At 61.3% G+C, this 113,354-nt stretch carries 113 protein-coding genes, 3 tRNA genes and 2 pseudogenes (1 of these 118 running past the window's edge); 79 read left to right on the forward strand and 39 right to left on the reverse strand.

The features are described 5' to 3' along the window. Positions 1-7 precede the first annotated feature (7 nt). The 3 genes from M2395_RS10770 to gltX all read right to left on the reverse strand — a co-directional run bounded on the left by M2395_RS10770 (position 8) and on the right by gltX (position 2,000). Positions 8-83, reverse strand: a tRNA-Glu gene (locus M2395_RS10770). An 80-nt stretch (positions 84-163) separates the two neighbouring features. Beyond that, positions 164-239: transfer RNA gene (locus tag M2395_RS10775), tRNA-Ala, on the reverse strand. 279 nt (positions 240-518) lie between these two features. Then, positions 519-2,000: a glutamate--tRNA ligase gene (gene gltX / locus M2395_RS10780; protein ID WP_041117010.1), complete on the reverse strand. Its 1,482-nt coding sequence runs from the start codon at positions 1,998-2,000 to the stop codon at positions 519-521. A gap of 232 nt (positions 2,001-2,232) precedes the next feature. Here gltX and M2395_RS10785 point away from each other — a divergent pair, with 232 nt between their 5' ends. Both M2395_RS10785 and M2395_RS10790 read left to right on the forward strand, forming a co-directional pair. Then, a complete protein-coding gene (locus tag M2395_RS10785; RefSeq protein WP_053150224.1) occupies positions 2,233-3,279 on the forward strand; it encodes an HlyD family secretion protein in 1,047 nt (348 codons plus the stop codon). Positions 3,280-3,328: 49 nt separating this feature from the next. Further along, positions 3,329-4,819, forward strand: coding sequence for an MDR family MFS transporter (locus tag M2395_RS10790; RefSeq protein ID WP_169893377.1), 1,491 nt, complete (start codon positions 3,329-3,331; stop codon positions 4,817-4,819). A gap of 112 nt (positions 4,820-4,931) precedes the next feature. Here the strand turns inward: M2395_RS10790 and uvrB are convergent, their stop codons facing one another. Next, positions 4,932-6,947, reverse strand: a complete 2,016-nt coding sequence (gene uvrB / locus M2395_RS10795) for an excinuclease ABC subunit UvrB (RefSeq protein WP_077933674.1) — start codon at positions 6,945-6,947, stop codon at positions 4,932-4,934. 337 nt (positions 6,948-7,284) lie between these two features. On the opposite strand from uvrB, the gene M2395_RS10800 reads away from it, so the two are divergent. Both M2395_RS10800 and M2395_RS10805 read left to right on the forward strand, forming a co-directional pair. Further along, entirely contained in the window at positions 7,285-8,481 is a 1,197-nt protein-coding gene (locus M2395_RS10800) for an amino acid aminotransferase (RefSeq protein ID WP_015634888.1), read from the forward strand. Between the two features lie 131 nt (positions 8,482-8,612). Next, the gene (locus M2395_RS10805) at positions 8,613-8,810 is read left to right on the forward strand and encodes a hypothetical protein (RefSeq protein WP_011060362.1); all 198 of its coding nucleotides are present in this window, start codon (positions 8,613-8,615) and stop codon (positions 8,808-8,810) included. A 6-nt stretch (positions 8,811-8,816) separates the two neighbouring features. Here the strand turns inward: M2395_RS10805 and M2395_RS10810 are convergent, their stop codons facing one another. Next, a complete protein-coding gene (locus M2395_RS10810; protein WP_011060361.1) occupies positions 8,817-9,050 on the reverse strand; it encodes a hypothetical protein in 234 nt (77 codons plus the stop codon). A gap of 270 nt (positions 9,051-9,320) precedes the next feature. Here M2395_RS10810 and M2395_RS10815 point away from each other — a divergent pair. The 3 genes from M2395_RS10815 to M2395_RS10825 all read left to right on the forward strand — a co-directional run bounded on the left by M2395_RS10815 (position 9,321) and on the right by M2395_RS10825 (position 11,759). Next, positions 9,321-9,396: transfer RNA gene (locus tag M2395_RS10815), tRNA-Asn, on the forward strand. Between the two features lie 524 nt (positions 9,397-9,920). Continuing rightward, entirely contained in the window at positions 9,921-11,078 is a 1,158-nt protein-coding gene (locus M2395_RS10820) for an MFS transporter (protein WP_077934993.1), read from the forward strand. A 93-nt stretch (positions 11,079-11,171) separates the two neighbouring features. Continuing rightward, complete coding sequence (locus M2395_RS10825; RefSeq protein ID WP_053150219.1) at positions 11,172-11,759, forward strand: SH3 domain-containing protein; 588 nt, start codon at positions 11,172-11,174, stop codon at positions 11,757-11,759. A gap of 63 nt (positions 11,760-11,822) precedes the next feature. Here M2395_RS10825 and M2395_RS10830 read toward each other — a convergent pair whose 3' ends face one another. Both M2395_RS10830 and M2395_RS10835 read right to left on the reverse strand, forming a co-directional pair. Further along, complete coding sequence (locus tag M2395_RS10830; RefSeq protein WP_053150216.1) at positions 11,823-13,364, reverse strand: nucleobase:cation symporter-2 family protein; 1,542 nt, start codon at positions 13,362-13,364, stop codon at positions 11,823-11,825. 468 nt (positions 13,365-13,832) lie between these two features. After that, positions 13,833-14,657: an arylamine N-acetyltransferase gene (locus M2395_RS10835; RefSeq protein ID WP_123430334.1), complete on the reverse strand. Its 825-nt coding sequence runs from the start codon at positions 14,655-14,657 to the stop codon at positions 13,833-13,835. A 202-nt stretch (positions 14,658-14,859) separates the two neighbouring features. Here M2395_RS10835 and M2395_RS10840 point away from each other — a divergent pair. Continuing rightward, positions 14,860-15,434, forward strand: a pseudogene (locus M2395_RS10840) (GNAT family N-acetyltransferase). A gap of 35 nt (positions 15,435-15,469) precedes the next feature. Continuing rightward, entirely contained in the window at positions 15,470-15,991 is a 522-nt protein-coding gene (locus tag M2395_RS10845) for a GNAT family N-acetyltransferase (protein WP_011060355.1), read from the forward strand. 3 nt (positions 15,992-15,994) lie between these two features. On the opposite strand, the gene M2395_RS10850 is transcribed toward M2395_RS10845, so the two are convergent. Continuing rightward, positions 15,995-17,566 carry a GGDEF domain-containing protein gene (locus tag M2395_RS10850; RefSeq protein WP_011060354.1) on the reverse strand — a complete coding sequence of 524 codons (1,572 nt, stop codon included), beginning with the start codon at positions 17,564-17,566 and terminating at the stop codon, positions 15,995-15,997. Between the two features lie 185 nt (positions 17,567-17,751). Then, positions 17,752-18,612 carry a LysR family transcriptional regulator gene (locus M2395_RS10855; RefSeq protein WP_015634881.1) on the reverse strand — a complete coding sequence of 287 codons (861 nt, stop codon included), beginning with the start codon at positions 18,610-18,612 and terminating at the stop codon, positions 17,752-17,754. A 97-nt stretch (positions 18,613-18,709) separates the two neighbouring features. On the opposite strand from M2395_RS10855, the gene M2395_RS10860 reads away from it, so the two are divergent. From M2395_RS10860 to M2395_RS10920, 13 genes are all read left to right on the forward strand, one after another. Then, entirely contained in the window at positions 18,710-19,360 is a 651-nt protein-coding gene (locus M2395_RS10860) for an FMN-dependent NADH-azoreductase (protein WP_123430333.1), read from the forward strand. Between the two features lie 282 nt (positions 19,361-19,642). Next, a complete protein-coding gene (locus M2395_RS10865) occupies positions 19,643-20,458 on the forward strand; it encodes an ABC transporter permease (RefSeq protein WP_015634879.1) in 816 nt (271 codons plus the stop codon). Next, positions 20,448-21,722 (forward strand): ABC transporter ATP-binding protein, encoded by a 1,275-nt coding sequence (locus M2395_RS10870; protein WP_011060350.1) that lies wholly within the window; start codon positions 20,448-20,450, stop codon positions 21,720-21,722. Before M2395_RS10865 ends, M2395_RS10870 begins: the two co-directional genes overlap by 11 nt. After that, positions 21,719-23,095: a polysaccharide pyruvyl transferase family protein gene (locus M2395_RS10875; RefSeq protein WP_015634878.1), complete on the forward strand. Its 1,377-nt coding sequence runs from the start codon at positions 21,719-21,721 to the stop codon at positions 23,093-23,095. Before M2395_RS10870 ends, M2395_RS10875 begins: the two co-directional genes overlap by 4 nt. Before the next feature lie 5 nt (positions 23,096-23,100). Beyond that, positions 23,101-23,793 (forward strand): 2OG-Fe(II) oxygenase family protein, encoded by a 693-nt coding sequence (locus M2395_RS10880; protein WP_015634877.1) that lies wholly within the window; start codon positions 23,101-23,103, stop codon positions 23,791-23,793. After that, the gene (locus tag M2395_RS10885; RefSeq protein WP_123430332.1) at positions 23,786-25,975 is read left to right on the forward strand and encodes a glycosyltransferase; all 2,190 of its coding nucleotides are present in this window, start codon (positions 23,786-23,788) and stop codon (positions 25,973-25,975) included. The genes M2395_RS10880 and M2395_RS10885 overlap by 8 nt, the downstream gene beginning before the upstream one ends. A 104-nt stretch (positions 25,976-26,079) precedes the next feature. Then, complete coding sequence (locus M2395_RS10890) at positions 26,080-27,027, forward strand: bifunctional 2-polyprenyl-6-hydroxyphenol methylase/3-demethylubiquinol 3-O-methyltransferase UbiG (protein WP_041116981.1); 948 nt, start codon at positions 26,080-26,082, stop codon at positions 27,025-27,027. 25 nt (positions 27,028-27,052) lie between these two features. Further along, positions 27,053-29,125, forward strand: a complete 2,073-nt coding sequence (locus tag M2395_RS10895; RefSeq protein ID WP_123430331.1) for a glycosyltransferase — start codon at positions 27,053-27,055, stop codon at positions 29,123-29,125. Continuing rightward, entirely contained in the window at positions 29,122-30,225 is a 1,104-nt protein-coding gene (locus M2395_RS10900) for a hypothetical protein (RefSeq protein ID WP_123430330.1), read from the forward strand. The genes M2395_RS10895 and M2395_RS10900 overlap by 4 nt, the downstream gene beginning before the upstream one ends. Then, on the forward strand, positions 30,209-31,108 hold the full coding sequence (locus M2395_RS10905; RefSeq protein ID WP_123430329.1) for a glycosyltransferase family 2 protein: 900 nt from the start codon (positions 30,209-30,211) through the stop codon (positions 31,106-31,108). Before M2395_RS10900 ends, M2395_RS10905 begins: the two co-directional genes overlap by 17 nt. 428 nt (positions 31,109-31,536) lie before the next feature. After that, complete coding sequence (locus M2395_RS10910) at positions 31,537-32,877, forward strand: hypothetical protein (protein ID WP_148071253.1); 1,341 nt, start codon at positions 31,537-31,539, stop codon at positions 32,875-32,877. Positions 32,878-33,774: 897 nt separating this feature from the next. Further along, positions 33,775-34,413, forward strand: a complete 639-nt coding sequence (locus M2395_RS10915) for a hypothetical protein (protein ID WP_233447054.1) — start codon at positions 33,775-33,777, stop codon at positions 34,411-34,413. 30 nt (positions 34,414-34,443) lie between these two features. Continuing rightward, entirely contained in the window at positions 34,444-35,124 is a 681-nt protein-coding gene (locus M2395_RS10920) for an SOS response-associated peptidase family protein (protein ID WP_123430327.1), read from the forward strand. Positions 35,125-35,189: 65 nt separating this feature from the next. On the opposite strand, the gene M2395_RS10925 is transcribed toward M2395_RS10920, so the two are convergent. Both M2395_RS10925 and M2395_RS10930 read right to left on the reverse strand, forming a co-directional pair. Then, positions 35,190-36,242 (reverse strand): phage portal protein, encoded by a 1,053-nt coding sequence (locus tag M2395_RS10925; protein ID WP_123430326.1) that lies wholly within the window; start codon positions 36,240-36,242, stop codon positions 35,190-35,192. Continuing rightward, positions 36,242-37,999 carry a terminase ATPase subunit family protein gene (locus tag M2395_RS10930; RefSeq protein ID WP_123430325.1) on the reverse strand — a complete coding sequence of 586 codons (1,758 nt, stop codon included), beginning with the start codon at positions 37,997-37,999 and terminating at the stop codon, positions 36,242-36,244. Before M2395_RS10930 ends, M2395_RS10925 begins: the two co-directional genes overlap by 1 nt. Positions 38,000-38,150: 151 nt before the next feature. Between M2395_RS10930 and M2395_RS10935 the strand changes: the two genes are divergently transcribed. The 14 genes and pseudogenes from M2395_RS10935 to M2395_RS11000 all read left to right on the forward strand — a co-directional run bounded on the left by M2395_RS10935 (position 38,151) and on the right by M2395_RS11000 (position 45,714). After that, entirely contained in the window at positions 38,151-39,029 is an 879-nt protein-coding gene (locus M2395_RS10935) for a GPO family capsid scaffolding protein (RefSeq protein WP_123430324.1), read from the forward strand. A gap of 44 nt (positions 39,030-39,073) precedes the next feature. Continuing rightward, a complete protein-coding gene (locus M2395_RS10940; protein ID WP_123430323.1) occupies positions 39,074-40,081 on the forward strand; it encodes a phage major capsid protein, P2 family in 1,008 nt (335 codons plus the stop codon). An 11-nt stretch (positions 40,082-40,092) separates the two neighbouring features. Beyond that, a complete protein-coding gene (locus M2395_RS10945; RefSeq protein WP_123430322.1) occupies positions 40,093-40,800 on the forward strand; it encodes a terminase endonuclease subunit in 708 nt (235 codons plus the stop codon). Between the two features lie 115 nt (positions 40,801-40,915). Beyond that, a complete protein-coding gene (locus tag M2395_RS10950; protein WP_015634863.1) occupies positions 40,916-41,377 on the forward strand; it encodes a head completion/stabilization protein in 462 nt (153 codons plus the stop codon). After that, positions 41,377-41,589, forward strand: coding sequence for a tail protein X (locus tag M2395_RS10955; protein WP_015634862.1), 213 nt, complete (start codon positions 41,377-41,379; stop codon positions 41,587-41,589). The genes M2395_RS10950 and M2395_RS10955 overlap by 1 nt, the downstream gene beginning before the upstream one ends. 45 nt (positions 41,590-41,634) lie before the next feature. Beyond that, on the forward strand, positions 41,635-41,958 hold the full coding sequence (locus M2395_RS10960) for a phage holin, lambda family (protein ID WP_185057763.1): 324 nt from the start codon (positions 41,635-41,637) through the stop codon (positions 41,956-41,958). After that, a complete protein-coding gene (locus tag M2395_RS10965) occupies positions 41,955-42,797 on the forward strand; it encodes an N-acetylmuramidase family protein (RefSeq protein ID WP_123430320.1) in 843 nt (280 codons plus the stop codon). Before M2395_RS10960 ends, M2395_RS10965 begins: the two co-directional genes overlap by 4 nt. Beyond that, entirely contained in the window at positions 42,794-43,000 is a 207-nt protein-coding gene (locus M2395_RS10970) for a hypothetical protein (protein WP_110596778.1), read from the forward strand. The genes M2395_RS10965 and M2395_RS10970 overlap by 4 nt, the downstream gene beginning before the upstream one ends. Next, the gene (locus M2395_RS10975; protein WP_123430319.1) at positions 42,997-43,476 is read left to right on the forward strand and encodes a hypothetical protein; all 480 of its coding nucleotides are present in this window, start codon (positions 42,997-42,999) and stop codon (positions 43,474-43,476) included. Before M2395_RS10970 ends, M2395_RS10975 begins: the two co-directional genes overlap by 4 nt. Then, positions 43,473-43,916 (forward strand): Rz-like lysis system protein LysB, encoded by a 444-nt coding sequence (lysB, locus tag M2395_RS10980; protein ID WP_123430318.1) that lies wholly within the window; start codon positions 43,473-43,475, stop codon positions 43,914-43,916. Before M2395_RS10975 ends, lysB begins: the two co-directional genes overlap by 4 nt. Beyond that, positions 43,831-44,016, forward strand: a pseudogene (gene lysC, locus M2395_RS10985) (Rz1-like lysis system protein LysC); the annotation flags it as partial. The gene lysB and the pseudogene lysC, both read left to right, overlap by 86 nt. After that, positions 44,013-44,471, forward strand: a complete 459-nt coding sequence (locus M2395_RS10990) for a phage tail protein (RefSeq protein WP_123430317.1) — start codon at positions 44,013-44,015, stop codon at positions 44,469-44,471. The pseudogene lysC and the gene M2395_RS10990, both read left to right, overlap by 4 nt. Next, positions 44,458-44,913: a phage virion morphogenesis protein gene (locus M2395_RS10995; protein ID WP_123430316.1), complete on the forward strand. Its 456-nt coding sequence runs from the start codon at positions 44,458-44,460 to the stop codon at positions 44,911-44,913. Before M2395_RS10990 ends, M2395_RS10995 begins: the two co-directional genes overlap by 14 nt. Positions 44,914-44,967: 54 nt before the next feature. Continuing rightward, positions 44,968-45,714, forward strand: coding sequence for a hypothetical protein (locus tag M2395_RS11000; protein WP_148071252.1), 747 nt, complete (start codon positions 44,968-44,970; stop codon positions 45,712-45,714). 450 nt (positions 45,715-46,164) lie between these two features. Here M2395_RS11000 and M2395_RS11010 read toward each other — a convergent pair whose 3' ends face one another. Further along, on the reverse strand, positions 46,165-46,869 hold the full coding sequence (locus M2395_RS11010; protein WP_123430315.1) for a DUF2971 domain-containing protein: 705 nt from the start codon (positions 46,867-46,869) through the stop codon (positions 46,165-46,167). A gap of 193 nt (positions 46,870-47,062) precedes the next feature. Here M2395_RS11010 and M2395_RS11015 point away from each other — a divergent pair, with 193 nt between their 5' ends. The 13 genes from M2395_RS11015 (at position 47,063) to M2395_RS11075 (ending at position 58,327) form a co-directional block, all read left to right on the forward strand. Next, a complete protein-coding gene (locus M2395_RS11015) occupies positions 47,063-47,635 on the forward strand; it encodes a phage baseplate assembly protein V (RefSeq protein WP_123430424.1) in 573 nt (190 codons plus the stop codon). Next, complete coding sequence (locus M2395_RS11020; RefSeq protein WP_123430314.1) at positions 47,632-47,976, forward strand: GPW/gp25 family protein; 345 nt, start codon at positions 47,632-47,634, stop codon at positions 47,974-47,976. The genes M2395_RS11015 and M2395_RS11020 overlap by 4 nt, the downstream gene beginning before the upstream one ends. Next, the gene (locus tag M2395_RS11025) at positions 47,973-48,884 is read left to right on the forward strand and encodes a baseplate J/gp47 family protein (protein WP_123430313.1); all 912 of its coding nucleotides are present in this window, start codon (positions 47,973-47,975) and stop codon (positions 48,882-48,884) included. The genes M2395_RS11020 and M2395_RS11025 overlap by 4 nt, the downstream gene beginning before the upstream one ends. Further along, positions 48,884-49,507, forward strand: coding sequence for a phage tail protein I (locus M2395_RS11030; protein WP_123430312.1), 624 nt, complete (start codon positions 48,884-48,886; stop codon positions 49,505-49,507). Before M2395_RS11025 ends, M2395_RS11030 begins: the two co-directional genes overlap by 1 nt. Next, a complete protein-coding gene (locus M2395_RS11035) occupies positions 49,500-51,254 on the forward strand; it encodes a phage tail protein (RefSeq protein ID WP_123430311.1) in 1,755 nt (584 codons plus the stop codon). Before M2395_RS11030 ends, M2395_RS11035 begins: the two co-directional genes overlap by 8 nt. Then, positions 51,251-51,631, forward strand: coding sequence for a phage tail assembly chaperone (locus M2395_RS11040; RefSeq protein ID WP_123430310.1), 381 nt, complete (start codon positions 51,251-51,253; stop codon positions 51,629-51,631). Before M2395_RS11035 ends, M2395_RS11040 begins: the two co-directional genes overlap by 4 nt. Before the next feature lie 116 nt (positions 51,632-51,747). Beyond that, a complete protein-coding gene (locus tag M2395_RS11045; RefSeq protein ID WP_123430309.1) occupies positions 51,748-52,917 on the forward strand; it encodes a phage tail sheath protein in 1,170 nt (389 codons plus the stop codon). A gap of 57 nt (positions 52,918-52,974) precedes the next feature. After that, entirely contained in the window at positions 52,975-53,490 is a 516-nt protein-coding gene (locus tag M2395_RS11050) for a phage major tail tube protein (protein ID WP_123430308.1), read from the forward strand. Between the two features lie 53 nt (positions 53,491-53,543). Beyond that, entirely contained in the window at positions 53,544-53,873 is a 330-nt protein-coding gene (locus M2395_RS11055) for a phage tail assembly protein (RefSeq protein ID WP_123430307.1), read from the forward strand. 8 nt (positions 53,874-53,881) lie between these two features. Continuing rightward, positions 53,882-54,001: a GpE family phage tail protein gene (locus tag M2395_RS11060; RefSeq protein WP_041752072.1), complete on the forward strand. Its 120-nt coding sequence runs from the start codon at positions 53,882-53,884 to the stop codon at positions 53,999-54,001. Then, the gene (locus tag M2395_RS11065) at positions 53,991-56,612 is read left to right on the forward strand and encodes a phage tail tape measure protein (protein WP_123430306.1); all 2,622 of its coding nucleotides are present in this window, start codon (positions 53,991-53,993) and stop codon (positions 56,610-56,612) included. Before M2395_RS11060 ends, M2395_RS11065 begins: the two co-directional genes overlap by 11 nt. Before the next feature lie 6 nt (positions 56,613-56,618). Further along, complete coding sequence (locus tag M2395_RS11070) at positions 56,619-57,059, forward strand: phage tail protein (protein ID WP_123430305.1); 441 nt, start codon at positions 56,619-56,621, stop codon at positions 57,057-57,059. Then, positions 57,056-58,327, forward strand: a complete 1,272-nt coding sequence (locus M2395_RS11075; protein ID WP_123430304.1) for a phage late control D family protein — start codon at positions 57,056-57,058, stop codon at positions 58,325-58,327. Before M2395_RS11070 ends, M2395_RS11075 begins: the two co-directional genes overlap by 4 nt. A gap of 359 nt (positions 58,328-58,686) precedes the next feature. On the opposite strand, the gene M2395_RS11080 is transcribed toward M2395_RS11075, so the two are convergent. Further along, on the reverse strand, positions 58,687-59,127 hold the full coding sequence (locus M2395_RS11080; RefSeq protein WP_123430303.1) for a hypothetical protein: 441 nt from the start codon (positions 59,125-59,127) through the stop codon (positions 58,687-58,689). A gap of 51 nt (positions 59,128-59,178) precedes the next feature. Beyond that, entirely contained in the window at positions 59,179-59,508 is a 330-nt protein-coding gene (locus M2395_RS11085; protein WP_123430423.1) for a helix-turn-helix domain-containing protein, read from the reverse strand. Positions 59,509-59,594: 86 nt separating this feature from the next. On the opposite strand from M2395_RS11085, the gene M2395_RS11090 reads away from it, so the two are divergent. From M2395_RS11090 to M2395_RS11150, 13 genes are all read left to right on the forward strand, one after another. Then, positions 59,595-59,807, forward strand: coding sequence for a DNA-binding protein (locus M2395_RS11090; protein WP_123430302.1), 213 nt, complete (start codon positions 59,595-59,597; stop codon positions 59,805-59,807). Next, positions 59,807-60,343, forward strand: a complete 537-nt coding sequence (locus M2395_RS11095) for a YmfL family putative regulatory protein (protein ID WP_123430301.1) — start codon at positions 59,807-59,809, stop codon at positions 60,341-60,343. Before M2395_RS11090 ends, M2395_RS11095 begins: the two co-directional genes overlap by 1 nt. Then, positions 60,343-60,636, forward strand: a complete 294-nt coding sequence (locus tag M2395_RS11100) for an ogr/Delta-like zinc finger family protein (protein ID WP_123392519.1) — start codon at positions 60,343-60,345, stop codon at positions 60,634-60,636. The genes M2395_RS11095 and M2395_RS11100 overlap by 1 nt, the downstream gene beginning before the upstream one ends. Further along, the gene (locus M2395_RS11105; RefSeq protein ID WP_123430300.1) at positions 60,633-61,004 is read left to right on the forward strand and encodes a hypothetical protein; all 372 of its coding nucleotides are present in this window, start codon (positions 60,633-60,635) and stop codon (positions 61,002-61,004) included. Before M2395_RS11100 ends, M2395_RS11105 begins: the two co-directional genes overlap by 4 nt. A 69-nt stretch (positions 61,005-61,073) precedes the next feature. After that, entirely contained in the window at positions 61,074-61,319 is a 246-nt protein-coding gene (locus M2395_RS11110) for a hypothetical protein (RefSeq protein WP_123392515.1), read from the forward strand. Between the two features lie 11 nt (positions 61,320-61,330). Continuing rightward, entirely contained in the window at positions 61,331-64,141 is a 2,811-nt protein-coding gene (locus tag M2395_RS11115; RefSeq protein WP_123430299.1) for a toprim domain-containing protein, read from the forward strand. Between the two features lie 54 nt (positions 64,142-64,195). After that, complete coding sequence (locus M2395_RS11120; protein ID WP_256674751.1) at positions 64,196-64,324, forward strand: hypothetical protein; 129 nt, start codon at positions 64,196-64,198, stop codon at positions 64,322-64,324. 51 nt (positions 64,325-64,375) lie between these two features. Beyond that, positions 64,376-64,672 (forward strand): hypothetical protein, encoded by a 297-nt coding sequence (locus M2395_RS11125; protein WP_123430298.1) that lies wholly within the window; start codon positions 64,376-64,378, stop codon positions 64,670-64,672. A 69-nt stretch (positions 64,673-64,741) separates the two neighbouring features. Then, positions 64,742-65,005 carry a hypothetical protein gene (locus tag M2395_RS11130; RefSeq protein WP_123430297.1) on the forward strand — a complete coding sequence of 88 codons (264 nt, stop codon included), beginning with the start codon at positions 64,742-64,744 and terminating at the stop codon, positions 65,003-65,005. A gap of 2 nt (positions 65,006-65,007) precedes the next feature. Further along, positions 65,008-65,211, forward strand: a complete 204-nt coding sequence (locus M2395_RS11135; protein WP_123430296.1) for a hypothetical protein — start codon at positions 65,008-65,010, stop codon at positions 65,209-65,211. 61 nt (positions 65,212-65,272) lie between these two features. Beyond that, on the forward strand, positions 65,273-65,845 hold the full coding sequence (locus M2395_RS11140; RefSeq protein WP_123430295.1) for a DUF2786 domain-containing protein: 573 nt from the start codon (positions 65,273-65,275) through the stop codon (positions 65,843-65,845). Beyond that, entirely contained in the window at positions 65,842-66,093 is a 252-nt protein-coding gene (locus M2395_RS11145) for a hypothetical protein (protein WP_123430294.1), read from the forward strand. Before M2395_RS11140 ends, M2395_RS11145 begins: the two co-directional genes overlap by 4 nt. 19 nt (positions 66,094-66,112) lie before the next feature. Continuing rightward, positions 66,113-66,388, forward strand: coding sequence for a pyocin activator PrtN family protein (locus tag M2395_RS11150; protein ID WP_123430293.1), 276 nt, complete (start codon positions 66,113-66,115; stop codon positions 66,386-66,388). Here the strand turns inward: M2395_RS11150 and M2395_RS11155 are convergent. Next, a complete protein-coding gene (locus M2395_RS11155) occupies positions 66,363-67,514 on the reverse strand; it encodes a site-specific integrase (RefSeq protein ID WP_123392497.1) in 1,152 nt (383 codons plus the stop codon). The genes M2395_RS11150 and M2395_RS11155 overlap by 26 nt on opposite strands. Before the next feature lie 103 nt (positions 67,515-67,617). On the opposite strand from M2395_RS11155, the gene dusA reads away from it, so the two are divergent. Together dusA and tal are read left to right on the forward strand one after the other, a co-directional pair. Further along, complete coding sequence (gene dusA / locus M2395_RS11160; protein ID WP_123430292.1) at positions 67,618-68,628, forward strand: tRNA dihydrouridine(20/20a) synthase DusA; 1,011 nt, start codon at positions 67,618-67,620, stop codon at positions 68,626-68,628. A 177-nt stretch (positions 68,629-68,805) separates the two neighbouring features. Continuing rightward, complete coding sequence (gene tal, locus M2395_RS11165; protein ID WP_011060293.1) at positions 68,806-69,732, forward strand: transaldolase; 927 nt, start codon at positions 68,806-68,808, stop codon at positions 69,730-69,732. A 73-nt stretch (positions 69,733-69,805) separates the two neighbouring features. Here tal and rssC read toward each other — a convergent pair whose 3' ends face one another. Together rssC and rssB are read right to left on the reverse strand one after the other, a co-directional pair. Further along, a complete protein-coding gene (gene rssC, locus M2395_RS11170; RefSeq protein ID WP_003218919.1) occupies positions 69,806-70,288 on the reverse strand; it encodes an anti-sigma factor antagonist RssC in 483 nt (160 codons plus the stop codon). Further along, positions 70,285-71,469, reverse strand: a complete 1,185-nt coding sequence (rssB, locus tag M2395_RS11175) for a two-component system response regulator RssB (RefSeq protein ID WP_026020041.1) — start codon at positions 71,467-71,469, stop codon at positions 70,285-70,287. The genes rssC and rssB overlap by 4 nt, the downstream gene beginning before the upstream one ends. Positions 71,470-71,745: 276 nt before the next feature. Between rssB and M2395_RS11180 the strand changes: the two genes are divergently transcribed. Then, positions 71,746-72,045 carry a PilZ domain-containing protein gene (locus M2395_RS11180; protein ID WP_011060291.1) on the forward strand — a complete coding sequence of 100 codons (300 nt, stop codon included), beginning with the start codon at positions 71,746-71,748 and terminating at the stop codon, positions 72,043-72,045. Between the two features lie 65 nt (positions 72,046-72,110). Here M2395_RS11180 and M2395_RS11185 read toward each other — a convergent pair whose 3' ends face one another. After that, on the reverse strand, positions 72,111-72,797 hold the full coding sequence (locus M2395_RS11185) for a VacJ family lipoprotein (protein WP_011060290.1): 687 nt from the start codon (positions 72,795-72,797) through the stop codon (positions 72,111-72,113). A 204-nt stretch (positions 72,798-73,001) separates the two neighbouring features. On the opposite strand from M2395_RS11185, the gene M2395_RS11190 reads away from it, so the two are divergent. Both M2395_RS11190 and M2395_RS11195 read left to right on the forward strand, forming a co-directional pair. Further along, on the forward strand, positions 73,002-73,622 hold the full coding sequence (locus tag M2395_RS11190; RefSeq protein WP_123430291.1) for an HAD family phosphatase: 621 nt from the start codon (positions 73,002-73,004) through the stop codon (positions 73,620-73,622). A 122-nt stretch (positions 73,623-73,744) separates the two neighbouring features. Then, positions 73,745-74,008: a DUF4404 family protein gene (locus tag M2395_RS11195; protein WP_011060288.1), complete on the forward strand. Its 264-nt coding sequence runs from the start codon at positions 73,745-73,747 to the stop codon at positions 74,006-74,008. Between the two features lie 61 nt (positions 74,009-74,069). Here the strand turns inward: M2395_RS11195 and queF are convergent, their stop codons facing one another. Then, positions 74,070-74,900: an NADPH-dependent 7-cyano-7-deazaguanine reductase QueF gene (gene queF, locus M2395_RS11200; protein WP_015634826.1), complete on the reverse strand. Its 831-nt coding sequence runs from the start codon at positions 74,898-74,900 to the stop codon at positions 74,070-74,072. Between the two features lie 68 nt (positions 74,901-74,968). After that, entirely contained in the window at positions 74,969-75,520 is a 552-nt protein-coding gene (locus tag M2395_RS11205) for a plastocyanin/azurin family copper-binding protein (RefSeq protein WP_019093682.1), read from the reverse strand. 157 nt (positions 75,521-75,677) lie between these two features. Between M2395_RS11205 and M2395_RS11210 the strand changes: the two genes are divergently transcribed. Both M2395_RS11210 and M2395_RS11215 read left to right on the forward strand, forming a co-directional pair. Then, positions 75,678-76,358, forward strand: coding sequence for a heavy metal response regulator transcription factor (locus tag M2395_RS11210; protein ID WP_123430290.1), 681 nt, complete (start codon positions 75,678-75,680; stop codon positions 76,356-76,358). Next, a complete protein-coding gene (locus M2395_RS11215) occupies positions 76,358-77,719 on the forward strand; it encodes a heavy metal sensor histidine kinase (protein WP_123430289.1) in 1,362 nt (453 codons plus the stop codon). Before M2395_RS11210 ends, M2395_RS11215 begins: the two co-directional genes overlap by 1 nt. A 69-nt stretch (positions 77,720-77,788) precedes the next feature. Here M2395_RS11215 and M2395_RS11220 read toward each other — a convergent pair whose 3' ends face one another. From M2395_RS11220 to M2395_RS11230, 3 genes are all read right to left on the reverse strand, one after another. Continuing rightward, positions 77,789-79,033, reverse strand: a complete 1,245-nt coding sequence (locus M2395_RS11220) for a lipoprotein-releasing ABC transporter permease subunit (RefSeq protein ID WP_011060283.1) — start codon at positions 79,031-79,033, stop codon at positions 77,789-77,791. 71 nt (positions 79,034-79,104) lie between these two features. Beyond that, positions 79,105-79,788, reverse strand: coding sequence for a lipoprotein-releasing ABC transporter ATP-binding protein LolD (gene lolD / locus M2395_RS11225; RefSeq protein WP_015634822.1), 684 nt, complete (start codon positions 79,786-79,788; stop codon positions 79,105-79,107). Between the two features lie 7 nt (positions 79,789-79,795). Next, positions 79,796-81,046 carry a lipoprotein-releasing ABC transporter permease subunit gene (locus tag M2395_RS11230; protein WP_123430288.1) on the reverse strand — a complete coding sequence of 417 codons (1,251 nt, stop codon included), beginning with the start codon at positions 81,044-81,046 and terminating at the stop codon, positions 79,796-79,798. Positions 81,047-81,140: 94 nt separating this feature from the next. Between M2395_RS11230 and M2395_RS11235 the strand changes: the two genes are divergently transcribed. Beyond that, on the forward strand, positions 81,141-81,728 hold the full coding sequence (locus tag M2395_RS11235; RefSeq protein WP_065363467.1) for a PilZ domain-containing protein: 588 nt from the start codon (positions 81,141-81,143) through the stop codon (positions 81,726-81,728). A 50-nt stretch (positions 81,729-81,778) separates the two neighbouring features. Then, positions 81,779-82,501, forward strand: a complete 723-nt coding sequence (locus M2395_RS11240) for a glycerophosphodiester phosphodiesterase family protein (RefSeq protein WP_015634820.1) — start codon at positions 81,779-81,781, stop codon at positions 82,499-82,501. A 42-nt stretch (positions 82,502-82,543) separates the two neighbouring features. On the opposite strand, the gene sthA is transcribed toward M2395_RS11240, so the two are convergent. After that, on the reverse strand, positions 82,544-83,938 hold the full coding sequence (gene sthA / locus M2395_RS11245) for a Si-specific NAD(P)(+) transhydrogenase (RefSeq protein ID WP_011060278.1): 1,395 nt from the start codon (positions 83,936-83,938) through the stop codon (positions 82,544-82,546). Positions 83,939-84,139: 201 nt separating this feature from the next. Further along, positions 84,140-85,114, reverse strand: coding sequence for an FAD:protein FMN transferase (locus tag M2395_RS11250; RefSeq protein ID WP_072451724.1), 975 nt, complete (start codon positions 85,112-85,114; stop codon positions 84,140-84,142). Positions 85,115-85,442: 328 nt separating this feature from the next. Between M2395_RS11250 and M2395_RS11255 the strand changes: the two genes are divergently transcribed. Then, a complete protein-coding gene (locus tag M2395_RS11255) occupies positions 85,443-86,741 on the forward strand; it encodes an MFS transporter (protein WP_011060276.1) in 1,299 nt (432 codons plus the stop codon). A gap of 114 nt (positions 86,742-86,855) precedes the next feature. Here the strand turns inward: M2395_RS11255 and M2395_RS11260 are convergent, their stop codons facing one another. After that, a complete protein-coding gene (locus M2395_RS11260; RefSeq protein ID WP_011060275.1) occupies positions 86,856-88,319 on the reverse strand; it encodes a glyceraldehyde-3-phosphate dehydrogenase in 1,464 nt (487 codons plus the stop codon). Positions 88,320-88,672: 353 nt separating this feature from the next. Here M2395_RS11260 and mfd point away from each other — a divergent pair, with 353 nt between their 5' ends. The 3 genes from mfd to M2395_RS11275 are packed head-to-tail and all read left to right on the forward strand — an operon-like array spanning position 88,673 to position 95,401. After that, the gene (mfd, locus tag M2395_RS11265; RefSeq protein WP_053150136.1) at positions 88,673-92,122 is read left to right on the forward strand and encodes a transcription-repair coupling factor; all 3,450 of its coding nucleotides are present in this window, start codon (positions 88,673-88,675) and stop codon (positions 92,120-92,122) included. A 10-nt stretch (positions 92,123-92,132) separates the two neighbouring features. Further along, positions 92,133-92,699 (forward strand): CsiV family protein, encoded by a 567-nt coding sequence (locus M2395_RS11270; protein WP_041116957.1) that lies wholly within the window; start codon positions 92,133-92,135, stop codon positions 92,697-92,699. A gap of 11 nt (positions 92,700-92,710) precedes the next feature. Next, positions 92,711-95,401: a DEAD/DEAH box helicase gene (locus tag M2395_RS11275; RefSeq protein ID WP_015634816.1), complete on the forward strand. Its 2,691-nt coding sequence runs from the start codon at positions 92,711-92,713 to the stop codon at positions 95,399-95,401. 54 nt (positions 95,402-95,455) lie between these two features. Here M2395_RS11275 and nagZ read toward each other — a convergent pair whose 3' ends face one another. Both nagZ and M2395_RS11285 read right to left on the reverse strand, forming a co-directional pair. Then, positions 95,456-96,454, reverse strand: coding sequence for a beta-N-acetylhexosaminidase (gene nagZ, locus M2395_RS11280; protein WP_185057769.1), 999 nt, complete (start codon positions 96,452-96,454; stop codon positions 95,456-95,458). Positions 96,455-96,634: 180 nt separating this feature from the next. Then, the gene (locus M2395_RS11285) at positions 96,635-97,342 is read right to left on the reverse strand and encodes a TetR/AcrR family transcriptional regulator (protein ID WP_011060270.1); all 708 of its coding nucleotides are present in this window, start codon (positions 97,340-97,342) and stop codon (positions 96,635-96,637) included. 251 nt (positions 97,343-97,593) lie between these two features. On the opposite strand from M2395_RS11285, the gene lexA reads away from it, so the two are divergent. Beyond that, positions 97,594-98,199, forward strand: coding sequence for a transcriptional repressor LexA (lexA, locus tag M2395_RS11290; protein ID WP_011060269.1), 606 nt, complete (start codon positions 97,594-97,596; stop codon positions 98,197-98,199). Positions 98,200-98,209: 10 nt separating this feature from the next. Next, entirely contained in the window at positions 98,210-98,683 is a 474-nt protein-coding gene (sulA, locus tag M2395_RS11295) for an SOS-induced cell division inhibitor SulA (RefSeq protein WP_011060268.1), read from the forward strand. A 106-nt stretch (positions 98,684-98,789) separates the two neighbouring features. Here the strand turns inward: sulA and M2395_RS11300 are convergent, their stop codons facing one another. From M2395_RS11300 to M2395_RS11345, 10 genes are all read right to left on the reverse strand, one after another. Beyond that, positions 98,790-99,023: a hypothetical protein gene (locus M2395_RS11300; RefSeq protein WP_011060267.1), complete on the reverse strand. Its 234-nt coding sequence runs from the start codon at positions 99,021-99,023 to the stop codon at positions 98,790-98,792. A 158-nt stretch (positions 99,024-99,181) separates the two neighbouring features. Next, positions 99,182-99,739: a LemA family protein gene (locus M2395_RS11305; protein ID WP_015634814.1), complete on the reverse strand. Its 558-nt coding sequence runs from the start codon at positions 99,737-99,739 to the stop codon at positions 99,182-99,184. A gap of 3 nt (positions 99,740-99,742) precedes the next feature. After that, positions 99,743-100,759 (reverse strand): hypothetical protein, encoded by a 1,017-nt coding sequence (locus tag M2395_RS11310; protein WP_019095698.1) that lies wholly within the window; start codon positions 100,757-100,759, stop codon positions 99,743-99,745. Next, on the reverse strand, positions 100,759-101,793 hold the full coding sequence (locus M2395_RS11315; RefSeq protein ID WP_123430286.1) for a hypothetical protein: 1,035 nt from the start codon (positions 101,791-101,793) through the stop codon (positions 100,759-100,761). Before M2395_RS11315 ends, M2395_RS11310 begins: the two co-directional genes overlap by 1 nt. Before the next feature lie 50 nt (positions 101,794-101,843). Beyond that, complete coding sequence (locus tag M2395_RS11320) at positions 101,844-102,368, reverse strand: DUF6586 family protein (RefSeq protein ID WP_123430285.1); 525 nt, start codon at positions 102,366-102,368, stop codon at positions 101,844-101,846. Positions 102,369-102,530: 162 nt separating this feature from the next. After that, positions 102,531-105,143, reverse strand: a complete 2,613-nt coding sequence (topA, locus tag M2395_RS11325; RefSeq protein WP_011060262.1) for a type I DNA topoisomerase — start codon at positions 105,141-105,143, stop codon at positions 102,531-102,533. Positions 105,144-105,257: 114 nt separating this feature from the next. After that, a complete protein-coding gene (locus M2395_RS11330) occupies positions 105,258-105,494 on the reverse strand; it encodes a DUF1653 domain-containing protein (protein ID WP_019093731.1) in 237 nt (78 codons plus the stop codon). Positions 105,495-105,592: 98 nt separating this feature from the next. Then, positions 105,593-106,768, reverse strand: coding sequence for an acetyl-CoA C-acyltransferase FadA (gene fadA / locus M2395_RS11335; RefSeq protein ID WP_011060261.1), 1,176 nt, complete (start codon positions 106,766-106,768; stop codon positions 105,593-105,595). Between the two features lie 28 nt (positions 106,769-106,796). Continuing rightward, positions 106,797-108,944 (reverse strand): fatty acid oxidation complex subunit alpha FadB, encoded by a 2,148-nt coding sequence (gene fadB, locus M2395_RS11340; protein ID WP_123430284.1) that lies wholly within the window; start codon positions 108,942-108,944, stop codon positions 106,797-106,799. A 555-nt stretch (positions 108,945-109,499) separates the two neighbouring features. Next, on the reverse strand, positions 109,500-109,937 hold the full coding sequence (locus M2395_RS11345) for a hypothetical protein (protein ID WP_053150110.1): 438 nt from the start codon (positions 109,935-109,937) through the stop codon (positions 109,500-109,502). Positions 109,938-110,037: 100 nt separating this feature from the next. Between M2395_RS11345 and M2395_RS11350 the strand changes: the two genes are divergently transcribed. Further along, a complete protein-coding gene (locus M2395_RS11350) occupies positions 110,038-110,475 on the forward strand; it encodes a universal stress protein (protein ID WP_011060258.1) in 438 nt (145 codons plus the stop codon). Positions 110,476-110,570: 95 nt separating this feature from the next. On the opposite strand, the gene M2395_RS11355 is transcribed toward M2395_RS11350, so the two are convergent. After that, on the reverse strand, positions 110,571-112,490 hold the full coding sequence (locus M2395_RS11355; protein ID WP_011060257.1) for an ATP-binding cassette domain-containing protein: 1,920 nt from the start codon (positions 112,488-112,490) through the stop codon (positions 110,571-110,573). 213 nt (positions 112,491-112,703) lie between these two features. Here M2395_RS11355 and M2395_RS11360 point away from each other — a divergent pair, with 213 nt between their 5' ends. Next, positions 112,704-113,354 carry the start of a transglycosylase SLT domain-containing protein gene (locus M2395_RS11360; protein ID WP_011060256.1) on the forward strand. 1,278 nt of this gene lie beyond the right edge of the window, so only the first 651 of its 1,929 coding nucleotides appear in the window; it begins with the start codon at positions 112,704-112,706; its stop codon lies beyond the right edge, outside the window.

A 113,354-nucleotide genomic window follows, 5' to 3' on the forward strand; every position in this document is an offset into this window, starting at 1 on the left:
GTGAAACTGGCGTCCCCTAGGGGACTCGAACCCCTGTTACCGCCGTGAAAGGGCGGTGTCCTAGGCCACTAGACGAAGGGGACGCAAACCCTTCTGTACAACTGACCGGTGCTGAGTACCGATCGATTCAAGGCCGGTGTGGCCAGGCCTTGAACTGCAAATTTGGTGGAGCTAGACGGGATCGAACCGTCGACCTCTTGCATGCCATGCAAGCGCTCTCCCAGCTGAGCTATAGCCCCTCATCGCTGAGGACGGGGCGAATCTTAAGGGGCGATCGGAAGGCTGTCAATTTTTTTTCCGTTTTTTGAAAAAAAATTTGCCGGGATAACAATCACTTACCGCCCCGCCCGGAAAACCCGGGGTTTTGCGGCCCTCTGCGCCTGCGGCGAGTCGCACAAAACACTCGCCGCAAGCCTCAAAGAACCACCAGAAGCCGCAATCAACCCGCCTGGCGCTTGAGTTTCAAGCGTAGTCGAAAAGCTCCCCGCCCCTGTCGGCTGCCCTTGGGCAAAAACGCCTCAGGCGATGGCGCCGAGGAGTTTTTCCCATTCCTTGTTTTCTTTCTTCGACACACCACCCAGCAGATCGATGGCCTGGCGCAGACGGAACCGGGTCAGGTCCGGACCGAGGATTTCCATGGCATCGAGCACCGACACCGAACTGGCCTGGCCAGTAATGGCGGCAAACATCAGCGGCATGGCATCGCGCAGTTTCAGCTCCAGAGACTCAACCACCGCCTGGATGGTCGCGGTGATGCTGTCTTTCTCCCACTGACGCAGGCTTTCGAGCTTCCACAGGATCAATTGCATCAGCTGACGCACCTGATCGCCGGACAGCTTCTTGGACTCGAACAGCTTGGCATCCGGGTTCACCCCACCGGCGAAGAAGAAGCCGGCCAGCGGTGCGATCTGGCTGAAGGTTTCGACCCGGCCCTGTACGTGCGGTGCGATCTTCATCATGTAATCGGGGTTCAGCGCCCAGGTCTGCACCCGGCTGGCGAACTCCTGCACCGGCAGGTCACGCAGCCACTGGCCGTTGAGCCAGGACAGCTTCTCGATATCGAAGATCGGCCCCCCCAGGGACACCCGCGTCAGGTCGAAATTGTCGACCATTTCCTGCAGCGAGAACTTTTCGCGCTCGTCCGGCATCGACCAGCCCATGCGGCCCAGGTAGTTGAGCATGGCTTCCGGCATGAAGCCCATGCGCTCGTAGAAGGTTACCGAGGTCGGGTTCTTGCGCTTGGACAGCTTGCTCTTGTCCGGGTTGCGCAGCAGCGGCATGTAGCACAGCTGCGGCTGCTCCCAGCCGAAGTACTCGTAGAGCAGGATCAGCTTGGGCGCCGACGGCAGCCATTCTTCGCCGCGCAGCACGTGGGTGATGCCCATCAGGTGGTCGTCGACCACGTTGGCCAGGAAGTAGGTCGGCAGGCCATCGGTCTTCATCAGCACTTGCATGTCCATGCGATCCCACGGGATCTCGACATCGCCGCGCAGCATGTCCGGCACCACGCAGACGCCTTCGGTAGGCACTTTCATGCGGATCACGTGAGGCTCGCCGGCCGCCAGGCGCCGGGCCACTTCTTCCTTGGACAGCAGCAGGGCCCGGCCGTCATAGCGCGGGGTTTCGCCACGGGCCATCTGTTCGGCACGCATCTGGTCCAGCTCTTCGGCGGTGCAGAAGCACGGGAAGGCGTGGCCCAGGTCCACCAGTTGCTGAGCGTACTTCTGGTAGATGTCGCCACGCTCGCTCTGGCGATACGGGCCGTGAGGGCCGCCAACGTCCGGGCCTTCGCTCCAGTTGATGCCCAACCAGCGCAAGGCGTCGAAAATCTGCTGCTCGGACTCCCGGGTCGAACGCAACTGATCGGTGTCTTCGATACGCAGGATGAACTCACCGCCATGCTGCTTGGCAAAGCAATAGTTGAACAAAGCGATGTAGGCGGTACCTACGTGGGGATCCCCGGTAGGCGATGGCGCGATGCGCGTGCGGACGGTGGTCATGGCATGTCTCGAAAGGAAAGAAAAACGAGGAATAAAACAGGGGGCGAATGGTAACAGGCGACGGCAGCCCCGCTCCAGTGAGGAGGGCATTTAAGCCAAGGTTGCGACTCCAGGCCGCTGCCAGCCTGTTGAAGGGCCAATAATCAGCCCATGGCATTTACCGCCCAGTGGCTATATGCCAGATTCGCCCGCTGATAGATCTCCTTACACTTTTATTGAATACAGCCAGCCCATGCCAGCCCAACTCAAGCGTCGCCTGTTTGTCTTTCTGTCCCTGGTCCTGTTGATTGCCCTGGGTTTTCTTGCCCACTGGTGGTTCCACGGGCGCTTTTACGAGACCACGGACAACGCCTACGTGCAGGGCGAGATCACCCGGGTCTCCAGCCAACTGAGCGCGCGAATCGAAGAAGTGCTGGTGCAGGACAACCAGCATGTGGAACAGGGCCAGTTGCTGGTACGCCTGGAAGGGCAGGACTTCCAACTGGCGGTGGACCGCGCCCAGGCCGCCCTGGATACCCGCGAGGCCGAACACCTGCAGGCCCAGAGCAAGCTGACCCAGCAAGCCAGCCTGATTGCCGCGGGCCAGGCCCAGGTGGCGTCGAGCCAGGCCAGCCTGGGCCGCTCGCAGATCGACCTGTCTCGGGCCCAGACCCTGCGCAAGCCCGGTTACGTCTCCGAGGAGCGGGTCACTACCCTTTCCGCCGACAACCATATCGCCCGCTCCCAGGTGGCCAAGGCCGAAGCCGACTTGCAGGGCCAGCGCCAGCAAGTCAATGCCCTGAACGCCGAGATCAAGCGCCTCGATGCACAGATCGCCAACGCCCGGGCCGACCTGGCGCAAGCACGACTGAACCTGACCCGTAGCGAGATCCACGCCCCCATCAGCGGCCTCATCGGCCAGCGCGCCGCACGCAATGGCCAGGTGGTGCAGGCCGGCGCCTATCTGCTGTCGATCGTTCCGGACCAGGACATCTGGATCCAGGCCAACTTCAAGGAAACCCAGATTGGCCACATGCAGCCAGGGCAAAAGGCCGAGCTGACCTTCGACGCCTACGGCGATACGCCGATCCAGGCCCGGGTCGACAGCCTGTTCGCCGCCTCCGGCGCGCAATTCAGCCTGCTGCCGCCAGACAATGCCACCGGCAACTTCACCAAGGTGGTACAGCGCATTCCGGTCAAACTGACCTTCGCAGCCGACAATCCCCTGCGGGGCAAGATCCGCCCCGGCATGTCGGTAACCGTGAAGGTCAACGTCAAAGACCCCGTCGATGGCCGGTGATCAACTGCTGCGTCCGGTGGGCGAACCCACCCGGCGCGACTGGATCGCGGTGATGAGTGCCATGCTCGGCGCCTTCATGGCGGTGCTCGACATCCAGATCACCAACTCCTCGCTCAAGGACATCCAGGGCGCGCTGTCCGCTACCTTGGAGGAAGGCTCGTGGATCTCCACTTCCTACCTGGTGGCGGAGATCATCATGATCCCCCTCACCGCCTGGCTGGTGCAGCTGCTCTCGGCCCGGCGCCTGGCGGTCTGGGTCTCGGTGGGCTTTCTTATTGCCTCCCTGCTCTGCTCCATGGCCTGGAGCCTGGAAAGCATGATCGTGTTCCGCGCCTTGCAAGGCTTTACCGGTGGCGCCCTGATCCCCCTGGCGTTCACCCTGACCCTGATCAAGCTCCCCGAGCATCACCGGGCCAAGGGCATGGCCATGTTCGCCATGACCGCCACTTTCGCCCCCTCCATCGGCCCGACCCTGGGCGGCTGGCTCACGGAAAACTGGGGTTGGGAGTACATCTTCTATATCAACGTGCCGCCGGGCCTGCTGATGATCGCGGGCCTGCTGTATGGCCTGGAAAAGAAGGAAGCTCACTGGGAACTGCTGAAAAGCACCGACTACGCCGGCATTCTCACCCTCGGCCTGGGCCTGGGTTGCCTGCAGGTATTTCTTGAGGAAGGCCACCGCAAGGACTGGCTGGAATCGAGCCTGATCGTCACCCTGGGCAGCATCGCCCTGATCAGCCTGGTCACCTTCGTCATCGTCCAGGTCTCCAGGCCCAACCCGCTGATCAACCTGGGCATCCTGCGCAATCGCAACTTCGGCCTGTCGAGTATCTCCAGCCTGGGCATGGGCGTTGGCCTATACGGTTCGATCTACCTGCTGCCGCTGTACCTGGCGCAGATCCAGAACTACAACGCGCTGCAGATCGGCGAAGTGATCATGTGGATGGGGGTGCCGCAGTTGTTCCTGATTCCCCTGGTGCCCAAGCTGATGCAGTTCATTTCACCGAAATGGCTGTGCACCCTGGGCTTTGGCCTGTTCGGCCTGGCGAGTTTTTCGTCGGGGGTGCTCAACCCGGACTTTGCCGGGCCGCAGTTCAACCAGATCCAGATCATTCGCGCCCTGGGCCAGCCGCTGATCATGGTCACCATCTCGCTGATCGCCACGGCTTATATACAGCCCCAGGACGCGGGATCGGCCTCCAGCCTGTTCAACATCCTGCGCAACCTCGGTGGCGCCATCGGCATTGCCCTGCTGGCGACCTTGCTGGATGCCCGGACCAAGACCTATTTCGACTACCTGCGCGAAGCCGTTGTGCCCAGCAATCCCCAGGTGGCGGAACGCCTGGCAACCCTCACCGAGAAGTTCGGCAGCGAGACCGCAGCCCTGGGCAAGCTCAGCGAAATCACCCACCAGCAGGCACAGATCATGGCCTACAACGACGCCTTCCATTTCGTCGGCATTGCCCTGGGCATCAGCATGCTGGCGATCCTGCTGACCAAGGCCCTGCCCAAGGGCCTCAAGGCCGGCGAAGCCCACTGACCCACGAATTGCCTGTAGGAGCTGGCTTGCCAGCGAATAGACTCCCAACCCTTGCACAGGATTTGAGGGCCTCTTCGCCGGCAAGCCGGTTCCTACGAGGGATCGAGCGCCGTTAGACGGTGAGCAAGCGCTCGCGCAGCTTGGTGATTTCGTCGCGCATCTGCGCCGCGGCTTCGAACTCCAGGTCGCGGGCCAGTTGGTACATCTTCTCTTCGAGCTGGCGAATGCGCTTGGTGATCTCGCTGGGCGAGCGCAGTTCGTTTTCGTAGCGGGCGTTTTCCTCCGCGGCCTTGGCCATGCCCTTGCGCTTCTTGCTGCGCGAACCGGGCACGGTGGCGCCTTCCATGATGTCGGCAACGTCCTTGACCACACCCTTGGGGGTGATGCCATTGGCCAGGTTGAAGGCGATCTGCTTGTCGCGACGGCGTTCGGTCTCGCCAATCGCCCGCTCCATGGAGCCGGTGATGCGGTCGGCATAGAGAATCGCCCGGCCATTGAGGTTACGCGCGGCCCGGCCGATGGTCTGGATCAGCGAACGCTCGGAACGCAGGAAGCCTTCCTTGTCGGCATCGAGAATCGCCACCAGGGACACTTCCGGCATGTCCAGGCCCTCACGCAGCAGGTTGATCCCCACCAGCACATCGAAAGTGCCCAGGCGCAGGTCGCGGATGATCTCCACCCGCTCCACGGTGTCGATGTCCGAGTGCAGGTAGCGCACACGCACGCCATGGTCGGCCAGGTAATCGGTAAGGTCTTCGGCCATGCGCTTGGTCAGGGTGGTCACCAGTACCCGCTCTTCCACGGCCACACGCTTGGTGATTTCCGACAGCAGGTCGTCCACCTGGGTCAGGGCCGGGCGCACTTCCACTTGCGGGTCCACCAGCCCGGTGGGGCGCACCACCTGCTCCACCACGCGGCCGGCGTGCTCGGCCTCATAGTTGCCCGGAGTGGCGGAAACGAAGATGGTCTGCGGGCTCACCCCTTCCCACTCGTCAAAACGCATTGGCCGGTTATCCAGAGCCGATGGCAGGCGGAAGCCGTACTCAACCAGGGTTTCCTTGCGCGAGCGGTCGCCCTTATACATGGCGCCGACCTGGGGCACGCTGACGTGGGATTCGTCGATCACCAGCAAGGCATCCGCCGGCAGGTAGTCGTACAAGGTAGGTGGCGCCGCGCCAGCGGGACGCCCCGAGAGGTAGCGCGAGTAGTTCTCGATGCCGTTGCAGTAGCCCAGTTCGAGGATCATCTCCAGGTCGAAACGGGTACGCTGCTCCAGGCGCTGGGCTTCCACCAGCTTGTTGTTGGAGCGCAGGTATTCCAGGCGCTCCTGCAACTCCACCTTGATCCCTTCGATGGCGTCCAGCAGGGTTTCCCGCGGGGTCACGTAGTGGCTCTTGGGGTAGAAGGTGAAGCGCGGCAGTTTGCGGATCACTTCACCGGTCAAGGGGTCGAAGGCGCTGATGCTTTCCACTTCGTCATCGAACAGCTCGATGCGGATCGCTTCCAGGTCTGACTCCGCCGGATAGATGTCGATCACATCGCCACGCACGCGGAAGGTAGCGCGGGCGAAATCCATGTCGTTGCGGGTGTACTGCAAGTCCGCCAGGCGGCGCAGCAGGGCGCGCTGATCGAGTTTGTCCCCGCGATCCACGTGCAGGACCATCTTCAGGTAGGTTTCCGGGCTGCCCAGGCCATAGATGCACGACACCGTGGTGACGATGATGGCGTCCTTGCGCTCCAGCAGCGCCTTGGTCGCGGACAGGCGCATCTGCTCGATATGGTCGTTGATCGAGGCGTCCTTCTCGATAAAGGTGTCGGAGGACGGCACATAGGCTTCGGGCTGGTAGTAGTCGTAGTAGGAAACGAAGTACTCCACCGCGTTGTTCGGGAAGAAGGCCTTGAACTCACCATACAGCTGCGCCGCCAGGGTCTTGTTCGGCGCCAGCACCAGGGTCGGGCGCTGCACGTGGGCGATCACGTTGGCGATGCTGAAGGTCTTGCCCGAACCGGTCACACCGAGCAGGGTCTGGTGGGCCAGCCCGGCCTCGATGCCTTCGACCATCAGGCGGATGGCTTCCGGCTGGTCGCCGGCGGGCTGGAAGCGGGTGACTAGCTGGAATTCAGACATAACGTACCTCTGGGATCATTCGTGCGCGGCAATACCGTACAGGAACAGGAAAGACCGCGTACGACCCATGTCGCCGAGGAAAAAAACCGGAATATCCTTGATGTGGAGCCGATTACCACAGCTTTCAAGGCAAAGGTCCTACACCCGCTGACACCCTGGTTATTGCAATAAGACTAACGGTCGAAAAATAAAGCGAAAAACTTGGCGCAAAAGGTCAATAGCCTGTCGCCCCACGCGATGATGGCCTCTATACTAGCTCCCCGTTTGTGCACCGCTCTAGTGCATTCGGCTGGAGCGCGACACGTCCCTCCACACTCCATTCAGAGCCGCCGTAAAAATGAGCCTGTTCTCCGCTGTCGAAATGGCACCACGCGATCCTATCCTGGGCCTCAACGAAGCATTCAACACCGATACCCGCACCGATAAGGTCAACCTTGGGGTGGGCGTGTACTGCAACGAGGAGGGACGCATTCCGCTCCTGCGCGCCGTTGTCGAAGCCGAGACGATTCGCGCCGCCCAACATGCTTCCCGTGGCTACCTGCCGATCGACGGCATTGCCGCCTACGACCAGGCGGTACAGAAGCTGCTGTTCGGCAACGACTCGCCACTGCTGGCCGCTGGCCGCGTGGTCACCACCCAGGCCGTTGGCGGCACTGGCGCCCTGAAGATCGGTGCCGACTTCCTCAAGCAGTTGCTGCCCAACGCCGTGGTCGCCATCAGCGACCCGAGCTGGGAAAACCACCGCGCCCTGTTTGAGACCGCCGGCTTCCCGGTGCAGAACTACCGCTACTACGACGCGGCCACCCACGACGTTAACCGTGCTGGCCTGCTGGAAGACCTGAACGCCCTGCCGGCCCAGTCGATCGTGGTGCTGCATGCCTGCTGCCACAACCCGACCGGTGTCGACCTGAGCCCACAGGACTGGAAAGACGTCCTGGAGGTGGTCAAGGCGAAAAACCTCGTGCCCTTCCTCGACATGGCCTACCAGGGCTTTGGCGACGGCATCGACGAAGACGCCGCGGCGGTGCGCCTGTTCGCCGAGTCGGGCCTGACCTTCTTCGTTTCCAGCTCGTTCTCCAAGTCGTTCTCGCTGTACGGCGAGCGCGTTGGCGCCCTGTCCATCGTCAGCGGCTCCAAGGAAGAAAGCGCCCGCGTGCTGTCCCAGGTCAAGCGCGTGATCCGCACCAACTACTCCAACCCGCCGACCCACGGTGCAACCATCGTCGCCGCCGTGCTGAACAGCCCGGAACTGCGCGCCCAGTGGGAGCAGGAACTGGCGCAAATGCGCCTGCGGATTCGCGGCATGCGCACCCAGATGGTCGACTTGCTGGCCAAAGGCGCCCCTGAGCACGACTTCAGCTTCGTCGGTCGCCAGCGCGGCATGTTCTCCTACTCCGGCCTGACCGTTGAGCAAGTGACCCGCTTGCGCAACGAATTCGGCATCTACGCCCTGGACACCGGCCGCATCTGCGTCGCCGCGCTGAACCAGAACAACATCCATGTCGTGACCCAGGCCATCCTGCAAGTGATCTGATACACGACAGCGCCAACGAAAAGGGGAAGCCGGCAGGCTTCCCCTTTTTCGTTGGCGATACGTCGCTGCCCTGCCCGCCCCCACAGCCTCTAGACTGTGAGCCTATGCCCCCCTTGCTGAGCGAGATCCCGATGAAAAACGATGACCTGCGGGCCGACCGCGACGAACTGGAGCATTACCTGCCCCGCTCGCAGAAACGCGAAAAGAGCCTGGTGCTGCAAATTGCCCTGGGCGTATTCCTTGGCGGACTGGCCCTGTGGCTGGTGCAACTGGCCGCAACCTCGCTGATGGCCAAGCTGATGCTTGGCACCCTGACCTTCGGCGGCTGAACCGCCCTACCCCTGCAATTGAGCCAGGCGCTGGCTGGCGGCATCGTCGAACGCCACGTACAGCGCCTCGGCCACCTGGCTCTTGATGGCCTTGGCACTCTCCAGCCCCAGGACAAAACCTTCGGCCTTGCCGCCGGCACGGTTCAAATCCATCGCCGATCCGGCCTGGGTAATGGCGTCCAGCAACTTGCCGGCCTGGGGGCCGACCCCTTTGGGCAGGCTGATCTGCTCGATGCTCATGACAGCACCTCGCAGCACAGCGCGAAACAGATAGAAGGATGCTGGGATAAATCGAAGCAGATCATAAAGGCGTACCTATGCGGCTGAAGGCCGGCAGCGCGTGAAACCACTTCCGGGGCGCCATGGTAGCCCCTATCGGATCCGCCAGAGACGTGCAGACCGATAAATCCCGCAAAGTCCTGCCAGCCTTTCATTCAGATCCTCGTCGCCCTGAAAAAATATTTCTCGACTTGTTGACTTCCCTTTCTGAATCAGTAAGATACGGCGCATTCCGCGATAGCTCAGTTGGTAGAGCAAGTGACTGTTAATCACTGGGTCCCTGGTTCGAGTCCAGGTCGTGGAGCCATCTTCCTACACTGATTTGCCTTGATCCTCATGAGAGCGCCCTGCTCCTGCGGCAAATCAGCTCAAGCAGTATCCCCCTTGCAAATGATTGATCCGCCTGTCATCCCGACATGCGGATAGACGTTTCATGCACGCCTGAAATCCTCCTTCGCCAACCCGGTTGCATTGCCGCAAAGGCCTGACGTAGGCTGTGCGCCTCTTTATCCAAGCAGTCAGACCCCGTGATGTTCCTGCCCGCACAGTCACCGTGCCCTTCCCCCTCGATGAGCCCTTCGGCAACCCTGGCTGTTGCCCAACTTGACTGTGCGATCAACCGTCGACGCCGTAGCGTATTGTTTGCCTTCACCTTCTCCCCCCACCCGGGCCCACGCTGATCGCGATTGAACCCGGCGCCACCCCGCTAGCCCCTCTGCTTCCACCAGGGCATCTGCCCGGCAATCGCCCGCACGTCGGCCTGCGATGTCCTGCAGCGCCCGCAATAACTGTCTTTTTTGGCGCCTGACGCTTCAGGCGCAGGTCTTGATCATGAACAAAGCCTTGTTAGCCGCCCTGATCCTGGGCATCTCCATTGTCGGCCTGAGCATCGGCTCCACGGTGCCGATCCTTGCCCTGCGCCTGTATCAGGCCGGGGCCTCGAACAACCAGATCGGCATCATGTCGGCGCTGCCCGCCGCAGGCATGATGCTCTCGGCCTTCCTGGTCAATGCCCTGAGCCAACGCCTGACCCGGCGCCAGATCTACCTGCTGTGTTTCAGCCTGTGCGCCTTGAGCGTGGCCGCCCTGGAACTGCCCGGGGCCAGCCTCTACAGCCTGGGTCTGGCGCGGGTCGCCATGGGCCTGGGGGCGGGGCTGATCATCATTCTCGGGGAAACCTGGGTCAATGAAATGGCCGAAGACGCCACCCGCGGACGCCTGGTAGCGGTCTACACAACTTGCTTCACCTTCTTCCAGCTCCTGGGCCCGGGCCTGGTATCGCTATTGGGCACCGAGGGGCCCGCCGTGCTGGGCATCGTCAGTGTCGGTTATGCGGTGGCGATCGCAGTGGTCTGGCTGATCCTGCCCCTGGAAGACCAGCAGCCGCTGCATGCCGAAAGTCGCACCTTTTCGGTACTGGGCTTTATCCGCATCGCGCCGGCGCTGTGCGTGGGCATCCTGTTCTTCGCGTTTTTCGACAGCGTGGTGCTGTCGCTGTTTCCGGTGTACGCCGCCACCCATGGCTACAGCATCAAGCTCGCGGCCTTGATGGTGACCATCATTCTGTTGGGCGACACCGCGTTCCAGTTCCCCCTCGGCTGGCTTTCGGACAAGCTCGGGCGCCCCGGGATCTACCTGGGCTGCGGCATCATTGCCCTGCTGATCGGCCTTGCCCTGCCACTGCTGATGCAAACGTCCACCCTGCTCTGGCCGAGCCTGGTCATCCTCGGCGCCGTGGCCGGCGGCATCTATACCCTGGCTATCGTGCTGATCGGCCAGTCCTTCAGCGGCGCCGACCTGGTGACTGCCAACGCCAGCGCCGGGCTGCTCTGGGGCATCGGCAGCCTGCTGGGCCCCTTGCTCAGCGGCGCGGCCATGAGCGGCGGCAGCTATGGGCTGCCCCTGACCCTGGCGGCGGCCGCCGCAGTGGTGGTGGTCTTCGCCCTGTCCCTGGTACGCCAGGGGCAACTCAGCAAGGCTGCCGACTGAAATACCGCGGATGCGGCCCGTGATCATTCACAGGCCGCATCTTTGTCATTACCATCGCGCGATCCGCACTCCCACCTCATGGATCCCCTCGCGATGGACCGACTCCTGCGCCTCCTGCCCCTGTACGGCCTGCTTTCCCTGTTGCCCCTGCCAGCCCTGGCCGAAGCTCCGGTGGACTGCGCCACCCTCAGCGACAACGTCTCCCTGGAAGCCGGCGAATATCGCCCGCCCCTCGAAGCCAAGGTGGTAGGCCAGGGGCGGCTGCACTTTCACAGCGGGCCGAATGCCACCTGCCTGAACAAGAAGCTCTACGTGATTCCCGGTGATGGCCTGACGGTGTACGCCTCCAGTGGAGACGGCTGGGCACAGGTCATGTACATCGCCAAGGACGGCGAGGACTACACCGGCTGGGTCGAGGAAAAACGCCTGTTGCTGGGCAAGCACTATGGCGCAAGCGGCGCCGAGCTTCCCGATGAGGTGGCTGCATTCATCCAGCGCCACGAAGCCTGCGAGCACTTTGCCGGCGAGGAGGCCTACGACGAGGAACGCCGGGTCTTCCTGGAGAAAGCCGTGAATGAGGTCTGCACAGGCCATGATCAGCAGCTCGCCAGCTTGCGCCAGCAGTACCAGGACAACCCCGACGCCCTGCAGGCCCTGAAGCCGCTGGACAACCTGGAATAACCGACTGCAAAAAAAACGGCGCCCTGAGGGCGCCGGTTTTTTTCATGGCCGCGGTACTCGACTTCAGTGAGTGGCCTCGACACTGCCACGCGCATGGCTCGGCTGCGAACCATCGCCGACCTGGTTCGGTGAGTGGCCCGGCTCCTCTCCTACCAGAGGCACTTCATTGCCCTCGGCATCGTGCAGCTTGCCGCCGCTGAAGTAGTCACCCTCACGCAGTACGGCAACGTCCTGGAAGCGCAGGCTGCGCTCGGTGCCGGCGACGAACACCGACTGCTGGTCGGAGTTGCCCGCGGTGAAGTGGTTGAACGCCAGGTTCAAGAGGATCGCCATGATCGCCGAGGAGCTGATGCCCGAGTGGAAGATGGTGGCGAACCAGCTGGGGAAATGATCATAGAAGCTCGGCGCGGCAATCGGGATCATGCCGAAGCCGATGGAGGTGGCAACGATGATCAGGTTCATGTTGTTGCGGTAGTCGACCCGGGACAGGGTCCGGATGCCACTGGCCGCCACGGTGCCGAACAGCACGATACCGGCGCCGCCCAGCACCGAAGTCGGCACCGCGGCAATCACCCGCCCCATGAACGGCAGCAGGCCGAGGATCACCAGGAACAGCCCGCCGGTGGCCACCACGAAGCGGCTCTTGATGCCGGTGACCGCCACCAGCCCGACGTTCTGGGCGAAGGCGCTCTGAGTGAAGGAACCGAAGATCGGCGCAATCATGCTCGACAGCATGTCGGCGCGCAGGCCGTTGCCCAGGCGCTTGGAGTCGACCTTGGTGTGGATGATTTCACCCACGGCGAGGATGTCCGCCGAGGTTTCCACCAGCGTCACCATGACCACGATGCACATCGACAGGATCGCCGCGACATGAAAGGTCGGCATGCCGAAGTGAAATGGCGTGGGCAGGCCGAACATCGGCCCTTGGGTGACCCCGGAGAAGTCCGCCATGCCCAGGAACAGCGCGATCACCGTACCGATGATCATGGCCAGGAGAATCGACAGACGGGAAATCGCCGCGCTGCCGATCTTGCTCAACAGCAGCACCAGCACCAGGGTCACCGCCGCCAGGCCGATGTTCGACATGCTGCCGAAGTCCGGGGCCCGACTGTTGCCACCCATGGCCCAGCGCGCCGCCACCGGCATCAGCGTCAGGCCGATGGTGGTGATGACGATGCCAGTGACCAGCGGTGGAAAGAATTTGGTGATCCGCGAGAATACCGGTGTGATCAGTAGGCCGATCAGCGAGGCGACGATCACCGCACCGAGAATCGACTGGAAACCGCCCTCGCCGCCGCTGGTAACAATCGCCACCATGGTCGACACGCCCGCGAAGGACACCCCTTGCACCAACGGCAGCTTGCAGCCGAAAAACGGCACGCCAAGGGTCTGCAACAAGGTTGCCAGCCCTCCTGCGAACAGCGAAGCGGCGATCAGCAAGCCGATCTCCGAAGGCGACAGGCCAGCCGCCTGGCCGACGATCAGTGGCACGGCAACGATGCCGCCATACATGGTCAGCACGTGTTGCAGGCCATAAGCCATGTTGGCGCCAACACCCAAATTTTCGTCTTCGGGCCGCTGTTGTGAAACCTGGGGGGTATTCATGGTGTGGGGTTCCCTGTTTTTGTTATGGGCACACTGTATGCAACATCCAAGACAACTGTCCATAGGATTGTATACAGTTTTCCATTCTGAATTTCCCCACCCATCAACCCGGGCTATTGCGCGCAAGGCACTCGGATATTGACTCCGTGCCGGCCTGTAAAGGCGGCCCAGAGCCCTCGTTGAAACCAACCCAGGGCCGATCCGCCGCTCTTCAACCGAAGGTTTGAGGGCTGCTCTACTGGTTGAAAAAACAGGATAAAAAAGCCGATCCCGTTGCCGGATCGGCTTATCTGCTGCTCGTAGGGTGCGATCCGTTGGCCGGAACCCGGATCTTGTACACATTGGGTGCAACACGGCCCTACCGTTGGCCGGGCCGGCGACGGCAAACGCGGCAACTGCACCTGGACGGCCGTGTCGACAACCGACCGGAACCGCGGACACCGCCTCGCTGTTGGGGAAGTCGTGAAATCAGGCCTCTAGCAACTGCTCGAGAACCCGCGGCAGTTCGGGGTGGGCCGGCAGGCGCAGGGCAAATTCGTCCTGCAACAGGCTCATCAGTTCCCCTGCATCGGTGATCTGCCGCCGCTTGCTGGGCTGCCCCATCCGATGCAGGGCGTAGCTGCCATTGTTCAAGGTGCGGCGTATTCCCGGCCCCATCAGCGCCACCTTCAATTGGCCGAGGAAAGGAGAGTCCGGGTGGGTCGAGACGTACCAGTTACCCATCTCGTAATCCACATCGCCCTGCAGTTGCAGGTCAAAAACGTACATCGCCCGCCATTCATCCATGACCTTGGCGCGCAAGGTGTAGCTGCCTTCGCGCAGGGTGATGCGATACGGCTCGTGGGGCGTTGCCTGTTCTTGCTCGGTATCCAGCAGCAAGGGCGCGGTGGGCACCATGCCGCCAAAGCCGACATCGACGATGTAGCGCTGGCCCTCCAGGTGCACCAGCGCCAGACGGTGGCTGCGAGCGGTCAGCGCATCTTCCGGCGCCCCCATCACCACCCGCCCGGTGATGCCCCGGGCATCGAAACCCAGGTGCTGCAACAGCACCAGGAAGGCCTGGTTGAGCTCATAGCAGTAGCCGCCGCGCCCCTCGTGGAGAATCTTGCGCTCCACCGAGGCCAGGTCGATGGGTACCGGAACCCGCAACAGAGTCGAAAGGCTTTCGAAGGCAAAACGACAGACATGGCGCCATTGCAGCTCCCGCAGGGTTTCCAGGGTCGGCGCTGGCGCCTGTGGGTAGCCCAGTTGCTGCAGGTACAGGTCGAAGTTCATCAGGTGCGGCTGGCTCATGCACAAATCCTTGAAATGAGAGTCGCCCGGGGTCGCGACAGGCCCCGGCAGGTCGGCGTTATGTATAAGCCAGAAGCGGCAAGCCCGGACAATCAATTCGGCTGATATTTTTTATCGCATTGGCCCCGGATTGGCTCTTGCCAAGCGTCGAGGGCGACTCTGTAATAAGCGCCCCGTCGCTCCCGCTGGAGAACTCTGCGCCATGCACTCACTGGAAGGCCCGCGAATCATCCTGCGCCCGTTGCAACGCAGTGATGCCGACGCCCTGGTCAACGCCGCCCGGGACGGTGAGCTGTGGAACCTGCCTTTCACCGTAGTGCCCCCCCCGACACCGTCGAACGCTACCTCGACGTGGCGCTCGAGGGCCGTGATGCCGGTAGCGTACTGCCGTTCGCTACCGTGCTCAGGAGCACGGGCGAAGTCATCGGCTGCACGCGTTTCTGGAAGATCGACCGGCACAACCGCAAGCTGGAGATCGGCAGCACCTGGATCGCCAGCCGCTGGCAGCGCAGCTTCGTCAACACCGAGGCCAAGTACCTGATGCTGTGCCATGCCTTTGACGACATGAACTGCGTGCGGGTGCAGTTCACGACCGACGAGATCAATCACACGTCCCGCGCGGCGATCCTGCGCCTCGGTGCCCAACAGGAAGGCATAGTGCGACACGAGCGCATCATGCCCGACGGACGCAAGCGCAATTCCGTGCGCTTCAGCATCATCGACGACGAGTGGCCCGCCGTGCGCCAGCGTCTGCAACAACGCCTCAGCCAAGCCTGAGGCCTCACCCTTACAAGCCCCACAAGGATGTAGCCATGCCCGTCGATTTCACCCTACGCCCAGCCCAGCGCGAGGACGCGCTGTGCATCAGTGGCCTGGCCACCCAGGTCTTTCTCGACACCTATGCCACCGACGGCATGCGCAGCGACCTGGCCGAGGAAGCCCTGAGCGTCTACGCCCCGGAACAGTTCCGCCAGCGCCTTGAGGATCCCCACAGAAGCCTGTTGCTGGCCGAGCGTAACGGGCACCTGCTGGGCTTCGCGGAAATCGCCGGCAACACCCGGCCGCCGCTTGCCGGCCTGGCCGATGGGATGGAGCTGGTGCGCCTGTACGTGCAGCGCCATGCCCATCGGCAAGGCGTTGGCCAGGCGCTGCTGCAACAGGTGGAAGAACGGCTGCAAGCCAGCGACAGGCCCTGCCTGTGGCTCGCCGTCTGGGCACAGAACCATCGGGCGCAGGCCTTCTATCAGGCCCAGGGCTACGTCTGCGCCGGTAGCACCGCCTACGAGTTTGGCGGCAACGCCTACGCCAACCAAGTGTTCTGCAAGCGCTGGTAGCCGTCAGCGATCGGAGCGCTGCAACGGCTCCCCCACATGGTCCGCCGCCAGCGCCATGGCCCGATTGCGGCCCGTGGCCTTGGCTTGATACAGGGCCGCGTCGGCCCTTTCGATAAACATCTCGATGCTGTCGCGGCCCGTCGGCACGAAGGCGTAGCAGCCCAGGCTAACCGTCACGCAGCCCACCGGTGAGCCGGAATGGGCGATGTTGCGCTGCATGACACTGCGGCGAATCTGCTCGGCCATGGCCAGCGCGCCATGAATGTCGGTGTCGGGCAGCAACACCGCAAACTCTTCGCCACCATAGCGCACGGCCAGGTCAGCCTTGCGCTGGCAGCAGCCCTTGAGCGCCTGGGCCACCTCGGTCAGGCAGTGATCGCCCGCCACATGCCCGTAGGTATCGTTGTAGCGCTTGAAATAGTCGATATCGACCATGACCAGGCTCAACGGGCTGCGTTGCCGCGCACCACGGCCAAACTCCACGGTCAGGGCGCGCTCGAACAAGCGGCGGTTGGCCAGGCCGGTGAGGCTGTCATGGGTGGCGATCACCTCCAGGGCCTCCTGGGCCTCGCGCAGATCTGCCTCGATCCGCTCGTTGTTGCGCACCTGCTGCACGAAGACCCAGCCGAACAGGCCGACCCCCAGCAGCACCAGGGCGACGATGGCCGTGGACTGGTAGGCCGAGGCATACCAGCCCTTGAGCACCGAGTCCTTGGAGTTGGCCGCGGCCACCACCAAGGGATAGGCCTGCAACTGCCGATAGCCGTACAGGCGCGTCACCCCATCAACAATCGAGGTGATCATGGCGTTGCCGGTGGTGGCCTCGGGCAAGTACTTGCTGAAGATCTCGCCGCGGGCCAGGGAAGCACCGATCTGCCGCTCTTCGAACGGCCGCCGCGCAATCAGCGTACCGTCGGACAGGGCAAGGAACATGGCGCCCTGCTCGTCGATATTGAAACTGGTGAAGAACTGATCGAAATACGCCAGTTTGATGCCCGCCATCAGCACCCCCTGGAAATTCCCCTGGCTATCGTTGAGCCGCCGCGAGATGGGAATGATCCATTCGCCATTGGCCCGGCTGCGGATGGCCGGGCTGATGTGAGCCAGCAACGAAGCATTCTGCTGATGGAAACGAAAGTAGTCGCGGTCTGCCACATCGTTGCCATGGGGCGAATCACCAAAGGAACTGACCACCCACTGACCGTCCCGGTCATAGAGAAATACCCCGCTGAGCTGGGTCAGGGCCTGCACCCGCCGGGCGAATATGCCCTGCAAGCGGGGCTGCTGTTCAGGGCCATCGCCCAGGGCCTGGATCCACTCGGACAGGCTCATCAGCACCAGGTCGGCTTCCATGAACGTGTCTTCGGCCTGCTGGGCGATGGCCCGGGTCAGGTTGGTGGAATTGACTTCCGCCTGCATCAGGTCGTGACGCCAGGATTGTTCCAGTTGCAGGTACAACAGCCCGCACAGGCACAGAAACACGGTTGCGATGAAGGCCACCGCGGCCTTGAGCAGCGGCAAGCGCTTCAGGGTTCCACCAGGGGGATGATGAGGATCGTAGATGGGAACAGGCAAAAGGGTCGTCCTGACGGGAGTGGCCTGGGCTACAGGGCGGGTCCCTGGTTGTTTTCGAGACTGGCTGAACGGCCAGCGCCCTGCACAGTATAGGTTTTCTGGCCGCTGACCCGGGCCGGGAGCTCAGGCAGCAACCTTGAACGGCCCGGCTCCACCCTGGGGTTATCGGCCACCGCGAGCAATGCTTAAAGTGCCGATCGACGGCTCGAGCAATATTCGACAAACACCTCGGAAAGCGCCGCCAGCACAGTCTGGTCCGCTTCGGGCGCGGTGAACAGACGGTACTGCGCATCCGGCAACGGTGGCAAACCGTATTCCTCCCCCAGGGCACACAGCCCTGCCCCCAACTGGCTGGCCGCCATGGGTGCTATGGCGAACCCGGACAGCACGGCGGCGCGCAGGGCCCAATTGCTGCTGCAAAGCATAACCGTGCGCTGGGCAATGCCGGCCTGGGCCAGCCGGCCCAGGGCCGCGGCCCGGTAGGGGCAAGGCTCGGGAAACAGCGCCAGGGGCAAGGGGTCGGGCAAGAGCCCGGCAGGTTGCACCAGCCCGGCCCAGACCAGCGGTTCGGACCAGAGCAGGCGGCCAGGCTCGGCAGTTTCGCACAGCGAGCCCACCACCAATTGCAAATTGCCCTGGGCCAGCAGATCCAGCAGCGTACCGGGAATGCCAACCTGCACATCGAGCCGGATACCTGGGTAGCGCCCGGCAAAATCCTGCAGCGCACGCAGCAGCCGGGGGTCGGCAAAATCCTCGGACAGGCCCACCCCCACGCGCCCGTGGAACGGCACCCGGGTCAGTTCGGTCCAGGCGTCGCGATTCAACGCCAGGATCGCCCGGGCATAGGCCATCAACCGTTCGCCATCGGCGGTCAGCTGCTGCGAGCGGGTGGTGCGCTGGAGCAGCGGCTTGCCGACCTGCTGTTCCAGGCGCCGCAGGTGGCCGCTGACCGCGGACTGGGTCAGGTGCAGCTTGAGGGCCGCACGGCTGAACCCTTGTTCATCGACAACAGCAACAAAGGTGCGCAATAGCAGGGCATCGAACATATTTCATAATGAAATCAATAAGGCTTGAATCGACAATTTATATTTAAAAACAAGCTATGTTGCAATGACGGTCATCCCAACCCCAAGAGATTCATCCATGACCCGGCTCCTGCACATTCAATGCTCGCCCCGCCTGCGCCGCTCCGCCTCCCTGGAAATCGCCCACGGCTTCATCCAGAGCTACCGACAGCAACGGCCGGACACCGAGGTCACCACCCTGGACCTGTGGAGCCTCGATTTGCCGGAACTCGATCAGACGGCCATGGACGCCAAATATGCACAACTGGCCGGCCAGCCCCTGGGCAATGCCGAACAGCGGGCCTGGGCCCGGCTCCAGGCGCTGGCAGAGCCGCTGCACCAGGCCGACCTGCTGGTGCTTTCCATCCCCCTGTGGAATTTCAGCATTCCCTACAAGCTCAAGCACTTCATCGACCTGGTTTCCCACCAGGGCATCCTCTTCAGCTTCGACCCCGAGAACGGCCTGCAAGGCCTGCTGCGCAACAAGACGGCGGTGGCGGCCTACGCCCGGGGCCTGGACTTTTCTTCCTGCTCCAGCACACCAGCGCCGGCATTCGATTTCCAGAAGCCCTATATAGAGGCCTGGCTGAATTTCATCGGGATTGCCAACCAGCACTCGCTGATCGTGGAAAAGACCATCCTCGGCCCGGACATCGACCAGGCCTCGCGACAGGCGGCCGCCGAGCAGGCACAGGCCCTGGCGCAGCAACTGGCGGCCCGCCAGTACTGAACCATACCCGGGCCGGCGCCGCGCAGGAGCCTGCCCGCCAGGCCCACCCTGCTCTTTACCGCCGAGCCCAGGCATCCGCAGTGAGCATTACCCTCGCGGGGGTCTTGCCACTTATCCGGCTGCGCCCGCCGCTCATCAAAAAAAGCTGTAACGACACCTTCACTTCCTGCATTTCGGGTCTATAAACAATTCACAAAATCCTTCGCTTCGAATCACCACCCGTTCACCCATGCCCTTGTCGAGCATGGGGTGGTGCTGGAAGCTGGCCCCAAGGAGCGGGAGTTGACCGGAAGTACCACGCTGCACCGTTTCACCTTCAGGCCCTGGCGTCATCGCGAGCTGCTGCGGGCACTGATCGAACGCGAAGTGATAGGCCGCTACCGCGGCTCGATCGCCGGCCTGCTCTGGTCCTTTCTCAACCCCTTGCTCATGTTGCTGGTGTACACCTTCGTGTTCAGCGTGGTGTTCAAGGTGCGTTGGGGAACCGACAACGACTCGAACACCCAGTTCGCCCTGCTGGTGTTCACCGGGATGATGGTCTTCAACCTGTTCTCCGAATGCCTCACCCGAGCCCCCGGGCTGATCCTGAGCCACGTCAACTATGTGAAGAAGGTGGTGTTCCCCCTGGACATGCTGCCCTGCGTGATGCTCGGGGCGGTGCTGTTCCACACGCTGGTGAGCTTTGCCGTCTGGCTGCTGTTCCACCTCCTGGCCTTCGGCCTGCCGCCGCCCACCGCTCTGCTGTTTCCCCTGGTGCTGCTGCCCCTGGTGCTGTTCACCCTCGGGCTGTCCTGGGTCCTCGCCTCCCTGGGGGTCTACCTGCGGGATGTTGGCCAGGTCATCGGTGTACTGATGTCGGCCCTGCTGCTGATGTCGGCGGTGTTCTATCCGCTGAGCGCCCTGCCTGAGGCCTACCGGCACTGGCTCTACCTGAACCCCTTGACCCTGGTGATCGAGTCCTCCCGCGACGTGCTGATCTGGGGCGTGGTGCCCGATCTCGGCCTGTGGCTGATAGAGCTGAGCGTCGCGCTAGGCGTGGCCTTCCTGGGATGGGCGTGGTTCGAAAAAACCCGCCCGGGGTTCGCCGATGTGCTCTGAACTGGCGATCAAGGCCCAGGGCCTGGGCAAGTGCTACCCGATCTACGACCAGCCCCGCGACCGCCTGCTGCAACTGCTGCTGCCCCGCGGCAAGCAGCGCTATCGCGAATTCTGGGCCTTGAAGGACGTTGCGCTGGAAGTGCGCAAGGGCGAAACCCTGGGCATCATCGGCCGCAACGGCAGCGGCAAGTCGACCCTGCTGCAACTGATCTGCCGCACCAGCACCGCCTCCACGGGCAGCGTGACCAGCCATGGGCGGATCGCCGCCCTGCTGGAGCTGGGCTCGGGGTTCAATCCCGAGTTCAGCGGCCGCGAGAACGTCTACCTCAACGGTGCGGTATTGGGCCTCAAACGCGCGGAGATCGAGGCGCGTTTCGACGAAATCACCGCCTTCGCCAACATCGGCGAATTCATCGACCAGCCCACCAGGACCTATTCCAGCGGCATGCTGGTGCGCCTGGCCTTTGCCGTTTCGGTGTGCGTGGAGCCGGATATCCTGATCGTCGACGAAGCCCTGGCCGTCGGCGATGCTTCCTTCCAGTTCAAGTGCCTGGAACGCCTGGAGCGCCTGACCCGACAAGGCACGACCCTGCTGTTCGTGTCCCATGACATGAGCATGGTCAAGCGCTTCTGCAACCGTGCCCTCTACCTGCGCGACGGCGAAATCCGCGCCAGCGGTGCACCGGAGGCGATGGCCGAGCTGTACCTGCTGGACATGCGTGACGAACAGCGCCGCTGGGCCAGCGCGGGCGCCGTCCAGGTCAGCGCCAAGACACCGCTCAACCCGAAGCACGGCATGGCCTTCGGCACCCCTGAAGGGCGGATCACCTCAGCCGTGTTCAGCAATACCGGGGCGCTGTACTCAAGCTTTGCCCACGGCGACATGATCGAAATCGCCATCGATGCCCAGGTCAGCGACGCCATTGCCCGCCCCAATATCAGCCTGACCATCCAGGAAGCCCGGCTGCTGGTGGTCAGCGGGGTCAACGTCGCCCTGCAATGCGGCGAGTCCCGGCAAGGCTGGCGCAGCGCCTCGGTGTGCCTGCGATTCGCCGCCAACCTGGCGGCCGGGCGCTACCACATCACGCTCAAGCTGATGAATGGCGAAACGGAAGAAACCTCCCACCTGATTGAAAAGCAGGTGGCCCTCCTGGCGTTCGACACCTTGCCGGGCAACAAGCACTTCCTGGGAATCGTCGACTTGCACATCGAACCTGTCACCCGCCCATCGCAGCAGCTCCTGGCAGTCGAGGAGCGTTCATGAGCGACAAGCAATGGCAAGTCGCGATCTTCGGTACCTTCGATGTAGCCAACTACGGCGACCTGCTGTTCCCCCTCATTGCCGAAGCAGCATTGCAGGCGCGCCTGGGCAAGGTGCGCCTGCACGCGTTCTCCTATCACTCGCGCAGCACGCCGCAATGGCCCTACCCCGTCACCTCGGTCAGTGAACTGCCCCAGCTCATCGATAGCCTGGACGCAGTGCTGATCGGCGGCGGCTTCATCATTCGCTTCGACAAGGTCATCGCTGCCGACTACTACCCGCCCGACCCGCAGATCCATCACCCCACCGGGTACTGGCTGTCGCCTGCGCTGATGGCCCTGCAACACAATGTGCCGCTGATCTGGAACGCCCCCGGCATGCACTGCAACCCGATTCCATCCTGGGCGGCCCCGCTGGTCAGGCTGACCCTGGAGCAAAGCCCCCACGTCCGGGTGCGCGATGCCCTGTCTGCAAACACCCTGTCCGCGCTGAGCGAGCAGGCCCAGGTCGAGGTACTGCCGGATACCGCCTTTGGCCTGCCCAGCCTGATCGACCGGCAGCAACCCTCGGCGGCCTATCGCCAACTCTGTGCCCAGGCCGGCCTGACCGGGCCCTATCTGGTGGTGCATGCGATTGCCGGCCTGGAGAGCTTTCTCCAGCTATGGAAAACCCACAACGCGCTGTTCAGCCAGTGGCAGCTGCTGCTGTTGCCCATCGGCCCGGTGCTCGGGGACCATGAGTCGATTCTCGGGGCCGACCTGCCACGGGCCGTGCGCCTGCCGGCCTGGCCAGAGCCACTGCTACTGGCGGAGATCCTGGCCCAGGCCCAGGGCGTCATCGGCCACAGCTATCACCTGGCGATCACCGCCCTGGCCTTCGGCGTACCGGCCTTCTGTTCGGCCAACCTGAACCAGGGCAAGTACACCGCCTTGCGCGCATACCGCGGGATCCGCCCCCTGCCCGCCGAACAGCCCATCGATCCCCAATGGTTCCTGCAACACCTGAGCGAAACGGGGCCCTGCCCCGAGGTGATCGCCGCGCAAGAACAAGTGCAGCGCCATTGGGACCGGGTAGCCGAACTGATCGCCCAGGGCCCGCGCTCCACCAGCCAGGCGCTGAACCGCTTCTGGCAGGCCCTGCCCGGCCTGCTGGAGGCCCCCCTCCCGGACTGTCGCGAGGCAATCCTGAGCAAACAGGCCGAACTGGATGCGCTGAAAATCCAGGTACAGCAGTTGACGCTACTACGCCGCCACCAAACGGAACTCACCAGTCGGGTCGATGCCGAGCTGGGTCGAATCCATCGCTCCAACTCCTATCGCCTCACCGCGCCGTTACGCTCCCTGCGGCGGCGCCTGCAACATTTATTGGGAAGATGAATACGATGCTGAATCTGCCAATGCTGACCAGAGCCCCCTTGCACACTCAGCCCTTTCGCTGGGGGCGGATCACCGAACTGTATTCGCCCGCGGACGCCGCAGCCCTGGTAGCGACCTATCCCCGTGACTCCTTCAAGACGGTGTCCGGCTATGGCGGAGAAAAGGACTACGAGTACCATGCGCGGCAACTGGTGGAAATGGGCACCGGGCGCATTATCCACGAGCAGCGCCTGAGCCCGGCCTGGCGCAGGCTGGCCAGCGACCTGACCGCACCGGACTATCGCCTGGCGCTGTCGACACTCACCGACATGGACCTCAGAAACGCTCCCATGGAGGTCAATGTCTTCCACTACGGGCCGCAGGCCTGCCTCGGCCCGCACCCGGACCTGGGCGACAAGCTGGTGACCCATATCCTGTATTTCAACGATTCCTGGGACATCGAGGACGGTGGCTGCCTGAATATCCTGGGCTCTGCCGACCCCACGGATGTGGTCGCGGTGATCCCGCCCCTGGTGGGCACGTCGGCAGTACTGGTACGCGCCGAGAACTCCTGGCATGCGGTGACGCAAGTGGCAGCGAATTGCCGGACTTCACGGCGCAGCATGACCGTGACCTTCTACCGGCCCGGCTCCCTCAGCTCAATGTGGCCCAGTGGCGACCAGAGCCCACTGCACAACTATGAGCCCGCTCATGACTAAGTCCCACTCGCAGGAGCAGGAGTCGACCCGGCTGCGGCTCGAGCACGCACAGGCCATCCTTCAGCGCGATGCCGCCCTGGCGCATATCGAACATATGCGGCGCTCGCGTTCCTGGCGCCTGACCCGCCCCCTGCGCATGCTGATGCAGCTGCTGCGGCACGGGGTGATCAACGACGAGAGCGAGTACCCGACTCACCTGCCCTCTCTCGTCCAGCCTCTGCCAGCTTCCACCCCCTTGGAGCCCGATATCGTGGAGGACTCAGCACCCGGCTCTGCTGCTCAGCATTTTGACCTGCTGTGCTTTGCCAATATCGACTGGTCCGCCAGGTTCCAGCGACCACAGCAACTGATGACGCAGTTCGCTATCCAGGGTTATCGGGTGTTCTACATTATCCTTTCGCCGCTACCCGCGGCAGAGCGGCCCTATGCGGTGCACCCAGTCGCTCCCGGGGTCTTCGAAGTCACCCTGCGCGGGCTTGCACGGCAGGACTACTACGCCACCTGCATCACCGAAGGCAACCTGCGCGCCAATGCCGAGGCGTTGCAGGCCCTGGTGAGCGACTACCGGATCAAGACGGCGGTGTCGGTGGTTCACCTGCCCTATTGGACGCGCCTGGCCCTGCACCTGCGCAAGGCATACGGCTGGCCCGTGCAATACGACTGCATGGACGAATGGCAGGACTTCCCGAACATCGGTCAGCCCTTGCTGGACCAGGAACAGGTACTGGTGAAGCAGGCTGATCTGGTAACCGTCACCGCCTCCGTGCTGTACGACAAATGGGCCAGTACCAGCCGTCGCTGCCAGTTGGTTAGAAACGGGGTGGACTTCGACTTCTTTGCCCGATGCTGTACACCCAATACTCTGCTGGAGGAGCTTCAAGGCCCGATCATCGGCTTCTATGGTGCCCTGGCCGAATGGGTCGATTTTGAGCTGGTGGCGGCCATCGCCCGGCAACGACCAGAGTGGAATCTGGTGCTCATTGGCGATGTGTTCGTCCGTGACCTGGCCGGCCTCGACCGCTTGCCCAATGTGCACCTGCTGGGCCGCAAGCCTTACTCGCAGATGCCGCAATACCTGTACCACTTCGATGTCTGCATCATTCCTTTTCGCCTCTACAACGTGACCCACGCGGTGGATCCGGTGAAGTTCTACGAGTTCATCAGCGCCGGCAAACCCGTGGTCGCAGTGCCGCTGCTGGAGATGCAGATCTACGAGCCTTACCTGTATTTCGCCGACGGGCCGTCTGCCTTTGTCACGCAGATCGAAAGAGCCCTCGGGGAAACCGATCTGCAGCGCTGGGACCAACGGCTGGCACTGGCCAGGGAAAACGATTGGCGGCAACGCTTCGAAGACACGCGCGATGCGCTGGTCGAACTGTTTCCGAAGGTCTCGGTAATCATCGTCACCTACAACAATGTGCAGCTGACCCGCGGCTGCATCGACAGCCTGCTGCGCAATTGCGCCTACCCGAACCTGCAACTGATCATCGTCGACAACGCCTCGCAGGACTCCACCCGCAACTACCTGCGCTACCTGGCCCGCAGCGAACCCAATGTGAGCATCGTGCTCAACGAACAGAACCTGGGTTTCGCCGCCGCCAACAACCAGGGCCTGCGCCTTGCGCAGGGCCACTACCTGGTCCTGCTCAACAACGACACCGTGGTGCCCAAGGGCTGGCTCGCGCCCCTGCTGCGCCACCTCGACGACCCGGAGGTGGGGTTGGTGGGGCCGACCACCAATGCGGTGGGCAACGAGGCCCGGGTCAACATCAACTACCAGGACCTCGACGACATGGAGGGTTTCGCCGACCGGCGCGCCAGCCAGTACCGCGGGCGCTGCTTCGACATCCCGATGCTGGCCATGTTTTGCGTAGCGATGCGCCGCGAAGTGCTGGATCAGGTGGGCTGGCTGGATGAAGCCTTTGGCATCGGCATGTTCGAAGACGACGACTACAGCCGGCGAGTCCAGGCCTCCGGCTTGCGCACCGTATGCGCCGAGGACAGCTACATCCACCACTACGGCCAGGCCTCGTTCAAGGCCCTTATCGCCAGCGGCGAATACCAGCGGTTATGGGACAAGAACCAGGCCTACTTCGAAAGCAAGTGGGGGCCCTGGCAACCCCATCGCCAAGTACGCCGCAGAGCGAACGCCGACGCCACGGAAATGAAGCTCACCGACTGAATCGGCAGCCCGATACACCCACAAGGAAGATGCCGAACGTGCTGAAAAAAATAATTCAACAGCTCAGTGGTCGGGCAGTCGCCGTCCCTGTCCCCCCGGACGACATGAGCGAGGAGCAGCGCAAGGCGCAGACCGCCGAGCACTGGTCACAGAACCAGGCTGGCTCGGATGCGTTTTCTGCGGATGTCTACTGGCTGGCAGTGCCTGCGGTGCAACAACGCCATCAGCAAAAGGCCACGGCCGGCAGCGGTCATGCTCACTGGGTACCCTATTGCCTGAACACCTTTCTGGCGGGCCGGTTACCGGTGCCGCGTATGCTGAGCATCGGCTGCGGTACCGGTACCCTGGAACGCGAGCTCTACAAACTCCAGGCCTTCCAGGACTGCGACGCCGTGGATATCGCCCCGGCGGCGCTGGACACCGCCCGGGCAGAAGCGGCGGCGCTGGGGGCCCGGACCCTGCACTACAGCCTCACCGACGTCGAGCGGGTGCAACTGCCCAGCGCTCATTACGACGCCGTCTGGTTCAACGGTTCACTGCATCACATTCGCCAATTGGAAAAGGTCTGCGCCAATGTCCGCCAGGCCTTGAAGGCAGACGGCTGGCTGTTCTTCAACGAGTATGTCGGCGCCAATCACTTTGCCTTTGACCAGGCCCAGTGCGCAGCCATCAGCCATGCCTTCGCCCTTATTCCCCCGGCCATGCGCCGCTCTTTCGTCCAGGGTTCCTACGGTCAGGTGCAGAACAACGTACCGCTCCCTGATCCACAAGAGGTGGTGAAGGTTGATCCGTCCGAGGCCGTGCGCTCCCAGGACATCCTCAAGGTGGTGGAGCAGCACTTCGAGATCCAGGCCCTCAACACCTGCGGCGGCACCCTGCTGCAATTTCTGCTGCATGGTATCGCCGGCAATTTCAAGGCCGATGATCCCCAGGCGATGCGGGTGCTGCGGATGCTGTTCGACATCGAAGACGGGCTGATCGAGTCGGGCACCCTGAACAGCGATTTCGTGATCGTTGCCGCGACCCCGAAACAGTCGGAGTCCGTGCCTTGACTCGCTCTGTATCCGGGGCGCGGCAATGAGCACCGCCCTGTTCCAGCGCTGGCGCCGCATCTATCACCGCCTGCCGCTGCCTTACCTGCTGAAAGCCTTGATCCAGCGCCTGTATCACGGCGTGCTGGGACCTGGCTGGCGGGCCCTGCGTCGGCATCAGCGGGCCGCCAAGAGTTTCGTACCCGCTTGTAGCGTGCTACCGGCGGCCGACCAGCAATGGCCAGATTACGTGGTCTGGGGTGCCATCGACTGGGATTTCCGCCAGCAGCGTCCCCAGCACCTGGCCCGCGGCTTGAGCACCAGCGGACGCCGGGTTTTCTATGTCTCGGCCAGCCTGGAGGACGACGCTCGCGACGGTTTTACCTTGCGCCCGCTGGATGACCGAGGGCGGCTGTTCGAAGTGCGGCTGTTTGCACGCACAGCCCCGCTCCTCTACCACGCTGCCCCGCAAGAGGCCGTGGTCCAGCAGTTGCGTCGCAGCATCGGCGAGTTATTGAGCTGGGCCCATTCGAGCCAGGTGATCTCCCTGGTCCAGCACCCGTTCTGGGCCCCCGTGGCCGGGGCGCTGCCGGCCAGCCGCCTGGTCTATGACTGCATGGACGACCATCAGGGCTTCGGCAACAACGCCCCGGACCTGCTGCAACTGGAGCATGAGCTACTGCGCGAGGCCGATATCACGCTGTTTGCCTCGGCGTGGCTGGAACGCCACTGGAGTCGGCACTGCCCACCTGCAAGCACCGGGCAACGCGCCGTATTGCGCAATGCCGCCGACTTCACCTATTTTTCCAAGCCCCCGGCCCAGTGTTATCAGGACCCGCAAGGCCGTCCCGTGATCGGCTACTACGGCGCGCTCGCCCAGTGGTTCGATGTGGATCTGCTGGCCGCCATCGCCGAAGCCTTCAGGCACTGCACGATCCTGCTGATAGGCGCAGATACCGGGCGGGTTGGTGCGCGCCTGCAGCGCCATGCCAACGTCAGGCTGACCGGTGAAATCCCCTACGCACAGCTGTCCGCCTACCTGCAGGCCTTCGATGTCTGCATCCTGCCGTTTAGCATCGAGGCACTGACCCTGGCCACCAACCCGGTCAAGGTCTACGAATACCTGAGTGCCGGCAAGCCGGTGGTGGCGGTGGATCTGCCCGAGCTGCAGGAGTTCGGCCAGCAGGTATCCATTGCCAGGGATACCCCCTCCTTTATCGAAGCCATCGCCCAGGCGTTGCAGGAACCTGCCTGCGACAGCACTTCCCGCCAGCGCCAGGAATTCGCCGCACAACAGACGTGGGAGCACCGGGTAGAACAGTTGAAGGCCCTGGTTGAAGGCGAGCAAACCGGGCCCCTGATCAGCGTGATAGTAGTGACCTACAACAACCTGGCATTTACCCACGCCTGCCTGGCCAGCCTGGCCGCCGATGCTCTGGGCCGCAATCTGGAAATCATTGTCGTCGACAATGCCTCCACCGACGGCAGCGTCGAATTCCTTCGGCAGTGGGCCAGCGACAGCGCTCACTCGCTCATCCTCAACCCCGGCAACCTGGGTTTCTCCGCGGCCAACAATCAGGGCCTGGCCCGGGCTCGGGGCGAGTTCCTGGTCTTGCTCAACAACGACACCGAGGTCACCACTGGCTGGGCGCAGACCCTGCGCCACCACCTGCAACGCAACCCGGGGCTCGGCCTGATCGGGCCGGTAACCAACAACATCGGCAACGAAGCGAAGATCGAGATCAGCTACCGCAGCCTCGAGGAGATGCCTGGCCGCGCCCGCCAATACACCTGGCGCCATGTCGGCCAGGTGGTGCCCTGCGCCACCCTCGGTTTCTTCGCGGTCATGATGCCCAGGTCGACCTATGAGCGCGTCGGGCCCCTGGATGAAGCCTTCGGCCTGGGCTTTTTCGAAGACGACGACTATTGCCGCCGAGTCGAGCAAGCAGGGCTGTCCTGCGCCTTTGCCGAAGACGTGTTCATTCATCACCATCTTTCTGCCTCGTTCAGCCAGATGCCCGGCAGCCAGCGCCAACAACTGTTTGAGCGCAACAAGGCCCTGTACGAGGCGAAATGGGGCCGACTCTGGACTCCCCACACCGCCAGGGAGCCATCATGAAGCTGGTTTATCTGTCACCGGTCAGCTGGCACAGCTTCGCGCAACGCCCCCATGAACTGGTGCGCCAGTTCCATGCGGCCACCCAGGCCCCCGTGCTGTGGGTCGAACCCTATCCCACGCGCTTGCCGGTACTGGCCGACTTGCTAACCCGCCCGCCATACCAGGGCCCGACCGTCGCCGTGCCGGACTGGCTGACCCTGGCCAGGCCCCGGGCTCTGCCCATAGAGCCCCTGCCCGGCTCGGGCTGGGTCAATCGCCTGTTCTGGCAGGAGCTCAAGCAACAGATCCGCCATTTTGCCCAGGCACCGACCCAGCTCGGCATCGGCAAACCCTCGAGGCTGGCCCTGCAACTGCTGCAGGAACCGATCTTCGCCGGCAGTTTCTATGACGTCATGGACAACGTACCGGCGTTCTATCGCGGCTGGTCGCGCCGTGCCATGCACCGGCGCCAGCACCAGACCGCCCGGGCTGTGGTCACCGCCCTGGCCTCTTGCACGACTTTGCAGCGCTACTGGCAACGGCAACAGGTCGATACCCGGCTGCTGCTCAATGGTTGCGCCAGCGAACGCCTGCCTGCCCTGCCCCTGTCCCGGCGCGCAGCACATGGAACACGGCCGGTGTTCGGCTACATCGGCACCCTCGCCGAGTGGTTCGACTGGGAATTCGTGCTTGCCCTGGCCGTGGCCTTTCCCGGGGCCGAGGTACGCCTGATCGGCCCCCAGCACGGACCTTCGCCCAGGGCACTGCCGGACAATATCCGGTGCTTGCCGGCGCTGTCCCACGAGGCCGCGCTGCAAGCCATGGCCGAGTTCGATGTCGGCCTGATCCCGTTCAAGTGCAACGACATCACCCGCTACGTCGACCCGATCAAATACTACGAGTACCGGGCCCTGGGCTTGCCAGTGGTCAGCACCGCATTCGGCGAAATGGGCACCAGGCGCCATCTTCCGGGAGTGTTTCTCAGCGACAGCCTCGACGACATCTCCCGAGTGATCCACCAGGCGCTGACGTTTACCGAGCCCCTGGCCGAGACCCTGAGGTTCCGCGAAGCCAACTCCTGGGCAAAACGCTTCGAGGGGGCCCATGCCGCGTTCCTGTGATGTGGTGGTGGTCAACTACAACGCCGGCCTTCTGCTGGAGGACTGCGTGATCTCGGTGCTGGCCCAGGACATCAACCGGCTGGTGCTGGTGGACAATGCCTCCCATGACGGCAGCCTGGAACAGGTTGCCACCCGGTTCGCTGCCGATGAACGCCTGCTCATCCTGCGCAACTCAAGCAACACCGGCTTCGCTGCGGCCTGCAACCTAGGCGCTAGTCACTGCGAGCAGCCACACATCCTGTTCCTCAACCCCGACACCGTATTGCAACCGGGCGCCTTGCAAGGAATGATCGACGCCCTGCGCCACACCCACGATCTGGGCATGGCAGGTGGCCTGTTGTGCAACTTCGACGGCAGCGAACAGCCCGGTGGACGTCGGGTCTTCCCCACTCCACGGCGGGCAATAGTACGCGCCCTCAACCTGTCGGGCCTGGCCTGGCTCTCGCCGCGACTGTTTTCCGACTTTCTTCTGCACCGCGAGCCCCTGCCCAGCCGTCCGACGCAGGTAGAAGCCATTTCCGGCGCCTGCATGCTGGTCAAGCGCGAAGCCCTGGACAGCGTCGGCGGCTGGGACGAAGGCTACTTCCTGCACTGCGAGGACCTGGACCTGTGCATGCGCTTTCGCCAGGAAGGCTGGAAAGTCTGCTTCGTACCCCAGGCCAGGATCTTTCACGCCTGGGGCGCCTGCAGCCGCACCCGCCCGGTGTTCGTCGAATGGCACAAGCACCGAGGCATGATCCGCTTCTATGGCAAGTTTTTTCGTGAGGACTATCCCCGGGTCCTCTCCTGGAGCATCTGTGCAGGTGTCTGGCTACGATTCAGTTTCGTGGTGGGCTACCACTGGCTGGCGCAGCTGGGACGGATGCTCGGACAGCCTCGCTAGTCCGGCAAAGGCTCAGAGCACAACGTCGGCGTGGCACTTCCTGATAAACTGCGCCAATTCGTCACCCCGACAACCGCCATGACCACAGGCGGTTGCCCCGCAAAGCGACAAACATCCCATGCCCTTTACCGCTCCAAGCCCTTTCCGTTCAGAACCTTCCCGGCGCTTCAGCGTGGCGCCGATGATGGACTGGAAGGTTTTTTCGTCCCAGCCTTATTTTTAAAAGCCTCTAGACCTATCGAACAATATTCGTACCACCTTTGTACCACCTAGCTTCCTTACTCCTACCTGATTAAATGCAACCTCTCGGGCGCGTTGCTATGCTCGAGGCTTCACACAAACAAAATATGCGCATTACCAACACACCCAAGGCCCAGGACCAACGCGAGGGAGTTGGCATTTGGATTTGAATCCATGGAGTCAAATGCATGACGAAGAAAAAAAAACGGACATACGATCCATTTACTGCACTACGCCCGGTATCGCTTGATCTTCAACTGGAGGAACTAGCACGAAATCTATATGAGCTTGCCAGTGAGGGATCGAAATCGACCTGGGATGAAATTAAAACCGGAGATATAAAAGAGAACCCCGACTTGAGAAGAAGGTTTCTGTCTTTAGCACATGCCGGAATGCATGAAGCACAGAACATGATCATTAAATTCATCCAGTCCGGCGACAGCCTGACTGATTCACATAGTGTCTTATTTAAAGGCATTGCCGACCACATGGCTTGGCAAATGATTGGAAATCAACTTTGCTACGCCCGACGCTTTTATAAAGAGCAGAATCAGGTAAACCTAAAAGAGTCAAACTTCGACTCAGTTGTTTTAGCAGCCAATCAAACGATCAGCAGAGACCCTGGTAGTTTTTCACTAATTTCCGATTTGACTTCTTTCGTTCAAGTTGGAGACTTACTTACAATGGGTTCACTCGGAGGCATTGGCATTGGTGAAGTAAAAGAAGGCAAGAAAAATCATGATGTATTTGAGTTCATGAATTTTTTTGCAAAAAGTGGTTGTTCTCGCTCACTCCACTACTTCGCACAAGAACACGGGAAATCCGGGATCAAGCAACTGCAGCGTATGTCTCGACAGGTTGAAAGGATGGGGCATGTGAAGGAGGTCATGACGAGTGGCTCCTCACTGGATCCAGACACGAATCAAAAGATCTACATTCCAGACGAGTTTGTCTACATGCCGAGCTGGGATGATGAACTAAATGCAATTCTAGAGAAGTCTGACTCAAATGGATGGGCATTAGACGTAATAGACGATTGTTTATTTATAGCTTCGTACTCAAAAAGCTCATTCATAGGCAAGGGACATATTGCTTTCAACATGTGGTTTGATGAATTTGGCGGTACGAAAAACTGCCCAAGATTTAGATTATTTGATTCGATGACGCACCCGCTAGCTCTTCCTATCTTTAGCTTGAAAATCTCGAAAAACCACAAACTCGATATCCTATTTGGAAGAAAAAATGTTTGCATCGGCCTGAATATTAGCGGTCTGATCGACAAACTTAAAAAATCAGGATTTAAGGTTCGCGAAGGTACAAATAGAGAGGCCAGTCAGCTTGATCAACAAGGTTTTCACCCCTATCGGCATAATGGTAAAGCTATTTATGTCGGTAATGAACAGCAAGAAATGGCGCTTATGGATGGTATTTTCTTGAGAATGATATTTCACAACCAGCGCCCAATTGAAACAATACGGGCAATATTGAATGGTTCAAGTGAACCAACACCCATAGAGTCATTCAGCTGAGACTCCCAGTGCATGCGGGCCAGCGGCAGTGCGTATCGCTCCAATCCCCAAACCACCTTCGAACGCCAAGATCTGACGCGGTGTGGATGAGGGAGTGCGCGCATGAAGTTGAGAGGATGATTGAAGCGAGCAATCCTGCAAGCGGCATTAGCGGTCCTCCGTCAGAGGTACTACGACGTTTTCATGTTGACCCACGGGAAACAGGTTAGGAGGGTTAGTTTTTTATTGGGAGCGCTGAAAGCCTTGTCCGCTATGGCTTTTCGAATGATTGGCAAGGTTAGCTTTTCGGTTAGGTCTGGTTATTTCCTAACCTTTATTAGTGTTAAATATTCAATATATTAATTCCTTTAAAAACAGATAGTTACGAAATCCTAACCTTTGACCTAACCCAACCTAACCCATCAAAGTTAGGTCTCAAGCCCAACAAATACGGGCCTTCCAACCCAATCACACCCCCTCAAAAAAAAACTAACCTTTTTCCCGAGGCACCTACAGAATTCAGCCGTCCGTACGTGCTTATAGGCGTTGCGCAAACCATCCACCCTCGCAGGGTTCCGCAGGTTTCTCCCCCCTCCCAAACTCCAAGGAAGCGCCCAGCCTGAGCCTCCGAGAGTGGTCCGCAGGTCCGCAGAAAAAGCGACCCATTTAGCCCGCAGGCGAGGTGGGGGGACGACGGCGCGCGCCAGGAGCTGAAGCACGTCACTGCCCCGATTTGTGGCACGTCACTGCCCCGAAATAGCACTGAGCACTTCGTCGCCCTGATTCGCCGATTTGACTCCGCTGAATTACTGTATGCACATACAGCATCAGTTATAGCAGTCTGATCTCATGAGTATCCCCCCTAAAGCTGAGTGGCTTGCCCACTGGCGCCGACACCTGGACGACCACGAACTCCGCATGAGTTACCCCGAGGCTTACCGTCAAGGCTGCCTGGCCATCAGCAAAGACATGGTCGATGCTGAGGTCATCGATCAGGCTCAGAAGTTCGAACTGGATGAGCTCGCAAACGCTGCGTACTGGCACGCCGTTGAGACGCTGATCGATTGCGAACCTGAATTCATATCGTCCGCCTTCTACGACCTGGTTCCTCGGGGCGGCGGGCCGCGGCTGGGCAAGCTCTGGGGAAGAACCTATTACCCGGAAGGCTCGGAGGAATGGGCAGCCCAGGTGATCGATGAGAAAGAAAGTCGTCGGCTCGTGTTCCGAATCAATTCGGATGTGTGGTCAATGGACGGCCTGACGATCACAACGGCCGACGGCAGCATTTATGACCTGATGATCACTGGCCAACGCATCAACGGACGCGAGTACGCGAACATCGATGATCCGGACGCATACCGAGCCCTCGCGGACCAAGCGTTGGTTGCCCTGGAGAATCACGACTTCGAAACCTACCGCCGTGCTCGCCCTCTTCTGCTCGCTGCAGCATTCAGGAAGTGCTCAGCCTGTCTTGACCGGTTCGCGATGCGAGAAGACTGTGCCGTCTGCGAGGGGCGCGGGTTTGTTGCCAGAGATGGGGACAGGTCTACAGTTTAGAGATCGCTGGCCTACCACCAGGGCGCTCATATGTGCGGACGACTTTCGCAGTACCGCGGTATTCACGACTTTGTCGCAGCCCTGAGCATGCCCGGGGCCCTGATCAATAGCGTCGGTGATCAGCCCCTGGGGCGCTACAACGCCGCGCCGACGATGCAGCTCGCCCTCTTCCACGTCGCCGAAGACAAACTACACGCCGACGCCGTGCGCTGGGGGTGGCGGCCGCACTGGGCCACCGACCGCGCCGCGCCAATCAATGCCAGAGTCGAGAAAGTGGCTCACGGGCCGTTCTTCCGCCAGATCTGGCCGCACCGGGCCATATGCCCGATCGACAACTGGTTTGAATGGGTGGACGAAGGCGGCCCGAAGAAACAGCCCTACCTGATCCGACACCGCGACGGCTCCCCCATCCTCTGCGCCTCAATTGGACAACTGCCGGATCCAGACGGAGGTCACGGGGAGAACGACGGTTTTGTGATCATTACTGCCGACAGCGCCGGCGGCATGGTCGATATTCACGACCGCCGGCCGGTGGTCCTGGCCCCGGACCTGGCCCAGGAATGGCTCGACCCCGCAACGCCCAAGGAACGCGCCGAGCAGATGGCCTTGCACCAGGGCGAGCCCGCCGAAGCCTTCGAATGGTTCAAGGTAAGCACCGCCGTCGGCAACGTCCGGAATCACGGGCCAGAGCTGATCACTCCCCAACGCTAAGAAGGCTGATTTCTGAACAAAAGAAAGCCGCCCAGACGGCGGCTTTACTCCACAATCAGAGGGCGCTACGTCTCCTTTGCACCCAGCTCAAACGGCTTGAACCGGACGACATCCTCGCCAAGCCATTCGTTGACCTGAGCCAGGCGCGCCTGCAGTGGCTCCAGCTCATTGACCGCCCACACCTCAGCAGCCTCCCGCAATGACCCGAAACCACCTGCGTTCTGAGGCACGATGCCCATCAACTGCGGCGGAATACGCAAGGCCGCGAGCAGGTCGTCGCGGCTGATGTTTTTGATTGAGCTGAATTCATCCTTGGCCGCGACCTCGCTGACCGGGATCAGCTGGATGCCGTCCTTCTTCCCGGCCGGCGCATAGACGAACAGGTTGCGGAAGTTGCCCGGGCCTTTCGAGTTCTTCAGCGCGGTACGCAGCGAATCGATGTCCTCTTCCTTCTGCGCCGCGTCGGTCATGTAGAGGATGAAACCTGCATGACTGCCGTTGTTGTAGTACTTGCGGCGAAACAAGGTGGCGCTCTCGTTCAGCAGCGCGCTTTGCAGCGCCGCCAGCCACTCCGGCAGGCCATAGATCTCCTGGTTGATATCGGCCTCGCGCAGGTGGCAGATGGAGCCCGGGGCGAACTCGTGCTCATCCTTCCAACCCCGCACCTGGTAGTAGGTCACCAGATCGGCGCCGCGGCGCATGTACTTCGCCAGCGGCGGGACCAGGCCCAGGGTGTTGCGCAGCATGTTGTTGCGCTTCTCCAGGTAGCAGTTACCGCACCAGAGCCAGTCCAGAGCGAACTGCTCGAAGGCCTGACGGCTGAGCAGCTTGTGGGGGATGAAGGTGCGGGCCAGCATGTTCCGCTTGAAGTTCAGCCCAGACTGCAGGTACACGCTGGCCCGGGTGGTCTTTGCCAGGCCATCCATGGACATCGGTGTTTCGTACCAGCGGCCGTTAAGCCAGCACTGCAGGTAGTCGAGGATCTCGCGGCCATCCAGCACCGGCGTCGGGTCCCCAAAGGTGAAGGCCTCCACCGGGCCGGCCTCGGCCTGCAGCAGCTCCCCTTCTTTCGGGGCATTGGCGGTTACCAGCTGTTTTCCGCGGTTACGTCTGCTCATCAGTAGGACTCCATAAATCCGGTGTTCGCCGTGGTCTGCCCTTCGAGGGGTTCGTTGTGCAGGGCGTGGAAGGTCGCCCACGCCAAGTCGGCATGGCCGGTTTCGTCGGTGCGACCGGCCGTGTAGGTGAACTGGCGCCCGGAGGCGGTGACGGTCTTTCGAATAGCCATCAGCGACTGGGCCATATCCGTCCAGCCGGCATCGAACTCCAGCCGGCCGTTCTTGATCACGTCGTAGGCTTTCAGCACCAAGCGGGTTTTGACTTCGGGCGAGTAGCTGAAGGTGGTGATGTTCGGGAAGAACGACTTCACCAGCTGCGCCACGCCTGAGCCCATGCCGGTGATGTCGATGCCGATGTAGGTCACCCAGTAGCGCTGGGTGACCTGGCGGATGGCCTCGGCCTGGGCCGCGAAGTCCATGCCCCGGAACTGGTGCCGCTCCAGGATTCGGAACTTGCCGCCGGGCACCATGGGGGGCGCGATCACCACCATGCCCGCGCTATCGCCGTTTTCCGCTGGGTCATAGCCCACCCAGACTTGGCGATCGCCGAACGGCCGCGCGGCGAAGGGCTTGTAGTCCTCTGCCCAGAGGTCCCAACTGTCCACCATGCAGGGCTGCAGCATTGCCAGCGGGAAGATGCTGGCCCCGTCGTCGATGAACTGGCACATCAGCAGGTTCTGGAAGGCCTCGGCGTCGTACTCAAGCCGCAGTTCGTCCAGGTCGAACAGATCACAGCCCCGCCCTTCCGCGTCCAGGATGGTGACGATCTGGCGCCAGATCCGGTCCTCGCAGAGCCGCCCCTGCTGCAGGGCGTTGTGGGACACGTCGAGCTTGATCCGCTGAGCCGCCGGCTTGCCCTTGTTGAATCGCTCACCGGTCCAGAAGGTGTAGGCCTCATGCGCCATGCTCGACGGCGTCGAGAAGTAGGTCCGGCGGTATTGCTTCTGCATCGCCATGCCGCTGGCGACCTTGTTGAGTTCCTTGAACTTGAAGGTCCAGAAGAATTCGTCGAAGTAGAAGTTGCCGTGATAGCCCTGGGCGGTCCGGGCGTTGGTCCCCAGGAAGTGCAGCTCGGCACCGTTGCTCAGGATGATCGGATCACCGGTCAGCTCGATACCGACCGTCTCCCGGGCGAAGGCCTGGATGTAGGCCTTGAAGATGTGCGCCTGATTCTTCGAGGCCGAAAGGAAGATCTGATTGCGCCCAGTAGTCAACGCATCGATCAGCGCCTCCCGGGCGAAGTAGAACGTCGCGCCGATCTGCCGGGACTTGAGGATGGCGCGGGTACGCTGGTTGCCCGCCTTGTACCAGTCCAGCTGATAGCCGAAGCATCCATCGATGAACGCCTCGGTCAGCTTTTCGATGTGTTCTTCATCGAACTCGTTGCGCTTCGGTGCCTTCTTCGGCCCCTCGTTGCGCTTGGCCAGGTTCGGGTTCAGCTCGGTTTCGGTACCGCCCTCGGTAAAGCGCCGGATCCGCGCCTGGCGCTCCAGCTGGCGGTGCAGCAGGTCGATTTCCTTGTAGTCCGCCCCTGACTTGGGGTCCTTGAGGATCAACTGCACCAGGCGCGCTTCGGTGGCCGCTTCGATGCGCTCCAGCGGCGTGGCCCGGTCCCATTCGTCCCGGGCCTTCCAGCTGTGCAGGGTCTTTTCCTTCTCCCCGATCAGCTCGGCGATCTCGCACACGCGATACCCCTGCCAATACAGGTGTTTGGCGTGGCGGCGATGATCGGTGGGCAAATCGACGATGGCATTCATGGCGCAGATGCTGCCGCCCGCGCGCGAACACTTCCCGCGCCGCCCCTTGTAAGCCGTGGATCTACAACAGCGCCTCGTTGCCCGTCTCGCCCGCGCTCAACAACATGCCCTCATCGCCAAGGCACACAGCCACCGCACTGAGGATTCACGCATGGCCGGCAAAACCGACACCCCAGCCAAGAAACACCGCTCCAAGTTCTTCCGCGTCGCCGTTGAAGGCGCCACCACCGATGGCCGCCAGATCGAACGGCAATGGCTGGTCGACGCTGCCGAGACCTACAGCCTGAACACCTACGGCGCCCGGGTCTGGATCGAGCACATGCGCAGCATGCTGCCGGACAGCCCGTTCCGCGCCTATGGCGACGTGGTCGCGTTGAAGACCGAAGAGGTCGAGATTGCCGGCGCCAAGAAGCTTGCCCTGTTCGCCCAGATCGAACCCACTGCCGACCTGGTGAACATGAACAAGGCCCGGCAGAAGCTCTACACCAGCATCGAGATCCGCCCGAAGTTCGCCGACACCGGCCGCGCCTACCTGGACGGCATCGCGGTGACCGATACCCCGGCCAGCCTGGGTACCGAAATGCTCACGTTCAGCGCCCAGAACCCGGACAAAAACCCACTGGCAGCCCGCAAGCGCGACGCCAGCAACCTGTTTTCCGAGGCCATCGAGGTGGCCCTTGAATTCGAGGAAGTCGAGGACGAAGGCGGCAAGGTCGCTGGCCTGTTCAGCCGTGTGCTCGACCTGCTCGGTAAGAGCAAGGACAAGGAAGGCAAGGACGCCGCTCTATTCACCGAGCTCGGCGAGGCCGTCGAGGCCATGGCTGAGCATGTCGCCGGCCAGGGCCAGGCCTTCGCCGCCGAGAAAACTGCCCGCGAAAGCCTGCTCGCCAAGCACGAAAAACTGGCTGCCGACTTTTCGGCGCTGGTGGAAAAGCTCGAAAAGACGCCGGCCGGTACCAGCCAGCAACCGCAGTTCACCTCTCGCCCCGCGGCTACGGGTGGTGACGGGGCTCTCGTCACCGACTGCTGATCCCAACACGGACAACACCAAGCCAAGGAACATCGGAGAACACCATGCGTAACGATACCCGCGTCTTCTTCAACGCCTACCTGCAACAACTCGCGCAGCTGCACGGCGTGAGCGACGTCACCACCAAATTCACGGCCGCCCCCAGCGTTGCCCAGACCCTGGAAACCCGCATTCAGGAGTCCAGCGCCTTCCTCAGCGCCATCAACGTTTACGGCGTCTCCGAACAGTCGGGCGAGAAGATCGGCATCGGCATCGACGGGACCATTGCCAGCACCACCGACACCACCGTTAAGGACCGTGAGCCCCGCGACCCGAGCGGCCTGGACAATCGCGGGTACACCTGCACCCAGACCAACTTCGACACCGGGATTCGCTACCAGAAGCTCGACCAGTGGGCCAAGTTCAAGGACTTTCAGGCGCGCATTCGTGACGCCATCATCAAGGCCCAGGCCCTCAACCGGATCATGATCGGCTGGAACGGCACCAGCCGCGCCGCGACCTCCAACCCATCCACCAACCCGCTGTTGCAAGACGTGAACATTGGCTGGCTGCAGAAAATGCGCCTGGAAAACGCCGCTCGCGTGTTGCACGAAGTGGTCGACGGCAGCGGCAAGATCCAGATCGGTGCGGGCAAGGACTTCGAAAACATCGACGCCCTGGTCGTCAGCATGGTCAACGAGTTCATTGAGCCCTGGTACCAGGAAGACACCGAACTGGTGGTGGTCTGCGGTCGCCAGCTACTGGCCGACAAGTACTTCCCGATCATCAACAAAACCCAGGCGCCGACCGAGATGCTCGCGGCCGACATCGTCACCAGCCAAAAGCGAATTGGCAACCTGCCAGCCGTTCGTGTACCGCACTTCCCGGCCAATGGCCTGTTGGTAACCCGCCTCGACAACTTGTCGATCTACTGGCAGGAAGGTACCCGCCGCCGCACCGTCGTTGACAACGCCAAACGCGACCGCATCGAGAACTTCGAGTCGGTCAATGAAAGCTATGTGATCGAAGACCTGGGCTGCGCTGCCATGGCCGAAAACATCACCCTGAGCTGAGGCCGGCAATCATGACCAACCCCTGCCGTCGTCACTTCCAGCGCGTAACAGCAGCCGTTGCAGCGGCTGCTGTCGCCGGGCCAGCCCTGACCATGGATGGCGCAACCATCTACGAGCTGCACCTCGCCAAGCTCCAACAGGATTACCTGCGGCTAAAACAGGTGCAGTCCACCGAGGGCAAGGCAGAGCTCAAGCGGCAATTGCTGCCGGAGTACGAGCCCTACGTCGAAGGCATGCTTGCCGAGGGCAAAGGCGCCCAAGACCAGGTGCTGACCACCTTGATGGTCTGGCGCATGGACGCCGGCGACTTCAAGGGTGCCCTGGACATCGCCGCCTACGTGATCGAGCACCAGCTGCTGATGCCGGATCGCTTCGAGCGCACCACCGGCACCATCGTCGCCGAAGAGATCGCCGAAGCCGCGTTGAAGGCCCAGAAAGCCGGCGGCAGCTTTGACCTGGAATTGCTGCTGCGCACCGAGCAGATCACCACCAAGGAAGACATGCCGGACCAGGCCCGAGCCAAGCTGCACCTGGCCATCGGCAAGGCGCTTTCTGCTCAGGTCGCCGATGACGCCCCCGCAGACACTGCCCTCCAGCCCCTGGAGCAGGCCAAGACACACCTGGCCCGCGCCATCGAGCTGCACAGCAACTGCGGCGGCAAAAAGGATCTGGAGCGCGTCGAGCGCCTCCTCAAGAAACACACTGCGCCAGCCCCTTAAAGGCACGCAGTTAACCGAGCGTCCCCACGCACCCCGCCGGCTCGGGGCGGATCGGCCAGACCGCTCCGCCTGAACGTGAAGCCCCGACCACCGGCGACTTACTGAGCGCAGCACCATGAGCGGATTCGTAGCCGGCGGCACCACGCCAAGCGGCCACATCAACACCGACCCATTCTGGCCCTCGATCGACCTGGACCAGCTGCGCGCCACCTTGCGCATCGACAGCAGCGTCACGCCGGCTCGTCTGGAAACAGCGGTGATCAACGCCGCGATCAGCGTCAACCGGGAGCTCGATGACTGGCGCATAGCCCAGCAAGCTGCAGGCTATGCCGAACTGAAAGACGTCCCCAGCCCTCTGGTCAAGGATGAATCCGCCCAGGTCCACCTGTACCGCCGAGCGATCGAGGCCGGCGTTGGCGCTGAGGTCTGTGAACGCTACCGCTCCTACGACAGCACCAACACGGGCAACCGCAAGGCCGAAGAACTGGCCCCGAACATCGATGACTACCACCGCGACCAACGCTGGGCCATCCGCGATTTCCTGAGAACCAAGCGCACCACCGTGGAGCTGATCTGATGGCTGTCACCCTTCGCGCCCTGCAAAACGACACCGTCGACGCTCTCTGCTGGCGTCACTACGGCCGCACCGCCGGCGTCACCGAGGCGGTGCTTGAGGCCAACCCCGGGCTGGCTGATCACGGCCCCACCCTGCCGCAAGGCCTCGCCGTTCAAATGCCCGAAGCCCAGACCACAGCCCCACAGCGGCAGATGGTGAACCTATGGGACTGATCCACTTGAGCCGCCTCCTTGAGACCTACCACCCTGGACCCTGGAATGAAGCGAATGCCTGACCGTCCCGACACCTGGGCCTGGTTCGCCGCCTGGCTCGAACAGAACTGGCCGACCCTGTACGCCGGCGTCCTGGCGCTGATCATCGCGGCCCTACGGATCATGTACGGCGGGGGCACCCTACGCCGGGTGCTGGTCGAGGCGCCGCTCTGCGGGGCGCTGGCCCTGGCTGCCAGCCACGGCTTGGCGTTGCTCGGCATCCCGGCATCGACCGCCCCGTTTTTCGGTGGCGTGATCGGCCTGCTCGGCGTCGAGGGCACTCGCGCCGCGGCCCGCAAGTTTTTCAACCGCAAGGTAGAGCAACTATGAACACACTCCGGCACGGCGATCGCTCGCAGGCGGTTCGAATCCTGCAGAAGAACCTCAACAGTCACGGCATTACCGTGGCAGTGGACGGCGACTACGGCGACGCCACCGAAATGGCCGTTCGCGCCTACCAGCTCAAGGCCGGCCTGGTTGTGGACGGCATCGCCGGCGAGAAAACCCAAACCAGCCTGGCCGGTGGCGATTGCGCTCTGCTGCTGAAGAACGCCGACCTGGTCAGCGCTGCCCAGCGCCTGGATCTGCCCCTCGCCAGTGTCTACGCCGTCAATGAGGTCGAATCGAACGGCAAGGGTTTCTTCGCCAACGGCAAGCCGGCGATCCTGTTTGAGCGGCACATCATGTACCGCCAGTTGAAGACGCCACGTCACCCGGGCGACGACCCGGCAGAACTCAAGCGCCACGCCGACGAGCTCGCGGCGCAGTACCCGGCCATCATCAACCCGAACCCCGGTGGCTATGCCGGCGGACCTGCTGAGCATCAGCGCCTGGCCACCGCCCGCCTCATGGATGACACCGCGGCCCTCGAATCCGCCTCCTGGGGCGCCTTCCAGATCATGGGCTTTCACTGGAAGCGCCTCGGCTATGCCAGCGTGCAGGACTTCGTGACGGCCATGAGCGCGAGCGAGTCCCGCCAGTTCGACGCCTTCGTCCGCTTCATCGAGACCGATCCGGCCCTCCACAAGGCGCTGAAGGCCCGCAAGTGGGCCGACTTCGCCAGGCAGTACAACGGACCGAACTACCAACGCAACCTGTACGACACCAAGCTCCAGCGCGCCTATGAGCGGCACAGCGATTGCAACTGCGGTCAGGAGGTACCGGCATGATCGATCTCGAAGCGGTGCACAAGCTGAAGGTTGAAGACGGTGATGTCCTGGTCGTACCGGAAAACACCAAGGCAGAAGACATGGAGCTGCTGGCCGAGGCGCTGCAATTTGTCGATCCAGGCTGCCGGGCGATTGTGATTCGCGGCCCGCTCGAACACCTGGACGTCGGCGCCATGAACAAACTGGGCTGGTACCGGGCATGACCGGCAAGATCGCCTACCTCGAAATCTCCGGTCGCCAGACAGGAAAAACCACCCGCCTGGTGAAAATCGCAAACGACCTCACCGCCCAGGGGGAGACGGTGATTTTCGTCATCCAGCAAGCAGAGGATTTACTCGGGCGCCTGCCAGGGGTCGTCGTACTTTCGGACCATCAGGCCCCTCCTGATGACCTCAACCTGGAACAAGCTATCTGGATCTACGACGAGTTCGACTGGCTCAAGTCGGCCAAGGTCCGCAACGGCGGGTACTACGCAACGACGGCGAGACGAGTCCGCGACCTGGGGATCGATACCTCGGAAATGGATCTGCTGTTGCAACTGATCGAGCTCAACGGCGGTGGCTATCAGCGCCATCTTCTGACGCCGGGGGTAATCGATGAGGCCTACTACGAGGAGGCGCGCGCGGCCTACACCGATGAGCAGTACCGCCAGTTGATCCTGGGGGAGTTCCTCAAATGAGCACCATCCGCCAGATCCTGCTGGGCCTGGCCTTGGTCGGCGTGTTGGGGCTACTGCTCTGGGGCCAGCAACAACGCATTGAGGTCGCCGACAAGAACCGAGCAATGGCCGAGAAAAACACCCAGGACGCGCTGGCCGCGGCCGGACGCAGCGAGGGCAAAGCCAACGCCCTGGAGGCTGCTCTTTCCGGCGAACGCGAGGCCCAGGCCCGTCTGCGCACGGAACAGGACCTGCTACGCCAGGGGCTCGCCAAACGACAACTCACCATCGAGGGGCTGAAACGTGAAAACGCTGATTTGCGCGCTTGGGCTGACCAGCCCTTGCCTGATATTGCTCGCCGGCTGCGCGAGCGCCCCGCCCTCACCGGCGCCGACGCTTATCGTCAGTGGCTGTCCGGCCGTGGTGCCCTGCAGCCTGCCGGCGACCAGGCCAAACAGTAACGGCGACCTCATCACCGACCAGGACCTTAGCGAGGCCGCCTGGGCCGAATGCGCGGGCCAGGTCGACATGATCTACCGTTACCAGCAGGCCAAACCATGAACAAACCCGATAGCCTGCGGGCCTTCCTACTGGAACAGATCCCGGAACTGCGCCACAGCCCCGACCGACTGCTGATCTTCATCGACAACGGCAAGGTCCGCTGCACCGCGGCCCCCAGCCTCTCGTTCGAATACAGCTATGACCTCCAGGTAATCCTGACCGACTTCGCCGGCCATCCGGACAGCGTCATGCTGCCGCTGCTGGAGTGGCTCCGCGTGAATCAGTCCGAACTGCTGGAGAACCTCGACAAGTCCGCCGACGGCATCAAGTTCGAGGCCGACCTCATCGACAAGAGCAAGGTCGACATGAGCTTGACCCTTCCCCTCACCGAGCGCGTGGTCGTTCGTACCGATGATGTAGGCAACACCACCATCAGCCACCCAGGTGAACCCCAGCGCAACCCCGCATGGCCCGAGAGTGGCCCGGAATGGATAGTGCCCAATGGCCGACCTTGAAGCGCTTGAGGATTGGGCCGCGGGCCTGCTGGGGCAGCTGCAGCCCGCCGCCCGCAATCAGCTCGCCCGAAGCATCGGCCAGGCCCTGCGCCGTAGCCAGCAACAGCGGATCATCGCCCAGCGCAACTCAGACAAGAGCAAGTATGCACCGCGCAAACAGCGGAACCTGCGGGGCAAACAGGGACGCATCAAGCGCCAGGTACAGATGTTCAAGAAGCTGCGCACTGCGAGCTTATTGAAGGTTCAGGGGGACGGTAATGCGATCAGCGTTGGGTTTACTGGGCGGGTGGCCCGTATTGCGCGCGTGCATCAATATGGACTACGGGACCGTGCCGAACGTAGTGCTCCGGAGGTGCGATATGAACAGCGAGAAATTCTAGGGTTCACAGAAGCTGATCTAGATCTGATCCGCGACAGCTTACTCCAGCACCTGATACAGTGAACTTAACTTAAATCGAAACAGCCACTTCAACAACCCATCAGTCACGAGCTAATTATGGACATAAAAAACATAACACGGAGCATCATAAAATCGTTTCAAGGCCACCCAAGAACAACTGCTGCAGTACTTATAACTCTCACCATATCAGCCATCACAAAACTTGCTGACAAACCATCAGAATACAACATAGTAATTGCCTCACTAATTGCTTTAATAGCTGCAATGATGGCTCACCATTCAGCAACAATGGTCTCTACAGACAAAACCAGAAAAGACAAACGAGACGAAGACCATCTTAGAAGAACAGTAATAATTAGAGCAAAGGTTATGGCTGCAGAGCTTGAAAGCCTGACACAGCAAAAACACATCGATTTTAATGAGAAAATCGACATAAAAATGCATCATACAAATGAGAAAAACAGACTAAATGTAGAGCTACCTCTTGCGTCACTATATATTTGCAGGATCTCACTACCTGCCGACTTCAACTACATAAAAGAAAACCTCGGACTAATTCCATCACCCGTAGTAGTCAACTGCATTTCAAGAATATCCTTCATAACAGAAACAATAAACTCCCACATAGATTGTCAAAAAACCAACGTCAGCGACTTTACAAATTACATATCCAGCGCAGATAAAATAGCCTCAAGCGAAAAAGAGAATGTAAAATTAGTAGCCTTTTCATCACTATCAAACTTCCTAACATCACAACCAACAAACCGGCTTTCAAGCGCCTTAGACTCCTTGCGCGAGATTTCAACTGTACTCTCCGAAGAGATGAAAAACATAAGCCATTAAAAAATGATGCAGGCAACACCACCAGCCACCAAGGTGAATCACAGCGCAACCCCACATGGCCCGAGAATTGCCGGGAATGGATAGTGCCCAATGGCCAACGTTGACGCGCTTGAGGATTGGGCCACAGGCCTATTAGGGCAGTTGCATCCCGGACGGGAGCAAGTACGCACCGCGCAAACAGCGGAACCTACGTGAGAAGTCAGGCGGACTCTTCGGAAGCTAGCGATGTTCAAAAAGCTACGGACGGCACCGCATCTGACAGTAAGTGGTAATAGCAATTCCATGACGGAGGGATTCACCGGGTGAGTAGCCCGGATTGCCAGGGTTCAACAGTGTGGTTTGATAGTGTGGAACCTGGAGTCGCTGACGTGCGCTATGAACAACGCCAAGTGCTAGGGTCTACCAACGCGGATTGGAGCTTATCCGCGATGGCATTCTAGCTCATACAACCTAAAGATCTTCAATATTTATAACATCATCTTCAATCTCGAAAGGCGGCGGCGACTTATAAAGAACAGATCGAGACACCTCTCCCTTAAATTTTAACTTAGATTTAAAGTAATACTTAAAGGCGCTCACCAATTCCTCAGGGGCACGGGGATCAAGAAGTATTCTATCGATAAAAACATGCGGATCTATTTTTACAGCCAAACCCTTTTTATCGCTTGCGCGATCCTCGGACAGAGCAAGAAAAGTCGCTCTCCATTCATTTTCGTGCCTAAACGCATCGCGCTTCAGGTAAAGCATATCTGTAGCTCTACTAATGTTGAATTCCTGCCGCAATTCACTTGCAATCGCTTTTGCCTCGATATTTATAGCAACCTGACTTTTATATTCAACACTTCTTACTCGATATTTATACCCCTTTTCTTTACAGGCCGCTTTCATTACAGCGACAATTTTCTCAGCTGTGGTAGATATACGCACTCCCATACCATTTTGGGAGTAAATCCTCCACATTGCATCTGAAATTCCTAGTTCGCTCCAACACTGCGCAAAAATCGCATGATCTTTAGAGTGTTTAATTCGTTGCTCATAAGGATCTTCCCAAGTGCTAGGCTTAGCAAAATACAGTTCTTTTTTTTCAAATATTTGAACGACGCGAGAAAAATCCATTATTCGATAAAGCCGTTTTGAATTTTCTTCAACTGCCATGTAACTTTTCCTTTTTCGTCGGCACTGTTGTGGATGAAAGATGCTGTGATCGGAGGCTACTGTTTAGCCATCATGATGTCCAACAGCTGTAGACGAAAAATCTTGATGGTTGGCGGTTCTACGGGACTGTAGGACGATTAGATACAAGTTTGTATTGCTGCACTCCCTCGCGCGCAGCGCCACCATCGGCGCCATGAACGATCTAGCCACCCTCGCCCGCCTGATTGAAAACCTCATCCGCTTCGGCGTTGTCGCCGAAGTCCAGATGAAGCCCCCGCGCGTGCGTGTGAAAACCGGTGAACTGACCACCGCCTGGCTGCCATGGTTGGCCTTGCGTGCCGGATCTGACAAGGAGTGGGACCCACCCACCGCCGGCGAACAGGTGCTGTTGATCAGTCCCTCGGGTCAGCTCGGCAACGGCGTGGCCTTGACCGGCTTATTCAGCGACAGCACCCCGGCCAACGGTGATCGCGCCGGTCTCCACCGCCGCACCTACAGCGACGGCACGGTGATCGAGTACGACAGCGTCGCTCATCACCTAAATGCCACCCTGGCCCCGGGCGGTACCACCAACCTGGTCAGCGACGGCGGCATCACCATCGTCGGCCCGATCACCCACCAGGGCGACTACACCCAGACCGGCAATCAGATCGTAACCGGCAAGGTCACCGTTTCAGATGACGTTGTCGCGGCCGGTATCAGCCTGGTCAAACACCTGCATGGCGGCGTGCTGCCTGGTGGAGCCAAGACGGGAGTACCGGAATGAACAGAGAAACCGGCGCCGCCCTCAGCACCGAAGAGCATATCGTCCAGTCCTGCACCGATATCCTGACCACGCGCCTCGGTACCCGGGTGATGCGCCGTGAATACGGCAGCGTCCTGGCCGAGCTGGTTGACCACCCGTTCAACGATGCAACCCGCCTGCGCGCTTACGCGGCCACCGTGATGGCCCTGATGCGCTGGGAGCCACGGATTACCTTGAGCCGGGTGCAATTCGTTGGCGTGACGCTCCAGGGCCAGTCGGTGATGGACATTGAATGCAGCCGAGTTGATACCAACGAGCCGTTAAGCCTGAGCGTTCCGCTGCAACTGGGTGCCAGCGTATGAGCACCTTTGTCGCCATCGACCTGGGCCAGTTGCCGGCGCCGCAGATCGTCGAGCAGATCGACTACGAACAGATCCTCGCCGAGCGCAAGGCCTACGCCATCAGCCTCTGGCCCGTGGAGGAGCAAGCCGAGATTGCCGCCCGACTGGCGCTGGAATCTGAGCCACTGACCAAGCTGCTGCAGGAGAACGCCTACCGGGAAACCATCTGGCGCCAGCGGGTCAATGAGGCCTCTGTCGCCAACATGCTGGCCCTGGCCAAGAACTCCGACCTGGACAACCTCGCGGCAAACTACAACGTCGCCCGCCTGGTGGTGCAGGAAGCCAACCCCGCGGCCGTGCCACCGATTGCCCGCATCATGGAGAACGACGACAGCCTCCGCGAGCGTGCCCAGATGGCCTGGGAAGGCCTGAGCACCGCGGGGCCGCGCAACAGCTACATCTTTCACGCACGCTCCGCAGATGGCCAGGTTGCCGACGCCACGGCAGAAAGCCCGGCGCCAGCCGAGGCAGTGATCACCGTACAATCCCTGCTCGGCGACGGTACGGCCTCACCAACCCTGCTCGCAGCGGTCAAGACCTACCTCAGCGACGACGACCGCCGGCCCGTCGCCGACCGGCTGACCGTCCAGGGCGCCGAGATCATCAATTACCAGGTCAAGGCCACGCTCTACATGCTGAGCAACGGCCCCGAAAACGAGCTGGCCCTCGCCGCAGCCCAAGCCAGCCTCCGGGCATTTGTGCACCAGCGCCGGCGCCTGGGCCTGGAAGTGTCCGAATCGGTGGTGCATGCCCGGCTGCACGTCGAAGGCGTGCGCAAAGTCGTGCTGCAGGACTGGGCGGATATTGTTGCAACGCCCTATCAGGCGCCGTTCTGCACCGCTATCAACCTGGCGTTGGGGGTTGAGTGATGGTCGACCAACCTATGTTGCCACGCAATTCCACCCCGCTGGAACGCCAGGCCGCCCAGGCCCTGGCCCAAATCCAGCGGGTGCCGATTCCGCTGCGCCAGCTGTACAGCCCGGATCTGTGCCCGGCTCATCTGCTGCCGTACCTGGCCTGGGCTTTCTCGGTCGATCGCTGGTCCAGCCAATGGACGGAGGCAGCCAAGCGGGCCGCGATCCGTGCGGCGTACTACATCCACTCACGCAAGGGCACCATCGGCGCCTTGCGGCGGGTGGTGGAGCCGCTGGGCTATCTGATCGAGGTCGTCGAGTGGTGGCAGAAGGTGCCTAACGGGCCGAGGGCGACCTTTGCGCTCAAGGTCGGTGTACTCGACACCGGTATCACCGAGGAGATGTACCAGGAGCTGACCTGGCTGATCGACGATGCCAAGCCCCTCACCCGCCACCTGATCGGCCTCGATATCACCCTTGAAACCCGCCTGAACGCCTACACCGGCGTCGCCGTCTTCGACGGTGACGAGATCGACGCCTACCCCTGGACCAACCCGGACCTCGACATCGTGATCCAGGGCTATAGCGGCGTCAGCGAATACACCCTCGACGAACTGGACGTGTACCCCCATGGTTAATCAGAACTCCATTTTCGGCGGCATGCTCACCAGCCTCGGCGCTGCCAAGAAAACCAACTGCGACGCCCTGGGCATCCCCTGGGAGCCCAGCTACATGCTCATCGGTGACGCCAATGACACCGACCCGGTGCCAAGCCCTGGGCAAACGCAGCTGATCCGCCAGGTCTACCGCGCACCGCTCAATGCGCTGTACGTCTCGCCGACCGATGACAAGGTGCTGATCGCCGAGCTGGTGCTGCCGCCGGAAGTCGGCGGCTGGTGGATTCGGGAGCTGGCGATCGAGGACAAGGACGGCGTGTTCTGTGCGGTCGCCAACGTGGCCCCCAGTTACAAGCCGCTGCTCGCCCAGGGCTCCGGGCGAAATCAGGTCGTGCGGATGCACATCATCACCAACAGCACAGCCAACATTCAGTTGAAGATTGACCCGAGCGTGGTCCTGGCGACGCGCTCCTACGTCGATCAGCGCATTCTGGAGGAGCTGAACAAGCAGGACTTCAAACATTCGGTGCTGGTGGCGACCTCTGGAGCCATCGCTCTGAGCGGCCTGCAGACGATTGACTCGGTGGCCGTGGCCGCCGGCAACCGCGTCCTGGTCAAGAACCAGCCCCAGGCCAAGGATAACGGGCTGTACGTTGCGGCTGCGGGCGCCTGGTCGCGAACCCAGGACGCCGATACCAGCCTTGAAGTTACCCCGGGGCTGTTTGTCCACGTTGAGAAAGGCGTAGCCAATGGCGACAGCGTCTGGCAGTTGGTGACCGATGGGCCAATTGTGCTCGGTACCACAGACCTAGCCTTCGAAATGGTGGCCGGCCGCACAGGCGTGAATGCGGGGACCTACACCAAGGTCACGGTGGATAAATACGGCAAGGTGATTGCCGGAGTAAACCCCAGCACACTGGCTGGCTACGGCATCACCGACACTTACACCAAGGCTGAGATCGAGGCGCTGGTAGCCAAAGCGTCGTCGCTGCCAGTGGGCTCGATGGTGGCGTTTCCCAAAGCCAACGTGCCACCGGGGTTCCTTGAGATCGATGGCAGTGTGAAGAGCATTGCCACCTATCCAGACCTGGCAGCGTACCTAGGAACAACGTTCAACAAAGGCGGCGAGGGCGCCGGTAACTTCCGGCTGCCTGAGTCCCGAGGTGAGTTTCTGAGAGGCTGGGACCATGATCGGGGGGTTGATCCTGGCCGAGAAATTGGCAGTTGGGCCCCGGATGAGTTCAGATCGCACTTTCACGGTGCTCCAAACTCGGATGCTGCGGGCGGGGTCTACGGTAGCTGGTTGTATGCCGAGCTCGGCAACGCTGCTACGAACTACGAAAACATCACGAAGAACGCTGGCGGCAGTGAAACCCGTCCCCGCAGCATTGCGGTCATGTGGTGCCTCAAGGCTTGGGGGGCGCCAGTCAATCAGGGAAACATCGACGTTGCCGGCTTGGCCGCACAAGTTGATGGCTTTTCGGGTCGGTTGACAGCTCTGGAGGCACGGCCACGGGGTCTTGGTGATGGTCAAACCTGGCAGCACGTCACCGCCTCCCGTGTCTCAGGCACTGTCTACACGAACACAACCGGGCGGCCGATCTTTGTGCAAGTGTCGTTCACTACCGGCGGCGTTTATGTCGTTGTCGATGGCGTGAACTTGACGGTATCTGCATATCACGCGGCTTTCATCGTGCCAGCGGGATCGACTTACAAAGTCACGTATGGCAGTCCTGTTAACTTGACCTGGGTGGAGCTTCGTACATGAGATATTTCAACAACCCGCAAACGGGCGAGGTGCATGCATACGATGATGATGCCCCGGAGCACTTCATCGCCGGCTATCTGCTGCCAATGTCCGATGAGGCAGTTCGATCGTACATTGCCAGTGCAAGCGCGCCTCTGCTCGACCCTACAACCGAGGAACGTAACTGGCGTGATGTCGAGTTGACCTCTGTGCTCTGGCTGCGTGAGCGTCACCGTGATCAGCTTGAGATAGAAGCGCCGACCACACTTACCGCCGGCCAATTCAAGGAACTGCTGGTATACATGCAGGCTCTGCGCGACTGGCCGCAGTCGCTGGACTTTCCCGCTATCCAGCGTCGCCCCACTGCCCCAGGGTGGATTGCAGAGCAAATCGAGTAGCCCGGCTCCGTGCTTTCTCCCTGTATCCCCCTTCCCTACAACCCGCCGCGCTCGCCGATCCGGCGCGCGCGCGGCAGCCTGTGCACTGTCACCCCATTACTGCGCAGGCAAAACCCATGGCCGATTATCTCCACGGCGTGCGGGTCCTCGAACTCAACGACGGCACCCGCCCCATTCGCACCATCCCCACCGCTGTTATCGGCCTGGTATGCACTGCCGACGACGCTGATCCGCTGGCATTCCCGCTCGATACCCCGGTCCTGCTGACCAACGTTCAGACCGCGGTCGGCAAGGCCGGCACCAAGGGCACCCTCAGCGCAAGCCTGCAGGCCATTGCCGACCAAACCAAGCCCTACATCATCGTTGTGCGGGTCAAGGAAGGCGAAACCGAAGCCGCGACCACCAGCGCCCTGATCGGCACCACCACCGCCGATGGCAAATACACCGGCATGAAAGCCCTGCTCGCCGCCAAAGCCCGTGTCGGCATGGTGCCACGCATCCTCGGCGTACCAGGCCTCGACAGCCTGCCGGTGGCGACGGCACTGGTCTCGATCGGCCAGCAGTTGCGGGCCTTCTGCTACGTCAGTGCCCGGGACAGCAAGACCAAGGAAGAGGCCGTTGCCTACCGCGAGAACTTCGGCGCCCGCGAAGTCATGGTGATCTGGCCGGACTTCGAACATTGGGACACCACCGCCAACGCGACAACCAAAGCATCTGCAGTAGCCTGCGCCCTGGGCCTGCGGGCGAAGATCGACCAGGAGGTCGGCTGGCACAAGACCCTGTCCAACGTCGCGGTCAACGGCGTCACCGGCATCAGCGCCGACGTGTTCTGGGACCTGCAGAACCCGGCCACCGACGCCAACTACCTCAACTCCAACGAGGTGACCACTCTGATCAACGAGGGGGGCTTTCGCTTCTGGGGCAGCCGGACTTGCAGCGACGATCCGCTGTTCGCCTTCGAGAACTACACCCGTACAGCGCAGATCCTCGCCGACACCATGGCCGAGGCGCACATGTGGGCCGTGGACAAGCCCATGACCCCGTCCCTGGTGAAAGACATCATCAACGGCATCAACGCAAAGTTCCGCGAATTGATCTCGGCCGGGTACCTGATCGGTGGCAACTGCTGGTACCAGGAAGACGCCAACGACAAGGACACCCTCAAGGCCGGCAAGTTGTTCATCGACTACGACTACACGCCGGTTCCACCGCTGGAAGACCTCACCCTGCGGCAGCGGATCACCGACCGCTACCTGATGGACTTCGCCAGCAAGATCAACAGCTAACCAGGGGCTCCCTCGCGAAGGGAGTCACCCCGTGCCAGGACACCGGAGAACACCGCCATGGCCATGCCTCGCAAACTGAAAAACCTCAACCTGTTCAACGACGGCAACAGCTACCTGGGCTTGGTCAAGTCGGTCACCCTGCCGCCCCTCGGCCGCAAGATGGAGTCCTACCGGGGCGGTGGCATGAACGGCTCGGTCAAGGCAGACCTGGGCTTCTCCGATGACGGCATCCAGTTCGAATGGAAGACCGGCGGCCTGGACCTGATCGCCCTGCGCCAGTTCGGCTCGGTGAATGCCTCCGGGATCATGCTGCGCTTCTCCGGTGCCTTTCAGCAGGACGACACCGGCGACGTCAGCACCGTCGAGGTGGTGGTACGTGGCCGGCACGAAACCATCGAGATGGGCGATGCCTCCCCCGGCGAAGACACCGAGCACAGCATCACCACCACCTGCAGCTACTACAAGCTGACCGTGGACAACGAAGACATCATCGAAATCGACCTGCTCAACTTCATCGAGAAGGTCAACGGCGTCGACATGCTGGAGAAACAGCGCAACGCCATCGGCATCTGATCCCCTGCCGCTCTCGGCCCGAGAGCGGATAGCACTGCAACCTGGAGCACTCAATGAACACCGACGACAACACCCAAGCCCCTGCCGAAGTCGAAGACAACATCGTAGTCCTCGACACCCCGATCCCCCGGGGCAAGACCACCATCGACATGATCACCCTGCGCAAACCCCAAGCCGGCGAGTTGCGCGGCGTGCACCTGGTCGAACTGCTGAACATGGACGTTGCCACCCTGATCAAGATTCTGCCGCGTATCAGCAGCCCAGGCATCACCGCCCCGGAAGCCGCAGCCATGGACCCTGCCGACCTGCTGGCCTGTGGCAGCAAGATCTCCGGTTTTTTGTTGCAGAAGTCGGTGAAGACGGAAGTATCCCTCGTTGCGTAGAGGACGCCATGGCCGATCTGGCCGTGGTTTTTCACTGGGCGCCGGCTGACATGGACCAGCTGGGCCTGCAGGAACTGATGGACTGGCGCGAGCGCGCCAGGGTGCGGAGCTCCACCGATGGCGAATGACCTCAAACTTCAGGTGCTACTGAACGCCATCGACAGGGCTACCGGCCCCCTGAAGTCGATCAATAAGAGCAGCATCGGCGCTGCCCGGGCATTGAAGGATGCCCGGGACAACCTCAAGCAGCTCAACGCGCAACAGAAAGACATCAGCGCCTGGCGCACCCAACGCGCCGCTGCCGAGCAGACCGAGCAGGCTCTCGGCGCCGCCCGTGATCGCGTGCGAGCGCTCAGCCAGCAATTCGCCGCCACCGGTGCGCCGACCCAGGCCATGACCCGGGACATGCGTTCAGCGATCCGAGAGGCGCAGCGGCTCAAGCAACAGCACCAGCAACAGGGCGAGCAGCTCCAGGGCTTGCGCACGAAGCTCTACGACGCCGGCATCAGCACCCGCAACCTAGGACAGGCCGAGCGTGACCTGCGCAGCAAAATCACCCAGACCAACCAGACCATAGGGCAGCAGGAAGCCAAGCTCAGGCGTCTGGCTGGGCAGCAAAGACAGCTCGCCAACGCGAAAAGGAGTTACGAGAAGGCTCAGAGCGTTTCCGGAGGAATGGCTGCAAGCGGTGCCGCTGGGCTTGGCGCCGGCTACGCCCTGAGCCGGCCGCTGAAGGCGGCAGTAGACGCCTTTGCCCCCGCAGAGAACGCCGCGACCCAGCTGAAGGTGTCGATGATGGCGCCGGACGGCTCCATTGCTGCCGAATTCGAAAAAATGACGGCCCTGGCCACGCAGCTCGGTGACCGCCTGCCCGGCACCACTGCCGACTTCCAGGAAATGATGACGATGCTCCGGCGCCAGGGGCTCACGGCGACCAACATCCTCGGCGGTACCGGCGAGGCCGCCGCGTATCTGGGCGTTCAGTTGCAGATGCCAGTGACCGCCGCCGCGGAGTTCGCGGCAAAAATGCAGGACGCCACCCGGACCACCGAAAGCGACATGATGGCGCTGATGGACACGATTCAGCGCACCTACTACCTGGGCGTCGACAGCGGCAACATGCTCCAGGGCTTCAGCAAGATCTCCCCGGTAATGGACATCATCAAGAAACAGGGCCTGGAAGCGAGCAAGGTTCTTACTCCCCTGCTGGTGATGATGGATCAGGCCGGTATGGAAGGCGGCGCGGCGGGTAACGCCTACCGGAAGATTTTCCAGGGCGCGATGGCCAACGCAAAAATCCAGAAGTCACTGGATGACCTGAAGGCCGAACGCGGGATCTCGCTGAAGCTCGACTTCACCGACGGCAAAGGCGAGTTCGGCGGTATCGAGAAGATGTATGCCCAGCTGGAGAAGCTCAAGGGCTTGAACACCGAGGTTCGCCTCGACCTGATCAAAAGCATGTTCGGCGACGACAGCGAGACCCTGACCACCCTCAACACCATGATGGCCAAGGGCATTGCCGGCTATCGCGAAGTCGAGGGCAAGATGCAGACCCAGGCCGACCTGCGGACCCGGGTGAACGTGCAACTGTCGACGCTGGCGAACGTTCTGGAAGCCGCCGAGGGCAGTTGGACCAACGCAATGGCCGACGTCGGCAACGTGATGGCCCCAGAGCTGAAGGAGCTCATCCAGTCGTTGGGAGAGGTTGCGAACCGTGTGGGCGCCTGGGTAAAGGCCAACCCCGAGTTGACCCGCCAGATCGCCAAGACCGTCGCCGGTATCGCCATACTGATGACCATCATGGGCGGCCTCAGCATCGGCCTGGCAAGCATGATTGGTCCCTTCGCTATGGTGCGCTACGCCCTGACCTTGTTCGGCATCAAGGGCAGCGGCGCCCTCGGCCTGATTGGCCAGGGAATCCGCGTACTGGCTATGGCCCTGGGTGGTCCGCTGATCGCGGCTCTGCGCACGGTAAGCATTGCTATGTGGGGGCTCGCGGCAAACCCGGTGGTACTGGCAATCGCTGCCGTCGTGGCAGTCTTCGCCGGTGCCGCCTACCTGATCTACAAGAACTGGGACGCGGTGAAAGCCTATGTCATCAGCCTCTGGAACGAGATCAAAGCAGGGTTTTCTGGGGGCATTGGCGGCATCTTGACCATCCTGGCCAACTTCAGCCCCATCGGGATCATCTATCGGGCATTCGCAGAGGTGCTGAACTACCTGGGCCTCGATCTCCCGACCAAGTTCACCGAGTTCGGCAACATGATCGTCAATGGCCTGGTGAATGGCCTCCTCGCCGGCATGGGCAAGGTGAAAGAGACCATCAGCGCGATCGGCGATTCAACCATTGGTTGGTTCAAGGAGAAGCTCGACATCCACAGCCCATCGCGGGTGTTTGCCGAACTCGGCGGTTTCACCATGGAGGGACTGACACAAGGATTGCAGGCCGGCCAGAAAGGCCCGCTGAACGCGGTGAACAACCTCGGCCAGCAGCTCACCACGGCGGGCAGCCTGGGCCTGGGCGTTGCTGCCATGCCCGGCCTCTCGGTCGATACGCGCGCGCCCATCAGTCCAGCCGCTGCGACCACCTACGACAGCCACGACACCTACGAAATCAACATCCACCCCACGCCTGGCATGGATGCCTTGGCAATCGGCCGCGCCGTGCGGGCAGAACTTGCGCGCATTGAAAGCGAAAAAGGCGCCCGCAAGCGCAGCCAACTGTCCGACCTGGAGTAAATCGTCATGATGATGGCCTTGGGCATGTTCGTCTTCAGCCTTTCCACAGCCGCCTACCAGGAGCTGCAACGACAGACCGAGTGGCGACACGTCAGCAATACCCGCATCGGTGCCGCTCCGGCCAGACAGTTTGTGGGCCGAGGCGACGACTCGATCACCTTGCCGGGCGTCATCCTGCCCGAGTTGGCCGGATCTGTACTGAGCCTCGACACCCTGCGGCTGATGGCGAACACCGGCAAAGCCTGGCCCATGGTCGAAGGTAGCGGCCGGATCTACGGTTTGTGGGTGATCGAGAGCCTGAGCGAGACCAAGACGATGTTTTTCCGTGATGGCACGCCGCGGCGCCTGGAATTCACGCTCAATCTCAAGCGCATCGATGACGACCGGATAGACCTGATCGGCGCCGCCGGTAGCACTGGCGTGAGTATCTTGAGGATGCTGCTGTGATCGATGCTGCCCTCGCCCGTGTTACGGGCTTTATCGAAGACGCTGCCGGCCGGTACCGCCGCGACGCTGTCTACGCTGTTCCAGCCTTTCGCATCACCGTAGACGGCAACGATATCGCCCAACTCATCAGCCCGCGCCTGATGAGCCTGCAACTGACCGACAACCGCGGCATTGAAGCCGATCAGCTCAGCATCACCCTGAGCGATCATGACGGGCTGCTGGCCATTCCGCCGAAGGGTGCCGTGGTTAGGCTCTGGCTTGGCTGGAGTGACACCGGCCTGGTGGACAAGGGCACCTACACCGTCGACGAGACCGAGCACAGTGGAGCTCCGGACGTGCTTAGCATCCGGGCACGCTCGGCCGATCTGCGCAAAGGGCTGAAAACAAAGCGCGAGCGGAGCTGGAGCAACACCACCCTCGGCGATGTCCTGGGCGATATCGCCATCGGTAACGGTTTGACCGCCACCATTGCCGGCGCCCTGGACGGCCTGCCCATCCTGCAGTTGGACCAGGCCAACGAATCAGACGCCAACCTGATCAGCCGTGTCGGTGAAGAGTTCGACGCCGTGGTCACCGTCAAGGCTGGCTGCCTGCTGTGCATTCCGGCCGGCGGAGGCAAGACAGCCAGCGGCATGGAGCTCCCGCACATCACTCTCACCCGTAGCGACGGTGACCAGCACCGCTATCTGCAGGCCGACCGCGACAGCTACGACGGCGTGCGTGCCTACTTCTACGACGTGAACAGTGCAAAGAAACAAGAGGCGATCGCCGGCGGCGGCGACAACCTCAAGGACCTGCGTCACACCTTCAGCGACCGCCAGTCAGCACTGCGAGCCGCCCGGGCCGAATTCAACCGCCTGCAGCGTGGCAGCGCCACCCTGAGCTACACCCTGGCCGTGGGCCGGCCGGATCTGATCCCCGAACTGACCTATACCCTGGAAGGCGTGAAGCCCGAGATCGACGCGATTATCTGGTACGGCGGCAACGTGCAGCACAGCCTTAGCGCCGACAGCGGCTACACCGTCAGCCTGGAGCTGGAAAGCAAGTTGCCCGAGGACACCGTCGAAGGGTTGGCCGAGGAGAACAAAGGGGATTACACGGGGATCATCGCGTACTACCGCGACAAGAAGACGGGCAAACAAAAGACCATCACGGCCGGGGATCAGAGCAAGCCACGGCGGCTGAAGTGGTTGTATGCCAGCAAAACCACAGCGAAGCGGGCTGTCGATCGGGAATGGAAGAAGATGCAGGAGTCGAAAGAAACATAAACCCCGACACATGGCCGGGGTCTGGTTTAACTATTCGTCTAGTTGGGCGAACGCCTCCAGCATTCGCACAACATCTCTTTGCTGTTGCCCACTGATACTCCTGAACATTGTCAGAATCCTTAGCTCCAGATCGCTCAGTACATACGCCTGATCGACTGGCAAGACTTGGCTTTCTGGCACACTGCTGTTCTTCAACATGCGATTACTCCATTCACACGCAACGGGCGCCCGGAGCCCATATGGCACCGTCCTGGTCGCCCGGGGAACAGCCGATTTTCAGCACGTTAAAGCGTGCCACCAGCCCCATCAATTGCTAATTGGCGCAACAAATTTCAGGGTGCCAATTTACTTATCTTGTCTTAACGAAATGTCAGTAGGCAGGAGTTCATAACGCACGAACCACTCACAGAAAGACCGTTAGAAAAGGTTCGGCCGTCGTACTTCCCGCCAGCTTGTACCCTTTCCACCTCTACCCCATTCTCGCCAGTGAGTACTGCAACTGCACGCTGGGCCAGGGCAGAAGCTTGCTTACTTCTTTCCTCGTACTCCGGCTCCGTCGCGATGGTCCATCCGACATTGATACGGGTACACCTGAACTCGATCTTCATAGAGAACGTCTTGTCGCCGAAGGTATAGCGAGAAGCAGTGCAGCCAGGTGACTCCTCTTCTTGAGATTGCTTGAGAACTGGAGAACCAATGGCCTTCACCGTAGCGGCTACGTCAATTTGCCCAACATCTGCCAGCGCGCTGGATACGCACACCTGAAAGAGAGCAGTAGCCGCCAGGGTTTTTATAAACATGGGTCATATCCTTATGAGCGCTTGGGTCAGGTGATCCCAGTCTGTGAGTTTTTATACTGGCCCTGGGGTCTTCGCGAGCGCGTAAGCCATTCGTACCAACGCCTGTTTGTCGTCGTGCGTCATAAGCCGATAGTAATCAAGCAAGAGCAACTCACCCGCCGAAATTGAGTCAGCCGGAACAGGCCTGCGATCTCCGGTCACCACGTACAAGACATCAACACCCTTTTCCGCAATGGCGGCTAGATAAGCAGCGTCAGGACTTCGTTCGCCTTTTTCGTAATTGAACTGCGATGTTTTGGCTACCCCAGCAAAAGCAGCAAATTCCGCCTGGTTGAACCCCAGGCGCGCACGCTCTTCCTTCAGCCTTTCGCCAATATTCAACAAAACGACCCCTTAAGAGATTGACTATTCAACATTCGTTGAATAATCTTCCCCTGTAATCACACGAAATCACACGAAACGAGACTATGCCGAACGCATACCCCACCGAGCAAGCTTGCCAAGAGGCCCGTGGTCGCCTTGCGCGCCAGGGAATCTCAGCGAAAGACTGGGCCGAAAAGCACGCCCTAACTCCATCAACCGTTTATGCGGTGCTGAATGGACAGAAGAAGTGCCTGCGCGGTGAGTCCCACCGTGCAGCAGTGCTCCTCGGCATCAAAGATGGCGAGGTGACACAGTAATGCGCCGGCTATCCACAGAAAACGAGAACGCCAAGCGCGTTCTTCTCGACAGCCGCCGCAAGGTGATCAGCGCGCTGATCAACGCCTACCCCGGTGGGCGCGATGGCTGTGCGGCGCTGCTGGGTCTGGACATCAAGAAGTTTGATAACCAGGCCTACGGAAGCGCCGGGCATCGCCCCCTGGAGGACCACCAGCTCTGCATGCTTGAGCAGATCATTGGCTCCACCTTTCTGCCTGACTACATCTGCGGCATGTACGGCGGTGTATTCGTCCCCATGCCTGAGGCTGAGTCGCTGGATAACCTGGCCCTCTACACATTGGCTCTGCGTGCTGATGTCAAGGAAGGCCAGCTCGACCAACTGATAGCCAAGGCGCTGGAAGATGGCGAGATAGATGAAGGCGAGATCGCAGAGATCATCGCTGCCCACCGCGAACACGTTGCTGCCTGCCATGCAGAGGTGGGGGCAGTCATCACTCTGCACCGCAAGACGCGATCAGCGCCGAGAGAACAAACACCGCCGAAGGGGGATGTCTGATGAGCACCTACAAGCTGGTGTGCCCCCATTGCCGTTCGAGCATGCGTATTCGCACCAGCGAAGGGACGCACATTTTTCTGAGAGTCGCTTACCTGCAGTGCAGCAACGAAGGCTGTGGGGCGACCTACCGTGGCCAATTCGAGATTACTCATGAAATGAGCCCCTCCGGCATGCCTGATCCAGGCGTGAAGCTGCCAGTTGCGCCCGTTTCTATCCGCCGCCAGGCGATGAGATCCGCCGACGATCACCCCGATCTGCTGGACCAACTGGAAATGGAGGGAGTACCTGCATGAACGCCATCACCTTGACCGCCAACCCTGCAACCGACTACCGCGCTGCGATGCAACAGGCGGCAGTCGCCTATTTGTATCGCCACCGCTGCGAACACCTGGCCGGTGACAACCAACCACTTGAAAACTGCGCCCGGTACCTGGAGCAGTGCCTTGAGGTTCCCCACCACCTGGTACAGCGCATCGCGGAACTGGCCGTTGCCGAGTTCGAGAGCATGACCTGCAACCGCGTGGCGTTGCTCGGCGTTCACCCTGGCAGCGGCGTGTTTCGCCCGAAAATCTGGTTACTCGATACCTGCACCCAGCAGCGACACCCTGTGTCGGCGCGCTTGCTGCCTACGCGCCTTCTGAACACCCGCACTACGCACTAACCCAATCTCCCCCTGCTGTATGCCCGCACTGCGTGGGTAAGGGGAAACTGCACCCTACTGGTGGCCGAAATGAGCAAAATCACCATAAAACTGGAACTGGACGAGCAGCAGGCGAAGAAGTACCTGCAGTGGCTGGACAGTCAGTACAACGTCACCATGGCTGATGTTTGGTACTCCGACCGCTACCGGAATGTACCCAGCGGCCAGCGAGCGCCGAAGGTGCTTGAAGACCTGCCCTACCTCGCCGGCATCTGCCGGACGCGCTGCGAGCTCAAGAAGATGCTCGGTGCTGGTACCGGGGAGCGTTCGCAGTGAGTCGCAAGCCCATGCAAAAGCCGATGGAACAGCAGATCCGCGCTGATGTTATCCAGCACCTGGAGGCCGACTTCGGCCTCCAGCACATGGCTGGCACGAAGTACATGCGCAAGGGCACCTGCCCTCAGTGCAATCAGCGACGCCTGTTCTCCCGCCACGACGAGCCATGGTTCATCCGCTGTGGCCGGGAGCAAAACTGCAAGTACATGGCGCCCACTAAGGAGCTGTACCCCGATCTGTTCGACAACTGGAGCAAGCGCGCCCCAGCTACCGATGACAACCCTACGGCCAGCGCCAAAGCCTATCTCACCTTCTCCCGCGGCTTCCGGCTGGAACTCATCACGGGTTGGTTCACCCAAGACAACTACTTCGACGGGGAGCTGAATATCGGCTCCGCGACGGTGCGCTTTCCCTTGGATCACGGCGGCTACTGGGAGCGGCTGATTGATCAGCCCTCGCGCTTCGGCAAGAAGAAAGCCCGCTTTCAGCCAGGGCAAAGCTATAAGGGCTACTGGTGGTGCCCGCCTTGCCTGGATCTGCTGCAGGTCAACGAACTGTGGATTGTTGAGGGAATCTTCGACGCCATTGCACTGATTCATAACGGCATATCAGCAGTGTCGGCGCTGTCCTCCAATGCCTTTCCTGAAGAGTCGCTGAAGGCATTGATCGCCGCCCGAGCAGGCAAGCCGCCCAAGCTAATCTGGGCACTGGACAACGAGCCAGGTGCACATAAGTACACCAGGACCTGGGTCAAGCGTGCTCGCGAGCTGGGATTCATTTGCGAGGCGGCGCAGATCCCACAACCCGACGCTCGCAAGGTCGACTGGAACGATCTGCACCAGCGCTGGGCCTTCATGGAGGATGAGGTTGAACGGACGCACCGGATCGACAAGGACCTCGCCGAAGCACGTCACCATGGCGCCCTGCTGATCGCTGAAAGCGCCACCGACAAGGCATTGCTCATGTACCAGTGGCGCGAACGGGAGGAGTTTCACTTCTGCTTCGACTCCCGCCTGTACTGGTGGAAGTTGGACCTTGCCAAGTTCAACAGCGCCAAGCAGGCCCTGGAGAAAAGCGACGACCAGGACGCCCAAGTCCTCAACGAGCGGCAGCTGCGGGAGAAAGCGTTGAACGTTGCCGGCTGCGTCGTCGAAATCGCCAACTGCTACCCCAAGGCTCTGTATTTCCAGCGCAACGAGATTACGGACGAGTCCTGGTACTTCTTCCGGGTCGACTTCCCTCACGACGGCGGCTCAGTGAAGAACACCTTCACCGGTGGCCAGGTGGCCGCTGCCAGCGAGTTCAAGAAGCGCCTGCTTGGCATGGCCGCAGGGGCCGTGTTCACCGGCAGCGGCCAGCAGTTGGACAAGATCATGAAGGACCAGCTGTACGCCATCAAAACCGTGCAGACCATCGACTACGTCGGCTACAGCAAGGAATACGGCTGCTACGTCTTCAACGATATCGCCGTTCGCGAGGGGCAGCTCATCAGCATCAACGAAGAGGAGTTCTTCGAGATGGGCAAGCTCAAGCTGAAGTCGTTGCAGAAGGGTGTGAAGATCAGCCTGACCAAAGATGCCAAGCACTACGATACCCGTTGGCTGGGCCTACTCTGGCAGTGCTTCGGCACCCAGGGCATCGTGGCCCTGGCCTTCTGGTTTGGCTCCCTGTTCGCCGAGCAGATCCGCAGCCGCTACCAGTCTTTCCCATTCCTGGAAGCTACGGGCGAAGCCGGCGCAGGCAAGACCACCTTGCTCACCCTGCTGTGGAAGTTGCTGGGCCGTGAGGGCTATGAAGGCTTCGACCCGTCCAAATCCACCAAGGCCGGCCGTAGCCGTCTGATGGGCCAAGTTTCGGGCATGCCTATCGTTCTGCTGGAGTCCGACCGCAGCGGCGACGACAAGGCACACGCCAAGACCTTTGAATGGGACGAGCTCAAGGACTACTACGGCGGCGGCACCCTAGCGACCAAAGGCGTGAAGACAGCGGGCAACGAGACTTACGAGCCCCCATTCCGCGGCACCATCGCCATCAGCCAGAACGCCCCCGTGGTGGCTTCTGAAGCGATCATGACCAGGATCGTTAAGCTGCACTTCGTCCGCCCCAACGTCACGCCAGAAAGCCGTGCAGCGGCCGACCTACTCAACTCTCTGGAAGGCTCGACCCTGAGCAACTTTCTGCTCCAGGCCGTGCGCAAAGAGCAGGACACCATGGAGCTGTTCGGCAAGCGCCTGCCGGGGTACGAGGCGAAGTTGCGAACCCTTCATTCCCACTGTTTCGCTTGCGGCACGGCGTTCCACGACGAGGGAAGCGCCTGTAAGCACTGTGGCAACAACCTGCGCGGCTACATCCGGGTTGAGCGCATCAACAAAAACCACGCCCAGTTACTCGCCCTTCTGGACTGCTTGCAGACCGTTGTGAAACTCAGCGATCAGCAAATCAGTGGTACCCGGGCCCTGGTCATCAGCATGGCCATCGAGCGCCAAGCCTCGATCAGCTCCGACCACCCAGTAGTGGCTGAATTCTGGGAAGTCTACGAGTACCTCGAAGGCCTGGATGCCGACGGGCCGGTGGTCAATCACAGCAAGAATGAAAACGTGATCGCCATCAACCTCAACGACTTCGTGAAGGTCGCGGCCGAGCACCGCCAGAAAATCGCAGACATCAGCGAACTGCGGGATCGCTTGAAAGACTCCCGGTCCCGGAAGCTGCTCCACCCAAACAAATCGACTGACAGCGCTGTTCGTGCCTACCAAGCCCGGACCAGCAACGCCGTCATAGCCAAGCAACCCATCATGAAGTGCTGGCACTTCCAAGCCTGATCTACCCAACCCGCCAGGCGCTGCAACGCTTCGGCACCCCAAAGGAGAAGCACCATGCAAGACGACAACGAACCGACCTTGAGTGACAACGCGATCACGTTGACCTGCAGCGCCGCGGCGCTGGCTGTCCTGATCGTCCTGGGCAACCTCGCACCGGACGTACTGCTGGCCATCGTCCGTTAACCCAACCGCCCAGGTGCTGCAACGCCTGGGCAACCCCAAAGGAGAAGCACCATGCATATCGAGGTCATCAAAGGCGCCAGGGAAACGGGAAAGACCCGCCAACTAAGGCAGATCGAGGAGCAGCGAAACGCGCAAGGAAAGCCCACCAGCATCATCCACGCGGATGCATACGCCCAAGAGGGCCTGCTTTCGATCATGGAAGTAAGGATTGAGCGCGGAGAACGAACATTGCTCGTGGATGACTGCACCCGCCAGCAAATCGACGAAGTATTGAAGTGGCAGACAGCTCACGACGAGAACGATGGATTGAAGGACCTGGAAATTTTCCTGGTTCGCATCGCCGGCTGAATTGTTCCGAAAGAGTGGTGCCGAGGGACTGCAATCCCTCGGCACCGACCACCCCAAAGGAGAAGCACCATGCAAGTGAATCAACCCCAAGGCGGCACCGTAGAGGCTACCACAACCCCACTCGCTGTCGGCGACAAGGTCAGCTACACAGCCCTGAAAGCACAGGGCAACGGGTACAGGCTCAGTGCCCGCAATGGCGTGATCGTAGAGATCAACGGCCCGCTCGCAGTGGTTCGCATCGGCAACGGCCACCGAACCACCCTGCCGCTGACGAAGCTGACTCCGGACGGCCAGCCCAACGAGCTCACCCGCATGTTGTGCGGAGGGCGCTGAACATGGCCGAACGCTCCCGCCCGGCGATGGCAAGCCATCGCCTGGACCTGCCGAGCCGCTGTGACATCTGCGGCAAGGCCAGATCCACCCGCACCCACCAACGCTGTAGCAAAACCCGCCAACAGAGCAAGACAGCGGAGTGGGCAGCATTCATGGCCGAACAGGCCGCAGCCAAACAGAACAAGCCGCGGCGTTTCGCGCGCTGAACTGAGAAACGGGCGTTCAACGGGGAGCTGCAACTCCCCATCGCCCCAAAGGAGAAGCACCATGCAAGCACATCATCCAAAGGGCGCAAGCGGCGATATCAGCCCGAAGGTACAGGACAAACTGCGCAAGTTACTGGCCCTGGCAGAGCGAGGCGAAGGAGGAGAAAAGATCAACGCCCGGCGCATGCTGGACAAAATGCTCTCGCGACATGGTCTGACCCCCGATGATCTAGTCGACGAGCACCGCGAAATTCGCTGGTTCCCCGCCACAAGCTTCGATCGTCGGCTGGCTCTACAGATACTGGCAAAGCTCCATAACACCTCCGACCCGGGCGTCTACAAGAGCAAACAACGACCAAGGCAGGTTGGCGTCAAGGTTACGCCTGCAGAAGCCATCGAGTTCGAGCTCCATTACGACACTCTGCGCAAGGCGCTCTCGGAGCACTTCAAAGATGCGTTTTCCGCGTTCGTACAGGCCAACAGACTGTTTCCCGCTGACTCATCTACGGATAGCGAGCCGTCACTCAGCGAGCGCGACTTTCGAGTAATGAGCATGGCCTCCGCTATCCCTCTCACTCAGGTCAGGCCACGCCTTGCTCACACGCAGAGCAACACACAGCAGGAGGCCCAATGAACGTATTCCTCTTGCTGTACCTGTGTACCAGTGCCACCCACACGGACTGTCAAGTTATCCCGGTCCAGCACTGGGTGGGGCCTGATGCTTATCAGCGGTGCGTCAACGCAATACCAGGCCTCGCCACAGCCTTAACCGCCGCCAACCGCGAGCTACATCAGTTTGATTGCGAGATCCAGGCTGCATCCGCTCAACCTGAAGAGGAAACGGCCCAACCTGAGTTCATTCATCAATCGTTTCGGATGTGAAGCCGCCAGGGAGTTAGCCATGAACACTGTCTTTATCCTGATGGCCCAATACGACGGCCAGGCGATTATCTCGCTGGAACTGGTGTGCCGGGATTACTTCACGCACCTAACGCCGGAAATGTTCCAGCGCAAGGTGATGAGTGGTCAGATCAAGCTACCAATTACCCGCCTAGAACCGAGCCAGAAGTCGGCCAAGGGCATCCACCTCACCGATCTGGCCGCTTACCTAGATCTACAGCGCGCGGCCGCGGTTAAAGAGCACAACCAGCTCAACGGGATAAAACCCGCCTACTGAGCCACTTCATTGATGCGGCGCCCAGTTGGACGGGCGCCCTCAACATCTTCTCGTGCCACTCCCATCCCACGTAACGATCACCCTTCCCGCGCAGGTGGGTGTAGCGCCTCATCGAGTTCCAATCCCTATGCCCTGAAACGCTCGCCACACGCGGGATATCCCAGTCCATTTCGAACAGACGGCTGATGCCTTCGTGGCGAAGGTCATGGAAGTGCAGATCTGCGATGTTCAAAAACTTGCAGGCTTTCGTCCAGGAAGTGGAGATAGATTCAGGGCTGTAGGGGAATATGTCGTCGCCGGCCTTTGGCATCGTCTGGAGAATCTGCCACGCCTCGTCCGGCAGGTAACACCAGACATCGTTGCCGATCTTCTGACCGGGGTTCTTCATGTCGCGCACCAGCACTCGCTGACCATGCTCGTCGACATCCGCCCAGCGAATACGGGTTATTTCATCCAGCCGGCGCGTAGAGAACAGGGCAAAGCCCACGACTTTCAGCATATTGATGACAGTTGGGCGCCTCGCCTGCATGTCTTGGTAGTGCGTCAGCACCCTTCCCAACTCGTCCAAAGTCGGCCGGCGGTCGCGCTCACGACTTTTCAGGTTGTAACCCAGCTTGCGCAGTACACGCCGGGCGCCGCCCATGGCGAGCGGGTCCACTTGGTACCCCCACGCATCCTTGGCAATTGCTAGAACAGCGCCGAGGTGCGCCAGGTCATTGCCAGCGGTTTGTGGCTGAACCCCGCCACCTTCCTTGCTCATCCGCCAAAGCGCGAAATCGACCAAGCACTGGGTATTGATGTCCGTGTCGGTCAGCCCGCCGAGGTACGTCTCACCGATGGCATTGAGTGTCGCACGCTTGGTCTTACCCAACGGCCGGGCTTTCTCGACCTCTACCAGGTAGCGTTCGGTCATTTCTTTGAGCGTGGCGCCCTTGCGGCTTGCTCGCTCGATCGCCCCAGGTTCATCAAGCTCCGACTCGCGCTTACGCGCCCAGGCCTGGGCGGCCTGTTTTCGGGCGAAGGTCTGGCTCTCTTGGTAAACTTGCACTCCGTCGCGCTTGATGCGGATCTGAGCCGTGTAGCTCACACTCCCATCTGCCAGTTTTCTTGCCCTGATAGTCGCCATATCGAAAGTGGTACGCGTCAGTTTTTGAGTGGTACATCGTACCACCGAGCCTTAAAAAACGCCTGAAAACGCCCCAAAACACGCCTTAAACACGTAGAGCAAAATGGTCCAGAATCCAGCTGCATCCCCAGTAAACTCAAGCCCTACGCTGTCCCGGCGGTTTAGCGTTGCACCTATGATGGATTGGACGGATCGTCACTGCCGATTCTTCCTGCGCCTACTGTCCAAGCACACCTTGCTCTACACCGAAATGGTCACCACGGGTGCGCTGCTCAATGGTGATCACGAGCGCTTCCTGCGCTACCACCCGTCCGAGCACCCTCTGGCGTTGCAACTGGGGGGCAGCACGCCGGCGGATCTCGCGGCGTGCACGCGCATGGCCCAGGAGCATGGCTACGATGAGGTCAACCTCAACGTCGGTTGCCCCAGCGACCGGGTGCAGAACAACATGATCGGTGCCTGCCTGATGGGCCATCCGGCGCTGGTGGCCGATTGCGTGAAAGCCATGCGCGATGCGGTGTCGATTCCCGTGACGGTCAAGCATCGGATCGGTATCAACGGTCGCGATAGTTATGCCGAGCTATGCGATTTCGTCGGCCAGGTCATGGAAGCCGGATGCAGCAGCTTTACCGTGCACGCACGAATCGCCATTCTCGAAGGCCTCTCGCCCAAGGAGAACCGGGACATTCCCCCGCTGCGCTACGACGTGGCGGCGCAATTGAAGGCGGATTTCCCACAGTTGGAAATCATCCTCAACGGTGGGATCAAGACCCTCGAGGCCTGTCATGAACATCTGCAGACTTTCGATGGGGTGATGCTGGGCCGTGAGGCCTATCACAACCCCTATCTGCTGGCCGAGGTAGACCAGCAGCTGTTTGGCAGCACTGAGCCGGTGATTTCCCGGGCCGAGGCGCTGGCCCGGTTGCGCCCCTATATTGCCGAGCACCTGGCTGCCGGGGGCGCCATGCACCACATCACGCGCCATGTCCTAGGGCTGGGCACGGGCTTCCCCGGTGCTCGCAAGTTCCGCCAGCTGTTGTCGGTGGATATCCACAAGACCCAGGATCCGCTGGCCCTGCTGGATCAGGCCGGGCAGTTGCTGGAAGGACGTTAAGCGTCGGCCGGGTTGAACCTGGCCGGGCTTTTGGCATCGTATCTACTGGACAGTGCCCCAGCATTCAAACGACTGTTTTCAGGTCACGGACTTTGGGGCCGTAGTTAGCATTCCGCGCCCTTGAGCGCCTGACAGCGCTCGGGTAATGTCGTCAGACCCATAGGACAGAGCACGCTCATGACTTCCAAGCTGGAACAACTGAAGAAAATCACCACCGTAGTGGCCGATACCGGTGACTTCGACGCCATCGCCCGGGTCAAGCCGGTGGATGCCACCACCAACCCTTCGCTGCTGCTCAAGGCTGCGGCCATCCCGGGTTATGCCGATCTGCTGAATGCCTGCGTCAACGACTGCAAAGGCGATGTCGGCCTGGCCAGCGACCGTTTCGGCGTGGCTGTCGGCCAGGAGATTCTCAAGGTCATTCCGGGCCGTATTTCCACTGAGGTGGATGCCCGCCTGTCGTTCGATACCGAAGCCATGCTCAAGCGCGCCCATCGGCTGATCGAGCTGTATGACAAGGCCGGCATCGGCCGTGATCGGGTGCTGATCAAGATCGCCTCTACCTGGGAAGGCATACGCGCCGCCGAAAAGCTGGAGCGCGAAGGCATCCAGACCAACCTCACCCTGCTGTTTTCCTTCGCCCAGGCCGTGGCCTGCGCCGAAGCCGGGGTGTTTCTGATTTCGCCATTCGTAGGGCGGATCTACGACTGGTACAAGAAGGCTACCGGCAACGACTATCAGGGCGCTGACGATCCGGGCGTGCAGTCGGTTACCCGCATCTACAACTACTACAAGGCCAATGACTACAAGACCGTGGTCATGGGGGCAAGCTTCCGCAACCTCAACCAGATCGAGCAACTGGCCGGCTGCGATCGCCTGACCATCAGCCCGGATCTGATTGAGAAGCTGGCCGCCGACACCGGCAAGCTGGAACGCAAGCTGAGCCCGGGCAAGACCGGTGAAGCTCGCCAGAGCCTGAACGAAGCACAGTTCCGCTGGGCTTCCAACGAAGACGCCATGGCCACCGAAAAGCTGGCTGAAGGCATCCGCCAGTTCGCCCGTGACCAGGAAAAGCTCGAAGCCCTGCTGGCTGCCAAGCTCTGATCGCTTCGCGTCAACGCAAAAAGGGCGAACCCTCACAAGTTCGCCCTTTTTTGTGCGCTCGCGTTTCAGTCGATCAGTGACGCTCCAGGGCATTCACCAGATCGTGAAAGGCTTCACGGTTGGAGTCATTAAGGCCCATGAGTATCTTGTGCGCCTCCAGGACCTTGACCCGTACCACTTCTTCCGACTGGTCCTGGGACGGCAGGTCGGTCAGGCATTCCGGGCAGGGAATCGGGCGATCGACGATGTTGAACACCTGATCGAAGCCCATGGACTGCAACAGCCTGGTAATGTCTTCGTGGGTGGTGACGACGGTGGGCAACAGACCGACTTTCTGCCGCGACAGGATCGAGAGCTTGGCCAGCAGGCCCAGGGTGGTGCTGTCGATGCTGCGGGTTTCTGTCAGATCGATCACGATCGCCGAAAAATTCAGCGCGGTGAAAATCCGCTCAATAGTCGCATCCAGCGCCGAACACAGGGTCAGGCGCACTTCACCGACGAACTTCAGGACGAAGGTGCCATCCTGCTCGGCGAACTGGATTCTACCGGTACTCATTGAAGATTCCTGCTCAACACTAACAGGGCGATATCATCCGGCATCTCCCCTAGCGTGGCCAATCCAAAAACTTGCCGCAAGCCATCCAGGCTGCCGCCCGCTGCCCTCACCCGTTCGGGCAAGGCTGCTTCTTTCTCTTTGAGTGTAGGCTCGGGCAAAAGGTCCAGGATGCCATCGGACATCAGCGTCAGGCTGAACACCGGCGGCAGCTCCAGAATGTGGTCTTCGTAGGTGGCCTCGTTGAACAGGCCCACCGGCAAACCACGCCCTTCCAGATAACGCACACTGTCGGGGGTGTACAACACCGGCAACGGCAAGTGCCCGCCAATGCTATAGGTCAACAAGCCAGTCTCCTCGTCGATGACTCCACCGACCATCGTGACGTGTTTGCCCAGCTTACAACTGATCAGGCCACGGTTGATATGGCCTAGCACTTCCGAAGGCTTGAACTCCGGCAAGGTGCCATTGCGCTTGGACTCGAACAGTAAACGGGTGGTCATGAACTTCAACAGCACGGTGACAAAGGCCGACGACGCACCATGACCGGAAACATCCGCCAGGTAGAAGGCCACCCGGCGCTCGTCGACACGGAAATAGTCGACAAAATCACCCGACAGGTACAACGACGGGATGATCTGGTGGGCAAAGTTGAATTCGTCAATCGACCAAGGGCTGGTCGGCAGCATGTTCATCTGCACCTGTCGACCGGCGTTCTGGTCTTCCTGGAGCAGATTGAGGCTGGCTTCGAGCTCGCGGTTGGCGGCTTCAAGCTTCTCTCTGTAACGCTGGTTTTCCAGCAACAGGCGAGCACGATCCAGGGCGCGGCGCACCGAGTGCTCGAGCACGGCCAGATCTTCCAGCGGCTTGATCAAGTAGTCCGCCGCGCCCAGGCGCAGGGCTTCAACCGCATCGTTCATGACGCCCGCACCCGAAACCACGATCACCGGGGTTTGCGGGGACAGTTCGGTCACTTGACGGATAAGCTCGAGACCGCCCATCTGCGGCATGCGCAGATCGCAGATCACCAGATCGGGGTTGTCGCGCTCGAATACCTGAAGACCCTGCTGGCCGTTAGCGGCCTGCAGTACGCTGAAGCCACTGTCTTCCAAATAGGCCGCGAGGCTCGCGCGCACTACTTCGTCGTCATCGATTATCAGCAGCGTGGCACTGGTTTTTTGCATGTGGGCAAACGGCGCCAGAATTAGGTTGGCGTAGGTGCTCTGGCCTGGGGCCTGAGGCACGCTACTGGATTCGCTTTCTAGCCACTCTGCAAGCCAGGCCAGGACCTTGAGCCCTGCACGCCCGACCATCAGAGGTGCCCTTCTAAGGCGCAGACGGTACTCCCATCCGCGGGGCGTTTCAAGCTCATGCCGATGGTCGCCTGACGTCTTTACACCGCAAATCACCGGGAGTTATAAAAACCGCTAAAACCGCAACTCAATCGCAGGATGGAACCCATGAACCAAAACCAGCGTGACTACAGCGAAAAGCGCGATTACATCCGCATGCGGGTGGATGCAGAGGTCACGCTGATCCATCAGGGGCAGGTGATCGAAGCGGTCTGCATCGATCTTTCCAGCAGCGGCATGCAGGTTCAGGCACCACGTTCGTTCCAGGTCGGCGATCAGTTGAGTGTACGTATCGACTCAGAGCACGCAGCCCTCAGGGGGCTGGAAGCAGAGACAGAAGTGGTATGGGTCAACCCACAAGAAGGTGGCGGCCAGAAACTTGGACTTACAATCCTTAAAATGAAGTAAAGATTCCAACCCATGAAAAAGGCGGCCATCAGGCCGCCTTTTCAGTTTGTGCAGGACAGTCGAGCTTAGAAGTCGTCTTCGACCTTGCCGTCCTTGATCTTGAATTCGCGATTTTGCAGGTAGGCATTGCGAATGAAGGTGTATTTGTCACCGCGAATCAGCTTGTCCGCCGAGAGCAGGCTGGCACGGGTATCGACGACATCCACACCCATGGTGATGTTGCGCGCGGGGATGTCATTCATGTAGCGGTAGGGTTCGGTGTAGCTGTCGACATACTTGGCCGGCGCATCACGCAGGGTGCTTGGCCCCAGCAACGGCAGCATCACGTAGGGACCGCTGCCCACGCCCCAATGACCGAGGGTCTGGCCGAAGTCTTCGTCATTGCGCTGCAGGCCCATCTTGGTACCGACATCAAAGAAGCCCGCCAGGCCCAGGGTGGTGTTCATCAACAGTCGCGCAGTGTCGACACCGGCAGCACCAGGTTTGGCCTGGAGGATGTCATTGGCGAGGTTGCCGACATCACCGATGTTGCGAAACATGTTGTGGATGCCATCTTCCAGAAACTGCGGAGTGACGGCCTGATAGCCCTGTGCCAGAGGCTTCAGGGCATAAGTATCCAGCGTATCGTTGAAGGTGAAGATGGGACGGTTGATGCTTTCCCATGGATCATCTTCGGCCGCCTGGGCAACCAGGGGAGCCAGCGTCACACCGGCACTCATACATAGTGGAACTAGATAACGGCTCCAGCGCATAGCAGGAAACTCCTTCGATTGTTCTCTCGTGGGGCTATGCCCTGAGGATAAGTTCAGGAGTATAAAGCGGATATGCCGGTTTAGGCAGCATCACCGCAAACCGTCTTCAGTCAGGGTTCAGCCAACCTTGCTGCCATTCACCGTACTGTCACCTGCATGTCATGTTCTGCCGCTAGCCTCCAAGGGTATTTCAAGGACGCTGACATGCCCCACGCCGACGCCTCAGTGCAACCCGCCCGCCCATTGACTGCCGTACTCTTCGGCCTCAGTGGCTGCCTGGTGGATTTCGGCGCGCGGATGCGCCAGCAAGCCACGGACAAACCTGATCCGGAGCAAGCCCAAGCCACACCTGGCGCACTGGAAACGCTGCGGCGCCTGCATCAGCAAGGCATCCCCTGCGCCTGGCTGGAGCAGCTGCTCCCCGCCAGTAGCCACCAATTGGCTGCCATCCTGCCGGACTGGATCAAGCCGGCACCTCACTCCCCCGCCCCCTGGCCCGCACCCGATGCCTGCTGGCAGGCGCTGATGGCGCTCAATGTCAAAGGCATCGACGGTTGTGTCCTGGTCAGCGGCGAACCCCTACTGCTGCAGTCGGGCCTCAATGCCGGCCTCTGGACCATCGGCCTGGCCTCTTGCGGCTCCCTGTGCGGCATGACCCCCAGCGAATGGCAGGCCCTGAGCCAGCAGGAACGGGAATTCAAGCGTGGCAAGGCCACGGTGCAGCTCTTCGGCCTGGGGGTGCATTCGGTCATCGACCATCTGGGGGAGTTGAACACCTGCCTGGCGGACATCGAACTGCGCCGGCTCAAGGGTGAAAAACCCTGACATAAGCCTGTTGATCAGGATCATGCACAGCGCCTGGGAGTGGATTACTCTAAGCCGTGGGCATGGACCTTTGACTCGACAGCGCGGTCCATCCCTGTGCCTATCAATAAAGGGAGAACGCCATGCCTGCCCGCGAACTGCAAGAACAACTCGACACCCTGCGCGAGCAATTGGAACAGAACCCACCGCTTTCCGAAGCCGAGCGCAACAATCTGCAAGAGCTGATGCAGCAGATCGAACTGCAACTCAAACTGGAGACCGGCACCCAGGACGCCAGCCTCGCCGACGGCGTCAACCTGGCCGTGGAACGCTTCGAACTGGAACACCCGGCGATTGCCGGAACCCTGCGCAATATCGTCCAGACCCTGGGCAACATCGGCATCTGAGCAACCCCCGGTAGCCAACCCCACAAAGCAAAAGCCCCGCTCTCGAAGCGGGGCTTTGCTTTTACTGGCGTACCAACCGGTGATTGGCGAAATCCGCGGTTTCGGTACTGCGGTAAGGGTTGATATCCAGCCCACCGCGGCGCACATAACGCGCATACACGGTGAGTCTCTCCGGCTTGAGCAAGCGTTGCAGGTCGAGAAAGATCCGCTCCACGCACTGTTCGTGAAAGTCCGAGTGCTGGCGGAAGCTCACCAGATAGGCCAGCAGGCTGGCGTGATCCAGAGCCGCGCCCCGGTATTGCACCACCACGCTGCCCCAGTCCGGCTGGCTGGTTACCGGGCAGTTGGACTTGAGCAGATGACTGTGCACGCTCTCCTCCACCACGCGCGAAGCATCGCAGCGCAGCAGTTCGGGGCGCGGGTGCTCATAGCTGTCAACACTGATATCCAGATCATCGATACACACCCCAGGCAGCGCCACCACGCCTTCGGCCTCGACCTCCTGCAGGCTGCGGATCCGCACGCCTACCGGCTTGCCGGCAGCAGCCGACAGATCAGTGCGCAAGGTGGCCTCAAGGGTCGACCGATCATCGAACGGCGTCTGGTTCAGCGAATTGAGGTACAGCTTGAACGACTTGGATTCGATGATGTTCGGCGAATCGGCGGGAATGCTGAACTCACCGATAGCCACTACCGGCTTGCCCGACGGCAGCAGCCAGGACAACTCGAAGCAGTTCCAGTAGTCCACGCCCTTATAAGGAAGGGTATCGGCACTCAAGCCCAGCTCGGCCCATTTTGCCGCCCGGGGAATCGGGAACAGCAAGGACGGGGTGTAAGTGGAGACGTATTCACTGGACTTGCCCAGCGGCGAATGTTCGGCTGCGGGATGCATGGCGGAAACCTGACTGAAGAATCAGCGGATTCTATCAGCCTTTGCTCCCGCCTTTGAGCCCCGGATGCCTATGGGGTGACCGTCAGCTTGCCCACCATCCCGGCCTGGTAGTGCCCTGGAATGTTGCAGGCGAACTCCAGGTTGCCGCTCTTGCTGAAGGTCCAGGTCAGTTCGGCCTGCTTGCCCGGCTCCACCAGCACGCTGTTGGGATCGTCATGCTGCATGCCATGGTCCATGCCTGCCATTGAGCCGTGGCCCATGGCTCCATGATCCATCGCCTTCATGCCGGTCGGGGTGAGCATGCCGCTCTGCTGCATCTTGAGCATTTCCTGCTGGTGCTCGGCATGCATGGCCGCGTTGCCCAGATTGAACTCGTGCAGCAACTGCCCCTTGTTGATCAGCACGAATCGCACCGTCTCGCCGGCCTTGATCTCCAGGGCCTTGGGATTGAACGACATGTCCCCCATCACCACCTCGACACTGCGAGTGGCCTTGGCCGCAGGCGCCGGCTGGCCAAAATCGTAAGAGCCGGCCGGCGAGGCCCAGAGCGGTGCGCTCAACAGCATCAGGCAGCCCCCCAGGATCGACCGGCTTCGCCACAACAGGTTTTGCATACTCATCATCAGACTCCAACAAGATCGGGATTCAGCCTGTGGCACACTCTAGAGCCCTGCCGCTGCCAGCCAGCTGACATGCAGATTACAACTTTGTCAGCTTGCACTGCCCTGGCCTGCTGCACGGTATAAAGCCCGGGTTCCAACCGCCACGAGTCCCACCATGAAACTGCTGATCGTCGAAGACCAACCCAAAACCGGCCACTACCTGCGCCAGGGCCTGAGCGAGGCCGGCTTCAACGCCGAACTGGTGGCCGACGGCAGCACCGGCCAGCACCTGGCCCTGACCGGCGACTACGCTCTGCTGATTCTCGACGTGATGCTGCCGGGTCGCGACGGCTGGCAGATCCTCCAGGCGGTGCGCAGCGCCGGGCTGGAAGTGCCGGTACTGTTCCTCACCGCCCGGGATGCCGTGCAAGACCGGGTGCACGGCCTGGAACTGGGGGCCGACGACTACCTGGTCAAGCCTTTTGCCTTCTCCGAACTGCTGGCCCGGGTCCGCAGCCTGCTGCGCCGGGGCAGCGCCGTGGCCCAGGAAACCAGCCTGCAACTGGCAGACCTGCGCCTGGACCTGATCCGCCGCCGGGTAGAACGCGGCAGCCAGCGCATCGACCTGACCGCCAAGGAATTCGCCCTGCTGGAAATGCTCCTGCGGCGCCAGGGCGAAGTCCTGCCCAAGTCGCTGATTGCCTCCCAGGTCTGGGACATGAATTTCGACAGCGATACCAACGTCATCGAAGTAGCCATCCGCCGCCTGCGCCTGAAGATCGACGACGTTTTCCCGAACAAACTGATCCATACCGTACGCGGCATGGGCTACGTGCTCGAAGAGCGCCAGGCCTGATGCGCCGCCTGTCCCTGAGCGGGCGCCTGGCGCTGCTGTTCGCCGCCTGCACCGCAGTGGTCTCATTGTTGGCGGGGGTGTTGTTCAGCCGCGCCAGCGAAGCCCATTTCATCGAACTGGATCAGCAACTGCTGGACGGCAAGCTGCTGGCCCTGCGCAGCGCCTTGCAGGATGTCAACGAGGCCGGGGACTTCCCCCCGAGCCAGGCCAGACTGCAGGACGAGCTGAGCCACCAGCCGGACCTGCAGCTACGAGTCGGCGACGTCAATGGCCAGCTCTGGTTCGACAGCGCCCCCGACCTGCCCGCCTCTCTGCCTGGCGGTGCCGGCCTGCGCAGCCTGGAGCAGGCCGGCACCGCCTACCGGCTCTACACAGCAGCGCTGAATCCCGGCCAGGCGGCCTCGCCGCAATTGACCCTGATCCTCGACATCACCCATCACCAGCACTTTCTGCAGCGCATGCAACACCTGATCTGGCTCACCGTGGGCCTCTCGGCCCTGGCCACTGCCCTGCTCGGCGCCTGGGCCGCCCGCAGTGGCCTGCGCCCGTTGCGGCGCATGGGCGCGGTGGCCGCCGGGGTCTCCGCCAGTTCCCTGACCCAGCGCCTGCCCCAGGAACAGATGCCCGCCGAGCTGGCGGAACTGGCCAGCAGCTTCAACGCCATGCTGGGCCGTCTTGAAGAGTCGTTTCAGCGCCTCTCGGCATTTTCCGCCGACATCGCCCATGAACTGCGCACCCCTTTGTCGAACCTGCTGACCCACACCCAGGTCACCCTGACCCGCCCCCGGCCGCTGGAGGACTATCGCGAAGCCCTGCACAGCAACCTGGAGGAGCTGCAATGGATGGCGCAACTGGTCAACGACATGCTGTACCTGGCCAAGGCCGACCACGGCTTGCTTACACCCAGGCGCGAAGCGCTGGAGCTGGCCCAGGAAACCGACATGCTGCTGGAGTTCTATGGCCCCCTGGCCGAAGACGCACAGATCGAACTGACCCGTGAAGGCCAGGCCGGCTTTGCCGGGGACCGCAGCATGCTGCGCCGGGCGTTGTCCAACCTGCTGGACAATGCCCTGCGCTTCACTCCGGCCGGGGGCGCGGTCAAGGTGCGCATCAATGAAAGTGCCGAGCACCTGAGCCTGAGCATCGAGAATACCGGTGAAGGGATCGCCCAGGATGTACTACCGCGCCTGTTCGACCGCTTCTACCGGGCCGACCCGGCACGGCGCGAAGGCAGCAGTGAACATGCGGGGTTGGGGCTGGCGATCACTCAGTCGATCATTCGTGCCCACGGCGGGCAGATCCGATGCGAATCGGCGGCGGGCTGGACCCGTTTCGTGATCGAGTTGCCAAGGCAGGATTGAGGGACTGTTCGCCGGCCAGCCGGCTCCTGCACCAATCGGACAGGAGCCGGCGGCCGGCGAAGGCGGGTCTCAGGAGTAGCGCAAAGCGTGGGCCGGCTCGACCTTGGACGCGCGCCAGGCCGGATACACGGTCGCCAGGAAGCTCAGAACGAAGCCGGCACCACAGATCAGCACCACGTCGCCGCCCTGCAGTTCAGAAGGCAGGTTACTGACGAAATACACATCGGAGCTGAAGATCTGCTGGCCGCTGATTCTTTCCAGCCAGCCCACCAGCTCACTCACGTTCAGTGCCGCGATTACCCCCAGCACCCCGCCGATCAGGGTGCCGACGATACCGATCACCGTCCCCTGGACCATGAAGATCGCCATGATCTGCCGTGGTGTGGCGCCGATGGTGCGCAGGATCGCGATGTCCGCCCCCTTGTCATTCACCACCATGATCAAGGTGGCGATGATGTTGAATGCCGCCACCGCCACGATCATCAGCAGCAACAGGCCGATCATGGTCTTTTCCATCTTCATCGCGCTGAACAGGCTGCCCTGGGTGTGGGTCCAGTCATCGGCGCGGAAGTCCGCCCCCAGGCCCTTGGCGATATCCGCCGAGACCTTTGGCGCGGCATACAGGTCCTTGACCGCCAGGCGCACGCTCTGCACCTGGTTCGGCTGCCAGTGCTGCATTTCTGCAGCATCGGCCACATGAATCAGGCCCATGGAGCCATCCAGCTCGGCCCCCACCTTGAATACCCCAACCACGTTGAGGCGTTGCATGCGCGGGGTGATCCCCCCCGGTGCAGTGCTCACTTCAGGCACGATCAGGGTCAGCTTGTCGCCGACGTTCAGGCGAAAGCGCCGGGCCGTGATCTCGCCGATCACCACGCCGAACTCGCCAGGTTTCAGGTCTTGCAGGCTGCCCTGGACAATATGCTGGGCAACGATGGACACCTTGCCTTCCTGGGCCGGATCGATGCCGCTGATCTGGATCGGCTGCATCGCCCCCTTGTAGGAGAGCATCCCCTCCATCTCGGTAAAGGGCACCGCGGCGGTGACTTCCGGATTCTTCAGGGCCGCCGCGGCCACCGGCTGCCAGTCATCGATGGGCTTGACCCCAACGATAGTGGCGTGGGGCACCATACCGAGGATGCGCGAGCTCATTTCCCGCTGGAAGCCGTTCATCACCGACAGCACCACGATCATCGCCAACACGCCCAGGGCGAGGCCGATCATCGAGGTCATGGAAATGAACGAGACAAAACGATTGCGCCGCTTGGCGCGGGTGTAGCGCGTGCCGATAAAGATCGATAAAGGTCTGAACATGGGCAAGGCACCCTGGAAAGATTAATGACCCGGCATCGACAGCCCAGCCGCCGACGCCGTGTGCGGGCGCATCAGATAGCGACCAGGTGACCTTCTTGCAGGTGCAGTACGCGGTCCATCTGTCGAGCCAGGTTCATGTCGTGGGTCACCACCAGGAAGGCGGTGCGCATCGAGGTACTGAGCTCCAGCATCAGGTCCTGAATTCCCTGGGCCGTGTGCGAGTCGAGGTTGCCGGTGGGCTCATCGAGCATCACCAGCCCCGGCTTGTTCACCAGCGCCCGGGCAATGGCCACCCGCTGGCGCTCGCCACCGGACAGCTCGGCCGGTTTGTGCTCCAGCCGATGGCCGAGCCCGACCCGCTCCAGCAGCGCGGTGGCACGCTGACGGGCTTCCGGGATCGGCGTGCGGCCAATCAGCAGCGGCATGCAGACGTTCTCCAGCGCGGTGAACTCCGGCAGCAGGTGGTGGAACTGGTAGACGAAGCCCAGGGCGCGGTTGCGCAACTGGCCGCGGGCCTTCTCGCCCAGCGCCGAAAGCTCCTCGCCCGCCAGCCAGACGCTGCCCTTGGATGGCGTATCCAGGCCGCCCAGCAGGTTGAGCAAGGTACTCTTGCCCGAGCCGGAAGTGCCGACGATGGCCACTCGCTCACCCGGGTGCAGCTCCAGTTGCAGGCCAGACAGGACCACCACCGATTCCGGGCCTTCCTCATAGGACTTGCCCAAGTCGCGGCAGCTCAGGATTGCTTTTTCACTCATGCCCAACTCACTCATAACGTAGCGCCTCCGCAGGCTGGGTGCGCGCCGCACGCCAGGCTGGATACAGGGTGGCGAGGAAACTCAGGACCAATGCCGCGCCGCAGACCATCAACACATCCTCGGCCATCAGTTGCGACGGCAGGTAGTCGATGAAATACACGTCGGCATTCAGGAATTTGTGGCCGATCAGGCCTTCAAGGGCGGAAATCGCGGCACTCACGTTCAGCGCCGCCAGCATCCCCAGCACAGCACCGATCAAGGTGCCGACCACGCCGATCACCGTGCCCTGGACCATGAAGATCGCCATGATGGTTCCCGGCGTCGCCCCCAGGGTGCGGAGAATGGCGATATCGCCCTTCTTGTCGTTCACCACCATCACCAGGGTCGAGATGATGTTGAACGCGGCCACCGCGACGATCAGCAGCAGCAACAGGCCGATCATGGCTTTTTCCATGCGGATGGCCTGGTACAGGTTGCCGTGGGTACGGGTCCAGTCGCGGGCGTAATAGTGGTTCTCACCCAGCTGCTGGGCGATTTCCCAGGCGGTGCGCGGGGCCTGGAACAGGTCGTCGAACTTCAGCCGCAGGCCTTGTACCTGATCCGCCTTCCAGCGGTGCAGGCGACCCAGGTCCTGGAGGTTGGTCAGGCCCAGGTAGCCGTCGATCTCGCCGGCGCCGACATGGAAGATGCCCACCACGGTAAAACGCTTCATCCGTGGGAACATCCCGGCCGGGGTCACCGTGACTTCCGGGGCGACGAAGGTCAGCTTGTCTCCCAGGCCGACACCCAGCTTGGTTGCCGCCTTGTCACCAATGACAATGCCGAAGCTACCCGGCGCCAGCGCGTCCAACTGCCCCTGCTGCATGAAGTGGTCGATGATCGACACCTGCCGCTCCTGCTCAGGGTCGATGGCATTGAGCAGCACCTTCTGCACCTGGCCGTTGTTGGTCAACAGGCCCTGCATCTGGGTGAACGGTGCCACCGCCAGCACTTTGGGGTTCTGCTTGACCTTGCCGGCCAGGCTTTGCCAGTCGCTGATGGGTTCGCCGGATTCGATGGTGGCGTGGGGCACCATGCCCAGCACGCGGGTGCGCATCTCATGATCGAAGCCGTTCATCACCGACAGCACCACGATCATCACGATCACGCCAAGGGCGAGTCCGATCATCGAAGTCAGGGAAATGAATGACACAAAATGATTGCGACGCTTTGCACGGGTGTAACGCGTGCCGATAAAAGCAAACAGAGGTCTGAACATGTCGGGGCTTGTGCAGAGGAAAAGAAGACGTCCTTGTGGCGGGGCCTGGTAAGCAGCTTTACACTCAGACCACTGCCTCTACCATGGGTTCGCCATGTCGACATTAGATGAAGAAGATCGCCGCGAATACTACCGTATCGAGGACACGATCGCACTGGAAATTAGCCCCTTGTCCGCCCTCGACGCGGCGAGCAAGGAAGTGTTGCAGGATGAGTCCCCACTGTTCAATCTGCTCAGTGAACTGCACCTGAGTGAATTCGAATCCCAGCATCTGCTGCGCCAGGTCAGCGAGCGCGATCGCACCCTGGCCAGCTACCTCAAGGCCATGAACAAACGCATCGACCTGCTCAGCCAGGTGGTGGCGCAAACGGTGTTCGGCAAGTTCGGCGAGCCGCAGCGGGTCATTCTGTCCGAGGGCGGCATCGAATTCAGCCATCACCAGTGCTACCCAAGCGGCAGCCATCTTGCGGTGAAGCTGTTGCTGATGCCGCAGGCCCTGGGCCTGCTGCTGCGGGCCAAGGTCACCCACTGCGAGCCCCAGAGCTTTGGCACCTTCGAGATCGGCACCGAGTTCGAAGCATTGACCGATGCCCAACGCCAGCTGCTGGCGCGCTATATCCTGCAGAAACAGGCCCAGCAACGCCGCCAGGCCCGGGAGCAGAGCGACCCCGCCGCCGGCTGAGCAGTACGCCCGACCCTCTCTTAAGGAACAACATCCGTGAAGGAGCAATTGTGACCCTGATCTATGGCCATCGCGGCGCTAAAGGCGAAGCACCCGAAAATACCCTGACCAGCTTTCAGGAGTGCCTCAAGCACGGCGTGCGCCGTTGCGAGCTCGACTTGCACCTGTCCATGGACGGCGAGTTGATGGTGATCCACGACCCGACCCTCAAGCGCACCACAGACCGGCGCGGCAAAGTGGTGGAGCATTCCGCCGCCGAGCTGGTGACCTACGACGCGCGCAAGGGCGGCCCGGGCTGGGTCAACCCCTGCCCCATTCCGCGCCTGGAAGAGCTGTTCGAGAAATGCGACTTCGAGCACTGGCAGCTGGAGGTCAAGAGCGCCTCGCGCACTCGCGCCGCCACCACAGTGCTGGCGATTCGCGAAATGGCCCAGCGTTTCGGCCTGCTGGACAAGGTCACCGTGACCTCAAGTTCTCGGGAAGTATTGAAGGCCGCCGTGGAGCTGACCCCGGACCTGTCCCGCGGACTGGTAGCCGAATACGCCTGGCTCGACCCATTGAAGGTCGCCCAGAGCTATGGCTGCGAGATTCTGGCGTTGAACTGGACGCTGTGCACCCCAGAGCGTCTGCAACGGGCGCAGCGCCAGGGCTTGCATGTGTCGGTATGGACGGTCAACGAGCCTGCGCTGATGCGCAGGCTCGCCGACTTCGGCGTAGATAGCCTGATTACAGACTTTCCCGGTTTGGCCAGCGCCACCCTCGAGAATCGCTGAAATCGGTCTCCCCGGCCGGCTCAGGCCACCGGCCGGAGCCGCTCAAAAAAGCCGGTTGAGGCCATCGTATGCCGCTACCCGATAGGCTTCGGCCATGGTCGGGTAGTTGAAGGTGGTGTTGACGAAGTACTTCAGGGTGTTGAGCTCGCCCGGCTGGCTCATGATCGCCTGGCCGATGTGCACGATCTCCGAAGCCTGGTAGCCGAAGCAATGGACGCCGAGGACTTCCAGGGTTTCCCGGTGGAACAGGATCTTCAGCATGCCTTGAGGCTCGCCGGCGATCTGCGCACGGGCCATGCCCTTGAAGAACGCCTTGCCCACCTCGTAAGGCACCTTGGCCTGGGTCAGTTCCTGCTCGTTCTTGCCGATGGAGCTGATCTCGGGAATGGTGTAGATCCCGGTCGGCACGTCGTTGACGAAGCGCCAACTGCCGTTGTCGACAATACTGCCGGCCGCGGAACGACCCTGGTCGTGGGCGGCACTGGCCAGGCTCGGCCAGCCGATCACGTCACCGGCCCCGTAGATGTTCGGCACGCAGGTGCGGTAGTTCTCGTCGACTTCGATCTGGCCGCGGCTGTTGACCTTGACCCCGATGTTCTCCATGCCCAGCTTGTCGGTGTTGCCGGTACGGCCGTTGCACCAGAGCAAGGCGTCGGCCTTGATCTTCTTGCCGGACTTGAGGTGCAGGATCACGCCGTTGTCCACACCTTCAACGCGGTCGTATTCCTCGTTGTGGCGCACGGTGATGTTGTTGTTGCTGAAGTGGTAGCTCAGGGCCTGGGAAATTTCCGAATCCAGGAAGCTCAGCAACTGGCCGCGGTTGTCCACCAGCTCCACCAGAACCCCCAGGCCACTGAAGATCGAGGCGTATTCGCAACCGATGACCCCGGCGCCGTAGACGATGAGTTTGCGCGGGGTATGGCCGAGGCTGAGGATGGTGTCGCTATCGTAGATACGCGGGTGGCTGAAATCGATATCCGCGGGGCGATAGGGGCGCGAGCCGGTGGCAATGATGATGTGCTTGGCTACCAGCTTTTCCACCACGCCGTTGGCGCAGACCACTTCCACGGTCTGCTCGTCGGCGAAGCTGCCAGTGCCGAAGAACACATCGACCCGGTTGCGGGCGTAGTAGCCGGTACGCGAGGCCACTTGCTTGGAGATGACCTTCTCGGCGCTCTTGAGCACGTCCGGGAAGGAGAACCAGCGCGGCTCGCCAATGGCCCGGAACATCGGGTTGGTGTTGAACTGCATGATCTGCCGGACCGAGTGACGCAGGGCCTTGGACGGGATGGTACCCAGGTGGGTGCAGTTGCCGCCGACCTGGCGACGGCTATCGACCATCGCCACTTTGCGTCCTGCTTTCGCGGCGTTCATCGCCGCACCTTCTCCAGCGGGGCCTGAGCCCAGCACCACTACGTCGTAGTTGTAGACAGCCATGCGTACTCCTCAGAACAGGCCGAGACACCCTTCTGGCGTCTCCGGCTAAATCATGCCGCGGCCAGCGGCATGAAGGATCAATTTGGCTCGGTTACGAACCCGGGCACAGTCTATAGAAGCGTCAACGCCGCGCACATTAACCCTTGGTCGCGTCGTAGGCTACTTTTGCCTGCACTACAGGCTGCGCAACAGCGCACCAGGTTATTGTTTTTGCCCGGCCAGCAGCGCATCGAAAGCCGGGTTGCTGCGTGTGACGAAACCTGTAGCGCTGCGCATCACAAAAAATCCGGCGATGCCGTGTTTTTCCGCGTAGTCCCAGCCCGCCTCCGGGCCGAGTATCAGCAACAGCGTCGACAGGCCATCGGCCATCAACGCCGAAGGATGAATCACCGTTACCGAGGCCAACGGGTGGGCGATGGGTTGGCCGAGCCGGGCATCGAAGGTATGGGAGTAACGCCGGCCGTCCTGCTCGAAGTAATTACGGTAGTCGCCGGAAGTGGAAACGCCAAAACCATCCAGGGCGATCACCCGCTGGGCTACCTGCTGGTCATCACGCGGCTCCTCCAGGGCTATCCGCCATGGTGAGCCGTCGGGCTTGCGACCCACGGCCTTGAGCTCACCGGTGGCTTCGGCAAGGAAGCTGTCGATCCCCAGTTGCGTGAGCCGGGCAGCGATGCGGTCCACCGCATAGCCGGCGGCGATGCTGTTGAAATCCACCTCCACCGGCGCATCCTTGCACAGCTCCTGCCCTTCGATACGCAGGTGAGCGTGCCCTACCCGCTGCCGCACCTCAGCCAGGGCTGACGCGCCGGGAACCTTTTCCTCGCGCCCCTGAGGGCCAAAACCCCAGAGATCCAGCAGCGGTTCCACTGTCAGGTCGAAGGCGCCATCGCTGTCCCGGGACAACTGCTCACCCACTCGCACCAACTGCAACACCGGCTCCGGCATCGGCTGGCAGCTATCGGCGGGCAAGGCGTTGAAACGCTCGATGTCCGAATCGCTGCGATAGGTGGACATCTGCCCGTCGACCTCGGCCAGAATCCCCTCGACCTCAGCCTGTACCAGCGACGGCGCCGGCCCCTGGGCGTGGCGCACATACTGCACCGACCAGGTGCTGCCCATGGTCGGCCCGGAGAGGCTTTCCAGGCGCTCGCCGCCACAACCGGCCAACAGCACCAGCGCGGTGTACAAAGCGCTCCATCGCGATCGTTGCTTACCCGACAAGGTGTTCCTCCCGATCAACCGCCCTGCTGGGCCAGCTGGCAGTACAAATGGCCATTATGCGACAGACGGAGGCCGCCTGCCCGGCGTCCCACCGCCTTGGCTACGGGCAGAACCTTGATCTAGAGCCGCCCTGCCACCCCAAGAGTTTTTGTTGCCGGATGGCTTTCATACACATATCGTTACAAAACTGTTCAGCGTGCAGCCTCGAGCCCCGACTTTGCAGTAAGGGACGCATAACGACCAGGGATTGCTAACAAGACAGCCAAAGTGAGTGAAAAAAATGTCCACGACCACGGGCAAAGGCAAGGCGATCTTTCGCGTTGTCAGCGGCAACTTTCTCGAGATGTTCGACTTCATGGTCTACGGCTTCTACGCCACGGCGATTGCCAAGACCTTCTTTCCTGCGGACAGCGCCTTCGCCTCGTTGATGCTGTCCCTGGCGACCTTTGGCGCGGGCTTCCTGATGCGCCCCCTGGGAGCGATTTTCCTCGGTGCCTACATTGACCGTCACGGCCGTCGCCAAGGCCTGATCATTACCCTGGCACTGATGGCCGCGGGCACCGTGCTGATTGCCTGCGTGCCGGGCTACGCCACCCTTGGCGTCGCCGCGCCCTTGCTGGTGCTGCTGGGTCGCCTGCTGCAGGGCTTTTCCGCCGGTGTCGAACTGGGTGGGGTGTCGGTGTACCTGGCCGAAATCTCCACGCCGGGCCGCAAGGGCTTCTTCGTCAGTTGGCAGTCGGCCAGCCAACAGGCCGCAGTGGTCTTCGCCGGCCTGCTGGGCGTAGGCCTGAACCACTGGCTGAGCCCCGAGCAAATGGGTGACTGGGGCTGGCGCGTGCCGTTCCTGGTGGGCTGCATGATTGTTCCGGCGATCTTCATGATCCGTCGCTCCCTGGAAGAGACGCCGGAGTTCCAGGCCCGCAAGCATCGCCCTTCGCTGCAGGAAATCGTCCGTTCCATCGGCCAGAACTTCGGCATCGTCATCGCCGGCATGGCTCTGGTGGTGATGACCACCGTGTCCTTCTACCTGATCACCGCCTACACCCCGACCTTCGGCAAGGCCGAACTGCACCTGTCGGACTTCGACGCCCTGCTGGTAACCGTGTGCATCGGTCTGTCGAACTTCTTCTGGCTGCCGGTCATGGGGTCACTGTCGGACAAGATCGGCCGCAAGCCGCTGCTGCTGGGGGCGACCATCCTGGCCATCTTCACGGCTTATCCGGCACTGTCCTGGCTGGTGGCCAACCCCAGCTTCAGCCACCTGCTGATCGTCGAGCTGTGGCTGTCTTTCCTCTATGGCTCGTATAACGGCGCGATGGTGGTGGCCCTGACTGAAATCATGCCGGTGGAAGTGCGCACCACGGGTTTCTCCCTGGCCTACAGCCTGGCCACCGCGACCTTCGGCGGCTTTACCCCGGCGGCCTGCACCTACCTGATCCACGTCCTGGGCAATCAGGCGGCTCCGGGCATCTGGCTCAGTGGCGCGGCGGTGCTGGGGCTGATCGCCACCCTGGTGCTGTTCCGCGGCAATCGCCACGAACTGCGTACCGCGCAAGCGGCAACAGCGCGCGGCGCCTGAGACAAACGCTTCGCTGGCAAGCCAGCTCCTACGGTTGCGCCGACCTGGCTTGCCGGCGCAAGCCACAAACAAAAACGCCCCGACAGGTCGGGGCGTTTTCATTTCAGCAGTCGCTTAGCGTGGGAACGCTGGCGGGTTGACCCCGGCCATGTCTTCCATCACGCGCACTACCTGGCAGCTGTAACCGAACTCGTTGTCGTACCAGACGTACAGAACAACGCGGTTGTCCTGAACGATGGTCGCTTCAGCGTCGACCACACCGGCGTGACGCGAGCCCACGAAGTCGGTGGACACCACTTCCTGCGAGTTGACGAAGTCGATCTGCTTGTGCAGGTCGGAGTGCAGCGCCATGTAGCGCAGGTACTCGTTCATCTCTTCACGGGTGGCGGCTTTCTCGAGGTTCAGGTTGAGAATGGCCATCGACACGTTTGGCGTCGGAACGCGGATCGCGTTACCGGTCAGCTTGCCGGCCAGCTCAGGCAAGGCCTTGGCAGCAGCAGTAGCAGCACCGGTCTCGGTGATCACCATGTTCAGCGCGGCGCTACGGCCACGGCGATCGCCCTTGTGGAAGTTGTCGATCAGGTTCTGGTCGTTGGTGTACGAGTGAACGGTTTCGACGTGACCGTTGATGATGCCGAACTTGTCATTCACAGCCTTCAGCACCGGCACGATGGCGTTGGTGGTGCAGGAAGCGGCGGACACGATCTTGTCGTCAGCGGTGATTTCGTTGTGGTTGATACCGTGAACGATGTTCTTCAGCTTGCCTTTGCCTGGCGCGGTCAGAACAACGCGATCGATACCCGGGCAGGCCAGGTGCTGGCCCAGACCGTCGGCGTCACGCCATACACCGGTGTTGTCCACCAGCAGAGCGTCCTTGATGCCGTACTGGGTGTAGTCCACCTCGGTCGGGTTCTTCGCGTAGATGACCTGGATCAGGTTACCGTTGGCGGTGATGGTGTTGTTTTCTTCGTCGATGGTGATGGTGCCGTTGAACGAACCGTGCACCGAGTCGCGACGCAGCAGGCTGGCGCGCTTGGTCAGGTCGTTTTCGGCGCCCTTGCGCACCACGATGGCGCGCAGACGCAGGCCGTCGCCACCACCGGTTTTCTCGATCAGGATGCGCGCCAGCAGACGGCCGATACGACCGAAGCCGTACAGGACTACGTCAGTGCCTTTGCGGGCCGAAGCATTTTGCTGGCCAACCACATCAGCCATTTCTTCGCGAACGAACTGCTCGGCGCTGCGGCCATTGCCTTCGTTACGGAATTTGAACGCCAACTTGCCCAGGTCTACCGATGCCGCGCCGAGCTTGAGCTCGCTCATGGCTTTAAGCAGAGGGAATGTTTCGTGGACGGAGAGTTCGCTATCGTCGGAGGAACGGTGGCGAGCAAAGCGGTGAGCTTTGAGAATCGCGATGACAGACTGGTTGATCAGGCTGCGGCCATAGATCGAGCTCACCACGTTGTTATTGCGGTAGAGCTGACCGATAAGCGGAATCATCGCTTCTGCGAGTGCTTCACGGTCGATCCATTCACCAAGACACTGGTCGGGCTTCTGAGTCACGGGAACCTTCCACATGTAGGGGCAGAAAAAAGGGGCTACATTATGCCGCCCAGTTCCTGTCGTAGCAATGCGCGCCTGTCGTGCGGAACGTAACAAAAAGCCCTTGCAAAAAAACACCACTGTGCTGGAGACCAGTAAAACCGCGGCTTCCAGCAGCGTCAATTTTTTGGACATCACACCAGCCTGTCTGTAACCCTCCGTAACACCAGCCACAATCGGCACTACATTTCAGGTCAAGAAGCGCATTTTGTTGTCATAGCCACTACATTTGCCCCAACCAGCGTATTAGACGCATCAGCCACTGACAGTGGCTGCCCGGGGCCGTTACAATTACCGACTTTGTCGCAACGCTTGGAGCTTGACCGTCCGTGCCCGTCCTGCGTCTACCGCTACTCCCTGCCGCCGCCGGCAAACAGCATTGGGGCAACTTGCCCGGTGCCGCCCTGAGCCTGGCCATCGCCGAAGCCGCCAGCGCTGCCAAGCGCTTCACCCTCCTGCTGACTGCCGACAGCCAAAGCGCTGACCGGCTGGAACAGGAGCTGAGCTTCTTCGCCCCGGATCTGCCGGTGCTGCATTTTCCTGACTGGGAAACCCTGCCCTACGACCTGTTCTCGCCGCACCAGGACATCATTTCCCAGCGCATCGCCAGCCTCTATCGGCTGCCTGAACTGGAACATGGCGTGCTGGTGGTGCCGATCACCACTGCCCTGCACCGCCTGGCGCCCACCCAGTTCCTGCTGGGCAGCAGCCTGGTGCTGGACGTCGGCCAGAAGCTCGATGTGGAACAGATGCGCACCCGCCTGGAAGCCAGTGGTTACCGCTACGTGGACACCGTCTACGAACACGGCGAATTCACCGTGCGCGGCGCACTGATCGATCTGTTTCCCATGGGCAGCAAGCTGCCCTATCGCATCGACCTGCTCGACGACGAAATCGAGACCCTGCGCACCTTCGATCCGGAGAACCAGCGCTCCATCGACAAGGTCGACTCGGTGCGCCTGCTGCCGGCCAAGGAGTTCCCGCTGCAGAAAGAAGCGGTGACCCGCTTCAAGGCGCGCTTTCGCGAACGCTTCGATGTGGACTTCCGCCGCTGCCCGATCTTCCAGGACCTGAGCAGCGGGATTACCCCGGCCGGTATCGAGTACTACCTGCCGCTGTTCTTCGAAGAGACCTCGACCCTGTTCGACTACCTGCCCCAGGACACCCAGGTGTTTTCCCTACCGGGCATCGAACAGGCCGCGGAAAACTTCTGGAACGATGTACGCAACCGCTATGAAGAGCGCCGCGTCGACCCTTCGCGCCCGCTCCTGCCCCCGGCCGAACTGTTCCTGCCAGTGGAAGACTGCTTCGCCCGGCTGAAGAACTGGCCGCGAGTGGTGGCCAGCCAGCAGGACATCGAAACCGGTGTCGGCCGCGAACGCTTCCCGGCCCACGAGCTGCCGAACCTGGCCATCGAAGCCAAGGCCAACCAGCCGCTGGCAGCACTTTCGGGCTTTCTCGACGAGTTCCCCGGGCGAGTGCTGTTCACCGCCGAATCCGCCGGCCGCCGGGAAGTACTGCTGGAGCTGCTGGAGCGCCTCAAGCTGCGGCCCAAGACCGTCGACAGCTGGCCGGACTTCGTCGCCAGCAAGGAACGCCTGGCAATCACCATCGCCCCGCTGGACGAAGGCCTGGTGCTGGACGATCCGGCCCTGGCCCTGGTGGCCGAAAGCCCGTTGTTCGGCCAGCGAGTGATGCAGCGTCGGCGCCGGGAAAAGCGCGCCGATGCCAACAACGATGCGGTGATCAAGAACCTCACCGAGCTGCGTGAAGGCGCGCCGGTGGTGCACATCGACCATGGCGTCGGTCGCTACCTGGGCCTGGCGACCCTGGAAATCGACAACCAGGCCGCCGAGTTCCTGACCCTGGAATACGCCGAGGGCGCCAAGCTTTATGTGCCCGTGGCCAACCTGCACCTGATCGCCCGCTACACCGGCAGCGACGACGCCCTCGCGCCCCTGCATCGCCTGGGCTCGGAAGCCTGGCAGAAGGCCAAGCGCAAGGCCGCCGAACAGGTGCGCGATGTAGCTGCCGAACTGCTGGACATCTATGCCCGCCGCGCCGCCCGCGAAGGCTATGCCTTTGCCGACCCGAAGGCCGACTACGCCACCTTCAGCGCCGGTTTTCCCTTCGAGGAAACCCCGGACCAGCAAAGCACCATCGAAGCGGTGCGCGAAGACATGCTGTCGGGCAAGCCCATGGACCGCCTGGTATGCGGCGACGTGGGCTTCGGCAAGACCGAAGTGGCCATGCGCGCGGCCTTCATCGCGGTCCACGGCGGCAAGCAAGTGGCGATCCTGGTGCCCACCACCCTGCTCGCCCAGCAGCACTACAACAGCTTCCGCGACCGCTTCGCCGACTGGCCGGTGACCGTGGAAGTGATGAGCCGCTTCAAGTCCACCAAGGAAGTGAATGCTGCGGTGGCGGACCTCGCCGAAGGCAAGATCGACATCGTCATCGGCACCCACAAGCTGTTGCAGGACGATGTGAAGATCAAGAACCTGGGGCTGGTGATCATCGACGAAGAACACCGTTTCGGTGTCCGCCAGAAAGAGCAGCTCAAGGCGCTGCGCAGCGAAGTCGACATCCTGACCCTGACCGCCACGCCGATCCCGCGGACCCTGAACATGGCGGTCTCGGGCATGCGCGATCTGTCGATCATCGCCACGCCACCGGCCCGGCGCCTGTCGGTGCGCACTTTCGTCATGGAGCAGAACAAGAGCACGGTCAAAGAGGCCCTGCTGCGCGAACTGCTGCGTGGCGGCCAGGTGTACTACCTGCACAACGACGTGAAGACCATCGAGAAATGCGCCGCCGACCTGGCCGAACTGGTGCCCGAGGCGCGGATCGGCATCGGCCACGGGCAGATGCGCGAACGCGAACTCGAACAGGTGATGAGCGACTTCTATCACAAGCGCTTCAACGTGCTGATCGCCTCGACCATCATCGAGACCGGCATCGACGTGCCCAGCGCCAACACCATCATCATCGAGCGCGCCGACAAGTTCGGCCTGGCCCAGTTGCACCAGTTGCGCGGTCGGGTCGGGCGCAGCCACCACCAGGCCTACGCATACCTCTTGACGCCACCGCGCCAGCAAATCACGCCGGACGCGGAAAAACGCCTGGAGGCCATCGCCAACACCCAGGACCTGGGCGCCGGCTTCGTCCTGGCCACCAACGACCTGGAGATCCGTGGCGCTGGCGAACTGCTGGGCGACGGCCAGAGCGGGCAGATCCAGGCCGTGGGCTTCACCCTCTACATGGAAATGCTCGAACGCGCGGTGAAGGCCATCCGCAAGGGCGAACAACCGAACCTCGACCAGCCACTGGGTGGCGGCCCGGAAATCAACCTGCGCCTGCCGGCACTGATTCCCGAGGACTACCTGCCGGACGTGCATGCGCGCCTGATCCTCTACAAGCGCATCGCCTCGGCCACCGACGAGGACGGCCTGAAGGACCTGCAAGTGGAGATGATCGACCGCTTCGGCCTGCTGCCGGAGCCGACCAAGAACCTGATCCGCCTGACCCTGCTCAAACTCCAGGCCGAGCAACTGGGGATCAAGAAGGTCGACGGCGGCCCACAAGGCGGCCGCATCGAGTTCGCCGCAGATACACCAGTGGACCCACTGGCCTTGATCAAACTGATCCAGGGCCAGCCCAAACGCTACAAATTCGAAGGCGCAACCCTGTTCAAGTTCATGGTGCCGATGGAGCGCCCGGAAGAGCGCTTTAATACATTGGAGGCACTGTTTGAGCGCCTCACCCCGAAATCTGCTTGAAGGACGCCCCATGCGCCTGTTCCGCTCCCTGACCCTGCTCCTGGCCCTGGTCGCGCCAACGGCCTTTGCCGATGACCTGTACCAGGTGGAAATGATCCTCGTACGGCAGAACGCCGAGCCGCTGATCGTCAGCCGTGCAGCCCCCGAAGACTGGGCCGCCGGCGCTCAACGGCTGAGCCCGGACAGCCTGCGTACCCCAGCCCTGGGCAGCATCGTGGAAAAGCTCGGCGCCAGCGGCAGCTACAGCGTGCTATTGCACAAGGCCTGGCAACAGACCCTGGGGGAAACCCCGGTGAAGGTTGCCCTCAGCGATGGCCTGGAACAGTTCGGCCAGTTCCCCATCGAAGGCACCCTGAGCCTGAAGCTCGGGCGCTTCACCGATGTGGACGCGGACTTCTGGGTCAACCAGATCGACAGCAACGGCCTGGTCACCAGCAGCGAGCGCCTGAAACAGCAGAGCCATACCAAGAATGGCCAGCTCAACTACCTGGACAACGGCCACCTGGCGCTGCTGATCAAGATCACCTCGCTGACCGCACCGGCACCGCGCCCCGCTCCAACTGAAATTCCGGACTGATCGAAGTCCCTATGACCCCGCCCCTGACCAAACCCCTGGCCCCCTCCTGGGTCAACCGCTTCAAGGAACAAGCCTTGGAGCGTGGCCGGCGCTACGCCCTGGAAAAACGCGTGCGCATCGCCACGGCTGGAGACAGCGCTATCACCGCCAGTTGTGAAGGCTCCGGTGGCACTATGTACCGGCAGACCATCACCCTGCGCGAATCGAGCAAGGGCAACCTGCTGCTGATCGACGCCCACTGCACCTGCCCAGTACGCAGCAACTGCAAGCACATCGCTGCGGTGCTGCTACAAGTGGAGGAAACCCTGGCCTACCCGGCGGCTGCCCAAGACGCCGAACTGCTGGAAAAGCTCTCCGCAGTCCTCGACAGTCGTCGCCCCGCCGCCCTGCCCCAGGTACTGCTGGAGGACGTGCACCCGGTGCCGCGGCTGTGGCTGGCAAGCATCGAATTCAGCGCCTTCGAACCGCGCAACGGCAAGATGCAGCGCTACATCCAGCACCGCGCCGCACTGTCGTTCAACTATAGGGGCGAATACGCCAGCGGGCAGAAGAACACCGATGTGATCATCCGCCAGGAACACCAGAGCCTGCGCATCAAGCGCCAGCCCGAGCTGGAACAGGGCTGGCGCGAGCAATTGCGAGGCCTGGGCTTCAAGATCGCCACCCGGCAGAGCAAGGCACTGCCGGAAAGCGCCGGCGAGCTGTTCGAGATGGTCAACGACAGCGCCTGGCTGACCTTCACCCTCAACGAGCTGCCCAAGCTGCGCAGCCAGGGCTGGGAGCTGCAGATCGACGAAGGCTTCGGCTTCGACCTGACGGCGGTGGACGACTGGTACGCCAGTGTCGACGAGGCCCCGGGCCGCGACTGGTTCGACCTGGAACTGGGGATCATCGTCAACGGCGAGCGCTTGAGCCTGCTGCCGATTTTGCTCAACCTGATGCGCTCGCACACCGAGATCCTCAATCCGGAGCGCCTGGCCAAGCGCCGCGACGACGAGCTGATCCTGGTGAACATTCCCAATCGGCCCAACTCCCTGCATGGCCCGCTGCAAGTGGCACTGCCCTATGGCCGCCTGAAGCCGGTACTGGCAACCCTGGGCGAGTTCTATCTGCAAGAACCCGGCGATACCACCCTGCGCTTGAGCAGCGCCGACGCCACCCGCCTCAACCCGTTGCAGGACCTGCCACTGCTATGGGAAGGCGGCGAACACATTCGCACCTTCGCCCAGCGCCTGCGGGACATCCGCGACTACTCGGCGCCGGCGCCCCAGGGCCTGAACGCCACCCTGCGCCCCTATCAGCTCGAAGGCCTGAGCTGGATGCAGTCACTGCGCCAGCTGGAAGTGGGCGGCATCCTGGCCGACGACATGGGCCTGGGCAAGACCCTGCAAACCCTGGCGCACATACTCAGCGAGAAGAACGCCGGGCGCCTGGACCGCCCCTGCATGGTGGTAATGCCCACCAGCCTGATTCCCAACTGGCTGGACGAGGCCGCGCACTTCACCCCGCAGCTCAAGGTACTGGCGCTGTATGGCGCCGGGCGCAAGAAACACTTCGCCCAGCTGGGCGACCATGACTTGCTGCTGACCACCTATGCGTTGCTGCCCAAGGACATCGAACTGCTGGCGGCCCAGCCCCTGCATGTGCTGATCCTCGATGAGGCGCAGTACATCAAGAATCCGTCGAGCAAGGCCGCCCAGGCCGCTCGGGAACTCAATGCCCGGCAGCGCCTGTGCCTGTCCGGCACGCCGCTGGAAAACCATCTGGGGGAGCTCTGGTCGCTGTTCCACTTCCTCTTGCCGGGCTGGCTCGGCGATGCCAAGAGCTTCAACCGTGACTACCGGGTACCGATTGAAAAGCACGCCAGCGAGGTGCGCCTGCAGCACCTCAACGGCCGGATCAAGCCCTTTCTGCTGCGCCGTACCAAGGAGCAAGTGGCCACCGAACTGCCGCCCAAGACCGAGATCATCCACTGGGTCGAGCTCAACGAGGCGCAGCGTGATGTCTACGAAACCATGCGCCTGGCCATGGACAAGAAAGTGCGCGACGAAATCACCCGCAAAGGTGTGGCGCGCAGCCAGATCATCATTCTTGAAGCCCTGCTCAAACTGCGCCAGGTGTGCTGCGACCTGCGCCTGGTCAACGACTCGCCACCCACACGGGGCAGCTCCTCAGGCAAGCTCGACAGCCTGATGGAAATGCTTGAAGAACTGTTCGAAGAGGGCCGGCGGATTCTGCTGTTCTCGCAGTTCACCTCGATGCTGAGCCTGATCGAGGCCGAGCTGAAGCGGCGCAACATCGCCTACGCCTTGCTCACCGGCCAGACCCGGGACCGGCGCACTCCGGTACGGGACTTCCAGAGCGGCAAGCTGCAGATTTTCCTGATCAGCCTCAAGGCCGGCGGTGTCGGCCTCAACCTGACCGAAGCCGATACGGTGATTCACTACGACCCGTGGTGGAACCCGGCCACCGAGAGCCAGGCTACCGACCGCGCCTATCGCATCGGCCAGGAAAAGCCCGTGTTCGTCTACAAGCTGATTGCCCGAGGTACGGTGGAAGAAAAGATCCAGCACCTGCAGCAGGAAAAATCGGACCTGGCGGCAGGCGTGCTTGATGGGCGCAAGGCCGGTGACTGGAAGCTGCAGAGCGACGACATCGAAGCCTTGTTCGCCCCACTGCCGGACAACAAGGGCGGCCGCTGAGACCGGCCACGTGCGGGGGCATCCAGAATTGCCCGGAGCCCCCTTGCGAAGTCGTCAGTCGATCAACTGGGCATCCTTGAGGGCACCCAGCGCCGCCAACCAACGCGGATCCTGCTTGTACTCGATATTGGCGAAGGCCTGGCCACGCATGCGCGCGATGCGTGGCGAAGGCTGTACCTTGAGGCGCTGCACGGCACTCAGGGCCAGCTCGGCGGCAGCACGGTCATTGCATACCAGCCCCATGTCGCAACCGGCGGTCAGCGCCGCTTCGATCCGGCTTGCCGCGTCTCCGACGACATGGGCGCCGGCCATGGACAGGTCATCGCTGAAGATCACCCCGTCAAATTGCAGCTCGCCACGCAGGATGTCCTGCAACCAGTAGCGCGAGAAGCCGGCCGGTTGAGGGTCGACTTGCGGATAGATGACGTGCGCAGGCATCACTGCCGCCAACTGCTTGCTCAGACGAGCAAAGGGCAGCAGGTCCTTGGCACGGATTTCATCCAGACTGCGCTCGTCATTGGGGATCGCCACATGGGAGTCGGCCTCGGCCCAGCCGTGCCCGGGAAAGTGCTTGCCGGTAGCGGCCATGCCGGCGCTGTTCATACCGCGGATAAACGCACCGGCGAGCAACGCCGCCTGTTCGGGGTCGCCCTCGAAAGCCCGGCTGCCCACCACCGCGCTGCGCCGGTGATCGAGGTCCAGTACCGGGGCGAAGCTCAGGTCCAGCCCCACTGCCAGCACCTCGGCGGCCATGACCCAGCCACACTGCTCGGCCAGGTACTCGGCATTCGGATTGTCGGCCAGGGCACGCATGGCCGGCAGGCGCACAAAGCCCTGGCGCAGACGCTGCACCCGACCGCCCTCCTGGTCCACGGCCAACAACAGGTCCGGGCGAATCGCGCGAATCGCCGCGCACAGCTCCCGTACCTGGCGCGGATGTTCGATATTGCGGGCAAAGATGATCAACCCACCGACCTGCGGCTGACGCAGGAGTTGGCGATCTTCGGCCGTCAGCCAGGTACCGGCGACGTCCACCATCAAAGAGCCTTGCAGGCCAGCAGTCATAGAAATTCCTTAAGCACTACGATGGCTTCCAGGCAACGCTGATCGAGCCGCATCCGCATGGATGCAGCCGGCCGAGCAGCATCGGCGCAGGGAAGGCACGGGATATAGAACGAGAATCGGCATGGGCGGCTAGCTTAGCGGATGTAAGCTGTCGCGCCCACCCGTGGGTCAGGCCTTGGCGGCTGCCGGGGCCGATTTGCTGCGCGGCTTGAGCTGGGCGCTGGCCATGGCTTCGTCGGTGACGCCGGTTTCGGCACGCATGCCCGCGGCGAGGAACGGCACCATCAGGCGCATCACCTGCTCGATGGAGGTATTGACCCCGAAATCGGTTTCGGCGATAGCCCGCAGCGCCTTGATCCCGGACATGCTGAACGCCGCAGCACCGAGCATGAAGTGCACGCGCCAGAACAGCTCGATGGGCGGAATACGCGGCGCCGCTTCGTTGACCAGCAGCATGTAGCGGCGGAACACCTTGCCGTACATGTCCTCCAGATAACGCCGCAAATGCCCCTGGCTCTGGCTGAACGCCAGCCCCAGCAGACGCATGAAGATCGACAGGTCGTTACCGCTGCGCGGCTGCACTACCAGGGCCTGCTCGACGAGGATCTCCAGCAGCTCTTCCAGGCTCGGCTTGTTCTCCGGCCTGGACTGGCGGCGCTCAAGCTCACGATCGAGACTGATGCAGAACGGGCCGAGGAAACGCGAGAATACCGCCTGGATCAAGGCCTTCTTGGACCCGAAATGATAGTTGACCGCTGCCAGGTTGACCCCGGCCTTGCTGGTGATCAGCCGCAATGAGGTTTCGGCAAAACCTTTTTCCGCGAACAACTGCTCGGCAGCATCGAGAATGCGTTCAACGGTTTCCGACTGGGCCATGGCTACTCCGCCTGACAAACACTTGTTTGAAACATACGTTTCAGGCTTTGCAATGTCAAGCCTGCCGGCCTCTGCGCAAGCCGTCCGGCGCGCTATTTAATCACACCTGCCGGCCACTGTAGCCAGCCTTCGGCGCAGGATTGCGGCCCCCGGATGACAACCGCTCGGCCGCCACAGGCAAAAGGAGGATTGCCAAGCGACGTTCACTGTATATAATCCCAGTCACTGTATAAAAAGACAGAGCGATCGACATGCTAAAACTGACGCCACGCCAAGCTGAGATTCTGGCTTTTATCAAACGCTGCCTCGAAGACAACGGCTACCCGCCCACCCGTGCGGAAATTGCCCAGGAACTGGGATTCAAATCGCCCAACGCCGCTGAGGAACACCTCAAGGCCCTGGCCCGCAAAGGCGCCATCGAGATGACCCCGGGTGCCTCCCGCGGAATCCGCATTCCCGGCTTCGAAGCCAAGGCCGACGATACCCTGCCGATCATTGGCCGTGTCGCCGCCGGTGCACCGATCCTGGCCCAGCAGCACATCGAAGAGTCCTGCAATATCAACCCGACCTTCTTCCACCCTCGCGCCGATTACCTGCTTCGCGTCCATGGCATGAGCATGAAGGACATCGGCATCTTCGACGGCGACCTGTTGGCGGTACACACCACTCGCGAGGCCCGCAATGGCCAGGTCGTGGTGGCGCGCATCGGTGATGAGGTCACGGTCAAGCGCTTCAAGCGCGAAGGCAGCAAGGTCTGGCTGATTGCCGAGAACCCTGAATTCGCCCCCATCGAAGTCAACCTGAAAGATCAGGATCTGGTGATCGAAGGCTTGAGTGTCGGCGTCATTCGCCGCTAAAGGAGGCTCCATGCAGTTCCCCCACACACCACAGCAAGCACAACTGCCACTGTTCGAGGCGTTCCTGGCCCAGCCATTGGCGCCCGCCCTCAAGGAAGTGGTCGAATCGCCCTGGAACAAAGATCCAGAAGCCTTCAGCGAGCTGTCGTTACGCGGCGCCGCCGGGAACTGCCTGAACCTATTGGCACCTATCCTTCGGGAACTCAGCCAGGACCAGGACGCGCGCTGGCTGACACTGATCGCCCCGCCCTCCAGCCTGACCCAAAGCTGGCTACGGGACGCCGGCCTGAATCGCGAGGGGATCCTGCTACTGCACCCCCGGGGCAATCAGAGCCCGCAACAGCTCGCCTGCGAGGCCCTGCGCCTGGGTCGCAGTCATACCGTAGTCAGCTGGTTGAACCCGTTGAGCGCCAGCGCCCGGCAACAGCTGATCAGCGCCGCACGGACTGGCGATGCGCAGAGCCTGAATATTCGCCTGGGATGAAACACCGGGAAAGCGTGGGATTTACGCTTGAATGACACAAGGCTTCTCCAGGATTGAGAAGCCGGAACAAATGCGACGGATGACCGGAGAAACCCGATAGACGGGCTTAGTGCAGAACCCGCGGGCCATCTTCCTTGTCAATTTCACCTTCAACCAATCGACCGGCCATCTGTACGCCGACGCTCAACATGGCCTTGGCCACTTCCACGTGCTGACCTTGCAGAAAGGCTTTGGCATCCTCGGAGAAATCCAAAGTAACCAGAGAACCCTCGTCCTCAGCTCTGCGCAGCTCGATACGGCCGTCTGGCAACTCGACAATTTCTAGAAAGGACGTTGGCATAAAGGTCTGGTCTCCACGAAAGGGCGGGATTATATCAGTCATCACCCCCGCCCCGCTCAGGATCTTGCAAGGGGGTCGTGCCCCCTCACCAGGAATTACTTCCCGATCCTTGCAATCAACACCTAGCCACACCGACCCCAAGCCCGCGCCAGCCCCCTTCAAAAATTCGGCTTGTATTCAAAACCCGCCGAGGCCTGGCTGTCGGAAAACGGCGTGATCAGCGACTTCTTCAGGGCCAACCGATTGACCAAGGAGCCGGGAAACATCTGAATGGAGTTGTTGAAGTGCTCCACATTCAGGTTGAACAGGGTAATCGCCCCACCGATATTGCCTTCCTGCTCGGCAACCTCACGCATCAGGTTGCTCAACAACTCGACGGACTTGAGGTCGGGATAGGCCTCAAACGCAAGATTCAAACCGCCCAGCAAAGCCTTGGTGCCCTGGTCTACCGACTTGAGCGCATCACCGTCGGCTGCGGATGGCAAGCTACCAATGGCACTACGCAGCCCAACGATCTTTTCCAGCAACTGGCTTTCGTAGGCCTGGAAGCCAGCCACTTGCGGCTCCAGCATGTCCAGCACCTTGATCCTCTGGCGCTGGTAGGTCAGCACATCCGACCAGGCCCGCTGGGCACGGTTATGCGCACCGACAATCTTGTTGTAGTGCACATAGGCAAGAACGCCCAAGGCAATCGCGATGACCAGCAACAACTCCATACTCTACTGCTCCATTTCATCAGTGACCTTCAGCGGAAGATCGAAATTGTTGTCGTGCAGCTCCGCCAACTCATGCACCAGGGCCAGCACCGGAAACAGGTTAGGCAACGGCAGGCCCTGCTCGATATTGGCGTAGAAGCTCGGCAGATCGTCAAACGTGCCCGGATCCTTGTAGGCCATGACCTCGGCATCATCGAAGCTCAGACATAAATGGCCCTCGCTGGAGAATTCCAGATTCACCTTTTTCAGCCGCCGACGAAGTTCCAGCAAGAAAGCCAGGGTGGTGGGCGTTGCGAACTTCGCGCAAGCCAGCTCACTATCACCGGTGAAATTGAAGCTTCTGTTGAAGTCATCGGAAGTGGTCTCAAAGACTTTGCGCTTCTTGCTCTTGGTATTTGGCAGATCACTGCGCACCATCACCCCTCTGACCCAAGGAAAGTCCACCACCAGGCTGAAGCGATCGAAACTCTCATAGACCCGCTCGCTCTCGCCATCGGATTTGCGTTTGTAGTGGGAGTTCACGTAACGCAGATGGTGGAAGACAAAGGACAACTGATGCCGCGGGCCCTGGTAGGTCCCCCTGGCTGAAGCCTCGATACGGCGGCTGTCATTGCCGCGATCATAGTCGTCGAACTCACTGCTCAGTTGCGCGAAACGCTCATCGGCGGTTCCGCCCGGGTCCCAAAGGCCGTTACTGAGGAATGAACACTTACGGGCTATTTTCTGCGGTAACTCGTCTAACACGGCTTTACGACCCATCCAGGTATACAAGGTGGCAAAACCCAGGCAGGCCGTCGCAAACCACATCAGCTCCACACCCGCCATGGCCGGGATCGCCGACACAATAGCCAGCATCAACAGCAGCCAGGACTGGGCATGATCGAACTCCAACCCTCCCCTGAAGGACTGGAGCCTGGCGATGACCCTCAATAGATCCTCGTTGCTCTTGGCTCGAGCCACCTCTGCATTGCTAGTGGCCAACAACTTCACCAACTCGGCATCGTGCTTGAGAAACTGCATTACATTTCCTTGATCAAGTTGCCAGCCTCAGGAGCATCTGGAACAGCAGCAAGAGCATGGCTGTCATGCAACTGCGCCAACCGATGCACCAGCTCCAGCAGTGAATACAGCTTCGGCAACTCGATACCCGCCTTGATCCGCTCGCGAAAGACCGCCAGGTCACTCAGCGAGCCCGGATCGGCATGGGCAATGATGTCCGCATTATCAAAGCTCAGACAGAGCCGCCCTTGACTGGAAAATTCCAGATTGACCCGGTAAAGGTGGCGTGAAAGCTCCATCAGGAGGTCCAGGGTTGCTGGCCTGGCGAAGTGTTCGCAACAGGCCTGATCATTACCGCGCAGTACAAAGACCTGGTCGAAATCGTCGCGACCGGTCTTGAACGGCTGCCCCGCCAATGACACTTCCAGGGGACTGGAGCGAACCGTAATCTCTGTCACCCACGGGAAATCCAGCACCAGGCTGTAGCGGTTGTACGTGTCGTAGACAGTGCGATAGCTGCCGCCGGCACCACGCTCTTGCCTGGAATTGACGTACTGCAGATGGTGATACTCGAACGCCAAGGACTGGCGAGGCCCCTGGTAGACACCCAGGAGCGAGTCCTGGATATGACGTCGCTCATTACCCCGCTGGTAATCGCTGAACTCGTTGTTCAGCCTTTTCAGGCGCCAGTCGGCACTGCTGTCGGACTCGCTCAAGCCATGATGAAACATTACGCACTTGCGCACGATGCTTGCCGCCAGATCAGTCAAGGAGCCATAGGCCCCTTTGCTGACGTAATAGCTAAAGAAACACAGAGCCAGAAACACCCAGAACATCCCGCCCATGCCGTCCATCAGCAGCGCGACAGCCAGGGAGGCAAACGCCAGGACCAGAAGCGTTATTGCCTGCACATGGTCGAATTCCAGACCGCCGGGGAATATCTCCAGCCTGTCGAGCACTTCCAGCAAGTCAGTATTGGACTGGGCACGAACCACTCGCACCCGGCAATCGTTCAGCAGGCGAAGCAGCGCCTGGTCACGCAAGAAGAACAGCATGAATCTTCCTTGATCAAATAGTCACGCCACCCATCAAGCAGCGCTCAGGATCAACACTCGTTAAGGCCATCCCTGAAACGAATGGCCAGGGCCTTGAGGTTCTGCCGCCAGCTTTCCAGCTCTTCCCGACTCAGTGCCTGCTCGGGCTCCTCTTCATCCAGATTGACCGCAATAATCAGTGGCTGGGTTACGTCGCCCTTGGGCTTGTGCGGCGCCTGTGGCGGCTGAAACAGCTCGCTGTAAGCAGACAGCAGTTGCGCCAGCCAGGTTTGCGGGCTGTGCGCCAATTCCACCAGCTCTGCCAGCTCGGGAATGGCAATGCTTTGCAGCACTTCACGATTGAGGATCTGCTCGACCCGGGCCGCATTGGCCTGCGGCAGCCGATAGAACCCGGCAATTTCATGGCACAGCCCCAGCAAGGCCCCGTACAGGTGGAACAGCACCGACTCGCGCCCCGCCTGGACCTGCGCCTGGGCATTCATGGCCCGCCCTTCCTCAGCGCGTGCCAGGGCTTCGAGCGACAGACCGGCAAAGTAGATTTTCTGATTGGTACGGGTATAGAGCTCGTGGGCCATATGGGCAGCCTCCACTGCGAAAAGAGAACCAGATGCAGACGGCACAGTTTCAGGGATCACTCCAGCTTGCCGCAAGCAAAAGAAAGGCCGCATGCCCCCGAAGGAGTCATGCGGCCCTGTTGGTCGCTACACCGAGAAGCTAGCCCTCGGCAGGCCAAGCACTTAGCGCTTGTCTTCGACCTTCCATTTACCGCCGTCGTAGAAGGCACGCCAGCCGGTCGGCTTGCCGTCGACTTCGGTCTGCACGTACTGCTCCTTGGTCTTGCGGCTGTAGCGCACCACCGCAGGGCGGCCGTCCGGGTCCTTCTGCGGAGCTTCGCAGAGGAAGTGGTACTTGGGATCGATCTCATCCTTGTGCGGGATCAGTTCCAGCACCAACGGCGCACGGGTCTCGCGGTTTTTCGGGAACTGACTGGCCGCCAGGAACAGGCCCGAAGCGCCATCGCGCAGGATGTAGGTGTCGTTGACCTTCTCGCACTTGAGCTCGGGCATCTTCACCGGGTCCATCTTCGGCGGCGCCGCGTCACCGCTTTTCAGCAGCTTGCGAGTGTTCTTGCAGGTCGGGTTGGTGCAACCGAAGAACTTGCCGAAACGGCCGGTCTTGAGCTGCATCTCGCTGCCGCACTTATCACACTCCAGGCTCGGGCCTTCATACCCCTTGATCCGGTAGCTGCCCTCTTCGATCTCGTAGCCGGCGCAATCCGGGTTGTTACCGCAGATGTGCAGCTTGCGCTTTTCGTCCAGCAGGTAGGCATCCATCGCCGTACTGCAGATCGGGCAACGATGCTTGCCGCGCAGCACCAGGGATTCGGACTCGCCCTCGTCATCCGCGGCGATCTCGTCGCCCGGCACCAGGTTGACGGTGGCCTTGCAACGCTCCTTGGGCGGCAGGCTGTAGCCCGAGCAGCCGAGGAACACGCCGGTGGAGGCGGTACGGATCTGCATCGGCCGGCCGCAGGTCTGGCATGGGATATCGGTCATTACCGGTTGGTTGGCGCGCATGCCGCTTTCGGCGCCCTCGGCCACTTCGAGCTTCTTCTTGAAGTCACCGTAGAATTCGTCGAGGACGTTCTTCCAGTCGCGCTCGCCCTGGGCCACGTCATCGAGATTCTCTTCCATGCCGGCGGTGAAGCCGTAGTCCATGAGATTGGAGAAGCTCTCGGAAAGGCGCTCAGTGACGATGTCGCCCATCTTTTCCGAATAAAAACGACGGTTGTGCAGGGTCACATAGCCGCGATCCTGGATGGTCGAAATGATTGCCGCATAGGTCGAAGGACGACCAATGCCGCGCTTTTCCATTTCCTTCACCAGGCTGGCTTCGGAGTAACGCGCCGGTGGCTTGGTGAAGTGCTGGCTCGGATCGAGCTTGATCAGCTTCAGCACTTCGCCCTGGGCCATTTCCGGCAGCACATCGTCATCGCCCGGCTTGGCCATCTGCGGCATGACCCGGGTGTAACCGTCAAACTTGAGGATGCGGCCCTTGGCACGCAGCTCGAAGTCGCCAGCGGCGACGCTGACGGTGGTGGACAGGTATTGCGCCGGCAGCATCTGGCAGGCGACGAACTGGCGCCAGATCAGCTCGTAGAGGCGCTCAGCGTCACGTTCCATGCCCGACAGCTTGCTTGGGTGGGTGTTCACATCGGACGGACGAATCGCCTCGTGCGCCTCCTGGGCCCCTTCCTTGCTGCTGTAGACATTGGGCGAAGCCGGCAGGTACTTGTTGCCGAACTCGTCTTCGATATAGGTACGCGCCATCGCCACGGCATCGGCCGAGAGGTTGGTGGAGTCGGTACGCATATAGGTGATGTAGCCGGCTTCATACAGACGCTGGGCCATCATCATGGTCTTCTTCACCCCGAAGCCCAGGCGATTGCTCGCAGCCTGCTGCAGGGTGGAGGTGATGAACGGCGCCGATGGCTTGCTGCTGGTGGGCTTGTCTTCACGCTTGGCGACGCTGTAGGCCGAGGCCTTGAGCTTCTCCAGGGCGGCCATGGCCTGTGCTTCGTTGAGCGGCTTGAAGGCTTCGCCGTTTTCACGGGCCACTTCAAAACGCACATTCGAGCCCTTGGCAGTGCCCAGGTCAGCGTGTACTTCCCAGTATTCTTCCGGGATGAAGGCACGAATCTCACGCTCGCGCTCCACCACCAGCTTCACGGCTACCGACTGCACGCGACCGGCAGACAGGCCACGGGCAATCTTCGCCCACAGCAGCGGCGAAACCATGTAGCCCACCACACGGTCGAGGAAGCGTCGCGCCTGCTGGGCATTGACTCGATCAATGTCCAGCTCGCCCGGCTGGGAGAAGGCTTCCTGGATCGCCTTCTTGGTGATTTCGTTGAACACCACGCGTTTGTAGCGGCTGTCATCACCGCCGATGGCTTCCCGCAGGTGCCAGGCGATGGCTTCCCCTTCGCGGTCCAAGTCCGTTGCGAGATAGATGGTGTCGGCATCCTTGGCAAGGCGGCGCAGCTCTTCGATGACCTTTTCCTTGCCAGGGAGGATTTCGTACTTGGCTTTCCAGCCGTGCTCGGGATCGACGCCCATACGCGACACCAGCTGCTTGCGAGCCTTTTCCTTCGGCGACAGAGCCGGGGCTTCGCCAGCAGCGGCCTTGCCACGCTTGGCGGCTGGCTCCTTGGCGGCACTTGCCGAACCGCTGGTGGGCAGGTCTCGGATATGGCCGATACTCGACTTCACCACGTATTGGTTACCCAAGTACTTGTTGATGGTCTTGGCCTTAGCCGGGGATTCCACAATGACCAGCGATTTGCCCATGGATCAGAAAATTCCTGAATTCGAGAAGTGAAAGGCGGTTGGCGCCTGACGCGGCACCGCTATATATAGTGGCAACAGGGTGAGGTCAAGCGCAGGGTACTGCGCGACCTGTACTCATGCCGGTGAAAAAAGACTGGGTTCGGCCTGCACCAAAGCAAAGCGCGGGACCTGCTCGCCGTCAACTTCGACCGACTCCAGGAACATGCTCAAGGGCCGCACCCAAAAGCCGTAATCCCCATACAGGGCTTGGTAGAACACCACTTCTTCTTCCGTTTCCGAGTGCCGCGCCACGCTGAAAACGCGGTACTGCGGCCCCTTGTAATGCTGATAGAGCCCGGGTTGTAACTGCATGCTCTGGCCCTCGTGCAATTTTTTCAAAATAAAGACAAACAAATCTTCAGAAAAACAAAAACCGGGGCACTGGGCCCCGGCTTCCATCAACCCAACGCTTAAACGCGTTCGAAGACGGTCGAGATACCCTGGCCAAGGCCGATGCACATGGTGGACACCCCGAAGGTGCCGCCATTCTGCTTCATGACGTTGAGCAGGGTCCCGGAGATACGTGCGCCGGAGCAACCAAACGGGTGACCCAGGGCGATCGCGCCGCCGTGCAGGTTAACCTTCTCGTTCATCTTGTCGAGCACTTTCAGATCTTTCAGCACTGGCAGGGCCTGTGCAGCGAAAGCTTCGTTGAGCTCGAAGAAGTCGATATCGTTGATGCCCAGGCCCGCGCGCTTCAGGGCTTTCTGCGTGGCCGGTACTGGACCATAGCCCATGATGGCCGGATCCACACCTGCAACGGCCATCGAACGAATCACCGCCATCGGCTGGATACCCAGGTCCTGGGCACGCTGGGCCGACATCACGATCATGCACGAGGCACCGTCGGTGATCTGCGACGAAGTACCGGCAGTCACGGTACCACCTTTAGGGTTGAACGCCGGCTTCAGGGCCGCCAGGCTCTCCAGGGTGGTCTCGGGACGGATGGTTTCGTCGTAGTCGAACAGTTTCAGGAAACCGTTCTCGTCGTAACCCTGCATCGGGATGATTTCATCCTTGAACTTGCCTTCCACAGTCGCCTTGTGGGCGAGCTGGTGGGAGCGCACGCCAAAGGCGTCCTGCTGCTCACGGGTGATGCCGTGCATCTTGCCCAGCATCTCGGCGGTCAGGCCCATCATGCCGGAGGCTTTGGCTGCATACAGGGACATGTGCGGGTTCGGATCGACACCGTGCATCATGCTCACGTGGCCCATGTGCTCGACGCCGCCGACCACGAACACGTCACCGTTGCCGGTCATGATCGCTTGCGCGGCAGTGTGCAAAGCACTCATGGACGAGCCACACAAGCGGCTGACGGTCTGGCCGGCCGAGGTGTGCGGGATCTGGGTCATCAGCGACGCCATGCGTGCGATGTTCCAGCCCTGCTCCAGGGTCTGGTTGACGCAGCCCCAGATCACGTCCTCGACTTCCGCCGGGTCGACCTTGGCGTTGCGTTCCAGCAGTTTGCTGATCAGGTGCGCCGACATGTCTTCGGCGCGGGTGTTGCGGTGCATGCCGCCCTTGGAGCGGCCCATCGGAGTACGACCGAAGTCGACAATCACGACGTCTCTAGGATTCAAGCTCATATGTTCACTCTCGCTCTAGTGTGGGCGCTTAACCGAAGAAGCTCTGGCCGTTCTTGGCCATTTCACGCAGCTTCGCGGTCGGGTGGTACAGCGCGCCCAGATCGGCGTACTGGTCGGCCAGGGCAACGAACTCGGCAACACCGATGGAATCGATGTAGCGCAGCGCACCGCCACGGAATGGAGGGAAACCAATGCCGTAGACCAGGCCCATGTCAGCTTCGGCAGCGGCTTCAACGATGCCGTCTTCCAGGCAACGAACGGTTTCCAGGCACAACGGGATCATCATCCAGTTGATGATGTCTTCGTCGGTGACTTCACGCTGCTCGTAGACAATCGGCTTGAGCACTTCCAGCACCGACGGATCGGCCACCTTCTTCTGCTTGCCCTTCTTGTCGGTTTCGTAGGCGTAGAAGCCCTTGCCGTTCTTCTGGCCCAGGCGCTTGGCTTCGTAGAGCACGTCCACGGCCGAGCGGCGATCGTCCTTCATGCGATCCGGGAAGCCTTCAGCCATGACGTCACGACCGTGGTGGCCGGTGTCGATGCCGACCACGTCCATCAGGTAAGCCGGGCCCATTGGCCAGCCGAATTTCTCCATGATCTTGTCGATGCGCACGAAGTCCACACCGGCGCTGACCAGCTTGGCGAAACCGCCGAAGTACGGGAACAGCACGCGGTTGACCAAAAAGCCCGGGCAGTCGTTGACCACGATCGGGTTCTTGCCCATTTTCTTGGCGTAGGCAACGGTGGTCGCTACCGCCAGTTCGCTGGACTTCTCGCCACGGATCACTTCCACCAGCGGCATCATGTGCACCGGGTTGAAGAAGTGCATGCCGACGAAGTTTTCCGGACGCTTGAGGGCCTTGGCCAGCAGGCTGATGGAAATGGTCGAGGTATTGGACGCCAGGATGGTGTCCTCCTTGACCTGGCCTTCCACTTCAGCCAGCACGATCTGCTTGACCTTGGGGTTCTCGACCACGGCTTCAACCACCAGGTCGACGTTGCCGAAGTCACCGTAGGACAGGGTCGGACGAATGCCGTTGAGCACTTCAGCCATCTTCGCGGCGGTCATGCGGCCTTTGTCAACACGGCCCACCAGCAGTTTCGCGGCTTCCGCCAGCCCCTGCTCGATGCCGTGTTCGTTGATGTCCTTCATCAGGATCGGCGTGCCTTTGGAGGCCGACTGGTAGGCGATGCCGCCACCCATGATACCGGCGCCGAGTACGGCGGCCTGCTTCACGTCCTTGGCGATTTCGTCGTAGGCCTTGGCCTTTTTCTTCAGTTCCTGATCGTTCAGGAACAGGCCGATCAGGCTTTGCGCAGCAGAGGTCTTGGCCAGTTTGACGAAGCCGGCGGCCTCTACTTCCAAGGCTTTGTCGCGGCCGAAGTTGGCGGCTTTCTGAATGGTCTTGATCGCTTCGACCGGTGCCGGGTAGTTCGGGCCAGCCTGGCCGGCCACGAAACCTTTGGCGGTTTCGAAAGCCATCATCTGCTCAATGGCGTTGAGCTTGAGCTTTTCCAGCTTAGGCTGGCGCTTGGCCTTGTAGTCGAACTCGCCGGAAATGGCGCGCTTGACCAGCGCCAGAGCGGCGTCCTTGAGTTTGTCGGGAGCAACCACGGCGTCGACGGCACCGACTTTCAGCGCGTCTTCAGCACGGTTTTCCTTGCCGGCGGCAATCCACTCGATGGCGTTGTCGGCACCGATCAGGCGCGGCAGGCGCACGGTACCGCCGAAGCCCGGGTAGATGCCCAGCTTGACTTCCGGCAGGCCGATCTTGGCACTGGCAGCCATGACGCGGTAGTCCGCCGCCAGGCACATTTCCAGGCCGCCGCCCAGGGCGATGCCGTTGATCGCGGCAACGGTTGGCACGTTGAGGTCTTCGAAATCGCTGAAGATCTTGTTGGCTTCGAGGTTGCCTGCCACCAGCTCGGCATCCGGCAGCTTGAAGTTGTCGACAAACTCGGTGATGTCGGCGCCGACGATGAACACGTCCTTGCCGCTGCTGACGATCACGCCCTTGATCGAAGCATCTGCCTTGATGGTGTCAACAGCCTGACGCAATTCGTTCAGGGTTAGACGGTTGAACTTGTTGACGGACTCACCCTTGAGGTCGAAATTCAATTCGACGATGCCACTTTCAAGAGCCTTAACCGTGATGGCTTTACCTTCGTAAATCATCAACTGATCTCCACGATATGGAAGCTGAACAGTACACGTCGGACGCTGACTTCTGGCATGGCACTAACGTCACCGTCGATGCTAACGCCAATCCGCCAGGCACACCCGCCAACGCGATAGTCGGGATTCTGTATAGAGCCGCCTGCGATGCAAACGCTCATTTCATACGCCCGTTTGATTTGGGTACGCCACATTCAGGGAAAATCCAGCAATTGTCAATCGTCCAAAATGCTGTTTGAAACGCGACTTTGCGGTCACTCCATTGCTCCCTGGACGATCAACACGCCCCTGCATTCATAACCATTCATAGGATCTATATTTAGAAAATGCGCCCTAAATCTCCCACTGAATGGGAGAAAGAGCGACTACGCTGGGAAAATATCTGAAGAAGCCGCACAGTTTGTGCGACAGGGGCACCGCCCCATTCTGCAAGAGGCCACCCCGGGTGGCAGCCACGAGATTACCGGCCTGCCTGGCCATCCCCGCCCGATGCTGATATCGGGCTTTTTATTGCCGGCTGCCCGCGATTGCCGCGCGCCCCCCCCCCTGGATGACTCAGGCCAACGCCTTGAGCACCGAGGCAATATCCTGCAAAACACTGACCTCGCCGCGCTCGTTCCAGTACAGGGCAATCATCTGCTTGTCCGCCTCGACCTTGAACACCCCTGCCGGCAAGGCCTGGAAGTGCTTGAGCAGTGGCTCATCGACACAGGCCTCGCGCCACTGGTTGACCCAGTTGCCCGGCGCGATCTGCCAATAACTCCAACACACAGGCTGCCCGCTGCGCCGTGGCCGGTGATACTGCGGGCAAGGGTTGGGCGGCTCCTGGCCCAGCCAGTGCGGCCACTCCTGAGGGGCCAGTTGCATGGCCAGGCCCATGCGTCGCGCCTCCATGCGCAAGGCGATCAACCCGCTCTGGCGACGAGAAGGTCGCAACCACGCCAGCGGACTGAGAACTACCGCAAGGATTGACACCACTATCCAGACCGTCATATCTGTACTCTCGATTTTTGATGAGCGGGACCTGGGTCAAACCAACCCGCTTGAAACCAGCCATACTTGAAGCTATTGCAACCCTCAGGAGGAGCACCTCATGCCCTACCACCATATTCTGGTCGCCGTAGATCTAACCGAAGAGTGCGATCCTGTTATCCACCGTGCTCGCGAGCTGTCGGTGAGCAATGGAGCCAAGCTGTCCCTGGTGCACATTGTCGAGCCCATGGCCATGGCCTTCGGGGGCGACGTCCCCATGGATCTTTCGCAATTGCAGCAGCAACAGTTCGACCAGGCCCGGGAGCGTCTTGATCGGCTGATCAACAAGTACCCGGAGCTGACCAAGGAATACAGCCACCTGACCTACGGCCAGCCGCGCCAGGAAATCCATCACCTGGCCAAGGAACAGGAATGCGACCTGATCGTGGTCGGCAGCCACGGCCGACATGGCCTAGCCCTGCTGCTGGGCTCCACCGCCAATGACGTCCTGCACGGCGCGCCTTGCGACGTGCTGGCCGTGCACCTGGTCAAACGCTGAACCCGCCCCGAGGGTTGCCGGCTCCCAAAAGCTGGCAAGCGCATTGAAAAAAAGCCCGACTCTGCAGTCGGGCTTTTTTATCAGCAACCGGTCACTCAGGCATCCAGTTCGGCCCAGCGCTCGACCATCTGCTCCAGTTCGGCATTCAACTGCTCAAGGCGGGCAATTACCGCCGCAGTTTCCGCCGCCGGGCGCTGATAGAAACCAGCGTCGGCCATTTCCGCCTCGACCCCGGCGATCTGCTGCTCCATGGCATCGATCTGCCCCGGCAAAGCCTCAAGCTCGCGCTGCAATTTGTAGCTGAGCTTCTTTTTCGCCGCCGGCGCTTCCTGGGCAGGAGCCGGAGCCGCCTGTACCGGTGCCACCACTGCAGAATTCAGCTCGGCCTTGCCGGACTTGTTCTCGGTCACCCCCAGCAACCGCGGCGAACCGCCCTGGCGCAACCAGTCCTGGTAGCCGCCGACGTACTCGCGCACCTTGCCTTCGCCTTCGAAGACCAGGGTGCTGGTCACCACGTTGTCGAGGAATGCCCGGTCGTGGCTGACCATCAGCACAGTGCCCTGGAAGGTCAGCAGCACCTCTTCCAGCAGTTCGAGGGTTTCTACATCCAGGTCGTTGGTCGGTTCATCGAGCACCAGCAGGTTGGCCGGTTTACTGAACAGCTTGGCCAGCAGCAACCGCGCACGTTCGCCGCCAGACAACGCCTTGACCGGCGTGCGAGCACGCTGCGGGCTGAACAGGAAGTCGCCGAGGTAGCTCAGCACGTGGCGGCTCTGGCCATCGATCTCGATGAAGTCGCGACCTTCGGCGACGTTGTCGATCACGGTCTTTTCCAGATCCAGCTGATGGCGCAACTGGTCGAAGTAGGCCACGTCGATACGCGTACCCTCTTCCACCTTACCGCTGCTGGGCACCAGGCCACCGAGCATCAGCTTGAGCAGCGTGGTCTTGCCGGTACCGTTGGCGCCCAAGAGGCCGATGCGGTCGCCGCGCTGCAGGACCATGGAGAAGTCCTTGACCAGGAACGGACCGTCCGGGTGAGCGAAGCTGACGTTCTCCAGCACCATCACCTGCTTGCCGGACTTGTCTGCGGTTTCCAGCTGGATATTGGCCTTGCCGGTACGCTCGCGACGTTCGCTGCGCTCGACACGCAGCGCCTTGAGGGCGCGCACGCGGCCTTCGTTGCGGGTGCGCCGGGCCTTGATGCCCTGGCGAATCCAGACTTCCTCCTGGGCCAGGCGCTTGTCGAACAGCGCGTTGGCGGTTTCTTCCGCCGCCAGCATGGCTTCCTTGTGCACCAGGAAGCTGGCGTAGTCGCCGTTCCAGTCGATCAGGCCGCCGCGGTCCAGTTCGAGGATGCGGGTAGCCAGGTTCTGCAGGAAGGAACGGTCGTGGGTAATAAAGAGGACCGCCCCCTGGAAATCCTTCAGCGCCTCTTCCAGCCAGGCGATGGCACCGATGTCCAGGTGGTTGGTGGGCTCGTCGAGCAGCAGCAGGTCCGGCTCGGACACCAGGGCCTGGGCCAGCAGCACGCGACGACGCCAGCCGCCGGACAACTCGGCGAGGGTCTTGTCGGCCGGCAGTTGCAGGCGGCTCAGGGTGCTGTCCACCAATTGTTGCAGGCGCCAGCCGTCACGGGCTTCGAGGTCGTGCTGGACGTGCATCAGTTTTTCCAGATCGGCGTCGGTGACGATGTTCTGGCTCAGGTGGTGGTACTGGGCCAGCAACTCGCCGACACCGTCCAGGCCCTGGGCGACCACGTCGAACACGGTCCGCTCGTCGGCCACCGGCAATTCCTGGGGCAACTCGCCGATCTTCAGACCGGGTGCGCGCCATACGGAGCCGTCGTCGGGCTTCTGATCGCCCTTGACCAGCTTCATCATGCTGGATTTGCCAGTACCGTTACGGCCGATGATGCACACCCGCTCACCACGGGCGATCTGCCAGGACACCTTGTCCAACAACGGCATGGCGCCGAAAGCAAGGGACACATCGCTGAATTTGAGCAGGGTCATGTTCTTCTCCAAAAACCGGGCGCGCATTCTACCTGAGTTGAGCCCGCAGAAGGCCGGGTATTTCGCCCACGAGGGCGCTCGCGGCACATTTGTTGCCAACTGATGCCAGCAGGCCCGCAAAGCTTTCACCGGTTGCTGGCAAAAGGCTAAGCTAGTGAGCAATCAGTGTTGGCCCTGTCGGCACTTGTCATGATTTCTCTGCCCGGATGTCTCATGCGCAGTCGCCTTTTCAGTGTTTTATCTTGCCTGCTTCTTTCCACCACAGCCGTCCACTGCGCCCAGGCGGCAGACCTGACTCTACAGCGCCAGTATTACGATGAAGCCAAGCGCGCCCTGGCCAAAGGCGATTCCGGCCCCTATTTTCGTTATGCCGATGCGCTGCGCGACTATCCGCTGGAGCCCTACCTGGCCTACGACGAGCTCACGGCCCGGCTGAAATCCGCCAGCAACCCCGAGATCGAGAAGTTCCTCGCCGAACATGGCGACCTGCCCCAGGCCAACTGGATGAAACTGCGCTGGTTGCGCTGGCTGGCCGAACGCGGCGACTGGGCGACCTTCACCAAGTACTACGATCCGAAACTCAACTTCACCGAACTGGACTGCCTCAATGGCCAGTACCAGCTGGGGCACAACCTCAAGGCCGAAGGCTACGCCGCCACCGAGAAGCTCTGGCTGACCGGCAAATCCCAACCTGCTGCCTGCGACGCGTTGTTCGCCCAGTGGGCCGCCGAAGGCCAGTTGACCGAACAGAAGCGCTGGCAGCGAGCCAAACTGGCCGCCGAGGCCCGCAACTACCCCCTGGCCAACAGCCTGGTAAAGAGCATGACCACCCTGGCGCCCCAGGGCCGCCTGCTGGTGGACGTG

Origin of the sequence: Pseudomonas sp. BIGb0176 (genome assembly GCF_024810175.1) — a bacterium.
Classification (GTDB): domain Bacteria; phylum Pseudomonadota; class Gammaproteobacteria; order Pseudomonadales; family Pseudomonadaceae; genus Aquipseudomonas; species Aquipseudomonas protegens.

Coding starts and splice junctions, on each gene's coding strand:
- M2395_RS11100 (WP_123392519.1), top strand. CDS start 60,343: ATGAGCACCTACAAGCTGGTGTGCCCCCATTGCCGTTCGAGCATGCGT.
- M2395_RS11320 (WP_123430285.1), bottom strand. CDS start 102,368: ATGGCCCACGAGCTCTATACCCGTACCAATCAGAAAATCTACTTTGCC.
- M2395_RS10810 (WP_011060361.1), bottom strand. CDS start 9,050: ATGAGCATCGAGCAGATCAGCCTGCCCAAAGGGGTCGGCCCCCAGGCC.
- M2395_RS10955 (WP_015634862.1), top strand. CDS start 41,377: ATGGCTGTCACCCTTCGCGCCCTGCAAAACGACACCGTCGACGCTCTC.
- M2395_RS10945 (WP_123430322.1), top strand. CDS start 40,093: ATGACCAACCCCTGCCGTCGTCACTTCCAGCGCGTAACAGCAGCCGTT.
- lexA (WP_011060269.1), top strand. CDS start 97,594: ATGCTAAAACTGACGCCACGCCAAGCTGAGATTCTGGCTTTTATCAAA.
- M2395_RS11235 (WP_065363467.1), top strand. CDS start 81,141: ATGTCGACATTAGATGAAGAAGATCGCCGCGAATACTACCGTATCGAG.
- M2395_RS11010 (WP_123430315.1), bottom strand. CDS start 46,869: ATGGCAGTTGAAGAAAATTCAAAACGGCTTTATCGAATAATGGATTTT.
- M2395_RS11045 (WP_123430309.1), top strand. CDS start 51,748: ATGGCCGATTATCTCCACGGCGTGCGGGTCCTCGAACTCAACGACGGC.
- M2395_RS11185 (WP_011060290.1), bottom strand. CDS start 72,797: ATGCGCTGGAGCCGTTATCTAGTTCCACTATGTATGAGTGCCGGTGTG.
- M2395_RS11210 (WP_123430290.1), top strand. CDS start 75,678: ATGAAACTGCTGATCGTCGAAGACCAACCCAAAACCGGCCACTACCTG.
- M2395_RS11300 (WP_011060267.1), bottom strand. CDS start 99,023: ATGCCAACGTCCTTTCTAGAAATTGTCGAGTTGCCAGACGGCCGTATC.
- M2395_RS10860 (WP_123430333.1), top strand. CDS start 18,710: ATGACCCGGCTCCTGCACATTCAATGCTCGCCCCGCCTGCGCCGCTCC.
- M2395_RS11015 (WP_123430424.1), top strand. CDS start 47,063: ATGAACGATCTAGCCACCCTCGCCCGCCTGATTGAAAACCTCATCCGC.
- M2395_RS10870 (WP_011060350.1), top strand. CDS start 20,448: ATGTGCTCTGAACTGGCGATCAAGGCCCAGGGCCTGGGCAAGTGCTAC.
- rssB (WP_026020041.1), bottom strand. CDS start 71,469: ATGCAAAAAACCAGTGCCACGCTGCTGATAATCGATGACGACGAAGTA.
- fadA (WP_011060261.1), bottom strand. CDS start 106,768: ATGAGCTTGAATCCTAGAGACGTCGTGATTGTCGACTTCGGTCGTACT.
- dusA (WP_123430292.1), top strand. CDS start 67,618: ATGGTCCAGAATCCAGCTGCATCCCCAGTAAACTCAAGCCCTACGCTG.
- queF (WP_015634826.1), bottom strand. CDS start 74,900: ATGCATCCCGCAGCCGAACATTCGCCGCTGGGCAAGTCCAGTGAATAC.
- M2395_RS11180 (WP_011060291.1), top strand. CDS start 71,746: ATGAACCAAAACCAGCGTGACTACAGCGAAAAGCGCGATTACATCCGC.
- M2395_RS11150 (WP_123430293.1), top strand. CDS start 66,113: ATGAACACTGTCTTTATCCTGATGGCCCAATACGACGGCCAGGCGATT.
- lysB (WP_123430318.1), top strand. CDS start 43,473: ATGAGCACCATCCGCCAGATCCTGCTGGGCCTGGCCTTGGTCGGCGTG.
- M2395_RS11120 (WP_256674751.1), top strand. CDS start 64,196: ATGCAAGACGACAACGAACCGACCTTGAGTGACAACGCGATCACGTTG.
- M2395_RS10820 (WP_077934993.1), top strand. CDS start 9,921: ATGAACAAAGCCTTGTTAGCCGCCCTGATCCTGGGCATCTCCATTGTC.
- M2395_RS11095 (WP_123430301.1), top strand. CDS start 59,807: ATGCGCCGGCTATCCACAGAAAACGAGAACGCCAAGCGCGTTCTTCTC.
- fadB (WP_123430284.1), bottom strand. CDS start 108,944: ATGATTTACGAAGGTAAAGCCATCACGGTTAAGGCTCTTGAAAGTGGC.
- M2395_RS11130 (WP_123430297.1), top strand. CDS start 64,742: ATGCAAGTGAATCAACCCCAAGGCGGCACCGTAGAGGCTACCACAACC.
- M2395_RS11030 (WP_123430312.1), top strand. CDS start 48,884: ATGGTCGACCAACCTATGTTGCCACGCAATTCCACCCCGCTGGAACGC.
- M2395_RS10930 (WP_123430325.1), bottom strand. CDS start 37,999: ATGAATGCCATCGTCGATTTGCCCACCGATCATCGCCGCCACGCCAAA.
- M2395_RS10925 (WP_123430326.1), bottom strand. CDS start 36,242: ATGAGCAGACGTAACCGCGGAAAACAGCTGGTAACCGCCAATGCCCCG.
- M2395_RS11355 (WP_011060257.1), bottom strand. CDS start 112,490: ATGACCCTGCTCAAATTCAGCGATGTGTCCCTTGCTTTCGGCGCCATG.
- M2395_RS10905 (WP_123430329.1), top strand. CDS start 30,209: ATGCCGCGTTCCTGTGATGTGGTGGTGGTCAACTACAACGCCGGCCTT.
- sthA (WP_011060278.1), bottom strand. CDS start 83,938: ATGGCTGTCTACAACTACGACGTAGTGGTGCTGGGCTCAGGCCCCGCT.
- M2395_RS11195 (WP_011060288.1), top strand. CDS start 73,745: ATGCCTGCCCGCGAACTGCAAGAACAACTCGACACCCTGCGCGAGCAA.
- M2395_RS10830 (WP_053150216.1), bottom strand. CDS start 13,364: ATGAATACCCCCCAGGTTTCACAACAGCGGCCCGAAGACGAAAATTTG.
- M2395_RS11350 (WP_011060258.1), top strand. CDS start 110,038: ATGCCCTACCACCATATTCTGGTCGCCGTAGATCTAACCGAAGAGTGC.
- M2395_RS10970 (WP_110596778.1), top strand. CDS start 42,794: ATGATCGATCTCGAAGCGGTGCACAAGCTGAAGGTTGAAGACGGTGAT.
- M2395_RS11035 (WP_123430311.1), top strand. CDS start 49,500: ATGGTTAATCAGAACTCCATTTTCGGCGGCATGCTCACCAGCCTCGGC.
- M2395_RS10785 (WP_053150224.1), top strand. CDS start 2,233: ATGCCAGCCCAACTCAAGCGTCGCCTGTTTGTCTTTCTGTCCCTGGTC.
- M2395_RS11230 (WP_123430288.1), bottom strand. CDS start 81,046: ATGTTCAGACCTCTGTTTGCTTTTATCGGCACGCGTTACACCCGTGCA.
- M2395_RS10875 (WP_015634878.1), top strand. CDS start 21,719: ATGAGCGACAAGCAATGGCAAGTCGCGATCTTCGGTACCTTCGATGTA.
- M2395_RS10885 (WP_123430332.1), top strand. CDS start 23,786: ATGACTAAGTCCCACTCGCAGGAGCAGGAGTCGACCCGGCTGCGGCTC.
- M2395_RS11285 (WP_011060270.1), bottom strand. CDS start 97,342: ATGGCCCAGTCGGAAACCGTTGAACGCATTCTCGATGCTGCCGAGCAG.
- M2395_RS11220 (WP_011060283.1), bottom strand. CDS start 79,033: ATGTTCAGACCTTTATCGATCTTTATCGGCACGCGCTACACCCGCGCC.
- M2395_RS10835 (WP_123430334.1), bottom strand. CDS start 14,657: ATGAGCCAGCCGCACCTGATGAACTTCGACCTGTACCTGCAGCAACTG.
- M2395_RS10800 (WP_015634888.1), top strand. CDS start 7,285: ATGAGCCTGTTCTCCGCTGTCGAAATGGCACCACGCGATCCTATCCTG.
- M2395_RS10895 (WP_123430331.1), top strand. CDS start 27,053: ATGAGCACCGCCCTGTTCCAGCGCTGGCGCCGCATCTATCACCGCCTG.
- M2395_RS11260 (WP_011060275.1), bottom strand. CDS start 88,319: ATGTGGAAGGTTCCCGTGACTCAGAAGCCCGACCAGTGTCTTGGTGAA.
- M2395_RS11070 (WP_123430305.1), top strand. CDS start 56,619: ATGATGATGGCCTTGGGCATGTTCGTCTTCAGCCTTTCCACAGCCGCC.
- M2395_RS11255 (WP_011060276.1), top strand. CDS start 85,443: ATGTCCACGACCACGGGCAAAGGCAAGGCGATCTTTCGCGTTGTCAGC.
- M2395_RS10900 (WP_123430330.1), top strand. CDS start 29,122: ATGAAGCTGGTTTATCTGTCACCGGTCAGCTGGCACAGCTTCGCGCAA.
- M2395_RS10845 (WP_011060355.1), top strand. CDS start 15,470: ATGCCCGTCGATTTCACCCTACGCCCAGCCCAGCGCGAGGACGCGCTG.
- M2395_RS11040 (WP_123430310.1), top strand. CDS start 51,251: ATGAGATATTTCAACAACCCGCAAACGGGCGAGGTGCATGCATACGAT.
- M2395_RS10960 (WP_185057763.1), top strand. CDS start 41,635: ATGAAGCGAATGCCTGACCGTCCCGACACCTGGGCCTGGTTCGCCGCC.
- lolD (WP_015634822.1), bottom strand. CDS start 79,788: ATGAGTGAAAAAGCAATCCTGAGCTGCCGCGACTTGGGCAAGTCCTAT.
- M2395_RS11145 (WP_123430294.1), top strand. CDS start 65,842: ATGAACGTATTCCTCTTGCTGTACCTGTGTACCAGTGCCACCCACACG.
- M2395_RS11055 (WP_123430307.1), top strand. CDS start 53,544: ATGAACACCGACGACAACACCCAAGCCCCTGCCGAAGTCGAAGACAAC.
- M2395_RS10990 (WP_123430317.1), top strand. CDS start 44,013: ATGAACAAACCCGATAGCCTGCGGGCCTTCCTACTGGAACAGATCCCG.
- M2395_RS10880 (WP_015634877.1), top strand. CDS start 23,101: ATGCTGAATCTGCCAATGCTGACCAGAGCCCCCTTGCACACTCAGCCC.
- sulA (WP_011060268.1), top strand. CDS start 98,210: ATGCAGTTCCCCCACACACCACAGCAAGCACAACTGCCACTGTTCGAG.
- M2395_RS11270 (WP_041116957.1), top strand. CDS start 92,133: ATGCGCCTGTTCCGCTCCCTGACCCTGCTCCTGGCCCTGGTCGCGCCA.
- M2395_RS10975 (WP_123430319.1), top strand. CDS start 42,997: ATGACCGGCAAGATCGCCTACCTCGAAATCTCCGGTCGCCAGACAGGA.
- M2395_RS11105 (WP_123430300.1), top strand. CDS start 60,633: ATGAACGCCATCACCTTGACCGCCAACCCTGCAACCGACTACCGCGCT.
- M2395_RS11315 (WP_123430286.1), bottom strand. CDS start 101,793: ATGCTGTTCTTCTTGCGTGACCAGGCGCTGCTTCGCCTGCTGAACGAT.
- M2395_RS10995 (WP_123430316.1), top strand. CDS start 44,458: ATGGCCGACCTTGAAGCGCTTGAGGATTGGGCCGCGGGCCTGCTGGGG.
- rssC (WP_003218919.1), bottom strand. CDS start 70,288: ATGAGTACCGGTAGAATCCAGTTCGCCGAGCAGGATGGCACCTTCGTC.
- M2395_RS11205 (WP_019093682.1), bottom strand. CDS start 75,520: ATGAGTATGCAAAACCTGTTGTGGCGAAGCCGGTCGATCCTGGGGGGC.
- M2395_RS11215 (WP_123430289.1), top strand. CDS start 76,358: ATGCGCCGCCTGTCCCTGAGCGGGCGCCTGGCGCTGCTGTTCGCCGCC.
- M2395_RS10805 (WP_011060362.1), top strand. CDS start 8,613: ATGAAAAACGATGACCTGCGGGCCGACCGCGACGAACTGGAGCATTAC.
- M2395_RS11090 (WP_123430302.1), top strand. CDS start 59,595: ATGCCGAACGCATACCCCACCGAGCAAGCTTGCCAAGAGGCCCGTGGT.
- M2395_RS10965 (WP_123430320.1), top strand. CDS start 41,955: ATGAACACACTCCGGCACGGCGATCGCTCGCAGGCGGTTCGAATCCTG.
- M2395_RS11000 (WP_148071252.1), top strand. CDS start 44,968: ATGGACATAAAAAACATAACACGGAGCATCATAAAATCGTTTCAAGGC.
- M2395_RS11110 (WP_123392515.1), top strand. CDS start 61,074: ATGAGCAAAATCACCATAAAACTGGAACTGGACGAGCAGCAGGCGAAG.
- M2395_RS11330 (WP_019093731.1), bottom strand. CDS start 105,494: ATGCAGTTACAACCCGGGCTCTATCAGCATTACAAGGGGCCGCAGTAC.
- M2395_RS10825 (WP_053150219.1), top strand. CDS start 11,172: ATGGACCGACTCCTGCGCCTCCTGCCCCTGTACGGCCTGCTTTCCCTG.
- M2395_RS11025 (WP_123430313.1), top strand. CDS start 47,973: ATGAGCACCTTTGTCGCCATCGACCTGGGCCAGTTGCCGGCGCCGCAG.
- tal (WP_011060293.1), top strand. CDS start 68,806: ATGACTTCCAAGCTGGAACAACTGAAGAAAATCACCACCGTAGTGGCC.
- M2395_RS11080 (WP_123430303.1), bottom strand. CDS start 59,127: ATGTTTATAAAAACCCTGGCGGCTACTGCTCTCTTTCAGGTGTGCGTA.
- M2395_RS11275 (WP_015634816.1), top strand. CDS start 92,711: ATGACCCCGCCCCTGACCAAACCCCTGGCCCCCTCCTGGGTCAACCGC.
- M2395_RS11050 (WP_123430308.1), top strand. CDS start 52,975: ATGGCCATGCCTCGCAAACTGAAAAACCTCAACCTGTTCAACGACGGC.
- M2395_RS11305 (WP_015634814.1), bottom strand. CDS start 99,739: ATGGAGTTGTTGCTGGTCATCGCGATTGCCTTGGGCGTTCTTGCCTAT.
- M2395_RS11345 (WP_053150110.1), bottom strand. CDS start 109,937: ATGACGGTCTGGATAGTGGTGTCAATCCTTGCGGTAGTTCTCAGTCCG.
- M2395_RS10920 (WP_123430327.1), top strand. CDS start 34,444: ATGTGCGGACGACTTTCGCAGTACCGCGGTATTCACGACTTTGTCGCA.
- M2395_RS11135 (WP_123430296.1), top strand. CDS start 65,008: ATGGCCGAACGCTCCCGCCCGGCGATGGCAAGCCATCGCCTGGACCTG.
- M2395_RS11140 (WP_123430295.1), top strand. CDS start 65,273: ATGCAAGCACATCATCCAAAGGGCGCAAGCGGCGATATCAGCCCGAAG.
- M2395_RS11020 (WP_123430314.1), top strand. CDS start 47,632: ATGAACAGAGAAACCGGCGCCGCCCTCAGCACCGAAGAGCATATCGTC.
- M2395_RS10950 (WP_015634863.1), top strand. CDS start 40,916: ATGAGCGGATTCGTAGCCGGCGGCACCACGCCAAGCGGCCACATCAAC.
- M2395_RS11125 (WP_123430298.1), top strand. CDS start 64,376: ATGCATATCGAGGTCATCAAAGGCGCCAGGGAAACGGGAAAGACCCGC.
- M2395_RS10910 (WP_148071253.1), top strand. CDS start 31,537: ATGACGAAGAAAAAAAAACGGACATACGATCCATTTACTGCACTACGC.
- M2395_RS11190 (WP_123430291.1), top strand. CDS start 73,002: ATGCCCCACGCCGACGCCTCAGTGCAACCCGCCCGCCCATTGACTGCC.
- M2395_RS10915 (WP_233447054.1), top strand. CDS start 33,775: ATGAGTTACCCCGAGGCTTACCGTCAAGGCTGCCTGGCCATCAGCAAA.
- uvrB (WP_077933674.1), bottom strand. CDS start 6,947: ATGTCTGAATTCCAGCTAGTCACCCGCTTCCAGCCCGCCGGCGACCAG.
- topA (WP_011060262.1), bottom strand. CDS start 105,143: ATGGGCAAATCGCTGGTCATTGTGGAATCCCCGGCTAAGGCCAAGACC.
- M2395_RS11115 (WP_123430299.1), top strand. CDS start 61,331: ATGCAAAAGCCGATGGAACAGCAGATCCGCGCTGATGTTATCCAGCAC.
- M2395_RS10855 (WP_015634881.1), bottom strand. CDS start 18,612: ATGTTCGATGCCCTGCTATTGCGCACCTTTGTTGCTGTTGTCGATGAA.
- M2395_RS11060 (WP_041752072.1), top strand. CDS start 53,882: ATGGCCGATCTGGCCGTGGTTTTTCACTGGGCGCCGGCTGACATGGAC.
- M2395_RS10940 (WP_123430323.1), top strand. CDS start 39,074: ATGCGTAACGATACCCGCGTCTTCTTCAACGCCTACCTGCAACAACTC.
- M2395_RS11155 (WP_123392497.1), bottom strand. CDS start 67,514: ATGGCGACTATCAGGGCAAGAAAACTGGCAGATGGGAGTGTGAGCTAC.
- M2395_RS11065 (WP_123430306.1), top strand. CDS start 53,991: ATGGCGAATGACCTCAAACTTCAGGTGCTACTGAACGCCATCGACAGG.
- M2395_RS11310 (WP_019095698.1), bottom strand. CDS start 100,759: ATGCAGTTTCTCAAGCACGATGCCGAGTTGGTGAAGTTGTTGGCCACT.
- M2395_RS10890 (WP_041116981.1), top strand. CDS start 26,080: ATGAGCGAGGAGCAGCGCAAGGCGCAGACCGCCGAGCACTGGTCACAG.
- M2395_RS10935 (WP_123430324.1), top strand. CDS start 38,151: ATGGCCGGCAAAACCGACACCCCAGCCAAGAAACACCGCTCCAAGTTC.
- gltX (WP_041117010.1), bottom strand. CDS start 2,000: ATGACCACCGTCCGCACGCGCATCGCGCCATCGCCTACCGGGGATCCC.